The organism is Corynebacterium mustelae (genome assembly GCF_001020985.1).
GTDB classification, from domain to species: domain Bacteria; phylum Actinomycetota; class Actinomycetes; order Mycobacteriales; family Mycobacteriaceae; genus Corynebacterium; species Corynebacterium mustelae.
Window position 1 is genome coordinate 2478888 of record NZ_CP011542.1, and the last position, 115343, is coordinate 2594230.

Annotated in this window: 105 protein-coding genes, 3 tRNA genes and 1 other RNA gene (2 of these 109 cut by a window edge); 42 read left to right on the forward strand and 67 right to left on the reverse strand. The window is 53.7% G+C overall.

Going from position 1 to position 115343, the window contains the following annotated elements; genetic code table 11:
* Positions 1–1144 carry the 5' portion of a threonine synthase gene (thrC, locus tag CMUST_RS11010; protein WP_047263583.1) on the reverse strand. 284 nt of this gene lie to the left of the window's left edge, so only the first 1144 of its 1428 coding nucleotides appear in the window; it begins with the start codon at positions 1142–1144; the stop codon falls past the left edge of the window.
* Between the two features lie 184 nt (positions 1145–1328).
* On the opposite strand from thrC, the gene CMUST_RS11015 reads away from it, so the two are divergent.
* The gene (locus CMUST_RS11015; RefSeq protein ID WP_144414199.1) at positions 1329–2525 is read left to right on the forward strand and encodes an MFS transporter; all 1197 of its coding nucleotides are present in this window, start codon (positions 1329–1331) and stop codon (positions 2523–2525) included.
* On the opposite strand, the gene CMUST_RS11020 is transcribed toward CMUST_RS11015, so the two are convergent.
* The 5 genes from CMUST_RS11020 to CMUST_RS11040 all read right to left on the reverse strand — a co-directional run bounded on the left by CMUST_RS11020 (position 2522) and on the right by CMUST_RS11040 (position 9531).
* A complete protein-coding gene (locus CMUST_RS11020) occupies positions 2522–3223 on the reverse strand; it encodes an AAA family ATPase (RefSeq protein WP_047262565.1) in 702 nt (233 codons plus the stop codon). The genes CMUST_RS11015 and CMUST_RS11020 overlap by 4 nt on opposite strands.
* 13 nt (positions 3224–3236) lie before the next feature.
* Entirely contained in the window at positions 3237–3497 is a 261-nt protein-coding gene (locus tag CMUST_RS11025; RefSeq protein WP_047262566.1) for a hypothetical protein, read from the reverse strand.
* A 771-nt stretch (positions 3498–4268) separates the two neighbouring features.
* Positions 4269–4913, reverse strand: coding sequence for a biliverdin-producing heme oxygenase (locus tag CMUST_RS11030; protein WP_047262567.1), 645 nt, complete (start codon positions 4911–4913; stop codon positions 4269–4271).
* Positions 4914–5053: 140 nt separating this feature from the next.
* On the reverse strand, positions 5054–8161 hold the full coding sequence (locus CMUST_RS11035; RefSeq protein WP_047262568.1) for a bifunctional [glutamine synthetase] adenylyltransferase/[glutamine synthetase]-adenylyl-L-tyrosine phosphorylase: 3108 nt from the start codon (positions 8159–8161) through the stop codon (positions 5054–5056).
* Between the two features lie 29 nt (positions 8162–8190).
* The gene (locus CMUST_RS11040) at positions 8191–9531 is read right to left on the reverse strand and encodes a glutamine synthetase family protein (RefSeq protein ID WP_047262569.1); all 1341 of its coding nucleotides are present in this window, start codon (positions 9529–9531) and stop codon (positions 8191–8193) included.
* A 358-nt stretch (positions 9532–9889) separates the two neighbouring features.
* Here CMUST_RS11040 and CMUST_RS11045 point away from each other — a divergent pair, with 358 nt between their 5' ends.
* Positions 9890–11602 carry a CYTH and CHAD domain-containing protein gene (locus tag CMUST_RS11045; RefSeq protein WP_330218047.1) on the forward strand — a complete coding sequence of 571 codons (1713 nt, stop codon included), beginning with the start codon at positions 9890–9892 and terminating at the stop codon, positions 11600–11602.
* Between the two features lie 27 nt (positions 11603–11629).
* Here CMUST_RS11045 and CMUST_RS11050 read toward each other — a convergent pair whose 3' ends face one another.
* The gene (locus CMUST_RS11050; protein WP_047262570.1) at positions 11630–11821 is read right to left on the reverse strand and encodes a hypothetical protein; all 192 of its coding nucleotides are present in this window, start codon (positions 11819–11821) and stop codon (positions 11630–11632) included.
* Positions 11822–12000: 179 nt separating this feature from the next.
* On the opposite strand from CMUST_RS11050, the gene CMUST_RS11055 reads away from it, so the two are divergent.
* The gene (locus tag CMUST_RS11055) at positions 12001–13254 is read left to right on the forward strand and encodes a galactokinase family protein (RefSeq protein ID WP_047262571.1); all 1254 of its coding nucleotides are present in this window, start codon (positions 12001–12003) and stop codon (positions 13252–13254) included.
* 52 nt (positions 13255–13306) lie between these two features.
* Here the strand turns inward: CMUST_RS11055 and CMUST_RS11060 are convergent, their stop codons facing one another.
* Positions 13307–14377 carry an alpha/beta hydrolase family protein gene (locus CMUST_RS11060; RefSeq protein ID WP_158408231.1) on the reverse strand — a complete coding sequence of 357 codons (1071 nt, stop codon included), beginning with the start codon at positions 14375–14377 and terminating at the stop codon, positions 13307–13309.
* Between the two features lie 433 nt (positions 14378–14810).
* Between CMUST_RS11060 and CMUST_RS11065 the strand changes: the two genes are divergently transcribed.
* Entirely contained in the window at positions 14811–15113 is a 303-nt protein-coding gene (locus tag CMUST_RS11065) for a hypothetical protein (RefSeq protein ID WP_047262573.1), read from the forward strand.
* Positions 15114–15569: 456 nt separating this feature from the next.
* On the opposite strand, the gene CMUST_RS11075 is transcribed toward CMUST_RS11065, so the two are convergent.
* The 6 genes from CMUST_RS11075 to cobC form a co-directional block, all read right to left on the reverse strand.
* Positions 15570–16976, reverse strand: a complete 1407-nt coding sequence (locus tag CMUST_RS11075; protein ID WP_047262575.1) for an RNB domain-containing ribonuclease — start codon at positions 16974–16976, stop codon at positions 15570–15572.
* A 30-nt stretch (positions 16977–17006) separates the two neighbouring features.
* An RNA gene (rnpB, locus tag CMUST_RS16180) (RNase P RNA component class A) lies at positions 17007–17434 on the reverse strand.
* 95 nt (positions 17435–17529) lie between these two features.
* Entirely contained in the window at positions 17530–18675 is a 1146-nt protein-coding gene (locus CMUST_RS11080; RefSeq protein WP_047262576.1) for a bifunctional RNase H/acid phosphatase, read from the reverse strand.
* Positions 18676–18689: 14 nt separating this feature from the next.
* Positions 18690–19397: a zinc ribbon domain-containing protein gene (locus CMUST_RS11085; RefSeq protein ID WP_047262577.1), complete on the reverse strand. Its 708-nt coding sequence runs from the start codon at positions 19395–19397 to the stop codon at positions 18690–18692.
* A 101-nt stretch (positions 19398–19498) separates the two neighbouring features.
* Positions 19499–20638, reverse strand: a complete 1140-nt coding sequence (locus tag CMUST_RS11090; RefSeq protein WP_047262578.1) for a Nif3-like dinuclear metal center hexameric protein — start codon at positions 20636–20638, stop codon at positions 19499–19501.
* Positions 20639–20658: 20 nt separating this feature from the next.
* Positions 20659–21759, reverse strand: a complete 1101-nt coding sequence (cobC, locus tag CMUST_RS11095) for an Rv2231c family pyridoxal phosphate-dependent protein CobC (protein ID WP_330218032.1) — start codon at positions 21757–21759, stop codon at positions 20659–20661.
* Here cobC and CMUST_RS11100 point away from each other — a divergent pair.
* From CMUST_RS11100 to CMUST_RS11125, 5 genes are all read left to right on the forward strand, one after another.
* Positions 21673–22293 (forward strand): HAD hydrolase-like protein, encoded by a 621-nt coding sequence (locus tag CMUST_RS11100; RefSeq protein ID WP_047262580.1) that lies wholly within the window; start codon positions 21673–21675, stop codon positions 22291–22293. The genes cobC and CMUST_RS11100 overlap by 87 nt on opposite strands.
* The gene (locus tag CMUST_RS11105; RefSeq protein WP_083987544.1) at positions 22277–22765 is read left to right on the forward strand and encodes a low molecular weight protein-tyrosine-phosphatase; all 489 of its coding nucleotides are present in this window, start codon (positions 22277–22279) and stop codon (positions 22763–22765) included. The genes CMUST_RS11100 and CMUST_RS11105 overlap by 17 nt, the downstream gene beginning before the upstream one ends.
* 4 nt (positions 22766–22769) lie before the next feature.
* On the forward strand, positions 22770–23699 hold the full coding sequence (locus tag CMUST_RS11110; RefSeq protein WP_047262581.1) for an SURF1 family cytochrome oxidase biogenesis protein: 930 nt from the start codon (positions 22770–22772) through the stop codon (positions 23697–23699).
* Between the two features lie 263 nt (positions 23700–23962).
* Positions 23963–26203 carry a hypothetical protein gene (locus CMUST_RS16055; RefSeq protein ID WP_052844694.1) on the forward strand — a complete coding sequence of 747 codons (2241 nt, stop codon included), beginning with the start codon at positions 23963–23965 and terminating at the stop codon, positions 26201–26203.
* A gap of 654 nt (positions 26204–26857) precedes the next feature.
* Entirely contained in the window at positions 26858–27352 is a 495-nt protein-coding gene (locus tag CMUST_RS11125; RefSeq protein ID WP_047262583.1) for a hypothetical protein, read from the forward strand.
* Between the two features lie 28 nt (positions 27353–27380).
* Here CMUST_RS11125 and cbiB read toward each other — a convergent pair whose 3' ends face one another.
* The 3 genes from cbiB to CMUST_RS11140 all read right to left on the reverse strand — a co-directional run bounded on the left by cbiB (position 27381) and on the right by CMUST_RS11140 (position 28903).
* A complete protein-coding gene (gene cbiB / locus CMUST_RS11130; RefSeq protein ID WP_047263588.1) occupies positions 27381–28289 on the reverse strand; it encodes an adenosylcobinamide-phosphate synthase CbiB in 909 nt (302 codons plus the stop codon).
* Between the two features lie 17 nt (positions 28290–28306).
* Positions 28307–28379 (reverse strand) — tRNA-Val (locus tag CMUST_RS11135).
* A 98-nt stretch (positions 28380–28477) separates the two neighbouring features.
* Entirely contained in the window at positions 28478–28903 is a 426-nt protein-coding gene (locus CMUST_RS11140) for a DUF3052 domain-containing protein (RefSeq protein ID WP_047262584.1), read from the reverse strand.
* A gap of 253 nt (positions 28904–29156) precedes the next feature.
* Here CMUST_RS11140 and aceE point away from each other — a divergent pair, with 253 nt between their 5' ends.
* Complete coding sequence (aceE, locus tag CMUST_RS11145) at positions 29157–31892, forward strand: pyruvate dehydrogenase (acetyl-transferring), homodimeric type (protein WP_047262585.1); 2736 nt, start codon at positions 29157–29159, stop codon at positions 31890–31892.
* A gap of 204 nt (positions 31893–32096) precedes the next feature.
* Complete coding sequence (locus CMUST_RS11150) at positions 32097–32543, forward strand: hypothetical protein (protein WP_047262586.1); 447 nt, start codon at positions 32097–32099, stop codon at positions 32541–32543.
* Between the two features lie 3 nt (positions 32544–32546).
* On the opposite strand, the gene CMUST_RS11155 is transcribed toward CMUST_RS11150, so the two are convergent.
* From CMUST_RS11155 to CMUST_RS11165, 3 genes are all read right to left on the reverse strand, one after another.
* The gene (locus tag CMUST_RS11155; protein WP_047262587.1) at positions 32547–32819 is read right to left on the reverse strand and encodes a hypothetical protein; all 273 of its coding nucleotides are present in this window, start codon (positions 32817–32819) and stop codon (positions 32547–32549) included.
* 5 nt (positions 32820–32824) lie between these two features.
* Entirely contained in the window at positions 32825–33037 is a 213-nt protein-coding gene (locus CMUST_RS11160; protein ID WP_047262588.1) for a hypothetical protein, read from the reverse strand.
* A 313-nt stretch (positions 33038–33350) separates the two neighbouring features.
* Complete coding sequence (locus CMUST_RS11165) at positions 33351–34298, reverse strand: alpha/beta fold hydrolase (protein WP_047262589.1); 948 nt, start codon at positions 34296–34298, stop codon at positions 33351–33353.
* A gap of 84 nt (positions 34299–34382) precedes the next feature.
* Between CMUST_RS11165 and CMUST_RS11170 the strand changes: the two genes are divergently transcribed.
* On the forward strand, positions 34383–34682 hold the full coding sequence (locus CMUST_RS11170; RefSeq protein WP_052844696.1) for an acyl carrier protein: 300 nt from the start codon (positions 34383–34385) through the stop codon (positions 34680–34682).
* On the opposite strand, the gene CMUST_RS11175 is transcribed toward CMUST_RS11170, so the two are convergent.
* The 4 genes from CMUST_RS11175 to CMUST_RS11190 all read right to left on the reverse strand — a co-directional run bounded on the left by CMUST_RS11175 (position 34671) and on the right by CMUST_RS11190 (position 37261).
* The gene (locus CMUST_RS11175; protein WP_052844699.1) at positions 34671–34976 is read right to left on the reverse strand and encodes a hypothetical protein; all 306 of its coding nucleotides are present in this window, start codon (positions 34974–34976) and stop codon (positions 34671–34673) included. The genes CMUST_RS11170 and CMUST_RS11175 overlap by 12 nt on opposite strands.
* A 197-nt stretch (positions 34977–35173) precedes the next feature.
* Entirely contained in the window at positions 35174–35992 is an 819-nt protein-coding gene (locus CMUST_RS11180; protein WP_047262590.1) for a serine hydrolase domain-containing protein, read from the reverse strand.
* Position 35993: 1 nt separating this feature from the next.
* The gene (locus tag CMUST_RS11185) at positions 35994–36743 is read right to left on the reverse strand and encodes a trimeric intracellular cation channel family protein (RefSeq protein ID WP_047262591.1); all 750 of its coding nucleotides are present in this window, start codon (positions 36741–36743) and stop codon (positions 35994–35996) included.
* Between the two features lie 107 nt (positions 36744–36850).
* Positions 36851–37261 carry a VOC family protein gene (locus CMUST_RS11190; protein WP_047262592.1) on the reverse strand — a complete coding sequence of 137 codons (411 nt, stop codon included), beginning with the start codon at positions 37259–37261 and terminating at the stop codon, positions 36851–36853.
* A gap of 194 nt (positions 37262–37455) precedes the next feature.
* Here CMUST_RS11190 and CMUST_RS11195 point away from each other — a divergent pair, with 194 nt between their 5' ends.
* Entirely contained in the window at positions 37456–37734 is a 279-nt protein-coding gene (locus CMUST_RS11195; protein ID WP_144414200.1) for a hypothetical protein, read from the forward strand.
* On the opposite strand, the gene CMUST_RS11200 is transcribed toward CMUST_RS11195, so the two are convergent.
* The 5 genes from CMUST_RS11200 to CMUST_RS11220 form a co-directional block, all read right to left on the reverse strand.
* Entirely contained in the window at positions 37731–39359 is a 1629-nt protein-coding gene (locus CMUST_RS11200; protein WP_236690107.1) for an ABC transporter ATP-binding protein, read from the reverse strand. The two genes, CMUST_RS11195 and CMUST_RS11200, sit on opposite strands and share 4 nt — an antisense overlap.
* Before the next feature lie 111 nt (positions 39360–39470).
* Entirely contained in the window at positions 39471–39743 is a 273-nt protein-coding gene (locus tag CMUST_RS11205) for a hypothetical protein (RefSeq protein WP_144414201.1), read from the reverse strand.
* Between the two features lie 140 nt (positions 39744–39883).
* Positions 39884–40438, reverse strand: coding sequence for a hypothetical protein (locus tag CMUST_RS11210; protein ID WP_047262595.1), 555 nt, complete (start codon positions 40436–40438; stop codon positions 39884–39886).
* 5 nt (positions 40439–40443) lie between these two features.
* Positions 40444–40980 carry an ImmA/IrrE family metallo-endopeptidase gene (locus tag CMUST_RS16060; protein ID WP_052844701.1) on the reverse strand — a complete coding sequence of 179 codons (537 nt, stop codon included), beginning with the start codon at positions 40978–40980 and terminating at the stop codon, positions 40444–40446.
* Between the two features lie 135 nt (positions 40981–41115).
* A tRNA-Ile gene (locus CMUST_RS11220) sits at positions 41116–41189 on the reverse strand.
* A gap of 204 nt (positions 41190–41393) precedes the next feature.
* Here CMUST_RS11220 and CMUST_RS11225 point away from each other — a divergent pair.
* The 4 genes from CMUST_RS11225 to CMUST_RS11240 all read left to right on the forward strand — a co-directional run bounded on the left by CMUST_RS11225 (position 41394) and on the right by CMUST_RS11240 (position 43074).
* Positions 41394–41466: transfer RNA gene (locus tag CMUST_RS11225), tRNA-Asn, on the forward strand.
* A 120-nt stretch (positions 41467–41586) separates the two neighbouring features.
* The gene (locus tag CMUST_RS11230) at positions 41587–41835 is read left to right on the forward strand and encodes a hypothetical protein (RefSeq protein ID WP_047263593.1); all 249 of its coding nucleotides are present in this window, start codon (positions 41587–41589) and stop codon (positions 41833–41835) included.
* Between the two features lie 100 nt (positions 41836–41935).
* Entirely contained in the window at positions 41936–42496 is a 561-nt protein-coding gene (locus tag CMUST_RS11235) for a hypothetical protein (protein ID WP_047262596.1), read from the forward strand.
* 398 nt (positions 42497–42894) lie between these two features.
* On the forward strand, positions 42895–43074 hold the full coding sequence (locus CMUST_RS11240) for a hypothetical protein (protein WP_047262597.1): 180 nt from the start codon (positions 42895–42897) through the stop codon (positions 43072–43074).
* A 16-nt stretch (positions 43075–43090) separates the two neighbouring features.
* Here CMUST_RS11240 and dnaG read toward each other — a convergent pair whose 3' ends face one another.
* Positions 43091–44989, reverse strand: a complete 1899-nt coding sequence (dnaG, locus tag CMUST_RS11245; RefSeq protein WP_047262598.1) for a DNA primase — start codon at positions 44987–44989, stop codon at positions 43091–43093.
* 188 nt (positions 44990–45177) lie between these two features.
* On the opposite strand from dnaG, the gene CMUST_RS11250 reads away from it, so the two are divergent.
* Complete coding sequence (locus CMUST_RS11250) at positions 45178–46215, forward strand: chymotrypsin family serine protease (protein ID WP_052844703.1); 1038 nt, start codon at positions 45178–45180, stop codon at positions 46213–46215.
* Between the two features lie 184 nt (positions 46216–46399).
* Here CMUST_RS11250 and glmS read toward each other — a convergent pair whose 3' ends face one another.
* Positions 46400–48268, reverse strand: coding sequence for a glutamine--fructose-6-phosphate transaminase (isomerizing) (gene glmS / locus CMUST_RS11255; RefSeq protein WP_047262599.1), 1869 nt, complete (start codon positions 48266–48268; stop codon positions 46400–46402).
* Positions 48269–48703: 435 nt separating this feature from the next.
* Here glmS and CMUST_RS16065 point away from each other — a divergent pair, with 435 nt between their 5' ends.
* On the forward strand, positions 48704–49318 hold the full coding sequence (locus tag CMUST_RS16065) for a ribonuclease domain-containing protein (protein ID WP_407921992.1): 615 nt from the start codon (positions 48704–48706) through the stop codon (positions 49316–49318).
* Positions 49319–49344: 26 nt separating this feature from the next.
* On the opposite strand, the gene CMUST_RS11265 is transcribed toward CMUST_RS16065, so the two are convergent.
* Positions 49345–50625, reverse strand: a complete 1281-nt coding sequence (locus CMUST_RS11265) for a deoxyguanosinetriphosphate triphosphohydrolase (RefSeq protein WP_047262600.1) — start codon at positions 50623–50625, stop codon at positions 49345–49347.
* 20 nt (positions 50626–50645) lie between these two features.
* Complete coding sequence (locus CMUST_RS11270) at positions 50646–51323, reverse strand: YdcF family protein (RefSeq protein WP_144414202.1); 678 nt, start codon at positions 51321–51323, stop codon at positions 50646–50648.
* Positions 51324–51402: 79 nt separating this feature from the next.
* On the opposite strand from CMUST_RS11270, the gene CMUST_RS11275 reads away from it, so the two are divergent.
* A complete protein-coding gene (locus tag CMUST_RS11275; RefSeq protein ID WP_047263597.1) occupies positions 51403–53490 on the forward strand; it encodes a TPM domain-containing protein in 2088 nt (695 codons plus the stop codon).
* Here the strand turns inward: CMUST_RS11275 and CMUST_RS11280 are convergent.
* Genes CMUST_RS11280 through CMUST_RS11290 form a run of 3 tightly spaced genes read right to left on the reverse strand, consistent with a single transcriptional unit; the run spans position 53487 to position 55907 of the window.
* A complete protein-coding gene (locus tag CMUST_RS11280) occupies positions 53487–53954 on the reverse strand; it encodes a hypothetical protein (RefSeq protein ID WP_047262601.1) in 468 nt (155 codons plus the stop codon). The two genes, CMUST_RS11275 and CMUST_RS11280, sit on opposite strands and share 4 nt — an antisense overlap.
* A 6-nt stretch (positions 53955–53960) precedes the next feature.
* The gene (locus CMUST_RS11285) at positions 53961–54509 is read right to left on the reverse strand and encodes a hypothetical protein (protein ID WP_236690109.1); all 549 of its coding nucleotides are present in this window, start codon (positions 54507–54509) and stop codon (positions 53961–53963) included.
* Positions 54510–54521: 12 nt separating this feature from the next.
* Entirely contained in the window at positions 54522–55907 is a 1386-nt protein-coding gene (locus CMUST_RS11290) for a glycine--tRNA ligase (protein WP_047262603.1), read from the reverse strand.
* Positions 55908–56605: 698 nt separating this feature from the next.
* On the opposite strand from CMUST_RS11290, the gene CMUST_RS11295 reads away from it, so the two are divergent.
* Together CMUST_RS11295 and CMUST_RS11300 are read left to right on the forward strand one after the other, a co-directional pair.
* On the forward strand, positions 56606–56971 hold the full coding sequence (locus CMUST_RS11295) for an ArsR/SmtB family transcription factor (protein WP_083987548.1): 366 nt from the start codon (positions 56606–56608) through the stop codon (positions 56969–56971).
* Between the two features lie 526 nt (positions 56972–57497).
* A complete protein-coding gene (locus tag CMUST_RS11300; RefSeq protein ID WP_407922010.1) occupies positions 57498–57911 on the forward strand; it encodes a Fur family transcriptional regulator in 414 nt (137 codons plus the stop codon).
* 70 nt (positions 57912–57981) lie between these two features.
* On the opposite strand, the gene CMUST_RS11305 is transcribed toward CMUST_RS11300, so the two are convergent.
* The 5 genes from CMUST_RS11305 to pdxY all read right to left on the reverse strand — a co-directional run bounded on the left by CMUST_RS11305 (position 57982) and on the right by pdxY (position 62827).
* Positions 57982–59091, reverse strand: a complete 1110-nt coding sequence (locus CMUST_RS11305) for a VIT1/CCC1 transporter family protein (protein ID WP_047262605.1) — start codon at positions 59089–59091, stop codon at positions 57982–57984.
* A 1-nt stretch (position 59092) separates the two neighbouring features.
* Positions 59093–59830, reverse strand: coding sequence for an isoprenyl transferase (locus CMUST_RS11310; RefSeq protein WP_047263599.1), 738 nt, complete (start codon positions 59828–59830; stop codon positions 59093–59095).
* A gap of 74 nt (positions 59831–59904) precedes the next feature.
* Entirely contained in the window at positions 59905–60672 is a 768-nt protein-coding gene (gene recO, locus CMUST_RS11315; RefSeq protein WP_047262606.1) for a DNA repair protein RecO, read from the reverse strand.
* 103 nt (positions 60673–60775) lie between these two features.
* Complete coding sequence (gene era / locus CMUST_RS11320) at positions 60776–61705, reverse strand: GTPase Era (protein WP_047262607.1); 930 nt, start codon at positions 61703–61705, stop codon at positions 60776–60778.
* A 270-nt stretch (positions 61706–61975) separates the two neighbouring features.
* Positions 61976–62827: a pyridoxal kinase PdxY gene (gene pdxY, locus CMUST_RS11325; protein ID WP_047263600.1), complete on the reverse strand. Its 852-nt coding sequence runs from the start codon at positions 62825–62827 to the stop codon at positions 61976–61978.
* Between the two features lie 193 nt (positions 62828–63020).
* On the opposite strand from pdxY, the gene CMUST_RS11330 reads away from it, so the two are divergent.
* From CMUST_RS11330 to bluB, 4 genes are all read left to right on the forward strand, one after another.
* Positions 63021–64217, forward strand: coding sequence for an ABC transporter substrate-binding protein (locus tag CMUST_RS11330; protein WP_047262608.1), 1197 nt, complete (start codon positions 63021–63023; stop codon positions 64215–64217).
* Between the two features lie 155 nt (positions 64218–64372).
* Positions 64373–65401, forward strand: coding sequence for a FecCD family ABC transporter permease (locus CMUST_RS11335; protein ID WP_047263601.1), 1029 nt, complete (start codon positions 64373–64375; stop codon positions 65399–65401).
* Positions 65395–66150 (forward strand): ABC transporter ATP-binding protein, encoded by a 756-nt coding sequence (locus CMUST_RS11340; RefSeq protein ID WP_047262609.1) that lies wholly within the window; start codon positions 65395–65397, stop codon positions 66148–66150. The genes CMUST_RS11335 and CMUST_RS11340 overlap by 7 nt, the downstream gene beginning before the upstream one ends.
* 21 nt (positions 66151–66171) lie before the next feature.
* Positions 66172–66807 carry a 5,6-dimethylbenzimidazole synthase gene (bluB, locus tag CMUST_RS11345; RefSeq protein WP_047262610.1) on the forward strand — a complete coding sequence of 212 codons (636 nt, stop codon included), beginning with the start codon at positions 66172–66174 and terminating at the stop codon, positions 66805–66807.
* Between the two features lie 202 nt (positions 66808–67009).
* On the opposite strand, the gene CMUST_RS11350 is transcribed toward bluB, so the two are convergent.
* Positions 67010–67663 (reverse strand): YceI family protein, encoded by a 654-nt coding sequence (locus tag CMUST_RS11350; RefSeq protein WP_047262611.1) that lies wholly within the window; start codon positions 67661–67663, stop codon positions 67010–67012.
* A 177-nt stretch (positions 67664–67840) separates the two neighbouring features.
* Here CMUST_RS11350 and CMUST_RS11355 point away from each other — a divergent pair, with 177 nt between their 5' ends.
* Positions 67841–68509: a suppressor of fused domain protein gene (locus tag CMUST_RS11355; RefSeq protein ID WP_047262612.1), complete on the forward strand. Its 669-nt coding sequence runs from the start codon at positions 67841–67843 to the stop codon at positions 68507–68509.
* Between the two features lie 15 nt (positions 68510–68524).
* Here CMUST_RS11355 and CMUST_RS11360 read toward each other — a convergent pair whose 3' ends face one another.
* The 3 genes from CMUST_RS11360 to CMUST_RS11370 are packed head-to-tail and all read right to left on the reverse strand — an operon-like array spanning position 68525 to position 70919.
* Entirely contained in the window at positions 68525–69271 is a 747-nt protein-coding gene (locus CMUST_RS11360) for an ABC transporter permease (RefSeq protein WP_047262613.1), read from the reverse strand.
* A gap of 14 nt (positions 69272–69285) precedes the next feature.
* Positions 69286–70008 (reverse strand): ABC transporter permease, encoded by a 723-nt coding sequence (locus tag CMUST_RS11365; protein ID WP_047262614.1) that lies wholly within the window; start codon positions 70006–70008, stop codon positions 69286–69288.
* On the reverse strand, positions 70005–70919 hold the full coding sequence (locus tag CMUST_RS11370; protein ID WP_047262615.1) for an ABC transporter ATP-binding protein: 915 nt from the start codon (positions 70917–70919) through the stop codon (positions 70005–70007). Before CMUST_RS11370 ends, CMUST_RS11365 begins: the two co-directional genes overlap by 4 nt.
* Positions 70920–71179: 260 nt before the next feature.
* Here CMUST_RS11370 and CMUST_RS11375 point away from each other — a divergent pair, with 260 nt between their 5' ends.
* Complete coding sequence (locus CMUST_RS11375) at positions 71180–71368, forward strand: hypothetical protein (RefSeq protein ID WP_047262616.1); 189 nt, start codon at positions 71180–71182, stop codon at positions 71366–71368.
* Entirely contained in the window at positions 71355–72137 is a 783-nt protein-coding gene (locus tag CMUST_RS16070) for a hypothetical protein (protein WP_052844705.1), read from the forward strand. Before CMUST_RS11375 ends, CMUST_RS16070 begins: the two co-directional genes overlap by 14 nt.
* Positions 72138–72201: 64 nt before the next feature.
* Here CMUST_RS16070 and CMUST_RS11385 read toward each other — a convergent pair whose 3' ends face one another.
* Together CMUST_RS11385 and CMUST_RS11390 are read right to left on the reverse strand one after the other, a co-directional pair.
* On the reverse strand, positions 72202–73581 hold the full coding sequence (locus CMUST_RS11385) for a hypothetical protein (protein ID WP_047262617.1): 1380 nt from the start codon (positions 73579–73581) through the stop codon (positions 72202–72204).
* Between the two features lie 152 nt (positions 73582–73733).
* Positions 73734–73946 carry a DUF2283 domain-containing protein gene (locus tag CMUST_RS11390; protein WP_047262618.1) on the reverse strand — a complete coding sequence of 71 codons (213 nt, stop codon included), beginning with the start codon at positions 73944–73946 and terminating at the stop codon, positions 73734–73736.
* 152 nt (positions 73947–74098) lie between these two features.
* Here CMUST_RS11390 and CMUST_RS11395 point away from each other — a divergent pair, with 152 nt between their 5' ends.
* Together CMUST_RS11395 and CMUST_RS16075 are read left to right on the forward strand one after the other, a co-directional pair.
* A complete protein-coding gene (locus tag CMUST_RS11395) occupies positions 74099–74455 on the forward strand; it encodes a VOC family protein (protein WP_047263603.1) in 357 nt (118 codons plus the stop codon).
* Between the two features lie 5 nt (positions 74456–74460).
* Entirely contained in the window at positions 74461–74871 is a 411-nt protein-coding gene (locus CMUST_RS16075; RefSeq protein ID WP_052844707.1) for an SMI1/KNR4 family protein, read from the forward strand.
* On the opposite strand, the gene CMUST_RS11405 is transcribed toward CMUST_RS16075, so the two are convergent.
* From CMUST_RS11405 to CMUST_RS11450, 10 genes are all read right to left on the reverse strand, one after another.
* A complete protein-coding gene (locus CMUST_RS11405; RefSeq protein WP_047262619.1) occupies positions 74868–76208 on the reverse strand; it encodes a hemolysin family protein in 1341 nt (446 codons plus the stop codon). The genes CMUST_RS16075 and CMUST_RS11405 overlap by 4 nt on opposite strands.
* Positions 76209–76817: an rRNA maturation RNase YbeY gene (ybeY, locus tag CMUST_RS11410; RefSeq protein ID WP_047262620.1), complete on the reverse strand. Its 609-nt coding sequence runs from the start codon at positions 76815–76817 to the stop codon at positions 76209–76211.
* Complete coding sequence (locus CMUST_RS11415; RefSeq protein WP_047262621.1) at positions 76814–77836, reverse strand: PhoH family protein; 1023 nt, start codon at positions 77834–77836, stop codon at positions 76814–76816. The genes ybeY and CMUST_RS11415 overlap by 4 nt, the downstream gene beginning before the upstream one ends.
* Positions 77837–77891: 55 nt before the next feature.
* On the reverse strand, positions 77892–78671 hold the full coding sequence (locus CMUST_RS11420) for a 16S rRNA (uracil(1498)-N(3))-methyltransferase (RefSeq protein WP_047262622.1): 780 nt from the start codon (positions 78669–78671) through the stop codon (positions 77892–77894).
* A 6-nt stretch (positions 78672–78677) separates the two neighbouring features.
* On the reverse strand, positions 78678–79802 hold the full coding sequence (dnaJ, locus tag CMUST_RS11425) for a molecular chaperone DnaJ (protein ID WP_047262623.1): 1125 nt from the start codon (positions 79800–79802) through the stop codon (positions 78678–78680).
* 208 nt (positions 79803–80010) lie between these two features.
* On the reverse strand, positions 80011–81066 hold the full coding sequence (gene hrcA, locus CMUST_RS11430; RefSeq protein WP_047262624.1) for a heat-inducible transcriptional repressor HrcA: 1056 nt from the start codon (positions 81064–81066) through the stop codon (positions 80011–80013).
* Between the two features lie 49 nt (positions 81067–81115).
* Positions 81116–82321 carry a radical SAM family heme chaperone HemW gene (gene hemW, locus CMUST_RS11435; protein ID WP_047262625.1) on the reverse strand — a complete coding sequence of 402 codons (1206 nt, stop codon included), beginning with the start codon at positions 82319–82321 and terminating at the stop codon, positions 81116–81118.
* A 59-nt stretch (positions 82322–82380) separates the two neighbouring features.
* Positions 82381–82803: an NUDIX domain-containing protein gene (locus CMUST_RS11440; protein WP_047262626.1), complete on the reverse strand. Its 423-nt coding sequence runs from the start codon at positions 82801–82803 to the stop codon at positions 82381–82383.
* 99 nt (positions 82804–82902) lie between these two features.
* Positions 82903–83595, reverse strand: a complete 693-nt coding sequence (locus CMUST_RS11445) for a hypothetical protein (protein WP_047263605.1) — start codon at positions 83593–83595, stop codon at positions 82903–82905.
* A 296-nt stretch (positions 83596–83891) separates the two neighbouring features.
* Positions 83892–85724 (reverse strand): AMP-dependent synthetase/ligase, encoded by a 1833-nt coding sequence (locus CMUST_RS11450; protein ID WP_047262627.1) that lies wholly within the window; start codon positions 85722–85724, stop codon positions 83892–83894.
* A gap of 336 nt (positions 85725–86060) precedes the next feature.
* On the opposite strand from CMUST_RS11450, the gene malQ reads away from it, so the two are divergent.
* On the forward strand, positions 86061–88208 hold the full coding sequence (gene malQ, locus CMUST_RS11455) for a 4-alpha-glucanotransferase (RefSeq protein WP_047262628.1): 2148 nt from the start codon (positions 86061–86063) through the stop codon (positions 88206–88208).
* A gap of 178 nt (positions 88209–88386) precedes the next feature.
* Positions 88387–89271: a putative PEP-binding protein gene (locus CMUST_RS11460; RefSeq protein ID WP_047262629.1), complete on the forward strand. Its 885-nt coding sequence runs from the start codon at positions 88387–88389 to the stop codon at positions 89269–89271.
* A gap of 423 nt (positions 89272–89694) precedes the next feature.
* Here the strand turns inward: CMUST_RS11460 and CMUST_RS16900 are convergent, their stop codons facing one another.
* From CMUST_RS16900 to CMUST_RS11475, 3 genes are read right to left on the reverse strand one after another with little or no spacing between them, the layout of a single operon-like run.
* Positions 89695–89835 (reverse strand): hypothetical protein, encoded by a 141-nt coding sequence (locus CMUST_RS16900; protein ID WP_047262630.1) that lies wholly within the window; start codon positions 89833–89835, stop codon positions 89695–89697.
* Positions 89836–89854: 19 nt separating this feature from the next.
* Positions 89855–90082: a hypothetical protein gene (locus CMUST_RS11470; RefSeq protein ID WP_236690110.1), complete on the reverse strand. Its 228-nt coding sequence runs from the start codon at positions 90080–90082 to the stop codon at positions 89855–89857.
* A 10-nt stretch (positions 90083–90092) separates the two neighbouring features.
* Positions 90093–92135 (reverse strand): M3 family metallopeptidase, encoded by a 2043-nt coding sequence (locus CMUST_RS11475; protein ID WP_047262632.1) that lies wholly within the window; start codon positions 92133–92135, stop codon positions 90093–90095.
* Between the two features lie 32 nt (positions 92136–92167).
* On the opposite strand from CMUST_RS11475, the gene CMUST_RS11480 reads away from it, so the two are divergent.
* Positions 92168–93445, forward strand: coding sequence for an alpha/beta fold hydrolase (locus CMUST_RS11480; RefSeq protein WP_047262633.1), 1278 nt, complete (start codon positions 92168–92170; stop codon positions 93443–93445).
* 32 nt (positions 93446–93477) lie between these two features.
* Here CMUST_RS11480 and CMUST_RS11485 read toward each other — a convergent pair whose 3' ends face one another.
* The gene (locus tag CMUST_RS11485) at positions 93478–94371 is read right to left on the reverse strand and encodes a LysR family transcriptional regulator (protein WP_052844709.1); all 894 of its coding nucleotides are present in this window, start codon (positions 94369–94371) and stop codon (positions 93478–93480) included.
* Between the two features lie 72 nt (positions 94372–94443).
* Here CMUST_RS11485 and CMUST_RS11490 point away from each other — a divergent pair, with 72 nt between their 5' ends.
* Positions 94444–95421: a threonine ammonia-lyase gene (locus CMUST_RS11490; RefSeq protein WP_047262634.1), complete on the forward strand. Its 978-nt coding sequence runs from the start codon at positions 94444–94446 to the stop codon at positions 95419–95421.
* A gap of 138 nt (positions 95422–95559) precedes the next feature.
* Here the strand turns inward: CMUST_RS11490 and idi are convergent, their stop codons facing one another.
* Positions 95560–96096 (reverse strand): isopentenyl-diphosphate Delta-isomerase, encoded by a 537-nt coding sequence (gene idi / locus CMUST_RS11495; protein WP_047262635.1) that lies wholly within the window; start codon positions 96094–96096, stop codon positions 95560–95562.
* Between the two features lie 14 nt (positions 96097–96110).
* Positions 96111–96602 carry a hypothetical protein gene (locus tag CMUST_RS11500; protein ID WP_047263607.1) on the reverse strand — a complete coding sequence of 164 codons (492 nt, stop codon included), beginning with the start codon at positions 96600–96602 and terminating at the stop codon, positions 96111–96113.
* A gap of 215 nt (positions 96603–96817) precedes the next feature.
* Between CMUST_RS11500 and CMUST_RS11505 the strand changes: the two genes are divergently transcribed.
* From CMUST_RS11505 to CMUST_RS11525, 5 genes are all read left to right on the forward strand, one after another.
* Complete coding sequence (locus tag CMUST_RS11505; RefSeq protein WP_047263608.1) at positions 96818–97957, forward strand: MalY/PatB family protein; 1140 nt, start codon at positions 96818–96820, stop codon at positions 97955–97957.
* Positions 97958–98064: 107 nt separating this feature from the next.
* Complete coding sequence (gene brnQ / locus CMUST_RS11510) at positions 98065–99474, forward strand: branched-chain amino acid transport system II carrier protein (RefSeq protein WP_047262636.1); 1410 nt, start codon at positions 98065–98067, stop codon at positions 99472–99474.
* 112 nt (positions 99475–99586) lie between these two features.
* Positions 99587–100561: an LLM class flavin-dependent oxidoreductase gene (locus CMUST_RS11515; RefSeq protein WP_047262637.1), complete on the forward strand. Its 975-nt coding sequence runs from the start codon at positions 99587–99589 to the stop codon at positions 100559–100561.
* A 57-nt stretch (positions 100562–100618) separates the two neighbouring features.
* Entirely contained in the window at positions 100619–100969 is a 351-nt protein-coding gene (locus tag CMUST_RS11520; protein WP_047262638.1) for an SdpI family protein, read from the forward strand.
* Positions 100970–101177: 208 nt separating this feature from the next.
* Positions 101178–105647 (forward strand): NACHT domain-containing protein, encoded by a 4470-nt coding sequence (locus tag CMUST_RS11525; RefSeq protein WP_047262639.1) that lies wholly within the window; start codon positions 101178–101180, stop codon positions 105645–105647.
* A gap of 69 nt (positions 105648–105716) precedes the next feature.
* Here CMUST_RS11525 and CMUST_RS11530 read toward each other — a convergent pair whose 3' ends face one another.
* The 4 genes from CMUST_RS11530 to CMUST_RS11545 form a co-directional block, all read right to left on the reverse strand.
* A complete protein-coding gene (locus tag CMUST_RS11530; RefSeq protein ID WP_047262640.1) occupies positions 105717–108749 on the reverse strand; it encodes a P-loop NTPase family protein in 3033 nt (1010 codons plus the stop codon).
* Between the two features lie 551 nt (positions 108750–109300).
* Positions 109301–109798 carry a hypothetical protein gene (locus tag CMUST_RS11535; RefSeq protein ID WP_047262641.1) on the reverse strand — a complete coding sequence of 166 codons (498 nt, stop codon included), beginning with the start codon at positions 109796–109798 and terminating at the stop codon, positions 109301–109303.
* A 205-nt stretch (positions 109799–110003) separates the two neighbouring features.
* A complete protein-coding gene (locus CMUST_RS11540) occupies positions 110004–112136 on the reverse strand; it encodes a hypothetical protein (protein WP_047262642.1) in 2133 nt (710 codons plus the stop codon).
* 263 nt (positions 112137–112399) lie between these two features.
* Entirely contained in the window at positions 112400–112897 is a 498-nt protein-coding gene (locus CMUST_RS11545; RefSeq protein WP_047262643.1) for a hypothetical protein, read from the reverse strand.
* 198 nt (positions 112898–113095) lie between these two features.
* Between CMUST_RS11545 and CMUST_RS11550 the strand changes: the two genes are divergently transcribed.
* Both CMUST_RS11550 and CMUST_RS11555 read left to right on the forward strand, forming a co-directional pair.
* Positions 113096–114691: an ABC transporter substrate-binding protein gene (locus tag CMUST_RS11550; protein ID WP_047262644.1), complete on the forward strand. Its 1596-nt coding sequence runs from the start codon at positions 113096–113098 to the stop codon at positions 114689–114691.
* Positions 114688–115343, forward strand: the 5' portion of a protein-coding gene (locus tag CMUST_RS11555) for an ABC transporter permease (RefSeq protein ID WP_047262645.1). The gene runs 304 nt beyond the window's last position; the window shows 656 of its 960 coding nt (coding positions 1–656); the start codon lies at positions 114688–114690; its stop codon lies off the right edge, out of view. The genes CMUST_RS11550 and CMUST_RS11555 overlap by 4 nt, the downstream gene beginning before the upstream one ends.

Consider the following 115343-nt stretch of genomic DNA (forward strand, 5'->3'; position numbering starts at 1 on the left):
CCCGATCAGCATGGGTTGAACGGCCGGATAGGAAACCGTAGCGAGTCGGAATAATTCCAAACGCCGGGTCGCCAACCAGGGAGAACCCACCAGTTGGTACTTGGGAACCAAATAGATCTGAGATTCGCTCGGCATCACGACCCAGTAGATCAAAAATGAACCGTTCAAAATTGGAAGCGCGGGAAATATCCATCGACGGCGATGAGGTTTCAAGGGTATCGGCAGCGGAACGAACCCGATATTCACCGGTGCGGAAAAACTCGTCAAGCACATCGTTTTCGTTTGTTGCTACGATGAGTCGATCGATCGGCAGGCCCATTTGCTTTGCAATATGGCCTGCACAAATATCGCCGAAGTTTCCGGTTGGCACGCAGAATGACACTTTTTGGTCGTCCGCATCGGTGACCTTCAACCAGGAAGAAATGTAATAGACTACCTGTGCCATAAGCCGTGCCCAGTTGATGGAATTAACCGCACCGATCCGGTTGTTAACTTTAAACACAGTGTCAGCGGACACAGCTTTAACCACATCTTGGCAATCGTCAAATACTCCGTCAAGCGCAATGTTAAAAATATTCTCGTCGGCCAAACCAAACATCTGCGCTTGCTGGAACGCAGTCATGCGCCCTTTGGGGGTGAGCATGAAAACCTTAATTCCGGTTCGACCCCGCATCGCGTATTCGGCGGCCGAGCCTGTGTCGCCGGAGGTGGCTCCTAGAATATTGAGGGTTTCACCCCGCCTGTTGAGTTCGTATTCAAATAGCTCGCCTAATAGCTGCATAGCCATGTCTTTAAAGGCAGCGGTTGGGCCTTCGGATAGATGCCCAATGTAAATGCCGTCCTGGAGTTTTGTTACTGGCACGATCTCCTCAGTCGAAAATGTTGGGGTGCGGTAGGCACGGGCACAAATGGCTTCGATGTCCGCCTCGGGGATATCGTCGATAAACAACTTGAGCACTTCCGCTGCAAGTGCGTGATAGCCCTGCGTTTTAAGCAATTCCCGCCAGTTGCTCAGAACTTCTAGTGTCAACTGCGGGTATTCCTCTGGCAGATAAAGGCCTCCGTCGGGGGCGAGTCCGCCAAGTAGAATGTCACTGAACGTTGCTGGGGTCTTATTTTTATCGCGAGTTGAAATATAGTGCACGGATACTAGATTAGCGTGCTCTGGCTCAAACCACGGTTTTACCGGGGGCAAATAATTCACCAGCTTTTAACTCATTGAGTATGTTTTTCTTGTGAGCACTTCAAAACAAACCACACCCACCGCTCCAACAACCGTCTCTGGTCGGGCATTGGCGGTATGACTGTGTGGGTGCGCGGTGTATGTGATGGCGGTGGCTGGACGCACGTCATTCGGTGTGGCTGGTGTCGCAGCGATTGACCGCTTCGGTTTGGCAGCTAGCCAACTGGCCTTGTTCATCACGGTTCAGGTTGGTGTCTACGCGTTAGCGCAGGTTCCGGCAGGTATTGTCATTGACCGATTCGGCCCTCGAAAGTTACTGTTCTCCGGTGCGATTTTGATGGCATGCGGTCAGGTCATCATGGCGTTGACTACAAGTTTCCACGTAGCGGTTGCCGCGCGGGTTTTAATCGGTTTAGGTGATGCCACCGCATTTTTATCTGTGATGCGACTGCTACCGCAGTGGTTTCCGTTGCGCAAAGCTCCTATTTTCGCGCAGGTTACCGGCACTATGGGACAGCTGGGGCAGGTAATATCGGCGGTACCATTTTTAGCTGCGTTAGGCGCTGTTGGTTGGACCGCTGCGTTTCTTGGTCTCGGTGCCTGCGGTGTGATCGTGGCGGTGGCCGCTGTTGCGGTTGTGCGTGATAGGCCCCAGCCTGCACCAGAAATAAGCCAAGCTTCCCGAGTTCCGCTACGTCGCGCTTTAGCTGTCGTGGTTCATGATCCAGTGGTGTGGCAAGGGCTGTTTACCCACTGGACTAATATGGTGCTGCTCACGGTGTTTTCACTGCTGTGGGGGACACCGTTAATGCAGCTGGGCATGGGGTTAAGCGTGGCAACGATCGGGACGTTACTCAGCGTTATCGCTGTAACTTCGGTGTGCTCAGGCCCCATCCATGGCCTAATTTCCGCACGTTTGGGTAGCCGTCGGGAATCGTTCTCGTTTGCTGTCGCAGGGCTCAATGGCGCGATTGTCCTCGCGTTTTTCCTCCCGACTTCCCCACCACCTGTTGGTTGGCTTTTTATCTGGGTTATAGTTTTGGCACTTTTGATTCCAGCGTCGGGTTTTGGCTTCGACTCGATCCGTGAATCTGTGGACAACAAGGTTGTCGCCACCGCCACCGGTTTTGCCAACATGGGTGGGTTTATCTCCACCATGATCGCTGGGCAATTGGTCGGAATTGTATTGGATCAATTTCCGTTGCCGCACGGCTGGACAGAATTCCGTATTGCCTGGGGCGCGGTTATCGGCGTGTGGGCAATCGGCATGGTGGGTTTTATCTACTCGCGGTGGCGGGTACGCCGACGTGGCACCCGGCTTCGCACCGCCGCTGAGGGTTAATCCGGAAAGCAGATAAATTTCGCAGTTTCGTGCGGGTTATTGAGAAACTCCTTAGTTGCTGCCACTGACTCGCATTCTTCATACGTGACGTTATCGATGCCGTTTTCGGAGATACACACAATATCAGCCCCAGGAATCGCAGGTAGGATCGCCGAATGGGTGGCGATAATGAACTGTGAACCAGCTTCAGCGGCGTGATAAATCTTCCCCAGCAACGCCATTTGGGCGATGGCGGACAGGCCCGCCTCGGGCTCGTCGAAAAGCATGAAGTGCGGCTTTTTCCACAACGAATCCAGGAACTTTAATACCCCTTCGCCGTGGGAACGTTCGTGCAGCATTGGGTCCACCGCAGCGTTACGACGAAACTCGGTGGCGAAATTAAAAAACGTCTCCGCCCGCAAAAACGCCGACCTGGGCGGATTCTTCGCCCGTGAAATGGTCAGCGCCTTGCCCAATTGCGATTCGGTTTCCGCGTAATTGAAATTCATCAGCGCTTTTGTACCACCCTCGGGGTTGATGTTCATCGCAACCGCGATCGCTTCTAGCAGCGTGGATTTACCCGCCCCGTTATCCCCCACGATCACGGTGACCGGCGCCCGCAGCTGCAACCCACCCATGTGTTTTAAATGCTGCGTCACCGGAAGCTGTGCGGCGTATCCGGTGACTTCAGCATCGACCCGTATCTGAGTAACAAACATTATTCAGGGAAAACTACAGGTTATTGCGCTTAGATTTCAAGACATCGATCAATGAGCTCAGCGCCGCGTCGCCTAATTGCAACGGGTCTAACGTTGTGCTTTTCGACGCCTCCGGCACCCGCTGACCAGGGTTATCGACAACAGCCACAAGTGATGAACCCTCCAGTTTCAATACCCCGTGTGGTTTAATGCCGGCTGCCTCCAACGACCGAACAAAGGCACTTAGTTCCGCAAAAGTGCAGTTTGTTACGTCAAGTGAAAGTGTCAAAGCCATTTGTGTCACATCCTTAAAACCTAGAAATCAGCACTACCGTGCCCTTGGCCCAAGCTTAAGGCACATACCCGACACGAAGCATCAGGGTTTTCCCCGAAGTTTCCCTGATTTATGTCACTGTAGGAAATACAGTGTGACATTAGCGTGCTGGCCTCCAGTTTTGACGATTCGAGAGTAATTTTTGCACCCATTTTTCCTCAAACGAGGTCTCATAGAACCCACCGCACAAGGGCGGTGAGTGTGCTGATCTCACTCCAACTCGACTTTTCCGTCCCCTAGTCCGCAGAATCACCTACTGCCCCACGAAAAAGTCGAGTTGTGCTCAAATCCGGAACGGGTTACCCGTTTGGCTGGAGAGTTTTCTGTGCTTGATCCGCTAGTTTTCGCACGCAAAGTAACAGAAAACACACCACCATAGAATCCCAGCCCGTGCCCAGGGCGGGGTAAATGATTACTGGCCTTATGTCCAGAACTATCCGGAGGTTTAAACCCTAAGCCCCAGTCAAAGACGTGGCGAGAGCCCCAACTCGACCTTTTCGTTGTACTCGCTATGAAACCAACCGCCACACCAGGAAAAGGTCGAGTTTCACCCAGGGATCCACACCAATTGTCTTCCTAGCTGCAGATTCTCCATGCCCACCTCCGCAGCAATTTCAGCGTTAGCGTTTCGACGGCCAGGTGTTTCCACGACAAAATCCCCACCGGCGTGGACCCGATTTCCGTTCGGATTCCACGCTGGTGGGGATTGTTGCGCCGTGACGCACTATGGGATTAGTTATCTGTGCCTAGGGCGGCGAACAAGTTGTGGTTGAAGATGAAGGCATCGGATGCTTCGTTAACCAAGCGGGTGTGCTCTTCGTCGGTTAGCTCCAGCGCATCGAGCTTTGCCCGGTACTCATCCTTGTATGGCTTGAGCTTTTCGATCTCCGGGAAGTCGTAAAAGCTCAACGCATCGGCATCAACATCGTAGTGGCGCTGCATCATGCGGCCAATGACCTGACCACCGGAAAGGTCGCCGAGGTAGCGAACGTAGTGGTGGGCAACCAAACGTGGACCATCAACCGTATCGCGAATGTCGTTGAGCCGGTCGATATAAGCCCGGGTAGCAGGAAGGGTAATAATGCCGGATTCCCAATCGGCGCCGCAAAGCTTTTCAAGGTCGCGGGCTAGGGTTTCCTTACGGTTAAGTACTGGGTCGAGCAGGTCAACAGCGAAACCAGACTCACGTACCGCGTCGGTAGCTTCTTCCAATGCGGTGTAGAACAACCAAGACTGCTGCTGTAGCGCGATGAATGCGTTGACGTCCAGCCGCCCCTCCAGCAAATCCGACATGAAAGTCGAGTGCTCGGCGCGTTCGTGAGCGTCGGCAGTTGAGGTTTTTAGTTCAACTGAAAGGGGCGAAGTGGCAATAGTCATAATTCTCCTTGGGTTTTTGCTCGGCAATTTCTTACACTGTTGTTAATACTGCCACATATATTATTTTAGGCAAGGGTGACCTAACATCAACCGATCGGTTGATTTAGTAATTAACCCTTTGTCAGTGAACACTCCAGTCATCAATATTCACCGTGTTCGGGAACCACTTCACCCCAAAAGACTTCGTCAACAACATTCCGCGCCCGGCGCGTGAGCCGCAGGTATTCTTCCAAGAAGTCTTGGGATTCCTCCGGGTCCCATCCGGCCGCGCCCGCTACTTGCGCCAGTTGTGGTCCAGGGTGTGGTAATTGGTCTTTGCGTTTGCCGCGTACCAACACGATGGCGTTTCGGGCATTGGTTGCCAATAGCCAGGCGTCGATAAGTGTTTGTATTTTGTCAGGTTCCACAAGGTTTTTCGCGGCAACTACATCAAGAACCGCCAGTGTGGAGGGGTTGCGCAGTTCGGGGATTTCATGTGCGTGCATGAGGGTGAGTAACTGGGCTGTCCATTCAATGTCGGTGAGTGCGCCGCGCCCTAGTTTGGTGTGGGTATTGCGGTCGGCACCGCGTGGGAGTCGTTCGTTGTCCACGCGGGCTTTCATGCGGCGTACGTCGCGGATGGTTTTTTCGTCCACGCCGTTGGGTGGGTAGCGGAATTCATCGATCATTTCGAGGAATCGGTGCCCAAGCTCCGGGTTTCCGGCGATCCAGTCGGCACGCAAAAGCGCCTGGATCTCCCACACTTCGCCCCAGCGTTCGTAGTAACTGCGGTAGGACTCTAGGGTTCGCACGACTGCGCCGGATCGGCCTTCGGGGCGAAGGCCGAGGTCGACTTCTAATGGTGGGTCACCGGATGGTTTGCTTAATCGTTTGCGCATCCGGTCGCAAATGCCGATGGCCCATTTCACGGCGTCGGACTCGTCGACCCCTAGGGCTGGTTCGCAGACGAACATCACATCGGCATCCGATCCGTAGCCAAGTTCCGCCCCGCCGAGTCGTCCCATGCCGATGACGGCTATTTCGCAAGGCGCAGGTCTGCCGGATTCGGCGCAAGCCGTTGCTATTTCTGCTTGCAGGGCGGCTTCGAGTACTGCGTCCCAAACGAGTGAGAGGCTCCGGCAGACGTCTTTGACATCCATGAGATTGAGCACGTCGGCTGCGGCGATGCGGGCCAGTTCGGCGCGTCGCAGGGAGCGCGCCACTTGGATTGCCCGATCGGGATTGTCATGGCGCGAGGCGGCGCGGACGAGCGAGGTGGATACGGTGTCGGGTTTGGTTTCTAGTAGTTTTGGCCCGCTCGCCCCGTCGCCGAATTGTTTGATAATATCGGGGGTGGAAATGATGAGGTCGGCAGTGTAGGGGGAATTGCCGAGTATTGTCATCAGGCGTTTTCCGATGATCCCCTCGTCACGCAGCAGCCGCAAAAACCAGGTGCGGTCAAAAGCCGCTTCGGAGAGTTTTCGGTAGTTAAGGAGTCCGGCGTCTGGGTCGGCGGTGGGCGCGAGCCATTCCATGAGGGTGGGCAGGAGCATCGCTTGGATTTTTGCCTTGCGATTCGCGCCTGCGGCCAGGGCGGTGAGGTGTTCGAATGCCCGGTCGGGGTGTTTATAACCCAAGGCGCGCAGCTGTTCTTTAGCGGCATCGGGACTAAGTTTGATTGTATCGACGCTAAAGTTGACGACGGAGTCAAGTAGTGGCCGGTAGAACAATTGGCGGTGCAGGGTGGAAATAATAAGCCGCACCTTACGTAGGTTTTCTTCTAAAATGTCGACGCTGGAGCGGTTTTTCTCTCCGCGGAATCCTGCGGCGTGCGCCAACCACCGCCAGGCGGCGGTGTTGTCGCGTTCGGGTAGCGTGTGGGTGCGTTTAACCTTTTGTAGCTGTAATCGGTGCTCTAATAGCCGGAGAAATTCGTATGCTTCGATGAGGCTAGCGCCTGCTTCGCGTCCGATGTAGCCTGCGTCGATAAGCGCGGCTAATGCGTCGACTGTCGCTAGGGTCCGCAGCGTTTCGTCGGAGCGGCCATGCACGAGTTGCAGCAATTGTACGGCGAACTCGACATCGCGTAGCCCGCCGTGCCCGAGTTTGAGTTCCCGGTATTGCAGATGTTCCGGGACGTTGGCTACTACTTTTCGACGCATGGCTTGCACGTCAGCAACGAATGAGTCTCTCCTGCTGGCCTGCCAGACTTTGGGTGAAAGAGCATCGGAATATTCCTGCCCTAGGTGCATGCAACCGGTCATGGGGCGGTGTTTTAAAAGCGCCTGAAATTCCCATGTGTGAGCCCACCTGTCGTAGTAGGTGATGTGGGATTCGAGTGTGCGAACCAGCGCCCCGTGTTTACCTTCGGGGCGCAGCGCGGCATCGACTTGGAAAAAGCACCGGCCGCCTATTTTTATTACTTCGCTGGCCTGCCGGGTTGCTTTTGGCCCGGCTGGTTCCGCCACGAAGATGACATCAACATCGGAAATGTAATTGAGTTCTTTTGCACCACATTTGCCCATAGCGATGATCGACAGACGGCTATCGACCGGATTATCGCCGTACACCTGGCGGGTAGCAACCGCTAGGGCTGCGGTGAGTGCCGCATCCGCCAGGTCGGCTAATTGCTCGGTTACCTGCCGAAACGGCACTTCGGGTTGCCCTACTCGACGGGAGTTTTCTGGGTAGGTGCCAGCCACATCAATTGCGGCTATTCGCATGAGTAGGGTGCGGTAGTCGCGTCGTAAAGCCGCTTCGGCTTCCGGGCCGTTGATACCAGCAACATAGGTGCCGACCGTGGTGCGGTCGGGGCGGGCGGTATCACACACCCCGGTGTAGCCGATATCCTCGGAAAAATATGCTGGAATTGCTTCAACGCTGGCCAGTAAGGTTTCGAGCATTTCTTCGCGTGTGGGGGCGTCGACAAGCAATAACCGCCACAATTTTGGCTGCGCAACTAAATGATCCCCCAGCACACTCGATGCCCCCAGCAAGGCAAATAACCGCACCCGCAGGCACGGATTCGTGCGAATCTCCGCATCCAATTCCGTGAATGCCCCAGCATCGTCGGTAAGCGCCTGTCTGAGGCGGATCAATTGGTTCAGCGCCAGGTCCGGGTCGGCGGCACCGCTGAGTGCCCACAAAATCTCAACGCTCTCATCATTCCACCAGCCAAGCTGCTCCAAATCAGCAATGGCTTGCGGGCTACTTAAGCTTAACGCTCCCGTGGTAGGTAGGGTCTTACGAGTGGTGCGCGGCGATGTCATGGGCTTTATAATCCTTGGAAACTTTTGCGTTAGAAGCTTAAATTATTGAGCAATTCCCACGAAGTAATTTGCTGCTGGTAATCATGCCACTCGCGCCACTTATTGCGCAGGAAAAACTCAAATACGTGCTCACCTAAAATGTCCGCAACAAATTCGGATTTCTCCATCTCCCGCAACGCCTGATCCAGACTGCCAGGCAAATCAACATAACCTAGGGCAAGACGTTCCCGGCGCGACAACGAAGCAATATCATCCTCAGCAGGTTCGGGAATATCGTAACCTTCGCGGATGCCTTTAAGGCCAGCTCCCAACAGCACTGCCAATGCTAGGTAAGGATTACAGGCGGAATCCGGGGAACGCACTTCCACGCGGCGGGATTGTTCCTTGGCTAGCCGGTAGGTAGGCACCCGCACCAACGCGGAACGGTTGGAAACACCCCAGGTAGCGGCGGTTGGTGCTTCATTGCCGAAGAGGATGCGTTTATAGGAATTAGTCCACTGATTGGTGATGGCGGAGATTTCATTGGCATGGGTGAGAATGCCCGCCACGAATTGCTTCGCGGTGCGCGACAGGCTGAATTCGTCATCCGGGTCGTGGAATGCATTGATGTCGCCTTCAAACAGGGACATGTGGGTGTGCATGGCAGAGCCAGCATATTGTTGGAATGGCTTGGGCATGAACGTTGCCCCTACCCCATTGCGTTGGGCGATGAGTTTCATCAGGTAGCGAAACGTCATGATGGAATCGGCCATCGTGAGGGCATCCGCATGCCGCAAATCGATTTCTTGCTGACCTGGTGAGGTTTCGTGATGGGAGAATTCCACCGGTATCCCCATGTCCTCAAGCGCGAACATGGCGTCTCGCCTAAAGTGCGGCGCGATGTTGTAGCTGGCTTGGTCGAAATAGCCGCCGTTGTCTGTGGGTTTCGGCGCCTGCCCTGCGGTTTGGAGGTTTTCTACCAGGTAGAACTCGATTTCGGGGCTGACCATGCAGCTGAACCCTTCATCGGCGGCGATCTGTACTTGCCTGCGCAGCACCTGCCGGGGGTCGGAATAGGAGGCGTGCCCGTCGGGATTCATGATGTCGCAGAACATGCGGGCCGATTGAATCGGGTGGTCGTCGCCGTCGACCGGCAAGAGTTGGAAGGTGGAGGGGTCGGGCATGGCGATGGTGTCGGATTCAGAAATACGGGAAAACCCCTCAATGGCGGAACCGTCGAAACCAATTCCTTCTGCAAAGGCGCTTTCTAGCTCGGCGGGTGCTACCGCCACCGATTTTAAAGAACCTAAGATGTCGGTGAACCATAGCCGCACTAGGCGAATGTCGCGTTCTTCAATGGTGCGCAGCACGTATTCCTGTTGTGAATCCATATGTCCACGATAGCGCCTTGTTATCCAATTGGGTACGCGCCGCCAGGGTGTAGTTTTCAAAGGCGTTTCCAGCTTCGCTATCAGGAAAATCTGCCCGCCAGCGCGGGCATGTAGCACCTATTGCTTTTCGACGATCCACCGCCTGACACCGGGGTTCCTTATGGGAACTCGACTTTTCCAGACGCAGACCCCAGGTTCACCCTCGCGGTGGCGGATTGGTCGAGTACGTCAGGTTTCACCAAGAATTCTGACCCATAGCAAACCCTTTTTGTTCGTGCTCCAAGCGGGCAACTCGACTTATTCGCAACGCGCATGAGGTTTTCTGCTCCAAGGGGATGAAAAGGTCGAGTTGCCGATAGTGGTAGCTACCGGCTATGGCAGCGGTTTTCGTTTGGCGGGTCACACCCAAGGCAGCGATGATGAGAATCCAGGTAGCATCCAGGTTATGGGACTACATGAGCAACTTGAGGTAGAAGCGAAATTTGCGGTGGATAACGACACTGCGGTACCTGACCTCAGCGACATCGCTGGGGTGGCCCGGGTAGCCAACACTAGGATTCACCGGCTAACCGCAACGTATTTCGACACCGCAGACGTGCGATTAAGCCGGGCGAAGATTACCTTGCGACGCCGCACCGGCGGCACCGACGATGGGTGGCATATTAAACTCCCGGCGGCCAATGGGCGGCGGGAAATCCACCATCCACTTACTACTGACGCGGAACAACCACCCGATGTCATTCTCGCGGCGGTGCGTGCCATTATCCGAAATGAGGAATTGATCCCCATCGCGCAGGTGGATAATGAACGGCACGAATCTTTGCTTGCAGACGACACCGGGGCTATCATCGCCGAATTTTGCGACGACCATGTATCCGCGCAATCCTTCCTGCCGCAGGGTGAGAAAACGCAATGGCGGGAATGGGAAATAGAGCTAACCGATGCCTGCGATGAACCGGACGCGCTGCTGAAAGCATCCGCCGAGGCCCTGCGGTCGGCGGGCGCGGTGGCGTCGAAAAGCCCGTCGAAGCTGGCGATGGCTATAGGCGACAGCATCGATTACGCCCCCACCCCGCCGCAGCTGGCGGAAGTCGCCGAAGACTCCCCCGCCTATGCGGTGCTGCACGCGCTGAAACGCAACCGCGACAAACTGGTTGACTTTGATCCCAGAGTGCGCCGCGACGAATGGGATTCGGTGCACCAGATGCGGGTAGCCACCCGGGAGCTGCGCAGCCACCTGCAAACATTTGAGGGAATACTGGTTGGTGACACCCATTTGGTGCTGGCGGAAAAGCTGAAACAACTCGCCGGGATTTTAGGCCAAGCCCGCGACGCCGAGGTGATCGCTGAGCGGTTCCGCCTGCTGTGCGAACTGGAGGAAACCGGCGCGATCGACGACGCCACCGCTACTTACCTGCATGACGTGATGCGACGGGAATACGAACACGCCCATCAACGCATCGAGAAAGTGCTTGACGACGCACGCTACCTCACCATGTTGGATTTATTGGACGAATTTCTCGCCCGCCCGGAACTAGCCGCCAGTGCAATCGGAACCGGCGCTGACCGGGCCGCATCGGGGAAAATCCTCATCCAGCACGTGAAAGATAATTTTCGTAAACTCCGGAACCGGCACGAAAAGGCAGTATTTGCCTGGGAAGATTCCACAATCCCGCTGCGTGATCGGGAAACATACTTCCACGATCTACGTAAAGCCGCGAAGAAACTACGCTACGCGGCGGAAGCGATCGGCGATGCCACATCCATTGACACTCTTGACCTGTATAAAGCCTGCAAAGACATGCAGGCCGTCCTAGGCGATTTCCAAGACAGCGTCACCGCCCGCGACAAATTACTCAAACTCGCTGGCAATGCACATCGCCACGGGATCAATACCTTCGGGTTTGGGGTGCTTTACCGGCTTGAACACGAATTAAGCCAACACGTTTTGGCTGACTACGAACAAACGTACGCGGCGGTGGCCGCTGCCTTTAAGCAGCTCATCCACCGCACCAACAAACACACCAACGTGAAGAAAAACCGGGGTGCAAAAAAGCGCAAAAAGCGCTAACCAACCACAGGAGTCAGCTTGTAGCAGTTAGTCTTCGTCGTTGTATTTCTCGTCGTACGCATCCGCCGCACGGGTGCGTTCGGCGGCAATTTCAATCGCATGTTCTGCCTCTTCGCGGGTATCGTACGGGCCCATGCGGCTTTCAAAACTAGAAACCTTGCCTTGTTCAACTTGGCCGGTTTCTTGATTATAGAACCATTTGAGATCTTCATTTTGCATGATTATCCATCCTTCATTTCTATTCGGGCTCGGTTGACACCGCACCTATGCTGTCTTCCACGCTACCTATTTTTAAGTTTCTTGGTCAGGTTATCGTCAAGCCCACCCCACATCTGCCCATTCGATTGCTACATTAGTGTGGAATATTGCCAACCCCGCCCTAAGGAAGTTTCCGCATCATGCCAATCTGGTCCAATACCCACAGCAGTGACACCCCCATCGCACAGCGGGTACAAGCCTGGCACTTCGCTAGCTACAGTGTTCCAGCAGAGGCAGTAGCAACCGCGCCAGCAACCTGGTCGCTCATTGGGGAACACACCGACCACGCTGGGGGCATTGTGCTGATGAGCATCGCGGATCTTCATGCAGCCGTATCCATCAGCCCCCGCCGTGACAATGCGGTCAACATTCACGAATACCAACTCACAGCATCAGGCGACTGGGCGGAAACCACCAGTTCCGCGCCGCTGCCACAAAACCAGGATGCCAACGCGACCAATACCTCTACCCGGGCGACTCAACTCGCTGGCCTTGCCACCACCATGATCCAGCGGCAAATGCTCAGCCGAGATGCCAAAGGTTTCGACATAACCATTGGCACCGAAATCCCACCGCTAAGTGGATTGGGCGAAATCGAAGCTATTGAAGTAGCAACCGCACTGGCACTGGCACACGCCATCGACGATATTGACACCCCGCCCGCCAAAACCAAACTCGCCGACATTTGCTACCAGGCCGCCCAGCTCTATCGCACAGAACCAGCCCTCCGGGCACGCTACACAGTGGCACTACGCGGAAAAGATGGAATGATCAACGTCGTTGACTATGCAGATTTCTCCATCACCCAAGCAAGCCACATAGTCGGCAATCTTAATAAAACCGCAGCTATTGCCGTAATCCCCCCGGTTTCTGACTTTGAACCTGCATCGGAGGAGCTTAAGCGTCGACAAGCATTCGTCGACGAAGCAACTCGCGCATTCGGCGCCGAGTCCATCCGATTGCTCCCGGAGGCAAATATCCGCGTCATCGACTGGCTTCGGGCCTGCCACGAGGTCCACGGCACCGACAATCTCCCCACTATTTCGGAAGCCAATCAGTGGATGGATTACCACTGCGACGAACTACACACCGTGCAAACCGTCACCCAAGCAATCCGCTCCCGCCGCATCGCCGACGTGTACCCGGCGTTAGCCCAATCCCAACACAACATGGCCGGACTCTATGGTGTGACCAGCATCGACGATAAAATTGCCCAACTATGCATCACCCGGGGTGCCGACAGCGCCCGCAGTGCGCACAGCGGGCTTAGCCCCGCGGTAATCGCCCTGGTTAAGAGCACCCGCGCCGGTAATTTCATCGCCGACCTTAGCGACGACGGCTTCACCATCGTCGAATTAACCAACGGCACCCCCGCCACACTCTTACAAGTGTAAAAAAGTGAAAACCCTGCGGCTGGTGTTCACACGACACATAACCGGGTGAGTATCAGCCGTTATACGTGGCTAAAAAGTCAACGACATAACCGTTGAGCTCCACCAACGTCTCTGGTGGGCGGCGCGTATCCAGACCGGAATCCAGCCAATTCGTCATCATCGGTGAAACCAACGCCAAATCTGTCAACCCAAGGTGCCCCACCCCGGCTATGTGTTTGTTTAAAAAACGCGGATCGTCGGCCTTAATGAGGCGGTAGTTTTGCTTATACAACGTGTCAGCCGCAATATGTGGATACACCGCGTCGGAATAGATATGCGCAACCGGAATTGGGTACTCATCATCACTAAAAACATATGACTCCCCCGCAACGCTCTCGATATCGTGGATAAACGGTGACTCCAAAGCGACTACCGCCCGCACCTGCTCATGCCGGTTATCGCCCACCGCCAAGGCGGCCGACCCGCCCAAAGAATGACCCGATAACACAATGCGGGTGGGGTCTATGTATTTTTCAAAATCATTGTCAACCTGCCGATCCAGGATTGTGTCCAACACAAAATTCATGTCTTCAACCCGGATTTCCAACCAACCACGCAGTGCCGCTAGATTGGCCTGAATATCCGTTGATTTTTGCAGACTCATCACGTCTTTTAGGAATCCACCATCAACCCGGACGGCCTGCCCACCGGAAAGCGTGGTGCTAAACGAATGATGCGGGTGGTCGAGACTCACCACGACATAACCACGGGAAGCAAGCTCGCGGAACAGCGTTTCATTCGATCGGGAAACGCCAAAAGACCCGTGTGAAAACACCAGTAACGGCTGGCTCTTTTCTTTCGCTCCACGCGGATACCACACCCGCACCGGGATTTCGCGTTCGCCCTCTGTAGTCTGCATCTTCGGAAACGCTGTTTCATGACGATAAAACGCATCCACCGTCAGAACCTCCTTATCCCCCTTTGGTTCCGGCGTCGGATTAAACGGGAACAGATATCCAAAACCGGTGAGCACAATCAAACAAAAAGAAAGAACTAACAGCGCAAATTTCCGCCATCGCTTGCCGAACTTTTTAAACACACTAAAAATAAATAAAACCAGCGACAAAACCAGAGCAATAAGCATGTAATTCATATCTTGCAATTCCGTTCCTAAAATGCAGAATTAATGGCTTTAACTGCAAGTTGTACAACCATCTATCACGCATAGCGACTACACACTTCTATTTGCAGAATAAACCACCCACCGGCACGACTACCACAAATGTTAACGCACCAACGCATTAGCGCGACCGGAAAATAGATGTTTCACGAAACCGTAAATGGCAACAAAGGAACATGATATCCCCTATCAGAGGGCAAAAGCACGTCTGATTTCTTCATGGCTTACGCTTATGCCATGCTCCGCCAAGGAAGGCTTATAGATATAAAGTATCCAATAGCGGATCACTGATCGGAATGCAGATCTCCCATAGTATCAATAGGACTAATCTCCCGAGAATTCTAGATTAGGACCAGCGTTCATTGCCGCGGCACTGGCAGTCTCGCTCCCAATATTTATGACACCAACCCTGGCCGCGCGGGCTTCTTTCGCTTCCGCGACTTTCTTACCGCAAGGAACGACCGATGCGGATACTTCTCACACCTGTAAAGAAACCCACAACGATGAGCCTGTTGCCATGCCGTACACCGCAGCCACTGCCACAGAAGAGCCCATCGTCAATGGATCATTGATGCTTACGTTGTCGCCGCACACACCGAAACCGAAACAAACGTTTCAATCGCCGGACCTCAGTTTCAAGAACTTCGACCGTAGCGACACTCGCTGGTGCTGGTTGCCCGGGGCTTGGCGCGCCCACTAATCAAGCGGTGCGACTAAAATTTGCGGCTGTAGTCCTTGCCACCGTCATGAAGTTGAGGAATTTTGGATAGTCTCTGGTACCCAGTTTTCATCATGGCGTGCGCGGCTATCCTATCCGCCACTGCTATTTCTGCGGCTGTAAAAACCAAAACGAGCCACCCGCTAGTCAGACGCAGATCTGTATCTGCCGCGTGGTGGTTCGTTGTCGCAACCATCGCTTACGTAGCTGCATGCATGCTGTTATTCACAACGCTGCCGCTAGGAGTGCCCATTGGCTGCAGTTTGCTCGGTCTCATCGCTTGTGCAGCGGGGTACATTGCTGCAGGCGGGGGCAGCAGGTGATGTGTGTCAGGTTCTAGGCCCAGACCAAAGCAACCACCGGAACATTCGCTGTAAGGCGTTTTTCCTCGCAAGGCCTTGCGCATCATCTCAGTCGCAGACTTTCAAGGTTCCCCACTCACACCGCGCTAAACCGCACTTCCCGGGTAGCGGGATCGGCTGTGGTGAGCGTGACGGGGCGGCGGATTCCTTCCTCGTCGGTGGTGTTGTCGCAGTCGGCGAAGACTGGTGGTTCTTCGATGAAGATGCGGGCAGCGTCGTTTTTGGGATCAGCCTGAATGATGATGGCGTCGAATTGCTCCCCGATCCACGGTTGCAGCACGTGGGCTTCGCAGTAATCGAGGCAGGCACGGTCAACGGCGGCGGCTAGCCGGGAGCTTTCAGTCATGGTTTCCAGAACCTGCGCAAGGTCCGTTGTTACCCATTCCGGGACGTTGGAACCGGCGGTGATAGCTAGGCAGATTTCGGTGGCGAAGCGGTCAGCTAACCGACGCAGTGGTGCGGTGACGTGGCTGTATACCCCGGTTGCGGTGCCGGTGACACCAGCATGTGGCAAGGGATCACTGTTGCTGAGGTTAAGATAATCCGCACCGCGTAGCAGTTTTTGTGCTTCCCGCATCACGGCCATCCCCCGAGGGGTGCTGCCATCCAGGGTGCGCAGGAATGTCCCTAGTTGCTGCTCATGCGTCGAAAAGCCAAGGCTGCGTACTTCTTTCCAGAATTCGGTTACTGCGGAATTTTCCGGCAACGCTAAGCTTCGCAGCACCCCGATCCCGGCATCGGCCATGATCTGCCCGGCGCACATGCCAGCTAAAAGTGATATTTCGGAGTTGTAATCCATCATTGGCACCCGGGGTTCAATGCGCAGTTCAGCAAGCCCATCGGGGCGGCGGTGTACCCGTTGACTGGGCATATTCAGTGTCACGGCGTCGGCGCGGAGGTTGCTTTCGGCCCGCAACTGTCCGACTTGTGGCAAGAGTTGGATCGCGGGGTGAATCGTCCCTGCTTCGTATTCTTGCTGGGCTTCCTCGTAGTCATAGCGTTTAACGGAGCGGATCATCGCGCGGTCGACGCGGCTGGTTTCGACTTCCCCCGCAGCGTCTAGTTCGATGTGCCACAGCGCGGCTGGCCGGGTTTGCCCAGGCAGCAGGCTAGCTTTGTCTTCGGATAATTCCGGCGGGTGCAGCCGGATAGGTGCATCCGGGAGGTAGAGGGTCTGGCCGCGTCGTAAAGATTCGGCATAGACGGCGCTCCCGGGTCGCACGAACGCAGCGACGTCGGCGATGGCGTATGAAACGATGAATCCGCCAGTCGGGCGGGCAGCGATATGGACCGCTTGGTCCAAATCCATCGAGCCTGCTGGGTCGATGGTGACGAAGGGGATGTCCGTGGCGTCAATTCGATCGTCGGGGAAATGATCGACGGCGGCGGCTGCCTCCGCACGTTGTTCATCGGTGAAGTCCCCATTGAGACTAAATTCCTCGACAATGGGACGAAAATCGACGTCTGCTGCGTATAGCTTCATGATTTCTTTGGATTCGGTTGGGAGGATGGGCGAATGAGCCAACCTGTAAGCCGGATTCTGTACCGGGTTTCCCGGTGGCGATCATCCATCTGGACGGGTTATTGCTAACCCGCCTCAAGCAGCTACCCACAAACTTCAGACGAGCCGCCCTCAAACGTTTGCGCAGCCACACCAGCACGAGTACCAGTGCAGCCTTCTTGCCTTGCTCCAGGTGGGGTTTACCCAGCCACGTTAGTCGCCTAACGTGCTGGTGCGCTCTTACCGCACCGTTTCACCCTTACCTAGTTTCCTAGGCGGTTTGCTTTCTGTTGCACGTGCCCGCGGGTTGCCCCGGGTTGCCGTTAGCAACCACCCTGCTCTGTGGAGTCCGGACTTTCCTCGACCTGACGCTTGCCGTTAACACCCGAAGGGGTGAAAAGGCAGTTCGCACAGCAGGCCGCGATCGCCCAGTCGGCTCATTCGCTTAAGCCACTGTACACCACAATGCTGCCACCTGATCTCCGCCCACACCATTGCCTGTTAATATGTGCGTCAACCAGCTTTATTGTGGTTGTCACTTCGGCTGCGCCAGGTGGGCGGTGTCGTTGAGTAACCGCACGCAGGTCGGCCCGTCGGAATAGAACTCGGCGATCGATATGGATCCCAGATCAAGGTGCATCCGATTCGCCATATCGGCAGCCCCGCCTAAGGCGATGCTGACGATCGCTTTGATGGGGCTGACATGGCTGACCACCAAGACAGTTTTCCCGGCATAGGTTTCCCGCAGCTGATTTAATGTCTGGGCGACCCGTTGATGCGCCTGGGCGAGGGATTCACCACCAGGTGGGGCAACCTGCGGGTCGCTCAGCCAGCTGGCGTGGTGCTTCGGGTTGGTCTCGTATGCCTGGTTGAACGTCAGTCCGTCCCACTCGCCGAAGTCGACTTCGATCAGCCCGGCGTCACAAGTCACCGGAAGGCCCAATGCATCAGCTGTCGCTTGGGCGGTTTCGGTGCATCGTTGCAGCGGCGACGAAACGATCGCCGCGATTCCGCCTCGGGCGGCGAGCCGCTGTGCTGCACGTGCTGCTTGCCACTGGCCAACCTTGGTGAGCTTTGGATCGGAATGTCCTGAGTATTGTCGATTGGCTGACATTTGGGTTTGGCCGTGGCGTAGCAGGATAAGCCGGGTCGCGGTTGTGGTGGCGCCGTTCCAGCAGGTGGGAGTAATCTCAGCACGCTTAGCTTCAGTTGTAGGCGAATCGGTACCCGAAGCGGCACAGGTGGCCTCGTCAAGCGGAATTTCCCCCGGTTTCGCCCCTGCTTCTACTGCATCCATGGCGATATTCGCCAGCGCGTCCGCCCGGGAGTTTTCGTTGCGCGGTATCCAGGTGAACGTCGAGTCGTCGAATTTCCGCAGCAACGCTTGGCACTGTAGCGCGAGTTCTTTCATGTCTGGATGTTTGATTTTCCAGCGCCCGGACATTTGTTCCACCACGAGTTTGGAGTCCATGCGGACATCAACCGCTGTGGCACCAAGTTCGCTGGCTGCCTTAAGTCCGTTGAGCAACCCGTGGTATTCAGCGACGTTATTGGTAGCGGTGCCCACCGCGTAGGAGATTTTTCGCAGTACCCCACCGGTTTCGTCCAGAATAAGGGTGCCGGAGCCAGCGACCCCAGGATTGCCCCGCGAACCGCCGTCGGCTTCAATGATTACTTTCATGCCGGTCTCCGCTTTTAGCTTCGCACTAGGTAGCTGCCGCAATCGGGGCACTGCGGCAGTTCGTCGGCTGGGGTGGCGCGAATCGCGGAAATCTCTCCTGGTGGTAAGACTATAAAGCACCCACCGCAGCTGCGTCCGTTGAATGCGGCGACCCCGACGGTGTTTTCGAGCCGCTGGGCGTCGTATTCCGCAATAACATCGGCGGGGATTATCTCGCGCAGTTCGGCGATTCGGGTCAGCGGGTCGGCGACGTTATCCTGCGGTAACGCCTCAATGGCGCGGCGTGCGGTCTCGACTTTTTCCTGTGCTTCTTTCACCCGCTGGCTACACAGGTCGCGGTTATTGCGCAGCGCATGGATTTCGTTGTGCGCTTCGGCGAGTTCGCTCATCAAGGTGGCGATCCGGGATTTAGCGGAATACAGGTCTTTTTCTAGGTCTTTGCGTAGCTCCGGGTCGGTGGCGGCACCAAGTTGTTGTTTATCGTCGGCTGCGCGGCGCCGCAGTTTGCGTTCGTCTTCCTGGATACGCAGGATTTCCAACTCCATGTCGTCGACAGCCATCTGCGCCGCCCCTGCGGCTTTGCGCTGGCGGTCGAGTTCTTTCTGGGCGGTTTCTAGTTCTTGTTCCTCGGAGCTTGGTTTCCGGGTTACGCCGGTGGCGGCAACTCGTTGCATGGTTGCTAGTTCTAGTAGCTGTTGCTGTAGGTCCGGTTCGAGTTTCATTTTCTACAATGCTTTCCTTGGTTAACGTGATGGATGTGGGGTTGTGTTAAGGCTGGCTTCTTGCACCAGTCGACTAAGCTGCGCAAACGGTTAACGCAGTTTTAGTCTGATTCTTTGTTGGGGTGGGCGGATAGGGTCCACGGGTCGGTGCGAATGGGAAGAATATCAACTTCAAGCTCCGGCAGCGCGTGGTTGAGGATTTCTTTCGCTTGGCTGGTCCACGGGTATTCGCTCGCCCAATGGGCGGTGTCGATGATAAACGGCCCGCCTGCCCGCAGATGTTCGTCGACGGGGTGATGCCGAAGATCCGAGGTGACATAAACATCGACGCCGAGTGCTGCAACGTCACTAAGGAAGCTGTCACCTGAGCCGGAGCTGACGGCGATTTTCTTAACCAGTTTTTCCGGGTCACCGGCGGCGCGTATCCCCCACTCGGTTTCCGGCAGTGCATTTGCGACTTGTTGTACGAAGTCTTTAAACCGCATAGGTTCGGGAAGTTCGCCGATGCGTCCAAGCCCGTAGGCGGTATTGATGTCGGCGGTGGGTTCTAAGCTGGTGATATCGAATGCGGGTTCTTCATAAGGGTGGCTGTGGCGCAGGGCGTCAATGATGGCGGAACGGCGGTTTCGTCCGGCCACAAATTCGATGCGGAGTTCGGTGATCGTGGTGAGTTCACCGATGTTTCCTACCGCCGGGTTTGCGCTTGTCGACGCCTTAAATTGCCCGGTTCCGGGGAAGCTGAACGCGCACTGACTGTACTCACCTATCTCGCCAGCGCCTGCGGCAAAGATGGCGTCTTTGACCGCCTCTGCGTCAGCTTCTGGAACCTGCACCCCCCATTTATCCAGACCAAAGAGTTTGGGTTTGATCGGTCGGGTCGCAGTAATGCCAACTAATTCCGCTAGTTTGTCGTTTACGCCGGGGCGTGCCGAGTCGGCGTTGGTGTGGGCGGAAAATAATGCCACACCGCCAGTGATGAGGGTGTGAATAACCTTGCCTTTAGGGGTGTTCGCTGCAACCGATGTGACCCCGCGCATCAAAAGCGGGTGGTGCACGATAAGCATCTGCGCCCCAGCATCAACTGCCGCTTCGGCGACTTCCTGGGTGCAGTCAAGTGCTAGTGCTACCCTGTCCACTTCTGCTTCCGGGTCGCCGCACACCAGCCCCACGGCGTCCCAACTTTCAGCTAGGTGGGGTGGGTAGGCGGCATCTAGTACCGCCATAATGTCGGATACACGCATGTTCTTTTTGTCCCTATCAGTCACGTTAAAGCGGCGATGAGCTTGTCGACGGTTTGTCGATCTCGTACCGCAAGTCGCCAGTAGTCTAATCCTAGTCCAGGAAAAGTATCGCACCGCCGGATGGCTATTTTCTGGGCTAATAATTGCTGACGTCTCTTTTCATTCCCACCAGTCACCAAGATGAACGGGGCTTGTGAAGGCGAAGCAATCGAGTACCCACTCTCGGTGAGTCTGTCAATCATTTCTTCCCGCTGTTGTGCCACTTGTAACCGCAGCCTCGGCAATTCCTGATCTTGATGGTTAAAAATCGCCCGGACAGCCGCTAACTGCAAAGTTCCAATCGGCCAGTGTGCCCTACCTGCGGTAAGGGTGCGCAATAATTTCGGTGCAGCAACCATATATCCGATGCGCAGTCCCGCCAGTCCCCACGTTTTGGTGAGGCTGCGCAGCACGATGATGTCGCCCAATGCGGTGTCCGCCGCCAGGGAGTTTTCTTCGCTGGCAAGGTCGATAAACGCTTCGTCCACCACCAGAATCCGACCAGGACGTCGCAGCGCCAAAAGGTCAGCTTTATCCCATAACACCCCGGTGGGGTTGGTGGGGTTTCCAATTATGACCAGATCCGCCGCCTCACTAATGCCCTGCAATTGGGTAAACGGCGGCGGCAAAACGACCCGGTCAACGGTGCAACCAGCGTCCGTTAGAACAATATCTGGTTCAGAGAAACCCGGATGTACCACCGCCGGGTGGGCTGGTGCCAGTTTCGGGAGCATGGCAAAACCTTCACTTGCACCTGCCAACAACACGACATGATCATTCGGTACGCCGTGGTAGGTGGCGATCATGCCGGTGACCTCACGGACTTCCGCATCGCTGGGATAACTGGCGAGCCGATGAAGTGCGTCACTTAAGGCGTCGAAAAGCCACGTCGGCATGCCGGGCTGGACGTTGACCGCGAAATCCCACTCGGCACCTGCGGCGTCGATGTCACCGTGTATCCGTGAAAGCATGGCCCATACTTTACAGTGAGTGGTATGCCCCTTTTGCTTCTCGACGTCGACGGCACCCTCATCGACTCCGCACCTGGCATTCACCAATGCCTGCGACGCACCCTCGACCACTTTGCTGTTCCCCAGCCCAACGACGATTGGTTCCGCGCCGCGCTCGGCCCCGGAATCGATAAAACCCTAGCCTCCGTCGGTTTGGGTGCTGATGCGGTGGAATACTACCGGGAACAATACCGCGCGGGCGGCATGGCGCAATCGACGGTCTTCCCCGGCATCCGGGAATTACTGGATCACTGGCGTGCGGCCGACTACACATTGTGCACCGCAACCAATAAGGCACGCGCGGCGGCGGAAGGAATTTTGGAATTACACCAACTCAACCAGCATTTCACCATCATCGGTGCCGCCGATGGGAACCGAACGACCAAGGATGCCATCATCGGAAATGTCCTGGAACAGATCGGCGACGTCGACGATATTGTGCTTGTTGGCGATCGAAGCCACGATACGATCGGGGCAAAAGCACACGGTATTGATACAGTTTTAGTCAGTTGGGGCTACGGCAACCCGACTGAATGGGCTGATGCGACACACGTGGCGCACAGCGTAGAAGAACTGAAAGGAATCATCCGTGACCGCTGGGCATAAACTCCACATCACTGTTGTGTGCACCGGAAATATCTGCCGCTCCCCCATGGGCGATGTTATCTTAAGCCATGCCATCCGCAACGCCGGGCTTAACGACGACGTCAAGGTCGATTCCTGCGGCACCGGCGGCTGGCATGTTGGGGAGAAAGCCGACCGCCGCGCAATCACCGAATTGCGCAAAGCCGGATACAACGGCGACGAACACCGCGCCGCACAATTCGATGACTCCCACGCCAACGCGGACCTCATCATCGCGATGGATTCCAGCCACGTTCAATCCCTGCTGCGGTTAGGAATCCCCGAAACCAAGATTCGACTATGGCGCAGTTTCGACCCGGAAGCGGGTGCCGACGTCGATGTTGAGGACCCCTACTACGGCTACGCTTCCGATTTTGAACTGGTACGGTTACAGGTCGAGGCAGGAATTCCGGGCATAATCGACTGGATTAGAACCGAATTGGAGGAAAGCTAAACCCATGGCTGGCCCACAATCCGGGTGGAAAGTGTTTCTCAACCCCGGCTGGATCATCACCATTATCCTGGTGATCGCCTTCTCCTACTCTGCCTTCACCATTTTGTCCCCCTGGCAACTAAACAAAGACGCCCAAATCGTCGACCGCAACGAACACATTGAACAAGCCTTCAAAGTCGACCCGCAACCCTATTCAGCGGTATTCGATGCCCAGGGGAAAATCACGGACAACCAAGAATGGATGCGCGTTAACCTCAGCGGTCGTTACCTGCCTGAAAAGGAAGTAATCCTGAGGCTTCGGCCAGTCGAATCCACCCCGGCGGTGCACGCACTGACCCCGTTCCAACTCGACTCCGGGGAAACGATACTGATAAACCGTGGTTTCGAACCAGTCACCGCCGGGGTGGAGCCAACCATTCCACCTGCACCAAACGGTGTGGTCACGATCATCGCCCATGCGCGGGTATCGGAACCAACCCCGCAGAACCCACCGACCACCGCCGACCCCATCCAGGTTTATGGCATCAACACTCAACAAATAGGTGAGCTGACCGGGCTGAAACTCGCGCAAGATTACGCCCAGCTTTCCGACGACCAACCAGGGCTGCTTAATTACATCCCCATCCCGAAACTCGACCGAGGCAATCACCTCTCCTATGGGTTCCAGTGGATAGCGTTTGGAATTATGGCACCGCTGGGGTTGGGGTATTTCATTTGGTCAGAGGCGAAGGAACGCCGCCGCGCCAAGCGGGAAGAAGCCGAGATGGCCGCAACCACCAGTACATCCGGCGCAGGCCCCGATCCCAACACCCCGGAACCCGAACTACCCGATTCCCCCGCCACACCAGCCAAAGAAACGGAACCGCAGCCAACTACCCGCTCCAGATCCCGCTACGGCAACCAGCACCCGAATCATTACCGCAGACGCCCATAAACACCGATCAGCCGCACCGACTTCACACACCGAATCGGTGCGGTTTTACACTTCACGCCCGCCGATGAGGTCTTCGGCTCACCTCCTTGAACTTGTATGAGCTGCATAAGTTTTTGTTTTTCGATGTCTCACGGTCAGCGGTTGTATTCATTGGTCGGGTTAGTTTCCCCTTATGTGGGGGTAGGGGTTGTTGTGCACGGTGTGGTGGTTCTTATAGCTTGGTTGCTATTGATCGTTGTTTATGTGACATGAGGGAGTTGGGTGTGCCTGCTGTTTTGTTGCCGGATTTTAGTGTGTTTGATCGTCCTCGGTTTTATATCGGTGGTGATGAGCAGGCGGTGATCTCCTGTGCGCAGCAGTGGCTGGATTTTGCTGATGACTGTTCCCGGGGCGCTGGATTGTTGGTGGGGGCGCAACCATATGGGTTTGTCGGTAGCGAAGGTGAGGCGTTTAACCAACATGTTGGCGAAGCGGTGCCGTCGCAGTTACAGGTTGCCTCCAGCGTAGGTGAGCAGGTGTATGCCGGGATTCGTACCTATGCGGCTGGTTTGGGGGATGCTAAAACGAAGATGGATGCGCAGCGGTTTACCGGCATGGGGTGCCATACGGCGGTGAATACGGCAGCTGAGGCGGTCAATGCTGCTGAAGCACACCTTGCGCTTGCGATATCAACAGGTAATGCTGCAGCTATTAGTGTGGCGCAGGCGAATCTTAAGATGTGCGAAGTAGCCTACACCCAAGCGGTAGCCGAGTGGGAAGCATGCCTTACAGGTGCCGATACCATCAAAGCAGAGTTACTGGAAGTAACCACCCGGGCTGCTGGGCAGGTGACCAGTGTGGTCAAAGCTAGCACCGAGGGGGCGGTGGCGTGTGTGGATCCTTCTGGGCTGTCGCCGTATTTCCAGGTGGTTGTGTGGGAATTAGAGGCACTGGCCGACACAGCAGATCAGGTAGCAGAGCTGGTGGCATCGGGGATGAATCAGATTACCCCGCTGGTGGGTGCGGATGAGATTTCCGGCGATGTTATCACCCAAGCGGTGGACGATACCCGGTCAACGTGGAAGTACGCGGCAGCGAAACTGATGGAAGATATCGAACGTATCGGCCGGCAGGCGGTGATGTTTGCGAGGTTGTATGCCGAGCATGACCAGTATGCAACATCACTGTTTGATCCGATCACAACCATGATGCGGGGAATGTTTCGCAGTATCCTTGACCACCCGGCTGATAAGGTGCAACCGGAGTACTTTGACCCGGATAGGTTATCTGCTGGTTCTGATTCTTATGTGGATGCCGGCAACCGGAGTATTTTCGATCCAACCCTCGGCAGGGTGGTGCCTATGGCTCAGGTGATAACGGATATGCGGATGCTGCGCCCGGGGGTTCAAGGGCCGGTTGATCCGAAAACCCTTCGGCGGAACACAACCAGGAAAACCAACACCGAGGCATACCTCATGGCTAACGGGCAACTACCGTTACCAGACGGGGTGACATCCACGTTGATCCGCCCACCGGCTACTGGTTCTGGTGGGGTTGATGCTGTGGTGCGGCAATCGCATGCCAGCCCATTAGGAAACCCGTACGGGTTTGATAATAACGGTATGCCGTATACTCCTGGGCGTGCATTTGGTACCTATGACCCATCGCACCGGACTGGTGATGGCACACTCATTTTCGATACCCCTGATGGTGGGCATGAAAAGATCTTTCCCCGTCCGCCGCATGGGTCAACCCTGCAGCCGTATCAAAGTTATCAGCGGTGGGATCCGGTAACGAATACCACCACGCAGCAGATTACATATTCTAACGGGATGGTGGTGGAAAATACCTACACTGGTAGACAAGCATCGTTTACCACACCACATGCCCCATACCGGGTAACGAATATGCTCCAACCACAAACCCCACTGGCATCCACCTGGCAAGACGTGTCAAGCGGTAGTCTTAATGTGCAAGAAACACCCCTGAGCCCAGTGATGTCCTATCATCTATCAGAGCCAACTATCACCAAAGAACCCCTTCTTATTCCTCGCGATATAGAAACAGCATGGAACCAAGGAGTCAACCCAGCAGCAACAGCAGCAGGCGGCGCATCAGGAGGCCTAGACGCTATCCAAAAAATCGACAACCTCTACGCCCCTGAACCTTCCGGTATTGCAGCAGCACAACACATCGACGAAGTAGCACACTTCATCAAACCACTCGGGATGGTAGGCCATGTTGGAAACGCAGTCAGTTTTTATAATAGCTACGAGGATGCCAAAGCTACAGATCAACTTACCCCACTGATAGAAGCAGGCGGATCAATAGCAGGAGGTAGCTTGGGCGGAATGGCTGGCGGCGCCTTAGCAGGATCAGTCGTAGCAGGTCCTATCGGTGCGATAGTTGGTGGCGCAGTCGGCGGCATTGCAGGCTCAGAGCTAGGCAAAAAACTCGGACACGAAATCGGCGAAGCAATTGAGGATACTGCTGTTGGAGAATTTGCAACTGAACATCTACTTTAAAAGTCAATGAAAGATAAAGCCGGGGTTTAATTCAATATTGCCCACTTTGATGGAGGGAAATAGAAACGATAGATGGGCGCTTTCAACTATACTGCCTTAGTTTTTTTTCTGGGTTTTTTGCCTGCACTTTTTTATATTTTTACATTTTCCGATCAAAAAAAGCTGCAATTAAAATCCAACCATTTTGGAGGATGGTATTTCCTCTTTGAATTTTCTTTGTACTTTATTTCTGGCCTTTTCCCAGCTTTGTTGATCGATGCGTTTTTCTTCTCCACCTCCATGTCTCCGATACGGAGACTCACGTTTTCCCTATCCGCATTTATTATAATTTACCTGTCTTTTACCTTATCTACATGGATTCGATTATCCGGATTTCATTACAAAACCCGTTTGCGCGATTTTCGGCCTTTTATGCGTGAAATTATGGGTAAAAACCCTTACCCAGATTCTGCTGTAGCTTCGGAAGTAGCGGAAACAAATTCCACGTGGCTATTTAAGGGCTGCGCGACATTGTTCTTTGCAATACCGGTCACGATAGTCGTGTTAATCCTCGTGCTGAGACACCTTTAGACTGAGGTTTTCTCACCGAATAATTGTTTAGTTATTTAGCCAACCGAAGTTAAAACTAATTTCAACGCTTTTAATCAAAAATATATGAGTATCCTTTCCCCAGAAGTGATTTTTATTTTCCTTGGTTTCGTTCCATCATTCATATACATCATTCGCCATGTCCACCATAGGGAACATGAATTAAAAAGAAATCCTTTTGGCGGTTGGTATTTCATTTTTGAACTGATGTTATCTTTTATGGTGGGATTAATTCCCGCATCGTTATTGAGTTTAATTTTCTACTACGAGTATTGGATCCACAAGGGTGATATACCTTTTTTGATAAAGCTAGTTGTCTTTGTGACCCTAATGCTTTTCCTAGGGGATTGGTTCAGATTCAGTGGATATACGCTCCCATTTGGAAAAGGATCGTTCGTGCCTTTTATTCGGGAAAATTTAGGTAAAAAACCGTATCCGGAAACTGATGAAGATGGAACCGAAAAAGTGCGGTTAAGTCCGCTTTTTATGGGGTGCGGAATCTCGTTTATTAGTGCGTTGTCCATAATAATTTTCCTGTTATTAGTATGGGCACATTCGTGAGGATTAACCAGCAAGATGGCCCAGCGTCTTAACGCAAGCGCCGACGTACAAAACCAGCGCCTATCACCCCGGCGGCAACGATAAGCTGCGTGGTGCGCGATAGCCGGACGGCGTCGTGGATCGTCGAAAAGCTAGGGCGCGGGCCTTGCCCTAATACCGGGCGCTGTTCTATTCCGTGCGCGTAAACCGTAGGCCCGCCTAATTGCACCCCAAGGGCTGCGGCGGCGGTCGCTTCCACCGGGCCGGCATTCGGACTTGGATGGTGCGGCGCATCTTCAACCCATGCGCGAATGGCCGCGCGGAACCGGCCTTTCGTTGCAGCGATCGCTACGTGAGTGACAGCGGTTATCCGGGCGGGCACAAACGCCAACACGTCATCGAGTGTGGCCGCAGCCCAGCCGAACTGGGCGTATGTGTCATTGCGGTAGCCAACCATCGCATCCAGTGTGTTTACCGCCCGGTGAAGGACTACTCCCGGCGCACCGAGGCTTGCCCACACCAGCGGTGCAATCGCCGCATCGGAGGTGTTCTCCGCCAGGGATTCCACTGCCGCCCGGGCCATCCCGGTGTCGTCTAATAGCTGGGGGTCACGCGAGCATAGCCACGGCACTAGCGCCCGCGCAGCTTCTTTGTCGCCGCGTTCCAAGGCTAACGCCATTGTGTTGCCGATTCGTTCCAGTGTCGTTCCGCCCAACGCCCAATACAGCGCCACTGCAGTCGATGCTTGCGGCCACCGCCGGTGCGCAACGATCGACGCAGCTACAGGTGGTATGACGCAGCCTGCAACGTAGATAATCCCGGCGCGCCGGTTTGGTTGGTACAAATGAGTTTCCAGCCAGCTGGCGTATCTGCCAAACAGTGCGACTGGGTGCCATTTCCCCCCAGGGTCCCCCAAAACCCTATCGGCGGCTATGCCTAGGAAAATTCCTAACGACATAGCCGCCAACCTTTCTGTGCGCCCTGACGGGCTCGAACCGCCGACCTGCTGGGTGTAAACCAGCTGCTCTCCCAGCTGAGCTAAAGGCGCATGTGATGCTTAACTGCATCGCTGGTAGATAGTAACAGCAAAATCAAGCAACACACAAAACGTATGGTCAAGGCGATTTTTGCCGCCTTTCAGTCGCGTTACTTGTTTCCGCGTGGAACCAGGCAGCTGCCTTGCCAATCGCCTAAGCGTTCTGCCTTGGTTTGCACCATTCCGGCCAGTTGAGCGGATTCGGCAATCTCACCTGGTGCTAGGGCATTGGGTTTTCCGGCGCCTGGGGTGAGTAACCAAACCACGCCGTTGTCAGCAAGTGGGCGAACGGCGTCTACGAGGCCGTCTACGAGGTCCCCATCGTCAGCCCGCCACCAGAGCAGGACTACGTCGCAAATCTCGTCGGTGTCTTCGTCGAGAAGTTCCGACCCGATGATGTCTTCGATTGCTTCGCTTAACGACGAATCGCAGTCATCATCCCAACCAACTTCTTGAACCGAAATTCCGTCCTTGATGCCTAACCTAGCGGCGAGGGCGGACACGGTGTTCTTCTCCTTAGAATCTTGAACGTTCATCAACGGCTAAGAATACAGGCAATTGGGAAGTTTCTCTCGTATAACACTAAAGATTCTTCTCACATTTTCCCCTATTTTCCCAGTTAACACCTCAAACCTCGGTATTAGGAACCTGGCATTTATATGCGTAAAGAGCGAAAAAGGACCGGCACAACGTAGAGTAGAGGGGTATTGCCACATGAATAGCGCCACAAATGTGTATCACGTGGTTTTTCACCTAATAAAAATCAACTTACCCCTTTGGAGGTGTGGAATGGCAGACCCGAACTTCGGGAAGCCCATCGAGGACACGAACTTTGCGCTCATCCGCGATGGAGTCGCGTCCTATCTCAACGACGCTGATCCGGAAGAAACCCGCGAGTGGATGGATTCCCTTGATGGGTTATTGGAGCAGTCCAGCCCAGATCGCGCCCGTTACCTCATGCTCCGCTTGCTGGAGCGCGCATCGGCGAAGCGGGTTCCGCTGCCGCCTATGACGTCCACCGATTACGTCAACACTATCCCCACCACAATGGAGCCGGAATTTCCTGGTGACGAGGAAATTGAGAAGCGTTACCGCCGGTGGATTCGGTGGAATGCCGCTATCATGGTGCACCGTGCTCAGCGGCCTGGCATTGGTGTTGGTGGACACATCTCCACCTACGCTGGTGCTGCGCCATTATATGAAGTTGGTTTCAACCACTTCTTCCGGGGCAAGAATCATCCTGGCGGCGGCGACCATATTTTCTTCCAAGGCCATGCCTCACCTGGCGTGTACGCGCGGGCGTTCATGGAAGGTCGGCTAACTGAGGACGATCTTGATGGTTTCCGTCAGGAAGTCTCCCGCCCACAAGGTGGTTTGCCTTCTTATCCTCACCCGCACGGACAGCCAGATTTTTGGGAGTTCCCAACCGTGTCCATGGGTCTGGGCCCAATGGATGCTATCTACCAGGCACGGTTTAACCGCTACCTACACAACCGTGGTATCAAAGACACCTCCGATCAGCATGTGTGGGCGTTCTTAGGTGACGGCGAGATGGATGAGCCAGAATCGCGAGGCTTGATCCAGATGGCTGCGTTGAACAACCTGGATAACCTCACCTTCGTTATCAACTGTAACTTGCAGCGCCTCGATGGCCCGGTTCGCGGTAACACTAAGATTATTCAAGAATTGGAGTCCTTCTTCCGAGGTGCAGGCTGGTCTGTAATCAAGGTTGTTTGGGGCCGTGAATGGGATCAGTTATTTGAAGCCGATAAGGACGGCGCACTGGTTCACCTTATGAATACCACCCCTGATGGTGATTTCCAGACTTTCAAGGCCAACGACGGTGCATACGTTCGCGAACACTTCTTCAACCGCGATCCACGCACTGCAAAGCTTGTCGAAGATTGGACCGATGAGGAGATCTGGAAGCTGCCACGTGGTGGTCACGACTATCGCAAGATTTACGCTGCCTACAAGCGTGCGCTGGAGATCAAGGATCGTCCGACCGTCATCCTTGCCCACACCATTAAGGGCTACGGTCTCGGCCATAACTTCGAGGGTCGCAACGCAACCCACCAGATGAAGAAGCTCACTCTGGAAGATTTGAAGAAGTTCCGTGATAAGCAGGGCATTCCGATTTCCGATGAAGAATTGGAGAAGGATCCATACCTGCCGCCCTACTACCACCCAGGTGAGGACTCCCCCGAGATCAAGTATCTCCAGGAGCGTCGACGTGAACTCGGTGGCTATGTTCCTGAGCGTCGGGAAAGCTACACCCCCATTGAGGTTCCTGGTATCGACAAGCTACGGAGCCTGCGCAAGGGTTCCGGCAAGCAGGAAGTCGCTACCACCATGGCTGTGGTGCGTGGTTTCAAGGAACTCATGCGCGACAAGGAGCTGGGCAAGCGGTTCGTACCGATCATCCCCGACGAAGCCCGTACCTTCGGTATGGACTCGTGGTTCCCAACCATGGGTATTTACAACCCGCACGGCCAGAACTACGTGCCGGTGGACCACGACTTGATGCTGTCCTACAAGGAGGCTGTCGACGGCCAGATCATGCACGAAGGTATCAACGAGGCGGGTTCCACCGCAGCGTTCATCGCCGCAGGTACGTCGTATGCCACCCACGGCGAGCCGATGATTCCGCTCTACATCTTCTATTCAATGTTCGGTTTCCAACGCACCGGGGATTCCTTCTGGGCTGCCGCCGATCAGATGGCACGTGGTTTCATTCTGGGTGCCACCGCTGGCCGCACCACCTTGACCGGTGAAGGCCTCCAGCACATGGACGGCCATTCGCAAATCTTGGCGTCGACCAACCCTGCGGTTGTGTCCTACGATCCAGCATTCGCATACGAGATTGCGCACTTATTGCATGAAGGCATCGACCGGATGTATGGTCCAGGCCGTGGCGAGAACGTCATGTACTACCTGACCATTTACAACGAGCCGATCTCGCAGCCAGCGGAGCCAGAAGACCTCGATGTTGCGGGTCTGCACAAGGGTATTTACCTCTATGAGAAGGCTGAAGGTGGCACGCACGAAGTTTCGTTGCTGGCATCCGGTATCGGAATGCAGCAGGCACTGCGCGCCAAGCAGATGCTTGCCGACGAGTACAACGTCGCCGCAAACATCTTCTCCGTCACATCGTGGGTTGAGCTGGCTCGGGAGGGCCAAGCCAAAGCGAAGGAACAACTGCGCCATCCGGAGCGTGACGTTGAGGAAGCATTCGCCACCACCCAGCTGAAGAAGGCATCCGGCCCATACATCGCGGTTTCTGACTTTGCTACCGATTTGCAGGAGCAAATCCGGGCTTTCGTTCCTGGCGATTACACTACTTTGGGTGCAGATGGGTTCGGTTTCTCCGACACCCGGCCAGCCGCCCGCCGTTTCTTCAACATCGATGCGGAATCCGTCGTTGTCGCCGCACTTAGCGCTCTTGCACGGGAAGGTAAGATCGATCGTTCCGTCGCAGCCGAAGCTGCACAGAAATACAATCTGACCGATCCAACCAAGGCCTAACGCTTAGCGCCATACAAGGTGGGATAATCAGGAAACTGGTTGTCCCACCTTTTTGCTTGTCGACGCCACACCGTCACCGCGAAAAACCGCTATCATTAAGGTTGTAATGCCGCCCGTTACGACGGGATAGGAAGACCACTTTGGAACCCCAGCCGGACGACTGGACCCAAGGTGGTCGCTTTAATTGTCGTTCTAGGAGAAGCCATGGATCATCCGCACTCCCCCGATACGATTGTCGCGGAAGAATACGATTTCAACCGACTCATCAGTCGCCACTGTGCGAATAACGGTTCGGAACGTAATTTTTTGGTGTCGTTTTGGCAGCAGCGGGTTGATCCAACAGACGAATTCGATGAACTTTATTGGCATGAAACCGGCTATATCTTGCGCGGCGTAACAGATGCCCTTACGGCTATCGCCTGGGAAAAAGAACACGCCGCCGGACGGCATTCAGCCACTTTCGCACTTATACCGGCAGATCCTTATCCGCTAATCGATGACGAAACGTTAGAAGCGTCGACAAGCGACACCCCGCCACAACGTGACCAGGCGATCCACATACACGGCACAATTCCCGACGGGCGAATCCTCAACGATTCTAATTTCTTCGAATTTTGTATGTATGCAGATCCGAAAGTCTTGGAGCAGTAAAAGCTAACGGTCTTCTAACCGGCACTCCCCCGCAACAAGCATATGCTTGTGAACTGGGCAGAAACACGACTCATACCAGCCGTAGTGCGGATCATTGTCGACCGTAAACTTAAGGCTTCCGGCCACTCGTTTTCCGGCCGAAAAATCTTTCTCCAAAGACCCGAAAACGGAACCGTGGGCAGGCCAATCCGCTTGGTAAGGCCCGTCTGAAAAGCTGTTTCCTGCTTGCAATTCTGCGTTAAGCACCCGCTGTAGTTCCGGGCAAAACTGAGCCATGGTGGCTAGTCCTTGTCTTGTTCGTCCCCATACAAACGCTGTACCGCGTTTGTGAGTTTGTCGATGTCGTTTCTCATCTCAGCAAAGAGTTCTTCATCATCGTCCCACGCTTCCACGAAGGACCTGTGGTATTCGTGGTTCGGGTCGATAGTGTCTTCCAAAATCTCGATGATGCGCCGCGATAGCCGCTCGTGCTCATCTGCTAACGGATCGGGCATGATGTAGAAATTGTCGAAGAAACTTAACAGGTGGGCGACTGCGCGAATGATTACGATATCTTCTTCGTTATCGCTGTTAAATTCGTCGACAAGCGTGATTATTCCATCAAAATCTGGGTTCTCCTAGAACCCCGCAAACCAGTCCGCAGCAGAGTCATTCTCGTAGTATTTATAGCCCCATGCGCCCATTGTTTCCCTTAGCACTATGGAAATATTCAAACATATGTCTTAATTGTAGTACTGAGTGTGATTGCAAGGTGCTAGTTTGAAAGAAAATAGTCCACACCCGTATGCTGGACTGAATATCGGCAGCTTAACCGAAGAATTCCGGGTCAAGCATGAGTCGATTGATTGCAGTAGTGACCACCTTGTGGCTTTCCAGTGGCAGCATGTGCCCCGCGCCGGGAACTATTGTTAATTTCGCATTAGGCCAGTTGGAGCTAATAAATTCTGCTTGTTCGACCGGCGTAAAGAGGTCTTTGTCACCGACGATGATTTCACCGTTGATCCCGCGAAGGAATTCCAAGGCTTCAGTTTCGTCGTGAACCTCTAGATCATCGAGGAAACCAATGATCGACGTCAGTGGCGTATTATTGATCAGCTTCATGTGCAGATCCATCATTGCCCGATCGGCCTTGTCGGAGAAGGCGGAAGCCTTAACCACTGGAGCCACTATGTCCATCAGTTTGGCGCGGAAGTCTTCACTTTCTTCTGGGGCTGCTTCGGCGGCGTCCCGGATGGAATCAACAAGCGGTAGTTTTAATAACTGGGCCATGCCGTCAGTGGCAAATGGCTGGGCGGAAGTGGCGACCAGCACCACCCCTTTGCAGCTCACGCGAACCTGCGGGTAACGGCGCAGTAGGTTAAGAACAACCATTCCACCGAGAGAATGCCCGACAAGAATAACCGGACCGGTGATATTAGCGTCGTCAAGCACCGCCATTACATCGTCGGCGGCACCGTCGATCGTGCAGTCCTCAACGGGGCATGTGTAGCTTTTCCCATGACCGCGTAAGTCCATGGCGATGCAGCGCGCTTGCTCCGCGACCGTTGCGATTTGCAAGTGCCATGAGGAGGCCGCGAGCGTGTAACCATGAACGAAAACCACGGTTGCTAGCGCATCATCTTCGCCTTCCGTGTAGTAACGCAAGCCCCCGACGCGGCTACCTTGGCTAAATTGGGCGGGTTTGAATTCTTGATCGCGGGTATTTCGCGCAATCCGCCATGCCCGATACTTTTTGGCTACTTGACGCAACACCATGTAACACAGCGTACCCCTCCCGGTGGGTGCTGTGAAAAATCGGCTGGCTGTGCCGTAAAGTGACACTGAGGAAAGGAATAACCAGTGCCATCACTTCAAGAGCAACTCGCCGCGTTGCAATCCCAGCCTGAAAACGCGCAGGAGGATAGGTCCCTTGCTACGCAACTTCGCGGGTTAGTAGCCAAAGTCACTGGTGGTGACGCCGAAAGCATCACCACCGAGTCGTCGCTTGTCGACGACCTCCACGTCTCCTCCCTAGACTTCATTGAAATTGCGGTTCGATGTGAACAGCAATTCGGAGCAAAAGCCGAGGAGGAAGCCTATCGCAACATGCGCACCTTTGGCGACCTGCTGAATTATTGCACGCCGGAATTAACCAACTAATTCCAACCGAGCTTCGAAACCGTGCTCACCGGCCATCATGCCGAGCACGTCTTCAAAAGCGTTGAGCTCCCGACCGGTGCCGCTGAGCACCTGCCGACAATCCACCGCCCCCACCTTGGCACCAGAGCGTTGCCATTTGGTGTACCAGCTGGCTTCAAGAACATCCACTCCAGGTGTCGTGCACATGGGTTCGGATGTAAGGACATCGACCATAGCCTGTTCCACACGTGCTCGGCATACCCGCGGCATACCTTGGACGTGCATGACGGCAATGCGTTGCACTTCTTTTTCCACTGTAATTACCGTTTTCTTCGCTTAGACGAGACGGAAAATAATCCGCCAAGACGAGGTTCGTCTTCCCCAACGGCCTTGTCTGAAAATGGTGCTATCCGAAGAATGTAGAATGTCACAGTTTTATAAACGCGATTCAACAGCACCATTAACAGACCATCAACTCTCAACTAGTACTTTAACCCCCATTCCTTCAAGTTTTAGTTGAGAGTTTCCCCAGCCCACACAGCGTCGTTAAGCTCCTGCCACAGTGGCTTCGCCCAGTCGCCAAATGCCCGGTCAGTGAGCACAACCATGCCGCGTCGCGAAGCTCGATGCAACCATAAAAACGTGCCCGACTGCCCGAAATGCCCCACCACATCTTCCGGCATCGTTACCCCCGTCCAGTGCGGCGATTTCGTTCCACGAAGTTCGAAACCTAAACCCCACGGGCACGGCTTTTGCATGCCATACCCCGGAACGATACCCGCAAGACCTGAGAAATGGTCACGACACGCCAACGCCACGGTTTCGGGGGAAAGCAACGTCGGCTCCACTACCTCATCCGCAAACGCAACGAGATCCGCAACAGTCGAACGCGCCTCATGCCCAGGCGATCCCCACAATGTCGTAGCTGTCATTCCCAGCGGCTGAAAAACCGCCTCCGCAAGATACTCGCTAAAAGGCATCTGCGCCTCATCTGCCACTTTCTCCGCCAAAATCTCGAAACCATAGGACGAGTACACCCGACGCGTTGCCAGTTCCCGAATCGGATCTCCCTTTTTAAAGCCAACTCCGCCCGCATGTGCCAAAAGGTGGGCGACGGTGGCGCCATTGTCCGCCACCGGTTGGTCAAGCTCGAAAACACCCTCCTCAACGGCGATGAGGAAACCGTAAGCCGCTAGAAGTTTCGTCACAGACGCCAGCTCATATACTCGGTGAATGTCTCCGAAAGTTTCCCCTGCCTGCGGCCCACCAATGACCGCTGCGGAAACATTATCAACTGGCCAAGATTCCAAACCCGCACTCATGGTCTTCATGCTACGGGTTTTCACATTCACCTTCGAGCGGCGCGGCCGATTTTCGCCCCAACTTCCACCCCTTTGTCTCGGAACGACCAATCAATTCCCGCACCTGGTGAGCGGTCATATTCACCGGCGCCCACTCCCCACTGCGAAAAAGCACCCAGCCTTTCCAATAGGACAGGATGGCTAGGCCTGCCCCCAGGATCGGCGCAACCATCATGCCCGCCGCATCCAGCTCCCACCAGTGAAACAACACCATCGTTACTGCGCTCACCGTGGCAGGAACCGCATACAGGGTGCCGCCACCGAAAATGCTAGGAATCTGTCCTGTGACAACATCGCGGATCATGCCGCCCCCGACAGCCGTTAAGACTCCCATGAATACGGCTGAGATCACCGGCATGTCGAAGGTTAGTGCCTTCACACAACCGGTTACCGCCCATACCCCCAATATGATCGCGTCGCCGTGCACTTTAAACAGCTCCCAGGCGCGACCTTTTAAATGGGTAATCAACGCGATGAACGCGCCGAAACACGCCAAAAGTAGATATGTTGGGTCGGCGATGGCGGCCGCTGTGCCTTTTTGCATCAACACGTCCCGCAGCATGCCTCCGCCGAGCGCGGAGAATAACGCCAGGAACACGAAGCCAACGAAATCAAAGTTGCGTTGGCGGGCGATCGTGCCACCGATGATGCCGTTAAGCACCACCCCGATCAGGTCGAAGGTTTGGTACAAGTTCCAAATCAAAGGATCAACATCAGCCACGAAAGGCCATACTAGAGCGAAACCCTAAACAACTCTAAAACCCCACCAACAATGCACTACCCGAACTGTTGGGTTTTTGAATCTACTTTTCGACGCCCTTCTTAGGGTCAAATCGTTATTTCAATCAGAATATCCTCAATTACACGCACACTACTTTCGTAATAACCGTCCCCGGTTGTACGTGGCCCGCTCAACACTTCATAGCCATCGGTGTGTAGCCGCTGAGTCAATTTATCCACGGCTTCTTTGCTGCCGACGCTGATTGCCATGTGATGATACCCCAGGCGATCGCCACCGTTAGTGGTTTCTGTAACGTCCGGCCGCTGCATCAACTCAAGTCGGGCATTACTAGGGGTGCTGTTTTCTCCCTGCGCATCATCGAAGCTAAGGAAATAGGAACGAAAATTGGTCACAGGGTTGTGGTACATGTCGTTTGTCCTAGCCCCGAAGTACGTGACGAAGAACTCACGCACCGCTTCTAGATCAGAAACATACACTGCTAGATGTTCGATTTTCATGGTTTCTCCTTGTTCATCGTTATGCCCGGTATATTCCTCGCGGGCTTGCGGTCGCCTCATTCTATTCTTGCGAAATAACGCCGCGGGGTCGGTGACGGTGGTAGGAATAAGTCCGCGTCACTACCCTGGGTGTTAACCTCCCATTTACGCCAGCGGCTTGACGAATGGCCGTGAGAATATTAGTCGAGGTCGCCATGACTACTAACAGGATTCTGTTCTACTTAGGGATTATTGCCACGGTGTTTGCGGCGGTGATTGCCTACGTGGCCGATAATTACGTGGCCGCGACGGCAATTTTGTTCGGCTTATTGTGTTTCCTCATCTCTGAGGTAACCGCAAAAACCCCGCATGTGGACTTCGGCGGCGAAACCATCAATGTGGCCGAGGTTAAACGGTATCGGCGCGCACACCCCAACGCTTCGCTTTTCGACGCCATCCAGGCCGTCGCCGACCAAAAGCAGCAACAGGACTAACTGTCATCGGGTGTTGGTACGATGCGCCCGTCGGCGATGGACAGGCTGCGATCAGCGAGCCGGGCAACCTGTCGATCGTGGGTGGAATAAACTACGGTGGCAGGTATATCCATTAGCAATGACATCACCGTGATTGCGGTATTGGTATCCAACGCTGAGGTTGGCTCATCAACCACAATGATGGGTGCTTTTTGAATAATCGCCCGGATTATAGCGATCCGCTGGCGCTCCCCACCGGATACCCCGCTATTGGCGGCCCCGACCTCCCGCCGCAATCCGGACTGACTCGCAAAATCGAATAAGCCACACTGCCGCAGCAACTCAATTAGTTCAGAATCGGTTGGTGGCTCCGCAACTCCAAGTAAGAGGTTTTCTTTTAGGGTTCCGGGCAAAAGATTCGGTTCTTGTTCCACGTAGGCCACGGTGCCGCGCAAGTCAAACAGTGACTGGTCTGCGATGGTGGCGCCGTCGACAAGTATGGTGCCGGAGGTAGGTTGATAGAACCTAAGCGGCAAGGACAACATCGTGCTTTTGCCGGACCCGGATGGCCCCATTAATGCGACTTTCTCCCCGGCACGCACATCAAGGTTTGTGTCGCTCAGCACCTGCGCATCGCGGAAACCGTAGCTAACGCTGCGAAATTCAAACGGAAACGCCGCAGCTATCGGCGCTTTGTGCTTGTCGACGCTTCCGCGCGTCGGCTCGATATCCTCAATGGGCAAGGTGAAAAGCTCTTTAATCCGCACCATCGCCCCTTTCGCCTCAAAGAACGACGAAAACGCGACTGACACCTGCCCGATCGGAGCCATGACGACAAATAGCGCGGTGGCGAACACCACCAATTGTTCCGTGGAAATCGCCCCACGTGATACCCGTATTGCGTCCACCACAAGCACCACGATTAGGGCAACATACCCGGTCAGAGTACTCAACGGCATGAGTATCGCCTCAACGACATTCATCTTCTTGCGCGCCTGGTAGCAACTGGTGATTTCCTGGTCGAGCAACCCCACGACGGTGCGTTCCGCCCGCAGCGATTTAATAGTGCGAATCACGCTCAACGAGTTTTGAAAGATCTCGCCTAACCGGGACAGATGGTCTTGGACGGTTTGGGATAAGCTACCGATCCGGCTTGACGCCGCGGCGATAATCCCGATTGATAGCCCCACGACGACAACTACCACGAGCAACAGCACCATATCGACAACAGCGCCGATCACTATCGTTATGCCACCGATTGTGTCAACCAATGCGGAGGAAAACGCGGTGCTCACGATGGTCGTGTCACTTGTAATCCGGGTAACGAAACCACCAGCGCCGCGTTTTTCGTATTCAGCGACGGTCAGCGCCATCAAGTGACGACTGAGCTTCCGGCGCAATTCTCGCACAGCTTTATCCGCCGCCAACGACGAAACAAACATTGTGAGCCCGCTGAGTATTGCGCCCCCGACCAGCACACCGAGCAGCGTTATCAGCGGTGCTGTGATCTCACCGCTACCAGCGGCGGTCAGAAGCATCCCGACATAAGCAGGTTGCAAAAGCGTGACAGCTGTCGTCAACAGCGAAAATACAACCGCAAGTGCAATGAGCTTGCGGTTGGTTTTAATAAGAAATGCGAAATTCAAACGTTCCTCCCATCGGAGTTAGAGTGAATGAGGCACTGGCACCCGGTTGGCGTTTTGGTTAGTCGTGCGCGGCAAGAATCGGCTGCACCCGAAACCCTCCGTGGAATCGCGTTAGCGTGGTTTCTTCGGGATTGCCAAGCCGACGGCCATTCCGATGCTTAATCCGATTGACATGGACATTAGGCTCCACATGGACGCACCGGGGTTCCCGCCAGGTAACACGAACACCATCACAGCAGTACCAATGAGCATGCCGAGTAACATTCCTTCGCCCATGTAGGTACCGTTCGATTCTTTCTCCCCCGCACCAGTAGCTTCGGACAGAGAAGCATCGGTTTGCGCAGTTACATCACGAACATCACGGTTGTCAGCTTCGTTATTCATTTCGCTTTCCGTTTCACCTCGAATCACAGGTCGTGGCTGCCAGGCTACCAAAGCCTTACTGATCTGTCTGAAGCAGCACTGTTACTGAATCGAAGAAAAATTAGTTAGGATACCCGTGGCTGCACCAAAAGCCCCTAGTCTCAAACGATTTCGGAATTATCTCCGCCCTCTTTAGCTAGGTGATCAGAATGTTTCAGTTCCCTCAACGAACCACCATCTGGGAATAAATACCGTGCGACGATAGCAGCCAACCCCACGATCTGGACTACTACCGCAGTAAAATACGCCACAACCATAGGTGATTCAGCTGTGCCTTTGCAAACCAACGCAATCATCGTTCCATTTGCAACCACAAGCGAAAAAGCACAGCTGAAGATAATTGCCCAGAAAAATACCCAACGTTGCTCATTATCAGCTTTTTTACGGTTTAATTCTTCTTGTGCTTGCGCCTCAATATATCGACGTGTTTTAGACGCCTCTTCAGAAATGCTAACGTCTTCCGTTGCGATTTCTTCAAAAACTCTATTCTCCGCAGTTGTCCCGTTACGCCCAGCGTCACGGACAGATTCGTTGAGGCGCCGTTTCAGTTCTTTAACCGAATCAACGTCGGAAACCTTTATTTGTAGCTCTGCGTCCTCAGCAATTCCATGCGCAACGGGGTTTTCTTCGCAATAACGCTCGCTAGGAGTGTTCAATTAAGCTACACACCCGCCAGTTCTTCCGGCTCGTGAACTTGTAGTCGACGAAATCTCTTTTCCACCGCAGATAATGAAACACCGAATTTATTCGCAACCGCGTATTTGCCATCTTCAAAGTACGCCGTCAAAAATGGAAGCGCTGGCATCAGGAGCTCACATGCAAACTCATCAGCGAAAAACTCGTGAAGACCGTCTCGTTCTTGGCGATCCGAACGTTGATCCCGGTAATCCATAAAAGAATACTCTGGATCGTCATCATAGACGACGCGCCGGTCAACAAGGTGCCCGATTTCATGCGCCAATGTAAACCGCTGCCGAGTCAAGGTGTCATTGGAGTTGATGAATATATTGGCAAATGCATCGCTAGGCTCGCGAATGATAAATCCAGCGAGATTCTTCTCAAGATTTGCAAAATAGACTTCCGCGCCAAGCTCAAGAGCTATCTTTTCCAAATCTGCTGTTCCACTCCGACCCACCTCGAAGCCACGCCGAATTTCCTTTGCTTCCCGACGGGCTCGTTGATAAATCATTTCCGCCATTTGATACACCTCCTTGCTGATGCCCCTGAGTGTACCGAGCACACCTGACATAAATCCATGTTTAGGTAAGGAGACTTGGCATTTTGACGTAAAAACCTCAACTCGCCCAAGTTGGCAGGTTGAGGTTTTTGTAAGTGGGGCCACCGGGGCTCGAACCCGGGACCAACGGATTATGAGTCCGTAGCTCTAACCGACTGAGCTATAGCCCCACGCGCTTCTAGCGCACGCTTAGGAAGTATAGCCATGTCGGTGCAGAAAAAACCAGCCGAGGGCCCACCCCATTCCCCCGCGATGGAAAATTCGTTAAAGAAAATGCTCCCTGCCTGCTAATTTGCTTAGTTTCTTAGGGTGGATGTATAGTTTTCAACGTTGCCAGGAAGCAAAGCACGTTAAGGCTTCATGGTGATGGTTATTCCCCCATAGCTCAATTGGCAGAGCATTCGACTGTTAATCGAAGGGTTACTGGTTCGAGTCCAGTTGGGGGAGCTTTTCATTTTAGGCCACCATAATCGGTGGTCTTTTTCGTTGTTTGCGGTGGTTTTTGTGGGTAAGGTTGGAATCCTCACCCTAAAAGTTATTTTTAAAGAAAGTGTGTCAACTTTTATTATGATTCAGTTCGTTATTGGTGCCGCCGCAGGATATGTTTTTGGAACCAAAGCTGGGCGCAAACGGTACGAACAAATAAAAAAGGGGTATCAAGCCGCCGTGCAGTCCCCTGTAACGAAGCAGGTTCTCACCACTACCCGCCGGGTCATTGCCAACAAAATTGACCCACAGCCCCGAATGAAGGAAGTAAAAAACGTAAAGAAGTCTCGTTCTGAAGACATCACAATTTTCGAACCCGATTCAGATTAAAACCGGCTTTAGGCGGTTTTGTACCGCAATTATATTGATTCTTCCCATATAATCGCTGGGACTAGGTTCTCCCCTTCCACTTGAAAGGTTGCTGGAATACATGATTCGCAACTTCCACCGTTCCATTCTCTCTGCCGCAAGCATCGCGGTTGTCGGTATTGGGTTAGCTGCTTGTTCACCACCAAATGAAGTCGATTCTGACGTTAAGGTAGATACTGCTTCTTCGGTAGCCGCACCTGTATCTTCTGCCGCCAGCAGCTCCGCAGCACCGTCGAGCGTCGCAAAGCCTGCGGCAGCACCAGTGGAGGTAAAGGTTTCTAAAACTGAAAATGTTATGGAAGGCGAAGCGCTGACCATTAACATTGCAGGTTTGAATACAGCTAGCGGTTACTACGCTGCCATTTGTGCAGCCGAGAACCCGGCTGGCCCACCTGCCTGCACCGGCACTCTAACCGACCCCAGTACCGCAGCATGGATTAACAACAAGGGCACTGGCACAGTCGCGCTTAACGACGACGGCACCGCAGTCGTTGAGCTTACCGCAACTGCCATAGGTGATGGTCTAGATTGCTCCACCGATAAGTGCGTTGTCAAGGTCTTTGGCGATCACTCCGAAGGTTTCCGCGATGTTGCAGCTGTTCCGGTAACCTTTGCTTCCTAAATCCGACATATTACAAAGCCGGTAGGTGAGTATTAGCTCCCCTGCTGGCTCTTTTCTTTGCCCTCATCGCCGCAGTTTGCTGCGCGGCATGCAGGTCTCGAATAGGAATACCTGGCAGATACGCATTTTCTGGACAATCAACTGCCTATTGGTGCTGAAATTATAGGAACGGGGCATCATTAAATCTCCCACAATGCGGGTCGCTCGTGCAGTTTTACGGCCAACTCGACCTTTCCATGGTTCGACGGGCAGTTTCGTGGCTTGGGCTTAAGAAAAGTCGAGTTGGTCTTGCCACACAAGCTGACTGCTATTTATCACGCCTCGTCATGTGTTTTCTTAGGTATGCTTGGGGTAGCTAGCACAGCTTGAGGTAATGATCAGATACTGAGGAGGCAACAATGAAGGATCATAAAGGCAACAGCACTGTTGTGACGTGGATTCTAGTTGCGCTTCTAGCTGCGATCTTCATCGGCAACGTGCTGATCAATGATGCTCATCAATCAACTTTTATTAGCTGCTCAATGATTGCCGCTCTCGCCGCGTTGGCATTTGTAGGCTTTCGGCAACACGGAAGTTAAATTAATGCCCGCGAGGTCACTTAAACGCCCGCTCTAAAAGTTCCCGGCGCGCTTGTTCCAAGGCAATGAGGTCTGTGAACATGGCGTTGTACGCCTGTTCGTCTTCGCTTGGGCGCATGCGTTGCAGTTTGCTTTTCAGCAAGGCGATTTGATTACCCACTCGTTGTTCATGTAGCCGAGACAGGGTGCGGTCGGTGTGCTGCATGAGGTTATCGGAGTCAGATTGGATGGGTTCGACGATCAATTCCGAGACAAGGGAACGGCCAATAATGTCGTCGATTTCCGAGGCAACGTGTGCCACCCACTCCTGTTGATTATCAGCTGCGGCGCAACCGCCAGCTTTGGCGATGGCTTGGCGGACCACACGATAGGTCTCGAAGCTGAATGCATCGTCAGGGAGCCCGTCGAAATACGCACCAGCAGCGTGAGGGAATTGCAGGGCAAGTTTGAGGCTTTCACGTTCCGGCCACAGTCGAGGGTCGCGGCGGTTGGGCTGCGGCAGCATTGCTTGGGTGGGGGCTTGATTATTCACAGTGGCGGTATCGAAACGTTTGGCGCGGCGTGGTTCTTGGTTGCGTTTGGGTTTGCGCGCCTCTTCCCGCACTCGTTGTAAAACATCAGCTTCGTTGTGCCATCCGACCCAGCCGCAGAGCTGCCGTGCATATTCGGTTTGTAGTGCTTTGTCATGAATGTCCGCGACAATAGGGATTGTGCGGCGCAGGGCTTGAAGGCGGCCTTCAACGGAGTCGAGTGGGTAGTCCGCGATGATAGTGCGGATGATGAATTCAAACATGGGTACCCGGGTTGCCACGAGGTCGCGCACCGCGGTGTCGCCTTTTTTCAGGCGGAGGTCGCAGGGGTCCATGCCTTGTGGGGCGACCGCGACGAAGGACTGGCCGGTGAATTTTTGGTCTCCTTCGAATGCCCGCATGGCGGCTTTCTGTCCGGCTTCGTCGCCGTCAAAGGTGTAGATGAGTTCACCTCTAAAGTAATTGTCGTCAAGCATGAGGCGCCGGATCATTTGGAGGTGCTCGTCACCAAAGGCGGTGCCGCAGGATGCAACGGCAGTGGTGATTCCGGCAGCATGCATGGCCATGACATCGGTATAGCCTTCCACCACTACACATTGGTGGCGGGTGGCAATGTCTTTTTTCGCCATGTCTAATCCAAAAAGAACTTTGGATTTTTTATATAGCAATGTTTCTGGGGTATTCATGTATTTGCCCAGGTTGTCGTCGTCGAAAAGCTTGCGGGCACCGAACCCGATAACGTCGCCGGAGGTGTTTTTAATCGGCCATAACAATCGGCGATGGAATCGATCAATCGGACCGCGTTTTCCCATGGTGGAAAGCCCAGCCGCTTCTAGTTCCTTGAAGCTAAAGCGTTTAAGCAAGTGTTTGGTCAGAGTATCCCAGCCTTCTGGTGCGTATCCGCATTCGAATGCGTATATGTGTTCTTTGGAAAAACCACGATCAAGTAGAAATTGCCGGGCTACTGCGGCCCGCGGGGTTTCTAATTGCTCCCGGTAGAACTGGTGGGCTGCCCGATTTGCCTCGATGAGACGTTTACGGGTGCCTGGTTCGACGGCTGGGGCACCGGTACTGCCGCCTTGGTAGTTAATCCGGTAGTGAATGCGCTCAGCAACCGCCTCGACTGCTTCGGGAAAGCTTAGATGTTCTACCTCCATGAGGAAGGTAAAAACATCCCCGCCTTTGCCTGTGGAAAAGCAGTGGAAGTAGCCGTGGTTGGGTCGGACGTGAAACGACGGGGTTTTTTCGTCCTTGAAGGGGCTCAATCCTTTGAGGGAGTCCGCGCCAGCGGGTTTCAGCTGGACATATTCCGACACGATGTCTTCGATCGCCACTTGTTCACGAATCGCTTGGATATCAGAATCGGGAATGCGTCCTTTTGCCATGCTGTATAGATTACCCGCTGTGTCTAACTGAACGATTTTTTAAAATGCTTTTCGACGCCCCACCGACGCCATTTCCGCAGGCAAAAGCCCTGTTTTCAGTAGATATACAGCTGTAGCGCACGAACACCACAAGGATTTTTTACTCGGATGTAACCTCGTGTTAACCCCGCCGGGCCACAGTGGTAGGCATGCGTTTAAAAAACAGTGATACTCGACCCATTGGCCAGTTCAATGCCAATGAAGCAGAAAAAATCCGACAGTATATCCGAAAGGAAGGGGCGAAATTCCTCCAGGATCCTAATGTCACCTCCGTCGGAATCGGTTTTAAAACCACCGATGGGAAACCCACCGGAGAAGTGGCGATTCAATTCACCGTTGCAAAGAAGCTCAGTCCCCAAGATCTGGAAAAATCGGCATCTACGTTGTTGCCGGAGTCCATCGAGTTCGATCAACTTGTCGTGCCAACCGATGTGGTGGAAGCAGATTTCGCACCCAGTGTTGGCACCTCCACCACAAAAACGCTAGCGCCGCAACAAGTAAGCGACCCGGAACGAACGAAACGCCGGGATCCGGTTGTGCCCGGAATAAGCATTGGTAATCTCAACACTTCGGCAGGTACGCTCGGCGCCATCGTCTACGACAACACGACGAAAGCTGCTGTGGGGCTCAGCAATTGGCATGTACTACATGGCCCGGATTCTGAGGTAGGTATTACCACCGTGCAGCCAGGTGCGCATGACGATCCGAATACATCAAAGAACACGTTGGGGAAATTGCTACGGTCACATTTAAGCGAAGCAGGTGACTGCGCAATCACTTCCATCGAACAACGCGCATTTGACCCCACTGTGCTGCAATTAGGGGTTATTCCTGACTCGATCGGTGATCCGGAATTAGGGGATAAAATCATCAAATCAGGTCGCACAACTGGGGTAACCGAGGGTGTGGTGCAACGCGTTGACGTACTCACCCGAATCGACTTCGGCGGAAACGTTGGAGAGAAAAACGTGCTTGGTTTCGAAATTGCGCCTGCCGCAGCTGGCGGCACCGTCAGCGAGGGCGGCGATTCCGGCTCCGTGTGGCTATATCAAAACCCCGACGGATCCACATCCACCACCCTGGTCGGCCTGCACTTCGCTGGCAGTATCGCAGGCCCCTCGGTGGGAATTGCGTGTTTGCCAGAATCGGTTTTCGCCAAGCTGAATGTCAGCATTAAACCCACATAGCCGACTTAGGCGCTAGGGGCAGGCCGCTTATTACTTAGCGGAAAATGAGTTGAACGACCACTTCAATCCCCTGCCCCACCGTTTCTCGCCAAAGGCGACGCCAGCCACGCCGAATCGCGCTGATTCTCCGTGGGGGCTCAGCATTATGATGTTGCTTTGCGACGCGGCGGCGCTTCGATTTCACTTATTCAACGGTGACGGATTTAGCCAAGTTGCGCGGCTGATCTACGTTATATCCCTTGGCTTCTGCGACGGTAGCTGCAAAGATTTGAAGCGGAACTGTGGCTAAAAGTGGCTGCATTAGCGTTGGGGCTTGAGGAATCCGAATCACATGATTGGCGTATTGCTCAACCGCATCGTCGCCTTCCTCCGCAATAACAATGGTGATAGCGCCCCGGGCACGTACCTCTTGTATGTTGGACACAACTTTGCCATGCAGCGAATCCCTCCCACGGGGAGACGGAACAATGATAAACACCGGCTGGCCTTCGTCGATAAGCGCGATCGGGCCATGTTTTAATTCACCCGCCGCGAATCCCTCGGCATGGATATAGGCTAGCTCTTTGAGTTTCAAAGCACCTTCCAACGCCACTGGGAAACCAACGTGGCGGCCCAAAAACAGCACCGATTCCACGTCTTTCATACTGCGACCTAGTTCCTTGATCTGGTCCTCGGTGTCGATAACTGATTGAATCTTATCCGGAATAGCACGTAGCTCATCAAGGACTTTCAGCACTTCATCGGCAAACATATTCCCGCGTAACTGCGCAAGATACAGCCCCAATACATACGATGCAGTAATCTGCGCCAAAAACGCCTTAGTGGAGGCCACTGCAATTTCCGGCCCAGCATGGGTGTAAATATTCGCATCCGCCATTCGCGGGATCGACGAACCATGCGTGTTGCAGATCGCGATAACCTTGGCCCCTTGCTCCTTGGCATGACGTACTGCCATGAGCGTATCCATGGTTTCACCAGACTGGGAAACCGCGACCACCAGGGTCTTTTCGTTCACGATAGGATCGCGATAGCGGAATTCATGGGCCAATTCCACCTCGGTGGGAATCCGGCACCAGTGCTCAATGGCGTAACGGGCAACCTGGCCGGAATACGCGGCGGTGCCGCAAGCGATGACGATAATTTTGTCGATGGATCGCAAAATAGTTTCATCGATTCGCAATTCGTCCAAAGTCAACCGACCTTTTTCATCGAGTCGGCCGATCAGCGTGTCACGAACCGCAGCGGGCTGATCGTGAATTTCCTTTTCCATGAAGGAATTAAAACCACCCTTTTCCGCAGCTGCCACGTCCCACTCCACCGTAAACGGCGTACCTTCAGCACTATTGCCTGCGAAATCAATGATGTGGTAAGAATCGGCGGAAATCGTAACAATTTGGTCGTTATCCATCTCCACAGCAGACTTTGTGAAGTCAATGAAACCCGAAACATCGGAGCCTAAGAAATTCTCCCCCTCACCAAGTCCGATCACCAGCGGCGAATTCCTGCGGGCAGCAACAATGCGATCCGGGAAGTCCGCATGAACCGCCAATAAGGTGAACGCACCTTCCAGCCTGTTGCAGGTACGACGCATGGCCTCGGTGAGATCGCCAGCCTCAGCAAACTCGGCCGCCAAAACGGTCGCAGCAACTTCCGTGTCCGTTTCAGAGACGAATTCATAACCTGCCACACTAAGCTCAGACTTTAACTCAGCGTAATTTTCGATGATTCCATTGTGAACCACCGCGAGTTTCCCACCAGCAACCACATGCGGGTGCGCATTACTGTCGGTGGGTCCACCATGAGTAGCCCAACGGGTATGCCCAATCCCTAGCAGCGCATCCGGCAGCGGTTGACGAGAAATTTCTTCCTCTAAGGCCGCAACCTTTCCAGCTTTCTTTCGGTGCTCCACGGCTTGGTCATGCACCACGGCAATACCAGCGGAGTCATAGCCCCGGTATTCCAACCGACGCAGCCCCTCCAGTACCACATCTTCTGCATCATGGCCACGACCAGCGATTTCAGGGTTTCCTACATATCCGACAATTCCACACATGCGGCAATCATAGCGTATTTCCAACTCATCGCTTTTATCGAAAACCCGAGAACACAAAAGGTCAGACGTTTTTATGAAAGCATTCTCATATAGACACCCCTCATTGTTCGTGTTTCGCGACTTTTGATAGAAGATCACCCATGGTTTCTACCGCGTCACTACCGACACTCACTGTAAGCCACGCGGTGAACACGTTAGCCGAAACCTTAACTCGACCTATTCGTCTACCAAGCCCCGAAACCAACCACCACACCACGAAAAAGTCGAGTTGCCCCTAGAACCCCAACACAAATTACCCATCTAGCTGGAGATTCCCCGCGCTTATCCCCGACTGCAGCACGGAAATGGAGCAAGTCGGGTAAAAAATCACCTTTGCTTACCATGGCGCCATCAGGTGCTCACTCAGTCCCCTGTTTTCGTGCCACAATGTTGTCTATGTCCGTTCCATGGAAAAAGATCATTCCAGCAGTCATAATCGCTGTCGTTGTTTTTATCGTCGTCATTGCGATTGCCAACTTCGCTACCACCAATCCCTCACAGCAACAGGCTGCTTCGTTCATGAGCACCCAGGAAAGAACGCAGCCGGCGTCGAAAAGCACACAACCACGCGCCGACGCAACCAACCCCAACGCGAAACAACCCAAGGCACAACCAACTGGTTCGGCAAATACCGAACCGCAGCCTGGTAATTCCGCCAAACCATATCCGTCGGAGAAAAACAGCGCACCGAAAAAGGGCTTTGAAGACTTCCCCACCTGCGAAGTGCTGGAATTACCGGTCGAGGCGGAGGACACCATTGACGATATTTTGGCAGGCGGACCGTATCTCTATCCTCAAAATGACAACCGCCGATTCGGAAACTACGAGCAGATCCTGCCGAAGAATAACAAAAACTACTACCGGGAATATACGGTGGAAACCCCAGGACTTCGGCATCGCGGCGAGCGCCGCATCGTCACCGGTGGCGGAACCGAAACTGATCCCGAGGTGTGGCTATATACCGATGACCACTACGAAAGTTTTTGTCTGATACCTGATGCCGAATATTAAACAATCCGCCAGCGTTATTGCCCAGATTAACCCCAGAAGCTGGTTAATTCTGCCGACTGTTTAGCTAGTCTCTCCAACCGCGATTCGGTCATCGACGCGATCTGGTCAACGATTACCCGCTGCCGGGCAGCAGGGGTTTCGGCCTCAAGCCACCAGTGCCGAAACATCGGGTCCAAAGCGCCGGGGGCGCCTGCGGTGAGATAATCCGCCACCCGGTAAATCCGGTCCCGCTGGAAACTCTGACGCTCCATGTGGGTTTTCGTGTCCATGACGTAGAGCACCGCGATGGTTTTCAGCAGGGTCACTTCAGCCATCACCTGGTCAGGAATGACCAACCGACCGTGGGCGCGGCCAATCGCGCCGATGCGGACATTATCCGGATCGGCTTTGGTCGCTTCGATCACCGCGCCGACATATCTGCCCACGAGTTCGGAGGTCATGGCCTTAAGCCCGATATGCCCTCGCAGGCTACCGTCGAATTCCGCTGCGCCGCGTACCACCGCCAGTTCGCGTAGGTGATCGGCCGCGTCCACCATGGCTTCCGGGGTGCCGCCGAAGGCACGGGCACCTTTGTCGGCGAGGTTGGCTAATTCCACGAAATCCCACAACACTTTCAAATCGATGCGTCCCGAGATGATCCCGTCCTCCACATCGTGTACGGAGTAGGCGATGTCGTCGGAAAAGTCCATCGTTTGGGCTTCCATTGCTGGGCTTGTATCGCCATGTCCGTCGCGCACCCAGGTGAGAATATGGCGGTCTTCATCGTAGCAGCCGTATTTCCGGTTGATACTTCCGTCCGGGTTGGTCTTGGTTACTGGGTATTTACAGGCCGCATCAAGCGCAGCACGGGTGAGGTTTAGCCCTACGGAAGTGTGGTTTGGGCTAAGTACCTTTGGTTCTAACCGGGTGAGTATGCGCAGTGTCTGGGCATTTCCTTCAAACCCACCACAGCTATCGGCAACGTCGTTCAAGGCGCGTTCACCGTTGTGTCCGTAGGGTGGGTGGCCGATGTCGTGTGTAAGTCCCGCCATTTCACACAGGTCCGCATCTAGCCCCAAACCGGTACCGATGCCACGTGCGATTTGTGCGACTTCAAGGGAATGGGTGAGTCGGGTTCGGGGGGTATCGCCATCGCGGGGACCAACCACCTGGGTTTTATCGGCTAGTCGGCGCAGCGCGGCTGAATGCAGCACCCGCGCCCGGTCGCGGGCGAAAGGGCCGCGCCCATCGGTGTGGTTAATTAAGGAGCTGCCTTTTGATGGTTCGTCGTAGATGCGAGCAACGTCGTGCGCTAAATAGTGGTACATGCTTTAAAGTGAAGCTTTCGTTATTGTGCGCGGAGTTTTTCGTGGCGGGCTACCCGGGATGGCCGTAAAAGTCCCTGAGCGTAACGAAGCCAATCTTCGATAACGGCTGCTATGCGGCGGCCAAAAACGGCGTGGCTTGCGACAACAAGCAATCCGCCTAATTCGTGACTGAGGCTTAAAAACCACGATTTTGTGGGAAAGGTGGTGGGACAGTACGGGGTCGGTGAGGATATTGCGTTAATTCCCACCAGCCGGGCAAGCACTTCAGCGCGCAGAGCGTGATGCGGATCAGTAACGATCAGTGCCCTGCCAACCACGTGAGGCTTCAGCGCCAGATAGGAACCCAACGTGTCGTTTCCTTCTGGGACTGCAATCATGCAATCGGGATCGACTTTGGCTTTAAGCAGTGTGGTACGACCAACTTCCGCCTCGGTGAATGTATCACCGGGAAGGTTTCCGCCGACGGTGATGATGGTTTGGGTTTGATGTTGGTGCCATAATTCGGCGGCCCAGCGGAGTCGAGCGGCGAATTGCCTGCCTGGGATTCCGTTGTATTGTGCTGTCCCCAAAACGATAATAGTGCCGTATGCAGTGCGAGTTTTATTGGTAGGTCGGAAATGTCCACGGCTAATGATGCCGACCAGTGCGGTACCGATTACGGCTAGTGTGGTGTTAGAAATCACCCGGAGCGCCTTCATAGTTGTAAATCGTAGTGGTTTTTGCCTGTTGCTGGCACTTATGGCTGCCGTGTCGGCCGGTGCGACTATCCTGTATGACATGAATCCTTTTGCTTTAGCTTTTCGACGCCTCACCGTCCGCCGCCTCGGCACGGTAGTGGCCATCGCCGCCGCACCAGTTGTGGTTAGTGGGCTAGGAAATCCGCTTGCTGCGGCGGACACAATTACGGTTATTGCCCAGAGTTCGTCGGTCTCAGTGACAGACGATTCAGGCCGGTTGTCAGAATCCGACATCAGCACCATAGAAGACGCCGCCAGAGAGTATTCCCGCCAAACTGGGGGCGCAGTGTCAATCGCGTTTGTTACTGATGCTTCTGGCACCGATCCGGTTTATTACGCGGAGCAACAACGCGACAGCATGGGTTCGGGACGATACGACATTGCCCTAGCAGTCGCCGACAGCACATATGGGGTGGCTTTTTCCAACCCATTTACAAATTCGGAAACTGTGCAGATTGAGAACGCCACTCAAGGAAAATTAGCGGACGGAGACTTCCCAGGGGCAGCTTTGACCTTTATCTCCACTGCTTCCGAGATTGCTAGCGGAAGGGCACCTGGTGGCGTCGGCGGCTCCGGTACCACCGGCAGTGGTGCGTCGGGAAGCGACGGAGCGGGTGCTGGCGCGGTTATTGGCGGAGTTGGCGCGCTCGCTCTCGCCGGTGGCGGCATTGCCTACGCGGCTAAACGACGCCGGAAGCAGGAACAATCCTATACCGAGGCGACTATCCAGCAGCTTGATGCAACGGACTCCACTTCGGTGGCGCAGCTGGATATTCGATCTTTGGAAAAACTCGCTGAGGAAGAACTGGTCAGCACTGATGAGTCCATTCGCGCGGCTCGGGCGGAGTTAGATCTTGCCGTGGCGGAATTTGGGGCGGAGCGCACCCGCAATTTCACCCGCGCTATGAACCATTCCACCACAACTTTGCAGAAGGCCTTCGCGCTCAAGCAGCGAGTTGATAGCCGCCAGTATGCCAACGAGATCGAAAAACGAGCTTTATTGGCCGAGATCGTATCCAGTTGCGCCCAAGCCGATGATGCCCTTGATAAAGAAGCAGAATCTTTTGCGCAGATGCGGGACTTACTTGTCAATGCACCAGCAGCACTTGACCGGCTCACCCAAACCACCATTGACCTACGCACCCGTTTACCTAAAGCTACTGAGCAGTTAGCAGAACTGAACCGCACCTATCCGGCTGAAACATTGACATCAATTGCAGGCAACGTTGATATTGCCACCGCAGCGATAGACGAGGTGGAAGCAAATGTGACTAGGGGGCGTGAATTAGCTGCGCTTCCGGCTGGCGAGCAAGGCGGATTGGTCGATGTTATTCGCTACGCCGAAACAGCTGCTGATACTGCAAACCGGATGCTAGCTGCGGTGGAAAACGCCCAATCCGATATTGCTGCAGCCAAGGTCGGATTGCCTGCGATTATCAAGGAAGTACGTGACGAGATCGCTGAAGCGAAGTCCATCAAGGCTCAAGGCACCGGGCAGGGCACTGAGCTTAATTGGGAGGCAGTAGATGGCACGGTCGCCCGGGCCGAAACCGCGCTGGAGCAGGCCATGAGTATTCAAAGCTCCGATCCGCTTTCGGCATGGACCCAATTAACTGACATTGACTCCCAATTGGACGAGATGCTCGATCAGATCCGCGCCGGTACCACAGACCATGCCCGCTTACTTCAGGTCTATGACCAACAGTTTGCCGCCGCAACATCAGCAGTGCGGGCTGCCCAAGATTTCATTTCCACCCGCGGCAAATACGTCCAAGCTGGAGCGCGAACCAAACTTGCCGAGGCAGAACGACTCTATGCCCAAGCCCAGCAACTACGAACCAGTCAAACCCGTACCGCTATCAATCATGCGCGTTCTGCCACCTCAACCGCCCAGCAGGCGCTGCGGGACGCACAGCGCGACGTCAATTCCCACAACCGATACAGCAGCGGCGGCGGATCCAATACTGCAGGTTTCATCGCTGGTGTTGTGCTAAGCGAGCTCCTTGATAGCCGAGGCCGCAGCGGCTTCGGTGGTGGATTCGGCGGCGGCGGTTTTGGCGGCGGCGGCATTTCCCGCGGCGGTGGTTTCGGTGGTGGTGGCGGTATCTCGCGTGGCGGTAGCTTCTAGTACCGGAGGTTTTTCACGGCTGCGTCGATGAGAACGCAGCCGTAGCTGAAAAATGCTAGGTCAGCCACGGGCACTGAGACGGCGTCGAAAAGCGAAACCTCCACCACACCGGAAATTTTCGTTCTAATTTTCCCCAACGCCTCTCCAGTTTCCGAACGTATCGTCCGGGTTGTTCGCCACAGCGAATCGCGCTCTAGAGTATATTTCCGATCACCGCAGGTAACTTGCAGTAACCGCACGGTCATGGACGCCTTGCGCAGGGTGAATACCTTTCCGCCGTCACTGGTGGCACGCAACCGCGCAACCCCCATACCAGTACCCACTGCGGATTCAAGTAATAATTGGTTGCCGTTAACTACCAATAAATCCGCATTAACGTGGGCGATTACCTGACCATTGTGGGCTCGCAGCTCGTTATCGACCCACGAAAGCGGCGAAAGTGAAGAATTCGTTGCAGTTTCCATCACTTTCTAAAGTAGAGCAAAAACCACAATCGGGATGATGAGCAGCAAACTCACCGTTAAAATCAATGTACTAGAGCCGAGCTTGGCTTCAAGTGCGGTTCGGGTTACCCACGATAAAAACACCCGCTCAGAGTGGTTTAATCCAGCTTCTGGCTCAAATTCCGTGATGGAACGGCGCACCCCGTTGTTGCCGCCGGAGAATTGCCCAAGTTTGACATCGGCGGAATCAACATACACCCAATCGGCGCCGCCTTCGTTTACAGCAGTAACGGTTTTGCCACCCAAGTCAACATTGATTCGTTTTGCCCGGCTAAAGGTTTTCCCAGTCGCCACAGCCTGGTAAGCCGTTCCATCCGGCAGCGCTGCCGTGATCGTGTTGCCATCATGTGTGAGCCGCCAGGTATCCGAGCCCACCGTAGCCACATTGGCTTCGGCAGCTTCGGCGGAGATCACCTGTGGAAACGTTGCGATTTCCGCATCGGCGTCGTCATGTAAATGCACGACGGCTTCGCCTTTTACTTTTCGACGATCACACCACGCCGTGTAATTCATCATGATCCTTTTCTTCTAGCAGCCAATCAGGCGGGCAGCAAGATAGGCTTCAAGATCGGCAATCTTCACCCGCTCCTGTTGCATCGTATCGCGCTCACGCACCGTAACAGCTTGATCTTCCAAAGTGTCAAAATCGACTGTGACACAGAATGGCGTACCAATTTCATCCTGACGGCGATACCTGCGACCAATCGCACCAGAGGTGTCATAGTCGATACTCCACAACTTACGCAGCTCAGAAGCAATCTTTTCTGCAGTTGGGGTTAAGGTATCTTTCTTAGACAGTGGCAACACCGCAACCTTGATTGGCGCCAACCTGCGATCCAGGCGCAATACCACGCGCTTGTCTACGCCACCCTTAGCGTTAGGAGCTTCGTCCTCATGGTAGGCATCACACAGAAATGCCATCATCGCACGAGTCAAACCGAAAGATGGCTCGATAACATGCGGGACGTAGCGGGTATCAGTATTCGGATCGAAATAAGTGAGGTCTTCGCCTGAGTGTTCAATGTGGCACCCTAAATCGTAATCGGTGCGGTTAGCAACACCCATAAGTTCGCCCCATTCGGAGCCCTGGAACCCGAAGCGGTACTCGAAGTCGATGGTGCCTGCGGAATAGTGCGCCCGCTCCTCTTCCGGAACATCGAACTGGCGGATATTGTCTGGGTTGATACCAAGATCAATAAACCAATCCCAACACGCCTGCACCCATTCATCGAACTTCTCTTGTGCCTGCTCAGGGGGAACGAAGTATTCGATCTCCATCTGTTCAAATTCGCGGGTGCGGAAAATGAAATTACCTGGTGTAATTTCATTTCGGAACGCTTTACCCACCTGTCCGATACCAAATGGTGGCTTCATACGAGCCGTCGTCATGACGTTTTTGAAGTTAATGAAAATCCCCTGGGCGGTTTCCGGGCGCATGTAATGCAAACCCTGCTCATTATCCACTGGCCCCAAGAATGTCTTCATCAAACCGGAGAACATTTGCGGCTCGGTCCATTTTCCTGGCTGGCCAGTTTCCGGGTCCGGCACATCTGCCAACCCATTTGCAGGTGGATGTCCGTGCTTCGCCTCATAGGCCTCCAACAAGTGATCGGCCCGATACCGCTTATGGGTATGCAGCGATTCCACCAGCGGGTCAGTAAATGTAGCAACGTGGCCAGAGGCTTCCCACACTTGGCGCGGCAAAATAATTGAAGAATCTAAACCAACCATGTCAGCCCGACCCTGGACAAAGGTACGCCACCAGTGCTTTTTGATATTTTCCTTCAATTCCACACCAAGCGGACCGTAGTCCCATGCAGATCGGGTTCCGCCGTAGATTTCACCACAGGGATAGACCAATCCGCGACGCTTGCACAGATTGACGACGGTATCAATGACACTGTTTTCTGCCATGTGTGAAATCTCCTTGAATTATTCTTCTGGCCACCTTGAGCCAGGTAACTTGATTACCTTCTTACATAGAAGGCGACCACCGGCGGTCATCGCCTGACATGAGCTTTGCCGCGACAAGCTTTTTAGCAAGGCACAACAGCTATGAATAAGCAACGGTACTTACTGTACTATTTTTGCCTAGGTTTTTCGCTTTCGCTTAGTGCTACTACATCACAGCACACATTCCAGGAGCCACCATGCCTTCAGAGAAGCCGGATCAGCCGTCAAGGCGTGCCCTACACAAAGATTCCCCTCAATCCACTAGCAAGAAATTTGCTACTAATAGATCATTCAAATAATCCCCCAATGGAATATATGTGACAAAATCCATGTATTAACAAAACGGAATCACCCACACTTTGGGGTGATTCCTGCAATGATTCGCATACTTTTTGCAAAAGCTATGGCCTAGGACTTTTCAGTATAACCCCGCCAAGCTGGGAAGTTACAAATAGATAACAAGATACAACTTTTGCATACTCATTTTATTAATAAAAGGGATATATTATTGGCTGCAAGAATGCTAAGCTGACTTTAATCGCCAAAGGCACCCCCACCCCCTCTTGGCAGGAACTTCTTCGGCACCACCTGTAGCCTTCCCTCCCGCCAATCGCCTTGAACCCCGATGACCACACAGACAACTAGGCAGGACGACGATCATGCGAAACGGTGACCAGCAGACTACGACCCGCACTACGCCAACCAAACGCCCCAGTAAACCCGCTCTTCTTTCCGATCCGCAGAAACTCATCGAAACCGCTAACCTTTTCAAGGCCCTGGATTCTTCTATTCGGCTACACATCATTGAGCTTCTGGCGCAACGTGACCACTTCGTCTACGAGCTGGTTGAAACTTTAGGCAGCAGCCAACCGCTCATCAGCCAACATCTACGGGTACTACGCAAGGCCAGCATCGTGGATTGCCAGCGTAACGGGCGACTCATAACATATAGCCTCTGCTGTCGCGACATTCTCAAAGTGATTAATCTGGCCGCTGTAACCTGCAAGAAAGCAAAGCCCAATTAGGTCCGCTTCATAGCTACAGCCCATAACGGCAGCAACCGGAACGCTGCGCACTCACGATTGCAACCCTCATGGTGAATTTTCACCATCGTTATTTTTCAATAAAGCCCCAGCTGAGCACGAAGATGGAAATATTATTTCGTTCAGCTGGACAAATACCCTTTGCTTAATTTTCAATACGCGCCTAGTCTTGGAGTAAGGCGTGCAAAAAATGCACAAGTCCATCGGTTAGTGCCGTCGCTTGTCACCTGTATCAGTAATCCCCTCACCCGGTTTACTTACCTCAAGCACCAACGGCATTAACGCTTGACGACGTACTTTCTTGTCTAGCGTTCGCATCGGGAAACCTCACACACTTCCCAGGAAAACTAGCACTGGAGGTTCATCTCAAGCCACCGCTTCTGGCAGTTTTGTATGGTCGCCATTTTTGTAGTGATACATAATGTCAACCGAAAATACATCCCAGAAACTTTAGTTAGTGCTACTCATACAAGGGTTACCTTGTGAAAGGGACACCGTGAAAAAAGCCATGGAACATACCGTGCCGAAATTAGGTGTGCGCAGTACTCGCCAGCGCACCGCAGTGGTGAATGTATTACGAGAATTAGAAAACTTCGCTTCCGCAAAAACCATCCACCAAGAACTTACAAACCGAGACCTTAAGGTCGGATTAACCACTGTTTACCGCACGTTGCAATCGCTATCGGAAGTTGATGCGGTAGACGTACTACACATGGCTAATGGCGAAACATTATATCGTCATTGCCTCAATGGGGATCACCACCATCACCTGGTATGTACCCAGTGCGGGCGCACCGTCGAAATCGACGGTGGCCCAGTCGAGGAATGGGCAAGCGAAATCGCAACCAAATTCGGTTTCCAGCTTACCGGTCATGACGCAGAAATTTACGGTCTGTGTCAGGCCTGCCTCGAAGCGAAATAACCCAAACCAAAACTAAAGTCGTGGTGGCTTTGTCCACCACGACTTCTTGTGCTTAGTTAACACCTACACGCTAAGTAATCGTCGCCCCAAATAAGCTACCTAAGCCATAGGTAATCCCAGCCGCTGCCATACCGATGAGCAATTGCCGAACTGCGCGCTTGAGGGGGCGCTTACCGGATAAGATGCCAGTGATTGCCCCGGTAAACATCAGTGCGATCCCCACCAACACGATCGCCAACGCACTTGCCCACGCTGACGGAAAATCGAAAATATAAGGTATCACTGGTATCAATGCACCGGTGCCAAACGACATAAAGCTAGAGCAAGCCGCAGACCACGCGCCATTTGATGTGGCGGTTTCTGAGTGGGTTCCTTCCCAAATATCTTGCTCGCCTGGTTGCTTGGTGTGAATATGGGCGAAAACTCGGGCGGCTTTCTCATCCGCCTCGGTGGCGCTCATCCCCCGGGCACGGTAAACCAACGCTAATTCATTCGCGTCGACATCAAGCAGCGTCACTGCCTTCCCTGCCTCCGGATGCGGGTGCGACGCCTCTAACAGCTCGTTTTGCGATTTGACGGAGATATACTCCCCGGCCGCCATGGACAAAGCGCCGGAAAGCAACCCAGAGATACCAGTCAGCAAAATGATATTGGTGTCCACCCCAGAGGCCATCACTCCCAGAACCAGCGCCAGATTAGACACTAAACCGTCATTGGCTCCGAATACGGCGGCACGAAAATTTCCGCTCATCTGCTCCCGACCCCGGGCAGCCAATCCCCGCACAATTTCGGCGTGAATTGCTTCATCGGCTTTCATCTGCTCGGTCGCATCTGCATCGTCGAAATATGGGCTACGTGATTCCGCGGTCTGCATCATCGCCAACGCAAAGACGGTACCAAACCGCCGCGCTAGAAAAGCCATAAATCGAGTAGAAAAGTCGGGGGTACGCGGCATACCTACTTCGTCGCCAAGTAAGGTGCGCCAATGCTGCTCATGCCTAGCTTCTGCCTCGGCCACAGCAAGGAGGATATCGCGTTCTTCCCCGTCTCGTTTACGGGCTAGTTCTCGGTACACGGCAGCTTCGGCGCGCTCGTTGGCAAGATACTGTTGCCACCTGCGGATTTGTTTCTGGGTGGGATTGGAGGCTTTTTCCCCCGCGTTGAGCGGTTGGTGTGGCATGTTATTTAGTCCCCCCAAACCGTCGGTCGCGTTTGGCATATTCGATTACGGCATCAAATAAATCCTGCGGAGTGTAATCCGGAAACAGCTTGTTCTGGTACACCATCTCTGCATACGCCGATTGCCACATAAGAAAGTTTGAGGTGCGTTTCTCTCCGGATGGCCGGAGGAATAAATCCACGTCGGGCATTGTCGGTTCGTCTAGGAATGATTGAAAATTCTTTTCCGTAATATCCTCGGGCCGCAATGTGCCTTCTTGCACCTGTTGAGCAATAGCCCGGACGCCGTCGATAATCTCTGCGCGGCCACCGTAATTCACGCACATGAACAGCGTCATGCTGGTGTTGTTTTTGGTTAATTCTTCGGCGGCTTCAAGTTCTTTGATCACACTGCGCCACAAACGGGGTCTACGACCCACCCACCGCACGCGGACGTTACGCTCATGCAACCATTCCCGTTGCCGAGCCAAAACGTCACGATTGAATCCCATGAGGAACCGTACTTCTTCCGCGGAGCGTCGCCAGTTTTCGGTGGAAAAAGCGTAAGCCGAGAGGTTTTTTACCCCAAGTGCTTGGCACGCCGCGACCATATCAAGCAGCACCGCTTCACCCCGCCGATGCCCTTCTGTACGCTTAAGTCCCCGTTGCTCGGCCCACCGGCCATTTCCATCCATCACCAGTGCGATGTGTTGTGGAATAAACTCCGCCGGAATGTGTGGCGGCACTAGTTGTTCAGTCACGCCTAACATTGTGCCATCTGTCCCCGATTTTTCAATGCCAGATGAATAATTTTTTCGCACAAATTTTCTTAATATTACGCCTGATCTAGCACGTTGAGGCTATGGAGTTTGCGCTCAACATGCCATTGCAAGTGAGTGCGGGTCAAAGTGTGTATGTTATCAACAAACAATTGGCCTTTTCCGCGCTCAAATTGCTCTCCTATTATTTCCCAGGCACGCGTCCACTGGCGAGCGATAAGCAACCACATCACGTGCAAAACCTCTGGATCGACATCAATGGCGCCGGGTAGGCGACATGTAGCACACAACGCCCCACCCGGGGCCGGGTGAAATGCCCCATGTGGGCCAGGCGCGCCACAGTTACCGCACTGGAATAGACTTGGCGCCCACCCGGCAAGCTCCATCGCTTGCAATAAGAACGCGTCGAGCCTAAGCGTTGGCGTGCTGCTAGCTTGGAGGTCTGCCAGAGCATCGATCACTAAATCGTATAGCGAGTCGCCGTCACCGCCGACGTGGGCTAACGCGAGACGTTCGGTGGCTTCAAGTACCGCACCTGCGGCGGAGTAGCGACCTAGGTCTTCGATGATGCCAGTTGCAAAAAATTGCACCGTATCCGCGCCTGTGATGGACTCCAGGCTGCGGCCAGCGTAGAACTGTACATCTAGTTCAATAAATGGTTGCAGCCGGGAACCGAAGCGGCTTTTCGAGCGGCGCACTCCTTTTGCCACTCCTCGAACCAGCCCGCGTCCTTTTGTCAAGAACACGATGATTCGGTCCGCTTCGCCGAGATCATAGGTCCGGATCACCAATGCCCGTTCCCGATATGACTGACTGCGTGCCATTTCGTATCAATGCCTTCGGTTAGCCGGCTAATCGCGTCCGCATCTATATCTCGCGGCGGACCTTGTCGGCTTGTTCTTTAAGGAGGTTACTTTACTTCCTGCCCTAGAAGCCTAGTCGGCCCAGCTGTTTGGGGTCGGATTGCCAGTTTTTCAATACTTTGATCCGCAGATCAAGATACACGTTCGTTCCTAATAATTCGCAGATTTGCGGCCGAGCGTTGTGAATGATCCGCCCGATTCTACGTCCACCTTTGCCGATGAGGATTTCTTTCTGGCCAGGACGTTCGACGTAGATAACCACATGAACATCCATGACACCAGGCCGATCTTCGTTCGGAATGATCTCATCAACTTCCACTGCCACGGAGTGTGGAAGTTCGTCTTTAAGTCCAGAAAGGGCAGCTTCGCGTACTAGTTCGGCGATTCGGGTTTCGGTATCGTCGTCGGTTATGTGATCGTCTGGGTAGAATTTCGGCCCTTCGGGCAAAAGCGACGTGATGACCTCGATGAGCACGTCGCGCTGCTCGCCGGTGACAGCCGAAACGGGGACAATCTCGCTGCTTTCACCCAGCAGATCGTGGACTGCCATGAGCTGTGCTGCGACTTGATCGCGGCTAACTTTGTCCACCTTGGTCACGATCCCCAAGATGGGAGTTGTGGGCGCTACCTTGCGAACGTTTTCTAGAATCCATCTGTCGCCGGGACCGATCTTTTCGTCGGCTGGAATAGTTAAGCCGATCAAGTCCATGTCGGCATAGGTGTCTTTGACCACCTCGTTGAGACGTTCCCCCAATAGGGTGCGGGGCCGGTGCAAACCGGGAGTGTCAACCACGATGATTTGCGCATTATCGCGGTGGATAATGCCGCGAATAGGATGCCGGGTGGTTTCCGGCTGGTTGGCGGTAATCGCGATCTTTTGTCCCACCAGCGCGTTTGTTAGCGTTGATTTTCCAGTGTTCGGTCGGCCAACAAAGCTAACGAAACCGGACCGAAATCCCTCGGGGGTTGAACTAAACGAATCGGTGGCAGTCACCTGGCTCCTTATATTTTTTGGTTTATTGTTTTATCGCGGCTCCAACCGCACGAGTCATCAGATTGGTTTTTTAAGCACCAGTAACGAAAACTGATACCTAAAAACCAACACTAGTCACCGACACCGGTGGACCAAGCATGAACTATTTGCGGCATCTAACCGACGAAACGGCGGTGCTGGTGTCGTATCGGTTCTATTCTAGGACACCCGCCCCCATCTGACCCAGCAGCACCGCCGCCGCACGATATGGCGCTGCCTGACAAGCCGTACTTAGGCGATCTTTTCCACCTTAAATTGCAACTGCGGTTCGGCGAAGCGATCCTGAGCGTCAATGAGCAATAATTCACGGGAATCGCGGGCGTGAGTTAGTTCGATGAGGTCATAAACGGCGGAGGCGGTGCGCGCTAAGGCGTCTGCTGCGTCGTTACTGCGGATGTAGTGACCAGTAAACAATGCGGCGGTGACATCGCCGGAGCCGTTGCGTTTAGTGTTGATAAACGGAGTTTGAACTTTCCACGCACCATTGTCATTAACCGCGATCATTTCGATAGTGTTTTCATCGCGGTCGGGGCGTAACACGGAGGTCACCAAAACGGTGTGTGGCCCCATCGCACGGGCTGCTTCCACCGCGGCGAGGGTGCTATCAATAGTGGATGCTTCCACTCCGGTGAGGTATGAGAGTTCGAATTGGTTTGGGGTGATGATGTCTGCAACCGGCACGACCTTATCGCGCAGCAATGGTGGGATGAGGTCGGAGACAAAACACCCTGACTTCGCATTCCCCATCACCGGATCGCAGGCGTAAACAGCATGGGGGTTTTCGGCTTTGACCTGTGCAACGGTGTCGATGATGACATCCGCAATATCACTTCCACCCTGGTAACCAGACACAATCGCCTCGATGTTGGCGAAGGCGCCACGTGCTTTGATTCCATCAATGACGTTTTTAACCTGAGTTGCTGGTATGAGTTCGCCTCCCCATTCGCCGTAGCCGGTGTGATTTGAGAAATTGACGGTATGAACAGGCCACACTTCGTGTCCGATGCGTTGTAATGGGAATACGGCGGCGGAGTTTCCTACGTGCCCATAGGAAACGTGGGATTGGATGGAAAGAATAGTCATGGTTCTAATCATGACGGTTTTGGCTATAAATAACAAAGCTTTACTCGCGCTTTTCGACGCCTCCCAGGCGCCAAACCACAGGCAACCATAAAAAAATAAGGTAATACTATCTTTAATTAGCATTCGCTTGCTATAATGTGTCTCGGCTTAAAGTTTTACAACTTTAGTTTGATGAATATATAAAGGAGAATCAATGCGAAAGCTTCGACTGCTGGGTGCGGGAGCGCTAATCGCGCTGACCGTAACCGCCTGCACCAATGGCACCGATACTGGATCAACCACGGCGGAGACGTCGAAAAGCACCGATACTGCGATCACCGTCACCGATGTCAAAGGTCGCACCGTCACCTTCGACGCCCCACCAGAACGCATCATCTTAGGCGAAGGCCGTGGCTTATTCGCCACATCAATCCTGAATAAAAACAATCCGATCGACAAAGTCGTTGCCTTAGGTTCCGACCTGACCACCGCCGCCCCATCGTTTAAAGAAAAACTGGTGGAGAAACTTCCCGCCGTTGCTGAACTACCCGAAATCGGCGGCATTGCCAAGGGCGATGTCACCGTGGAGAACCTCATCGCCCATAACCCTGACGCCCTGGTCATGACCGCCGATCATTACGACGCGGCCGAAACCACTGGCATGTTGGAAAAAATCGACGCGGCTGGAATCAAATACATCGTGACCGACTTCCGGCAGCACCCCATGACCAACACCACCACCTCCATCACGGCACTAGGTGAGCTTTTCGGCAAAACCGAGGAAGCAAAGAAATTCAACGCCGACTGGCAAGAAACGGTTGATCGGATCACCGAGCGCACCTCAAAACTCAGCGATGAGGAACGACCCAAGACTCTACTGTGGCGGGCCGCTGGGCTCAAAGATTGCTGTGCGACGGTCAATAAATCGAATTTAGGCGAATTTGTCAACGCAGCTGGCGGCGACAATCTGGGAGACCATATTCTTGACACCGAATCCGGTGATATCACCGCCGAGAAGGTCATCGCGGAAAATCCAGACGTCATTATCGCCACCGGCGGTTCCTGGGATCCAGAAAAAGCCGGTTCGAAAGACGAAGAAAAGAAGCAGGCCATCCCGCACGTGGAATTGGGCTACTCCGGCACCAAAGAACGCGCCGCCGAAACACTGCGCGGACTGCTGCAAACCAATGGCTTCGACCAGCTTGATGCCCCGAAGCAGGAAAAGCTGTATGCAGTTTGGCACCAGTTCTACGATTCCCCGATGAATTACCTGGCGCTGGAGCAATTCGCAGTATGGCTGCACCCAGATCTGTTCTCCGATATTGATGTCAATGCCCACTGGGAGAAAGCCCACGACGAATTCCAGGCGTTCCCCGCCAGCGGCATCTTCTTCACTGGCATGAACCCGTAGCAACTACCACAAGGCGCTAGCCTTCCCGCAACCGACCACCCACACTGCTAAGGACAACAGTGAGTACTTCCCCACACTCGGTCATCGACGTGGATTCAACCCCACCTGCATCGAATCCACCCACATCCGCCGATTCGACGCAATCGGCAAGCCAATTGGTTTCCACCCATCGGCGCACTACCCGTCGACGGTGGGCGATCATTGTCGCGCTCACAGCCATTGCGTTAGTGGCGTTCGTTGTGGCCACGGTGGTTGGCCCCACCCAATTGGGATTCGCCGGTGTTGTACGGGGGCTTATCCAACCAGATTCACTCAGCCAACAAGAACACACCGTGCTCTACACACTGCGGCTGCCCATGTCAGTGATGGCACTTTTGGTCGGTATTACTCTTTCGCTGGCGGGTGCCCAGATGCAAACCATCTTGTCCAATCCGCTGGCGGAACCCTACACCCTAGGCATCTCCGCCGCTGCTGCCTTCGGCGGCGCCGCAACCATCGTTTTAGGCTGGACGGCGATCAACCAACCGCAATTCAACCTAGCGGTTATTGCCTGGCTCTCGTCCATGATCGCCACCGCCGTCATTGTTGGCGCGTCGATCTGGCGCGGTGCCAGTGCGGAAACGATGATCTTGTTGGGAATCGGTTTGGTCTTTCTGTTCCAGGCGCTGCTCGCCTTGATCCAATACCGCGCTTCCACCGAAGCCCTCCAGCAAATTGTCTTCTGGTCGATGGGGTCCATGACGCGGGCGACCTGGGCCGGAAACCTTGTGTTGGCGCTGGTCTTAGTCGTCATCATCCCGATTTTCGGCATCCTCTCTTGGCGGCTGACTGCCTTGAAGCTGGGCGACGCCCGCGCCCAGGCCATGGGGGTCAACGTCGCCCGGCTCCGGGTTATCGTGTTGATTCTCTGTTCGCTTCTGGCCGCGACGGCAGTGGCATTCTCCGGGATCATCGGCTTTGTCGGCCTGGTCGGCCCGCATATCGCCCGAATGCTGGTTGGCGAAGACCAGCGCTATTTCATACCGGCGGCGGCCGCTGCCGGTGCGGTGATGCTCAGCGCCTCCCACGCCTTGAGCCTAATTATCATCCCCGGTGTCGCCGTTCCTATTGGAATTATCACCGCACTCGTCGGCGTGCCGTTCTTTATCGGTCTCATCATCACCAGGAAGCGCAACCTATGGTAAACGAACTGACCATCAGTAACGTCTCGGTCGGCTATGGCAAGAACTCGGTCGTTTCCGACTTCACCGCCACCCCGCTTTCCGGCGGGACGATAACCGCATTACTCGGTCCCAATGCGGCTGGCAAATCTACCCTCATCAAAGCTATTTCCGGAATCCTACGGCACACCGGTGAAGTCGAGTTCCGCCGGGATTTAGAAACCTTCTCCGGCAATAGTTTGCGACGCCATATCGGCTACGTCCCGCAGGACCTCCCCAGTTCAGCGGCACTTCACGCCTTCGAAACCGTGCTGATCGCTGCCCGGCGCGCCACAACAGACCCGGAGTGGAGTGCCGCGAAAACCATGACCTCGTTAGGGATCGCCGATCTTGGGCATAGGTATCTTGGTGAATTATCCGGTGGGCAGCGGCAATTGGTGGGTGTGGCCCAGGCGTTGGTTACGTCGCCTTCCATCGTCGTACTTGATGAGCCCACCAGTGCGTTGGATCTCAGGCGGCAGCTTTTCCTCTTGGATTATGTGCGTCAGTGGGTGGCGGAGACTAATGCGATTGGGCTTATCGCCATCCATGACATCAATCTGGCCGCCCGGTTTGCTGATTCGATTCTCGTGATGAAATCCGGGCACCCCGTCGCCCAAGGCTGCCCCACCGAGGTGTTGAACCCGGAGGTTATCAAGGATGTCTATGGGGTTCACGTGGATGTTTTCTCCCACAACGACATGCACATGGTCGCCCCGATTTCGGTTGCCTGATAGTGGCATAAAGTTAAAGGAATGACAGAAGAAACCGAAGCTGTTTACCGCACCATTTTCGCCCGGCGCGACGTTCGCGCCGAGTACACCGGTGAGGTCATTTGCGCCGATACCTTAAATCGCATTCTTTCCGCAGGCCACGCCGCCCCGTCGGTGGGAAATTCCCAGCCGTGGGATTTTGTGATTATCCAGGATAGGAACCGGTTGGCTGAGTTTGCCGCCCACGTAGCTGAGCGCCGAAAAGCATTTGCGGACGAGTTAGCGGACGACCGCAAGGAAGTATTCAACCCGATCAAGATTGAGGGGATTAGGGAGTCTGGCACCGGTATCGTGGTCACTTTCGATCCACGCCGGGGCGGGCCGAACATCCTCGGCCGACATACTATTGACGACACCGGGGTTTTTAGCGCTGTTTTAGCTATCCAAAACATGTGGCTTGCAGCTACCGCCGAGAACATTGGTATGGGATGGGTGAGCTTCTACGAGGAGGAGTTTCTGCGCAGCTTCATCGGCTGCCCAGATCCAATCCGCCCTATCGCCTGGTTGTGTATCGGTCCAGTCACTCATTTTGAATCGGTTCCGGACTTACAACGTTTCGGATGGCGGGATGCAAAGCCGCTGAGCGAGGTTATTCACCGTGAGGTGTATCGCGGTTAAGGGTTTTGCTTGTCGACGCCCGCCTGTGCCCCGTAGCCTGACCACAATGCTGATCTTTTTTAATTACTGAAACTAAAAGGTCTTCAGGCGAATTCGATGGTTACCGCTGGTGCCTCTGCCGATTTTGAGCATACAAACGGGGATTCACCCCTTCCAAATCTAGGCATTTTGATGGAAGGAATGAATCCCCGTTTTTCTCTTATTACTGAGTGAGGTTGAGCTGGAATTCCAGGTCGCCGGTCTTGTCAACAACGGCGAAACCTAGGTCTGGTGCTACGATGCCGAAGTCACTCCAGGTCATTGGAACGGTTCCAGCTACTTCAAGCACGGAATCGTTCTTTGCAATTTCGAGGGTTGCGGTAACTGGCTTGGTCTGGCCGTTCAGGGTCAGATCGCCGGTCACTTCTACTGGGCCTGAACCGGAGCTAACCTTTACAGGCTCGGTAACGACGAAGGTAGCGGTTGGGTTGTCGTTAACTTTGAGGATCTCATCGCGGAATGCCTTGTCGCGGGCATCTTCACCGGAAGTAACGCTAGCCAAATCCACCTCAATGGAGGCTGCCAAAAGGGTGCCGTCGTTAAGGGATGCATCGCCGGTAACATTCTCGGTGCGACCAACTACCACGAGGTTTTCGCCGTTAAGAACCTTGCCTACGCGGTAACCTGCGAAGGAGCCGTCACCAACGGTCCAGGTTCCGGTCAGATCAGCGGAATCCGCTGGCTTGGCCTCAGTGGTCACGCTAGGTGCTGCGACGTTACTGTTGTCGTATTTGGATGCGTAGTATTTGGTACCGAAAATAACGCCTGCGATAGCGACCGCCGCTAGAACGGCTGCTGCAATAAGTCCTTTTTTCATGAATCTTTCCTTGAGATAGATAGTGTTTACATTAATATGTGAACTGTCCTTGGGACACAACAAAACCCAACCAGCAAATCTACAGCATGATTGCGTGATGGGCGAATGTTAGCCACAAAATAGTGACATGTACACAATGTTGCCAAATTTCTCCCGAAAAAGCAATAGGACCACTCGATGAATACCGAAGAATTCCGTAACCGCGCCGCAGCCGACCCCACCTGGCATCCCGGATTCGACACCATCACAGCAGAATTCCAACGGCTCTACCCCGGTCAAGAACCCGAGTGGTATCACCATGCGATACCACCATCACTGGGTGGTGATGGCTACATTGAGGAATTCGCAAAATTCCAGTCACCAGCCGGTTACCAGCACATCGTCACATTCGGCATGACGGAACTGGGAATCGAAGAAGAAGCACTCGGCGGCGAATACAGCGGTTGGGGCTACGAAATGACGCTTAAACTTCCCGATACCTCCGCCGACTGGTGGTGGACTATCAACCTGTTGGAGTTTTTCGCCCGTTACACCTACGAATCCGGAAACTGGTTCAAGCCCTACGCCACCATCAGGCTCAACGGCAGCCCGATCATCGAAGACGAAGGGTGCACCATCACCGCATTCGTCACAGCGCCCGATACCGAGGCCCGCACACAGCAAGGCATTTACGGCAAAACCTCATTCGTCCAGCTTGTCGGGGTCACCGAAACCGAAATACAGCACCTCGACGGGCTACCCGAAGAAGAAGTCAAGGCATTCATCGCAACAATGCAGGCCGATAACCCACATTTGGTTACCGACCTATTTCGGACAAAAGAATATCTAGAATACCGTGTGGTCTAAAACCTCACGCCCACACTAGCTTTCGTACATCCGAATCACCTTCGGGGCGAGCAGAATCAAACCCGCCCCCACGGCAAGAGCTGCCGCGACAATCGGAAGCGCACCCGAAAAAGTAAAAGCATCCGAATCCCCCACCGCAGACGAACCGAGGTTCAGCATCCGGGTAACCAATGCCTGCGGAATGACATGCTTGCCATACACCAGGGGCGGCGCGCTCGCCAGGACTCCAAAACCAGCAACACAACCAGCGAAACACACCGCCACCGGCGCGGCAAAGGATTTCAAACGAGCTGAGAGCAACAGCTGCAGCACCACCAGCGGGAACGACGCAACCACCGCAAGCAGCCCAATAACCAGGTAATACAACGGTGGCATGGAGACGTCGTCAAGCACAATCAACCCGGAAATAAACGTGCCACACACCAACACAAGCTGCATAACCGCCAACGGAATCGCAATGACAGCAGTCTTGGCTAGAAGCAACGACACCGCACTGGTGGAATTAGCACGCAACAAATTCCAGTTTGTACCTTGGTGCTCCATACGCCACGCCGCAGCACACATTAGCGCCACAGCCATCGAGAAATAAAACAACGAATAGAACAGGAACACCTGGCTAAAAAGCGACACCCAACCGCTATTGAGCATCTGCTTGTTCGACCAGTAGTTAATGCTGCCCGTAATAATTGCCAGCAGCGGTAAAATCACGACCACCACCCACAATTGCGAACGTTTCAACTTCAATAGTTCCGCACGAAACATGGCATTCACCCTTCCTATCGTTCCAACCGATCAAACCAGCGCACTGCTACTACACCACCAACCAGCATCACGGCGACCAATCCGATAATCGACGCATAGGGCGGCTGAATATAGACAACTTTCTCTAATCCCCCGAATCCCACCGGCGAAATAAGCGCATAGCATCCCCACGGAATAAACCGCGTAATCGTATCCGGCAGAAGCAACGAAAACACCGAAATGAAAGCACCTAAAACACCGATCCCGATATTGACCAATTGATTATCAACCGTGGCAGCAATCACGACATGGAACACCACAAACACAATATTGATCAACGCCAGCCAGCTAAAATACCCCCACCATGCTGAATTATTGACCGTCTCCGGGATCGCATCGCCAATGGCAACAGCGTATAACACGCTGGCTTCCACAATCACCGCGACCGTAATAATCGCACTAACCAGCAGGATTTTCAGCGCACACAATCGACTGCGGCTAACGCCCGCCGCCGCCATCAAATGCCAGCCATTACCTTCATGTTCGACTTCCACCAACCGGGAAGCAATAATACTGACAAACACCGGCGACAACAGGGCCTGCGCCATCGTGACAGCGAGCAACAACCCCGCCATATCCACGCCGTCCGTGTCTCTAAACAGCGTCGTTGAACTCAAGGCAACCACCGCAACAACCAAGACCGCAACCAACCACGGTATTTTCAACCGACGTAACTTTCGTAATTCCACCGCAATCATCGCAACTGTCCTGTCGCCGTGAGATCCATAAAAATTTCCTCCAACGATTGCTGCGCCCGCTTCGCCTCATACACAGGGACAGATTGTGCTGCCTCGGCAATCAACTGCGCGGCTTGCGGCTGCGTGAGCCCTGGTACCGCAACGCTTGACGACGAATACCGGCGCGCGCCGGGAATACGCAGCAGATTGGCCACATATTGTTCGTCAGTGGTGACGATCAAATCTGGCACGCTGTGACCGTATAGTTCTTCCCTACTGCCCTGGAAAATCAAGGAGCCGCGATCGATAATTCCCATCATCGTTGCGGTCTTATCCACCTCATCTAGCAGGTGGCTCGACACCATGATGGTAATCCCACGCGCCGCTAGGTCGATTATCAGCTCACGAATCTCCTCGATACCGGCCGGATCCAGCCCATTAACCGGCTCATCCAAGATGAGTAGCTCCGGGTTACGAGCAAGCGCCATCGCGATCCCCAACCGCTGCTTCATGCCGAGGGAGTAGTTCTTCACAAGCTTCTTGCGGTGCCCGCTTAGCCGAACCGTGTCCAAGGCTTCTTCAATCTGCCGAGTTTCCAAACCCAACATGGCCTGCACGATCTGCATGTTCTCCCAACCGGTGAGGTGACCATAACCGGGAGGGGCTTCAATCATCGACCCCACGGTGCGCAGCAGTGCCGCCCGACTGGCCGTTTCCAGTCGCTGCCCAAACAAGTGAATCTCTCCCACTGTTGGACGCATGAGACCAAGCAGCATTTTCATTGTGGTGGATTTGCCGGATCCATTCGGCCCCAGGAAGCCGTATATAGCACCAGCTGGTACACGAAGATCCAACGCATTAACCACGACCTCCGAACCAAACTGTTTGGTGAGCCCACTAGTGTGGATCACATAATCAAGATGTTGCTTCATACTTTCCATCATGGCCAATTGACGAATGAAAATCGTCAACCCACAGGCAGAAATTGCAGCTCATACCAGGGGTTGAAGCTTTAGTGGCACGTCTCATACCTACGAATGGGTATGTCAGCCAACGGCTTGGTCAACAACGTGAGGCAAACGATTCACCAAAGATCATCATCAAATTGATGGGTACACCTACTAGGTCGCTAGCCCTAGGCAATCGGTAACGTCTAAGGCATAATCGATAGTGATCAGAAAAGGAGGTAACCATGACCGCTCCAATGTTGAACCCCATGAGTAAAAAGGAAGCTGAAGACAAGCTCCATGAATTAGAAACGACGATTCAAGGCGGGATTGAAGAGTTCGAAGAACGAGCACGTTTCTTTGATCTTTCTCCATTGGAGCAGGGAGTATGGGAACGAATCTCCGAATTGCGGTGGCTTCTTGGACGCTCCTGATTCAAGTGACGAGCGCTTCAAGGAAAATGTAAAAGCGTTCGATGATGAAATAACGACGTCGTTAAAAACATTCGCAGGGGAATGCGTGCCGTTTGAGTACACATATCTTGACAACGACAAAGCAATCACAGTATCTATCCGTCTTGAGCAAAAAGATAATAAGCCCGGCATCGTTCCCCTCAAATCTCAAGGCAGAGCCGTAATCGGCATCAAACCCGAATACAAGTGCACTTGGGACACAACTAACAATTTTCTTGCTGTCGAAAACTCTACCTTCGCGGTATACCCCTTGAGCAAACCAGGTAGAGATCCGCTTTTTCGTGTGGAATACGTGCGGAATCAAAAATCTTATCTACCAAGTTCGCATTTCCATGTTCATGCTCACCGTGACGAATTTACTCATCTCCTAGGATTTGCAGCAAAACTCAACCCCGAAAACAACTATCAGGTAAAAAAGTATCTTAATACTCCGTCGGTACTTTCAGCTTTTCATTTCCCTACAGGTGGGCATCGGTTCCGCCCATGTTTAGAAGATATCCTCGAAGTACTACGGGTGGAATTTAACCTAGATGTCGATAACAACAAGTGGAAACCACGCCTTGAAGAAGCACGGTTGAAATGGCGCAAGATACAAACGGCCGCTGTCGTTCGCGATTTCCCTGAAGAAGCGCTGCGCGTTTTGGTAGAAGAATTAGGCATGCCAATCCCACAAGATTGGGAATGCCCTGAACTCGATAAGCAAAAACTAGAAAGACTAATTAGGAGTTAGAAGACCTAGCCAATGTAACGCCTCGGCGGCCTCCCGGAAAATTCTGGAGGCTAATTCAAAATTGCTAGTGCCCAATTCCAAAAATAGTCCGAAAACGTGAAGTTAAACTACGATTCGTTCTTTGCCTGGCGTGCTTATTTATTTCCTTATTTATTTCATCGAAATTGCTTTCTATAATTCGGGTAATCTCACCAAGACCTGGCGTGCGTCGATGGAGTTTACGAATTACACCTATTTCTTCCTTACCGAATGGCATCGTCATGATCGTTCCTTCGTAATTTTCCGTTAAAGCATCGATAACGCAATCCGTATCATTCCTTTTCATCCAGTCCTTCACAGACTCGTCACGTTCGTCAATTACCGTTAATGAAAGCACCATTAAATACCCTTGTACAGGGTAGAATCCGATTCCCAAAAAATAAACATTGTCTTCACCGATGAGTCCTCTTAACCGCTCATCTACAATCTTTCGCTGCGGGGATTCGCCCGTTTCATCCACATTGAGTAGCTCTTCGGCAAATTCGCGTTTTACAGTATCTAGAAAAAAGACTTCTCGATCGGAAGTATCATTTATCGGATTGTCAAGGAAAGATGAGAGAGACCCTGAGGGAATTTCTGCGATCATTTCTTGGTTGTCTGCAACATTTATCCCCCGCCGATGTAACAACATAGCTGGGCCGTTATCATTGATTACAACGGTCAGGCATCCAACTGCAACGAGTGCAAAATGGTTTTTTACAGTAATATCTGAACAACCTTTTTCTTGCACCCACATTCGTTTTCGTAAATTCCGCAAAGATCGGGAATTCGGATTGTGTGCTGCCAGGATCCCCATTCCGATGCAGGAGTTATAGTAATCCTCGTATTCGCCTTCATATAACGTGAGTGTCACACCATTTTTATAGTTGCCAGAAATTTTACTAACCGCGTACACCTTTGAGGACCATTTCGGCCCTTCATTTAGAAATACCCTCACATTGGAAACTAAGTCCCATTTTTTGTTCGGAAGAAGTGCGCTTCGTTTAAGCAAGTTTGGAAACAACAACTTATCCCTCGTTTTCCGGACAACTTTGCAAACCCCTCTACTTTGATGACCAGCTGGTTCCACAAGGGCTTGTACGACATCCAGATTTTTTAACTCCCCTCCAGAAAAACACCATCTTTCAAAACCAAGAAGTCCACCAGAATCCTCATTATCACTGGGGAGAGGCGGCAAACCACCTCTTTGATTGCCAGCCGTTCCACCCTTAAGGCCTTTAGCAAACATTCTGTCAAGAGTGGGTGAATCCTTCTGAAACGCCAAATAGGCAGCTCGTAACTTATTTCTGCGGACTTCTCGCCGATCCGACATGAACGTCAAACCTGCTAATGTCGTTACAACCACCGTCAGAAACAGGGTGGAAACTGCAACTATTTCGTTAGAAATATTACATAACGTATCCATGCCACCACACTGTAAATTGGTACAGATTTTTCTTAGTTTTATCCTAATTTATGAATTTCAGTTTTCTTAAATTCATAACGGCCAGACTATTTGCGAGTGTCTGCTACGAAGGATTTTTGAGTAGCTTGACAGGCGTACGGGAAACCCATCCACTATTCAGAATGCACTGTTTCCGAAATTTCGTTCAGCACATCAAGAATTTCAATGCCTACCAATTTTCCTTCTTTGGAATAATCACGGGCTCCGGCCAGATCGCCGTTGTTCCAATGGAGTGTTATTGATCCTTCGACTGCAGTCCCGGCTCCAGAATCCACATATACGTGCCCATCGATAAAAGTAGCTATAACAGGAATTTTCTGTTTCATATTTCTTCTTTCACAACAGTTTCGATTAACGTCGTTACTTGTTCATTGTCCCCAATAACTGTGACTACGGGAACAAGGTGTAACGTGCTCTTCCCACGCTCAAATCACACTTTTCCCAACAACGCCGGAAGTTTTTCGCTATAATGTTCGATATGAGCACAATAGTCACCCCAGGAATGATCACTGTTGATTGCCGTGATCCTCGCTCGTTGGCGCAGTTTTGGTCACAGGCTACTGGTGCGCCAATCCTTGCGGATTATGACGGCTTCTTTGTCATGGTTGATGGCAACCCTAAGTTGGGTTTCCAATTGGTTTCTGAACCGACACCGGGTAAAAACCGGGTTCACGTGGATTTCCACACTGACAATCGGGTAGAAACCATAAAGTGGCTGCAAACACTAGGCGCCACTGTGGAGTCGGAGCAAACGCTTCCGGACGGCAGCTTTTCGTGGACGGTGCTCCACGATCCCGAAGGAAATGTGTTTTGCGTAAGTGACCAGGAGCATTAACCACAATGGATGTACTTGATTCCTTTGAAGCACAAACCGGTGCCACGTTCCCGGCTGATTACCGCCGTCTTCTTTCCGAATTTGAGCAATTCATGACGTGGTTCCATGACGGAAAAGAAGTCGACCTGATCGCACGGGCACGGCTTCCGGAAAAATCCTCTAGGTTGCTGGATTTTGTCAGAATACCGGTACGTCGGCACGATGCTGATGGCGAAATCCCCGTTGAGCGGTTGGAAAACTGCTTTATTTTCGGAAGCTACAGCGACGGGGTGTATCTCTACTTCGACCCAGAAGATGACATGTCGGTATGGAAGGTATGGATCGACGAGGGCACCGTGGGGAAGCTCTGCGATGATTTCGCGGAATTGGTTCCTGCCCCAGATGAGATTGACACTGAAAAGACCCTTCTGGCTTAGCTTGTAGTCGCCTCGTCAATGTCGGTTTCCGCTGCGGCAAGCACGGTCACGATGACCGACCGCACCCGCATCCTGCCGCGTCGATCCCGCCCACCTTCGGCGACAAGCCGTAACCCGCAGGTTTCCACGGTGGTGCCGGGTAAGGGCACGCGGCCTTTTTCAAAGGCAATAAGGCCAGCAACGGTGTCCACCTGGTCGGTGATCTCATCGGAAAAATCGATGGTGACGTCATGGTCTTCGTTGATTTTCTCCGCTAGTTCTTCCAAAAGTAGGCGGCTGACCACCCGGTAGCTGCGGGGATCGTCCTCGAATTGTTCGATGGGCGCGATTTCTCGTTCATCGTATTCGTCCGCAATTTCGCCGACGATTTCTTCCAAAATATCTTCGATGGAAATCAGCCCGGCAATCCCGCCGAATTCATCAACCAGCATGGCGATATGGAAGCGGTTGGTTTGCATTTCGTGGAGCAGCGCGTCGAGGTTTTTAGAGTCCGGAATGAAAGTGGCTGGCCGCATGACGTCGTCGACAAGCACGCTGTGCCCACCATCGGCGTCGTGGTAGGTGCGTTGCACCAGGTCTTTCAGATACACCACGCCCACAATGTCGTCAACGCTTTCGCCGATGACCGGGATGCGGGAATGCCCGGAGCGGACACACAACGTGGTTGCTTGTCCTGCGGTTTTTCCGGATTCGATCCACACCATTTCCGGCCGGGGCACCATGACTTCCCGGGCGATTCCGCTGGCGAGATCGAAAACGTTTTGGATCATGCGGCGTTCTTCGACTTCCACCACGCCGTGCTCTTGGGCAATGTCCACCATTTCGCGTAATTCAACTTCGGTGGAATATGGCCCATCGCTGAACCCAGCACCGGGGGCGATGATATTGCCGATCTTGATTAGCAATTTCGGTATCGGCCCCAAAATAGTGGCCACCGCATTGAGGATAAACGCTGAACCAAGCGATACAGAATAGGGGTTTTTGCGGCCCACAGTGCGGGAAAACACCCCGATGATGGTAAACGACACGAGGGTAACACCAATGATTGCTGCTAGTAACGCCCAGCTTTCGTGTTCCATCACTTCCAGTGCCAGCATTGCTGCAAACACGGCGGCGGTGGTGTCAAGAAGATACCTGCCCAGCACAAGGAGGTTGATGTGTTCCGCGCGGCGGTCTAGCACTTTCAACAGCGACCTGGCGGTGGCAGTTTCGTTTTCTTTAACAATGTTTTCCACCCGCGCGCGGGAGATGGAGCTTACGGCCGCCTCGACGGTGCCTACTAGTCCGGAGAAAAGCAAGGCCACCAACGTGACGACCCCAAGTAACAGCGGGCTCACTTAGCTACCACCATGAGTGGTTGTCGGCTCTCCGATTGCGGGAATGCCGCCACCAGGAACCAGTTTATCCAGTTCCGCGCGGTCAGCCGCCGATGGGAATGCCCCAGGCCCGGTGGGTTTTGGTTGGTAGCTAACGCCACGTTTTTCGCAGTCGCTGTACCAATCAGCCAGCAGCTCGTTTTGCAATGCGAACATTTTTTGTTCTTCGGCAGGCACCACGTGGTCGTAACCTAACAGGTGCAGGCAACCATGTGTGGTGAGCAAACACAACTCGTGGCCTAAATCGTGGCCTGCTTTTTCGGCCTGTTTCTCTGCAAATTCGGGGCATAAAATGATGTCGCCAAGCATTGCGGGCCCGCTATCGGGGGCGTCGGGGCGCCCCATGCCGGGGGTTAATTCGTCCATAGGAAAGCTCATCACGTCAGTGGGCCCTTCTAAGTCCATCCACCGAACGTGAAGATCACTCATGGTGGGAATATCGACGATCGAGATCGTAACTTCCGCTTGGGGGTGGACATCCATTTCACCCAGTACGAAGGTGGTGACGTCGATTAGCGACTCCTCGTTGACGCCGGGGTAGCCGGATTCGTTGATAACTTCGATCGTCATTCAGCGGACTCCTTTGCTTGTCGACGCTCGGCTTGCTGTCGTTCCAGTTGCTCTTCATAATCGTCGTAAGCGGCTACTATCCAACCAACAAGTTTGTGGCGCACGACGTCTTCTGCAGTTAGCTCACAAAAAGCAACCCCTCTGACATCACGTAGGATATGGCGCACTAGCCGCAGCCCCGATTTCTGGCCGCCGGGCAAATCAACCTGGGTGATATCCCCGGTAACAACCATCTTTGAGCCAAAGCCCAATCGGGTAAGAAACATTTTCATCTGGGCTGGGGTGGTGTTTTGGGCTTCGTCAAGAATGACGAAGGCGTCGTTAAGCGTGCGGCCTCGCATATATGCCAAAGGTGCAACCTCGACGATCCCGGCTTCCATGAGTTTCGGAATAACCTCAGGCTCCACCATATCCCGCAGCGCATCATGCAACGGCCTAAGGTAAGGGTCGATTTTATCGTTAAGAGTACCTGGCAAAAACCCCAGTTTCTCTCCTGCTTCGACCGCCGGACGGGTGAGGATGATCCGGGATACCTGTTTGGTTTGCAGCGCCTGTACGGCTTTCGCCATCGCGAGATAAGTCTTGCCGGAACCGGCGGGACCTAACCCAAAGACAATGGTGTTGTCATCGATGGCGTCGACGTATTCTTTCTGCCCGTAGGTTTTCGGCCCGATTGCCTTGCCCCGCCTGACAATAATATCGCTGGCAAGCACTTTCGCCACTGATTGTGGCGGGTTCACCGTGACGATGGAAATGGCGTTCTTCACGGAATCAGGGCTGATAACATGCCCGCGTCGTGCCAAAGATTGAAGTTCCTTTAGTACATTGACTGCCCGAGCTACCTCGTGGTCGAGCCCGGTGAGGGTGACGTTGGTTCCCCGCACATGAATCTGGCAGTCCAATTGGTCCTCAAGCACCTTGAGGTTTTCGTCATTGATCCCAAGAATCGTGTGAAGATGGGCGTCGTCAAGCGACACGACGCGCGAAATCTGCTGCGCTGTTTGCACCTGGGTTGCCACTATGGTTGATCGACCTGCCTTGAAGTTTGAAAAATTTTCTACTCGGGAATTAAGACTAGCAGGGTTCAGCTGCCCACCGGTTAGTGGTAGCACCAATTGCAGCAAGCGCTACCATTCCCGCCGTCGCGGTTCGCAGCACCTCCGGCCCCAGCTTGACTAGATTTGCGCCAGCCTGGCGGAAGTTCTCGGTCTCAGCCTCAGTGATGCCGCCTTCAGGGCCAATGATAATGACGACGCTGGTGGCTAAGGAAAGATCAATGCTAGTAAGTGCCGAAGTAGCGGTTTCGTGAAGCACAATCGCGTGATCGTACTCGCCCAACCGGGCAGCTATCTGCGCGGTATCATGCAGCTGGTCGATGGTTGGCAGCCACGCCCGCCGCGATTGCTTCGTCGCCGATGCCGCCATAGCCTGCCATTTTGCAATCCCCTTGTCGCGTTTAGCACCAGTCCATTTCGCCACGCATCTGTCGGCCTGCCACGGAATAACGTGATCCACTCCGGCTTGAGTAAGCAGATCGATTGCTAATTCAGACCGGTCTGATTTCGGCAACGCTTGCACCACCGTGACCTTAAGCTGGGGTCGGGGTTCGTGGCGTACTGCAACGATATGACCATGTAGGGTGTCTTTGCCGTTAAGTGCCACAACTTCAAGTTCGGCGCGGGTGCCGTGGCCGTCGACAAGCTCAATATGTTCCCCGACGGCAATCCGTTTGACGGAAACTGCATGCCGTCCTTCCGCACCGTTTAAGCTTATCGACGCCCCCACCTGGGCAATGTCTAGGCTGGGGGTGTCAAATGCGGTATCGAGGTTATAGATAAAAACCGGCAGAGACATCAAAACCTACTTGCGGAACCGATTTCGGAACCGGCTAAATAGCCCGGAGTCGGCGTCCTCCTGGTTTAAAACCCCCGCCTCATCATTTCGATAATCACGGTAGGAAGTAAGCAGCTCACGCGCCTTATCGTCCAAGGTCTTTGGAATAACCACGTTGACGTGGGCAATCATGTCGCCAAACCCTTCACTGCGCACATGAGGCATGCCTTTGCCCTCTACGATTAACCGTTCGCCTGGCTGAGTACCCGAGGGAATAGTGAAAGTAATCATGTCACCGTCAAGGCCTTTGACGTCAACCACAGAACCCAGCGCAGCGTCAGCCATTGGAACATTAACTGTTAGGTGCAAATTGTCACCATCGCGGCTAAACACTGGGTGCCTGCGTACCGCAATTTCGACGTAGAGATCACCTGCCGGGCCGCCGCCGTGACCGACTTCGCCTTGACCAGCCATGCGCACCCGCATGCCCTCGTCAATACCTGCTGGAATCCGCACTACCTTATCGCGGCGGGCTTTCATACGACCCTGGCCATCGCATTTATCGCATGGATCAGGGATCACTTCGCCGAAACCATCGCAGACCGGACATGGCGCAGAAGTCATCACATTACCAAGGAAAGAGCGCTGTACTTGCTGGATTTCGCCAGCTCCTCCGCAGTGGCTACAGGTGACGGGACGTTGTTTCGTCGCAGAACCAGATCCCTCACAGCGATCACAGATCACCGCAGTGTCAATGGTTATCTCATGGTCCACACCGCTGAAAGCTTCTTCCAACGTAATCGAGGTTCGAAGTAGCGCATCATGACCTGGCTGTACCCGACTGCGTGGGCCGCGACGACCACCGCCACCGCCGAAGAATGCCTCGAAGATGTCTCCGAAACCACCAAAGCCCCCCGGCGCGCCGCCAGCGCCATTTTCCATCGGGTCGCCACCCATATCGACGATTCGGCGTTTCTCGGGGTCAAGCAATACCTCCTGTGCGATGGAAATCTCGCTAAACCGCTCCGCCGCTTCCGCAGTGTCATTGACATCTGGGTGGTATTGGCGGGCCAGTTTGCGGTACGCCTTTTTGATGTCGTTTTCGCTTGCGTTCTTGTCGAGGCCAAGAATGCCGTAATAATCACGTGCCACGGTGGTGGACAACTTCCTTTGCTCTGGTTAAATACTTGTACTTCTAAGCACCTCCGGCCTGCGTGTTATTTATGTGGCTAACCGAAGGTGCGCTGATTAAAAACTGCCAGTTATTCTAGGCGTAACCGGGGAAAATTTACGCATCGAGTGACCATATGTTCGCTACCGGCTTACGTGTTAGCTGGTTAACACCTAAACAACACCAGCTTTAGGAGCGACCCAACACCTGGCTGACATAATGGGCAACGGCATGCACTTTGGACATCGCCTGGGAATAATCCATGTGTGTAGGCCCCACTACCCCTAATCCACCTAAAGTCGCACCATCCAAGCCATATCCCATGGCGACGACCGAGGCGCCACGTAACCCGTCATCTTGCGTTTCATCCCCAATGACGACGCTGACATGCCCTAAATCCTGGACGTTGGCCAGAAGTTTCAAAATGACAACCTGTTCTTCCAACGCTTCTAGTAGGGTATGCAAGCCGGTGGGAAAATCCCGTGCGATTCGACTGAGATTTGAAGCACCGCTTAAAATCAGCCGATCCGTTGGTTGTTCTACCAGTGTTTCTTTTAGTACCGTCACACACCGTGAGGTATGGGAATGATAGACCGCCTCATCAAAATCCGCCGGTTGTGCGTTATCGGCTTTAGTAAGGATCTGTGTTAACGCCGCGGAGGCTTCGGTAAGTGTCTTTCCGCCTAGCAATTGATTGAGCAATTCCCGCAACCGTGCCACGTGCCCGGCGGTGCATTCATGCTCTAATTCGACGTTGCGTTGCTCCACCCGGCCTGCATCGGTAATGAGCACCAAAAGCACTCTCACCGGGGATAATAGCACCACCTCGCAGTGTTTCACTCGGGAGGCATTCAGGGTTGGCATTTGCACGACGGCGGCCTGTCGGGTTAATTGCGATAGCAACTGCACCGAGCGACGCAGAACGTCTTCAACATCGACGCCGCCTTCAAGAAAGCTCACGATGGCGCTGCGCTCTGCTGACGATAGTGGTTTTAGCTCATGTATGGAATCGACAAAAGCCCGATAGGCCTTTTCGGTGGGGATTCGGCCGGAGCTTGCGTGTTGTTGCACGATTAGCCCGGCGGCTTCCAATGCCGCCATGTCGTTGCGGATGGTTGCGGGTGATACGTTGAACCGATGCCGTTCTACCAACGCTTTCGATCCGACTGGTTCGTGGGAGGCGATATAGTCGGCGACGATTGCACGCAGCACGTGCTGTCGACGTTCCTGCGCAGCACCAGCCATGTCCCTGCCTTTCGGTTACATCTGTTTTTAGGTCGTGAGATCGCACTAATTAGTCTAATGTCTCTCCCGCGACCAGAATGTCAGCAACCATGCCGTCGGCAAGCAGTCGTCCGGCATCAGTCACTGCGATTTTATCGCCGGATACCACAAGTAGCCCCTGCTTAACGAAGTCCGTGGCGCGCCGCAATTCAGTCGGCGTCAGTTCGGCCACATCAAGGCCTTCTTTCAAACGCAACCCTAACATGAGCCGTTCCTCATGCCGGGCATAAACGTCTAATTCTTCCACTTCCGCCAACGGTAATTCGCCTTCAGCTAATCGACGCTGATAGGTGGCCGGGTGCTTAACATTGAAAAACCGGCGGTCGCCCATGTGAGAATGTGCACCAGGACCCGCACCCCACCAATCGGCGTCGCGCCAATATCCGAGATTATGGCGGCACTCACCGCCAGGTTTGGCCCAGTTCGATACCTCGTACCAGGAGAACCCGGCGTCGATAAGCGCGGTGTCTACCATGTGGAACCGATCAGCATAGACGTCTTCGTCCGGTGGTGGTAACACCCCGGTACGTACATTGCGGGCCATTCGGGTGCCGTCTTCGACGATCAACGAATAGGCGCTCACGTGGTCCACCCCGGTTTCTAGCACTCGTGCCAGGGTGTCGCGGACGTCTGTATCGGTTTCGGTGGGCGTCCCATAGATCATATCAAGGTTAACGTGGGAAAACCCCGCCGCGATCGCTTCTTTCGCTGCGGCGAACGGGCGACCAGGGGTGTGCACCCGCTCCAGGATTTTCAGCACCGCCGGACTTGCCGATTGCATCCCTAGCGAAATTCGGGTGAACCCGGCAGCCTTGAGACCATCGAAAAACTCCGGGCTCGTCGATTCCGGATTACATTCCGTAGTGATCTCAGCGTCATGCTCAATACCCGTGGTATTTTTAATCGCTTCTACAATCCGCTTGAGCCCATCCGCCCCCAATAGGGAGGGGGTACCACCACCGATAAAAATGGTTTCCGCCTGCCGGGTGTCGCCGACAGACGCCCTAAGCGCGGCGGCTTTTTCCAGTTCTTTTTCCAATGCCACCAGATACGATTCCGGTGAGGCGGCTGTCCCTAACTCCCCCGGCGTGTAGGTGTTGAAATCGCAATAGCCACACCGCGATTGGCAAAACGGCACGTGAATATACACACCAAACGGAACGTATCCGGGGTATGACAGTGTGAGATCAATGGATTCTAAGGATGAGTGAGCCATAGGCATTAAAGCCTACCCAAGGCCAAAGCGGGAAATGAAACTTAGAGCCGTGTTTTCCGTTATGAATCCAGCTGAAGATAGTCAGCGATGAGCTGCTTATATGCGGGCAGGAGGTTATCAAATCCCAGCGCTTCTTCGGGTCTGATCAACGCCAACCGGGAGTGCTCAGAGCTTGCTGCGATTTCCGGCTCGGCGCTATCGATAGTGGCACCATAGGCAACGATAGCAACTGGATTCTCCACTTTCGGGTCCCTAAGAATGAACGCATTAATCAGCCGTTGCGGAGTGATGGTTATAGCGGCTTCTTCGCGGACTTCCCGGATCGCCGTTTCTTCAAGCGAAGCATCTTCCTTATTCGGCCAGCCGCCTAGCAATTCCCAATCTCCGCGAGGATTGCGTCCCAGTAATACCTTCTCGCCAATAACCACGACGACTTTCACACTGAGGTGCATGAAGTACCAGCCGGTTACTGCATCAATCATGGCAACCTTATCCCCTCACAGCTCCGGTTAGATGGGTTGACAAAATCGCAATCTGTTAAGCCGTCGAAAAGCTCTCAGACTGCGGATTCATCGATTACCTCAGGAGACGTTAGCCCCGGCGGACTTACCGCCGCCCAGTTTCTCTTTCACCCGGGCAACCACCGCGTCCACCCGGGCGCGTTCGTTCAAAAACGCCGGTGGATTGGAACCACGCATGGTGCGGGTGTATGCCGGGTGATCGCCTGCGACCGCGACCAGCCACGCATCGGTTGCTGCGTAAACAGCCTCGGCGGTGCGCGCATAGAGCAGCGGAAGCGACAACGCATCCGGGTCGCGGGCGGCGCGCTCCGTCTCGGCGAGTTCCCACTCCACGATATGGGCCAAGTATTCGCCGATGAGATCGGTGCGCGCACCCAAGGCTTGGGTTAATTCCCGCACGATAACGGCTGGCGAATCCTGGATTGGGAACCGCTGCCGCAACGACTGAGCGTTCACCAGCACGGGGCGATCCACTTGTTTAACTTCCGGGCTTGTCATTGATACAGTTCCCGATGCCAAACCGGAAATCAGGGCTTGCCGCAGCCCGAACAGCTCCGCAACAACGGAGCGGGAATCGCGGCGGGCTTCCTCAATGATTTCTTCGAATTCGGCGAGACAATCTTCAACCAGTTCAGCGTCCCAATCGGCCACTGCCTCAGCAATGTTCTCGATGTAGGTTGCTACCTCATCGCCGATATTGAACACCTCTTGGGTCAACTCACGATGACGCTTGGTGGCATCAAAAACCTGCATCGGTGTGGTCACCCCTTACATCCTTTTATCACAGCCAGTGACGGTGGCTTAAAAATCACAAACAATAACCGCAACTGTTGAGATGCACCTTAGAAATCACTGTTGGCAGACAAATGATTCTAAGCTTTTGCATAAACAGTTGTGCTTACGTCGAATGACTCTAAAGCACCTTCGGCGTAAATGGGGCATGGCTCGCCGGAGTTTTTAGATTCATCCCCCTTTTGGCAAGAAAATGCGCCAAACCGCTGGCGCAAGGCGCGACACAAAAGGGGGTAATAGGGCGCGTCGTGTCGCAATTACCGCTTGTAAAGCTGGTCGATAGCGTCCGCGTAGCGACGCGCAACCACGTTTCGCTTCACCTTCATCGTGGGTGTCAATTCATCCGCTTCCTCAGTCAAATCCCGATCAAGAATCTGGAACTTCTTTATAGCTTCGGCATGCGAAACGGTGGAATTAGCCGAGTTAATAGCATCCTGAATTTCCGCACGAAGAACTGGGTCGGTAGCTAATTCCGCAATGGTGCGCGATTCCGGGATATTCCGATTAAGTTTCCACCGTTTGATCGCCTCCTCATCCAAGGTAACCAGCAAACCAATAAACGGTTTACCGTCGCCAACAACCATCGCTTGACTAATGAGTGGATGGGAGCGAAGTGAATCTTCCAATGGTCCGGGCGAGACATTCTTACCGCCAGCTGTAACAATCAGGTCTTTCTTGCGACCTGTGATAACAAGGTGCCCAGATTCCAAAAGTTCACCTAGGTCACCGGTGTTAAACCAGCCTTCGCCATCGAAGGATTCGTTGGTGGCCTCGTCATTATTCCAATAACCGTCGAAAACTGTATTTCCTTTGATAAGAATTTCCGAATCCTCGTTAATCCGCACCGACGTGCCACCAATCGGCGGGCCAACCGTGCCGATCTTTTGGTCAGCGAAGTCCACCGTTGCCGCAGCTGAGGTTTCGGTTAAACCATAGCCTTCATAAACGGGTGTGCCGATGCCCCGGAAGAAATGCATAATGTCCGGGCTCATTGCCGAACCACCGGAGATGGCGTATTTGACCGAATTACCCATAGCTGCACGGATTTTGGAGTAGACCAACTTATCAAACGTGGTGTGCTTGAGTTTCAGCGCTCGGGACGGCCCCTCAGCCGTATCTAAAGCGCGCGAATAGTCGATAGCGGTTTTCTCGGCAGCAGCAAACAGTGTGGCTTTAACCGCACCCGCCTCGGCAGCATTTGCGGCAGCAGAATTGCGCACTTTTTCAAAGACCCTGGGCACCCCCAAAATAAGGTTGGGTCGGGCGCGCTGAAATTCCACACCCAAGGTGGAAAAATCCGACCAGTGGGACTGGGTTGCCCCACCGATGGCGACCGCAAGTGAAACCGCACGAGAGAGTACATGGGCAAGCGGCAGGAAGGTCAGTACGCGCGAACCGGGAACGGCGATGCCGCCGATTGGGTTGGTAAGCAGGCCATAGACCTCAGAAAGCCAGTTTGCGTGGGTAAGGCGGCAGCCCTTCGGCCGCCCGGTGGTACCAGAGGTGTACACCAGCGAGGCCAGATCCGCCGAGCGGGTTGCTGCGATTCGAGCATCAACCTCCTCATCCGAGATCGGGCGGCCTTCAAATTTGAGAGTGTTAATCGCCGAGGAGTTGATTTCGAGCACCCGCCGCAATTGCGAAGTGGACGTGCTAAGAAGCGGCTTTCCGTCGTCGCCAAGCACCAAGTTTTTCATCAGTTCGGTGTGATCACGGGTTTCAGTGACCGCAAATACTGCACCAGAATCTTCGATAATCCACTCGACTTGGCTTAACGACGATGACCCATAGATCGGAACACTCACAGCACCGGCAGCCCAGATTGCGTAATCCAACAGCGACCACTCGTAACGGGTTTCGCTAAGTAACGCGATGCGATCACCTTGCTGCACGCCGTTAGCAATGAAGCCCTTGGCTACCTCATACACTTCGGCGATAAATTCTGCGGAGGTGACATTAACCCACTCGAAGTTTTTAGGGCGTGTGAACATCACGCCATATGGGCGAGCCTTGGCACCTGCTAGTAGTGCGGTCAAGCATGTGTCTGACTCACCGATGGTGTAATCGGCCGGGGTGCTCACTTCCTGCATCTGATCTTTTCCGTTTCTCTATGTCGGTTACATTGGCGCAGCATCCGCAGCGAACTGCCAGTTTGTGCAATCGCTGCATCATGATGATGGAATCATGATATGCCCATCCAACGAATCTACAGCTTTTTAGAACAAAGAGTGAGTTTTATCTCTATCTAACAGGGGCTTCTCCTTGCATCTTCATTCGATGACGACGGCTATTTGGTTAGCCACTTCACAAAAATACCAAAAAATAAGAAAAATGTGAGAATTTTTAGACATATTTTAAAGAAAAATTTTAGTTATGGTGACAACTAATTGCACAGATGGGGCAAGTCAATGGCAGAATAGATCACTGTGGGTTATCAAGAGACATTACGAGAATTAGCAGGCGCACACGCCATTTCAACTAGCTATACGGGTTTCGGTGGCAACACCATCGATGTGTCCGACGACACGCTCATAAAAACCCTGCGAGCTCTTGGTGTGGACTTAGGAACCGAGGAGTTCCCCAGTGAAGAAACGCTGAATGAAGCTCTTAACATTCGTCACGATTCAGAATTCCGCCGCCCGCTACCTAGGTGTATAGTCACCACCGATGCCACCACGCACGCATTCAACGTACACGTCCACGACGGTGCCCCCGCCGAACTGACCATCACCTTCGAAGACGGCAACGTCACCGAAGTGACCAACCAGCTAGAAAATTGGACCCCGGCGCGCACCATTGACGACATAACATGGGGCGAAGCCACTTTTGAGCTTCCCGCCGGATTGCCACAAGGTTGGCACACCATCACACTGGTCTCCGACGGCGTGACTGACAGCTGCACTCTCATAGTCACCCCAGCGCGGCTATCCACCACGGACACCTATATCAATTCCCCAGTTGCAGGTGTCATGGCGCAAATGTATTCGGTACGTTCGGAAAAATCTTGGGGCATCGGCGATTTCAACGACCTTGGTTTCCTCGGCGAAACCATCGCTAAAGAAGGTGCTGGGGATTTCCTCCTTATCAACCCCATGCACGCTGCTGAGCCCTTCCCTCCCATTGAGGATTCCCCGTACCTGCCCACCACCCGCAGGTTCACCAACCCGATTTACATTCGGGTTGAGGATATCCCCGAGATGGAATTGCTTGACGAGAACACCCGCTCCGACATCGACGACATCGCCGCCGAATTCGCTGCCAACAATCGGGACAGCGAGAACATTGAGCGCAATCCCATTTACGAAGCCAAGCTGCAGGTGCTGCGTGAAATTTTCCTCGCTGGCCGAGATGAAACCCGAGAACAGCAATTCCGCGACTTCATTCACCAAGAAGGTGATGGCCTAGCCGAATTTGCCAGCTGGTGCGCCCAACGCGACTTGAATGAGCAAACAGGACACGGCAACCACGCCGCTGTGCCAGAGGTAGAAGAGCTGACCGAGTTCTACATGTGGTTGCAGTGGATTTGCGATTCCCAACTCGCCGCTGCACAAGCCCGCTGCATTGAGGCTGGCATGAAGATTGGCATTATGGCGGACCTCGCGGTTGGGGTGCACCCAGGTGGTGCCGATGCAGAGAACTTAGCCGCAGTACTTGCCCCCGACGCTTCAGTTGGTGCACCACCGGATAGCTATAACCAGCACGGCCAGGACTGGTCCCAGCCACCGTGGCACCCAGAGAAGCTCGCTGAGGTTGGCTATAAGCCGTGGCGGGACATGCTGCGGACCGTTTTGCGGCACTCCGGTGGCATCCGGGTCGACCACGTTTTGGGGTTGTTCCGGCTGTTTTGGATTCCGCGTATGCAGCACCCATCGACCGGCACTTACGTCAACTACGATTTCCACGCCCTTGTTGGCATTCTCGCCCTTGAGGCGGAGCGCGCTGGCGCGGTTGTCATTGGTGAGGACCTTGGCACCTTTGAGCCGTGGGTGCAGGATGTTCTTGCTGGCTACGGCATCATGGGCACGAATATTTTGTGGTTTGAATCCTCACCACACCACGGCGGTGCCCGCCGGAAAGAGGAATACCGTACCGCCGCCCTGGCTTCGGTCACAACCCACGACCTCCCACCAACCGCTGGTTATCTGGAGGGTGAGCATATCGCGCTGCGGGAACGGCTGGGCCTGTTGATTACCGACGCGGAACAGGACATCGCTGAGGATTTGGCGTGGCAAGCCCAGGTTCTCAACCGGGTTCTGGAACAGGGCGGCTTTGACGGTGAGGATTTTGAAATGGATACCTTCGAAGGCCGCGCCCGCAACGAACGGGGCGACACCGATGTTCTGGTTGCTGCTACACACCGGTTCATTGCCCACACCCCAGCTGCTTTGTCGTGTACCGCTTTGGTTGACATGGTCGGTGATCGCAAGGTACAAAACCAGCCCGGCACCACCAAGGATCTGTATCCAAACTGGTGTGTTCCGCTTAGCGACGCCGAAGGCAACGTCGTCTTAATCGAGGACCTCGCTTCCAACCCACTGTTTAAGAAGATCGCCGCCGCCGGTAAGCGCCCATAACGCAGATAAAACCAACATACGCCGCCGCACCACCTTCAACGTGCAGGCGGCGTTTTCCTACCGATAAAGCACAATACTCGCAACCCCACTACAGGCAGAACTAGTTTGATGTGAGTTGATGTGGGCTTTAGTATGTGGGGACTGTTACCGGACTGGTAGTTTAAGGTGGTGCACAACTGTGACTGTGTCTTTTGCGATTTCACTTAGCGGTGAATCATTCCCATCGTCGATTGCCTCGCAGATAACCGAAGTATCTCTTATTCGCTCCGAATATCTGTTTCGTGCCAAGGGGTACTATCCAACTGCGGACAGTGCACAACAAGTGATTTCCCCTTATTTAGCTGCCGTGACCGAATCCTTTCTGGGCCCCGTATGGTACCGCACTCTTGATGTCGATACTGCTGAAGCCAATGTACTTTCCGGTTGTGAGGAAATAATCATCGAATCTGATCGGCTGCGCGGCTTACGCGGAATCCGACGGTCAATGAGATTTCCAGACGCATTTGATGCGGAATTACGCGCACTCGCCCAATTCGAACACGAGAATCTTGGGGTTATCGTTCCATTCCTTTCGACGATTGCGGAGGCTGCCTGGGCGATCAAACGTATACGCCGATTCCTTCCGAGCGTGCCGGTGGCATGCATGGTGGAGATTCCATCGCTGATTTGGCACATTGACGCATTGGCAGAACTTGGATATTCCCGCATAGTTGTTGGATTGAATGATCTAGGGTCGTTGTGTTTTGGCACTATTCGAAAGGTTCAGACTCCTTCGGGACTTCCCGAAGAATTCATGACGATATTGCGCGACATTGTCCAACGGTGCCGTAACGCACAAGTGGAATGTGTTGCGGCTGGTTACATGAATAATCAGATTGTTGACGTATGTAATGCTATCGGTTTCGATTCGATCGCAATTCATTACAGTGACTTGACATCGCTTTTTGGTATTCCGCACGAGGACCTCCCTGATTGTCACCTTCTTTCTCAGATTAAGGCCAAAACGAGGCGAGCGATTAGGGAGTTCAATGTAGCTAATGGCACGAATCAAGTGCTTTTCTAGCCGCCTCGTTTTCTCAACCACGTTTGTCTATCTGTTCAATCCTCTATGAGGCAGTTACAAGTCGGATTTTCGTTAACACACCCTGCCTAATCTCTTCCATCTATCCCGGGTGTACCGCAATCCCCGACTTCATACACTGCTGCCCCAAAAGCGTGAGGATCAGAAAATGCTATTGTGTTAGGTTTTCCGATAACCCGTGACTATGGACGACATGTAGCAAGTATCAAACGTGACCACATTGGGTTATTTCTATTCATTTTCCCTAGATGTCGTCATGCAAATTTTCTTATATATTCGGCGGTTCCGTTTAAAGAGGCGACGCACCGAAATGCGCTGACATGTCCAGCGCCCAAAACACCAACAACCGCAGCCCGTGTCACGATGCGACTTAGGCTGCGGTTGTGTGTGGTTAGCACGGTGTGTTTAAAACAGGGAGATCAACCACGCAATGATTACCAGCGCCAAAAGCAGGTATAGGGACTGGGTAACCCGTGACTGTGGGTAGGTGCGTTTTGGCTTCGGCAACTGCTTGTCTTGTTTCCGCAGTTCTTCTGGGTTAGCCATGATGTATCCTGCAAGCTTTCTACTTGTGGTCGCGGGTTGGGGATTTAGCTTTAAGGTTTTTCAGCTTAGCGTGTCCTGTGTCTATCAGCCGTAAATAGGCGGCACCGCAGACGTCGACAAGCCGTAACCACACCATAGCCAATAACGCGCATATAGGCACAACCACCAAAAACATGATGGCAAATTGCAGGGCAAATGGAATGGTGGTGAGAAACTGGCTGATGCTGTCACCCATCTGCGTCACCATACTCATCAGGTTACACCGCGCCCGCTAGGCCCCGGCGACGCAGCAGCGGCGAGACGTCCTTGGCCCGCCCGCGCAGCGCAGTAAACGCTTCCGTAAAGTCATCCGCCCCACCCCGAGAAAGCACAAGGTCCCGGAATTTCTGCCCCGCCGCCCGGGCGGCTGATTCATCAGCGCTTACACCGGCGGCGTTTTCTTCCACGAACCACTCGAAACCATCGGCGTCGAGCGCTTCAGCCCACAGGTAGGAATAATAACCTGCGGAATAGCCGCCACCGAAGATATGGCTGAAGTAGGTGCTGCGGTACCTAGGTGCCAGGTTCTCAACAACAAGGCCCGCTTTTTCCAGGGCGCGTTCTTCGAAGGAATCAATGTCAGCGGTGGTAAGTGCCGCCGCTTCTTCTTCCGATAGCGAATGCCACGCTAAGTCGATGATCGCCGCAGCAAGATACTCGGAGGTGGCGAAACCTTGGCCGAATTGGCGGGCAGCGGTGATGGCGTCGACAAGCTCGTCAGGGATAATCTCACCGGTATCCACATGGCGGGCGTAGTTCTTTAAAATCGTCGGATCAAACGCCCAGTTCTCATTGATCTGGGAAGGGAATTCCACGTAGTCACGCGGCACATTCGTCCCGGCGAAGCTGGGGTACTTCACCTTGGATAGCAATCCGTGCAGGCCGTGGCCGAACTCGTGGAAAACGGTACGCAGGCTATCAAGCGACAGCAAGGCATCGGAGCCGTCGGCGGGTTTGGTGATCCCCATGACGTTAACGATCACTGGTTTCGTGCCCAGCAGTTCCGACTGGTCGACGAAGCTGGACATCCACGCCCCGCCGCGTTTCGACGGCCGACCGTAGTAGTCGGTGATAAATAACCCGATGCCGGTGCCGTCGGCATCTTTGACCTCCCACACATCGACACCGTCGGCGTACCCGTACAAATCTTCACGCGGCTCAACGGTGATGCCGTATAGCCGGTTGGCGGCGAAGAACACGCCGTCGCGCAGCACCTGGCCGAGCGGGAAGTACTTCGACAGCGCGTCCTCATCAACGTTGTAATCGCGGTTTCGTACCTTCGCTTCCCAATACGGCCAATCAGCGCCCGTCACCGCTACGTCGTCTGCGGCTTCGACCAAGAGTTTGTGTTCATTGATGGCATTAGCTGCGGCGGCCGGGGCAAGGTCGAACAGCATTTGCTCCACCGCCTGCGGCGTCTTGGCGGTTTCCTCCTCAATGACGTACTCCGCGTGGTTGGCATAGCCAAGTAGCTGTGCTTTTTTGGCACGCAATTGCACCATCTCGATCAACACCTCGGAGTTTTCCTCCTTGCCGCGCAGTTGGGAAGCCTCATACAACGCGGCGCGGGAGGTAGCCTCCTCCAAGTTCGCCTGCTCAGACTGCACGCTTGGCAGTTCCAGCGGTAGCACAAACCCTTCCCTGCCCAGCGCTTCAGCATCGCTGCGTGCCGAAGCAATCCGGCCTGCGTTCAAGCCGGCGAGTTCTTCTTCCGACTCGAAGCCCACCGCCAACTTCTTCGTGGAGGCTAGTAAATTTCGATTGAATTTATCCGCCAGCACCGACAGCCGCTCATTGATCTCCTGCAAGCTGCGCTTACCGGCCTCGTCCAAGTTCGCTCCCCGGCGCTTGAACTGGCGCACAAGATGCTCATGCAGCCGCTTGGATTCCGCATCGTCTGGAACCACAACAGCCTGAATGCGCGCGAACAACACATCGTTTAGGTAGATGGAATCGTTGTGTGCCGATAGCTTCGGGACGATCTCCGAGGCGATTTCCTCCATCTCGTCGGTGGTGTCGGTATTGAGCAAGTTGAAAAACACATTAGACACCCGGGACAATTCCTGCCCGCTCTTCTCCAACGCCTCAACGGTGTTCTCCCACGTTGCCGACGCATCGTTGCTAGCAATAGCGTCGATTTCGGCCGCGTGGTTGGCGATAGCCTGGGAAAACGCGGGCCGGTAGTCACTGGTCGTTATTTCACGAAACGGTGGGAGTAAGTACGGCAAGGACGATGGTTGCGCAAATGGGTTAGCAGTCATGAAAAGACATGGTAGTTGCTAGACTCGCTTTCATGGAAGACAGCGCCACCAACAAGCTTGTAACCACCTGCCCTAGAGGAATCTGCCATGGTGTATCCAGTGCTGGGGTGGCTGTCTACCCCCGCGTCGTCTATGCGGCCGCACCCCGATTCGCCGCGTCCGGTTTGGTGGAAACAACAGCCGAGCCAGAACACCCATTGGTGCTGTCCATCACCACCCCTGCGCACGCGACACCACTGTCGGATTACCCCGTCTTGGTTTTTATCCACGGTGGCGCCTACGAAGGCGGCGACTATCAAGAGCCATGGCTTAATGCCACCACGCTTTCGAAAGCCGGAATTATCACCGTGAGCGTGGAATACCGTACCGGGATCGACGGCTTCGTCCCCTTCCACGACGACACCCCGCACCACTACCGCGGCATTGATGATTGTGCGCTCGCCCTGGATTGGGTGCAAGAAAACATCGAAAGTTTCGGCGGCGATCCCACTAACGTCACCCTCATGGGGCATTCCGCCGGTGCCGGGATCGCGCTGTGGCTGGGGCGAAAAGACCACTACAAGGGAACTTTTCGACGCATCTGGGCACTGTCCCCGGCGTTTCCGCACACCTCGGCCAAGCGTCGTAAAGCAGCTTTGCGACGCGCCCTGACCGCGCCGATCACCCGCACCGGCCTGTTGAAGAAAACCGACGAACAGCTACAACGCGGCTACCGCCGCTACCAACGCTTCGTCTTCTTCGATCTACCACTCGGCCCCACCCCTTTCCAACCTCACGAGCTAGTCGACATACCAATAATCATTAGCTGCACCCGCGAGGAAATGCTCAGCCACAACACAGCACGCCGCTTAGATACCAGCTGGTGGCGCGGAATAGCCCGGCCGATCTTTCGCAACGGATTTGGCCTGTCTGGTAGCTGGCAGCCGCCGCGGCTAAGCAATTACCTCGGTTACCTCATCGGCGACGCCATGATCCGCCGCCCCGTCGTCCACGCACTAGAACACGCGCCGGGGCAGTGTTGGGCGATCGAATACCGAGGCACCCCCACCCAACCGGTGGTGCACTGCGCGGATATTCCGTGGGTTTTCAACAACACCGAACTGCTACCACCGGGCATTCCGGAAATCAACTACACCCCGGCCGAGCGATTAGTCGACACGGTGCATCAATACGCAATCACCTTCATTCGCGGCACCCTGCCCGATTGGCCCACCTACAGACCTAAGCGCAGCGTTCTGGGCATCGATATAACCGGCGAGGAAACGATACTGACCGACCCGTTCGGCTATATCCGGGACAGCAGCACCTAGTTTTAGGAAAACCCGTGTTTGTTAACGTCCTGTTAGCTTTCATGTGCACCGCTTGGCAGACAATTGCGAACAATGTCGTTATGGCATAACTCTTCCCACACCCGGTTCACCGGCGCGGACGCCAGGTGTTCCGGCAGCGTTTCCACGCAAATATCCCGGACCATGCCGGGCAGTTTCTTCGTGGTCACCGACGCGTGGGTAAACGCTTCAAGCGCAAGCGCCGGAAGCAACGACACCCCCAGACCAGCGGCGATCAACGACTGCACCGCCACATAATCGTCACTTCCGTAGCCGGTTGCTGGGTGCAACCCCACCCGGTGCAAGACCGCGTGCATGTGTGCGCTGCATTGCGGGCAGCCCAGCAACCACGTGTCATCGGCATAGGCATGAAGATCAATGCCCCGGTAGTTTTCCTGCGCCACCACCAGATACAACGGATCCTGGAACAGCACCTGGTGCGTCGTGGGAAAATCCCCGTTCAGCTCCGGGTACCGAAACGTCAACGCAATATCTGCTTCATTGCGCTCAAGCAATTGCCGGGCCACCAAAGGTTCCGCATCAATAATGTCGAAATGAAACGTCGGCATGGCCCGCATGAGTAGTGGAACCACCTGGGAAATCGCCGACGGAAAGGCCGCTATCCGAATCGTCCCGTGTTCGGCGCGCGTCACCGCCGCTATGTCTCGTTCCAGACGGGCAAGCTCCTGCACAATCACAGTTCCTCGGCTAACTAACAGCTGGCCTTCCTGGGTCAGCTGCAAGTTGCGCCCCTTTTTCACCACCAGAGTGGCCTGCGTTTCCTCCGCCAGCTTGGCCAGGTGGTGGGACACGGTGGGCTGGGAAATATCCAATTCGTCCGCCGTGGCCTGCACCGATCCTAATTGCGCGAAAGTTACCAGGACGTTGAGCCGGTCTACATTAATCACATAGACCAAATTAATCTAAAACATCATCTACATCCATTAGACCTAAGTGTTTTTCTGCTTCACACTTAAATCATGACTAACGCAACCCCCACAACAACCACCATCACCTTCGACATGATCCGCCGCGCCCACGACGACTACTGCGCACACCTTAACCCCACCGCCAGTTATTCCTACCCGCTGCTTAACCACCACTTCGACCGTGAGATAATACTCAAACACGAAAACACCCAGCCCACCGGCGCCTTTAAAGTCCGTGGCGGATTAGCACTCTTCGCCCTACGCGGCACGGCCGCATTAGAACCAGGCATCATCAGCGCCAGCACCGGCAATCACGCCCAATCAATGGCCTATGCCGCCACCCAGCACAACACCCGCTGCACCATAGTCATGCCGCAGGACACCCCCGCCGAACGCGCCGAAGCGGTGGAATTATTAGGCGCCACCGTCGAACTAGTCGGTATGGACATGTCCCAATCGCTGGCGCACGCCCGTGCGGTCGCCGCCGCAACCAGCCAAGTATTCATCGCCCCTACGGAATATGAGATCATCGCCGGTCACGCCGGGGTGTATGTGGAATTATTCACCGACCACGCCGACCTTGATGCGGTTTTCGTCCCCATCGGCTCCGGTTCCGGCGCCGCCGGTGCCTGCCTGGTACGCAACGAACTAAGCCCCACCACCAAAATCATCGGCGTGCAATCAGCCCAAGCGCCCGCCGCCCACCGCGCGTGGAAAGACAACGACTTTTCCGGTGCCCCCGCCACCACCTTCGCCCTTGGCCTTGCCACCACTTCGGCGTGTACCCGCACCCAGGAAATCCTCCGCTCCCACCTCGACGACTTCCTGCTTGTCGACGACCCCGCCATCGAAAAAGCACAACGCCTCCTCGCCACCACCGCCCACACCCTCGCCGAGGGCGCTGGCGCCGTCGCACTCGCCGGGCTCGCAGCCTACTCCCCCATGCGCAAAACCGCCGCCATCATCAGCGGCGGCAATGCGACAGCGGCAGAAATCGTGGGGCTTGCTTCTGCGACTACGACGTTTTAGCAGACGAAAAACATAGCAAAACCAGCAGTAATTCCACTTTTCGGGGCTAGCCAGGTCTTCGTCAATTACTTCTCCCGCAAGGGGTGTGATCAGAGAAAATGACTCACCATCAGCTGTTTCGACACCGATGTGCGCGGTTTAAGAAACCAACGCGTCCCGCAGTTTCTGGTGCCCTAGTTGCTCCACCATCCACGGGCTAAAGGCAAATGGGGTGGCATCAATTGCGGCGAATAGGTCGCCTGGTTCGACCCAGTGATAGGAGTCGACTTCGTCCGGGGTGGGGTTGATGGTGGCGGTTGGAATCTGGGCGCGGAATACTGGGCAGATTTCCCACTCCACAATGCCGCTGGAATCGACTGCGCGGTACCGGAAATCCGGCAGGATACATTCCGGCGCATCGATCGCGGGAATGCCGAGCTCGTGCGGCACCCACCGGATCACCGCTTCGGCGGCGGTTTCACCGGGGGCTAGGTGCCCGCAGGCGGAATTGGTCCACACGCCGGGCCAGGTGCGTTTGGAAAGGGCGCGGCGGGTGATAAGAAGCTGCCCGTCGGGGTTTTGCACGTAGCAGGAAAACGCCAGGTGCAGTGGGGTGTTAGCGGTGTGGACGGTGGCCTTTTCGGCGGTGCCGATGGGGTTGCCGTGATCGTCGGATAAGACTACAACGTCGGTCATGGTATCGAATCGGCTTACACGCCGGCGAGGTTGCCCTGGAAGATGAGGTTGCCGATGGTGAATTTTGCGTCGTAAAGCTCACCGTAGCTGGCATCGAATGCGAACTGTAGGTTCGTGGTGGCGCCAGCGCCCAGCGGCAGGTCAAGCCCGACCGTACCGGCAGTGACGGGGCTTGCGCCTTTGAGCGAGACGGTGAGCACGTCAGGCGGCAGTGGAACGTCGTTGAGGTTTTTCACCAGGAGGTAGATAACAGAGCCAGCGCCCTCAGTGTTGGCACCGGTGGCCTGAAGCGTGACTTCGATGTTGAGGCCGGGGTCGGTTTGCGGTTCTTTGAGATTGGTTACCGTGACCGGGCTTGCTTCTTTGGGTTCAAAGGTTTTGGTTTCTGTAGCTTTCGTGGCGGCACCGATGGGAGTGTTGGGGTCTAGTGCTGGGTCGTCCGAACAGGCGACGAGCCCAGCAGCCATGCCAATACATGCGATCATGGTTGCTACGTTTCGTTTCATTTCTACCCTTTCGGCCAACGCCACGAATAGTGTAACCGGCGACGATTGTGGGAATTTCTTGGTATTTCTCCGATAACCGTCGACGTTAAAGTCTAACTTGTAGTTAATATACGTGAAATAAAATCCGAATCCCACTTAGGAACCCAAACCTAGCCCGGTAAAAAATGTGAATATAACCTTCAAGTCATGGTTTCGCACGGGTTAGCATGGTGGGCATGCTTTTCCCTGATTATGACGAACTTGTCGCCCGCCACACGATGAAATGGACCAGGTATCCAAAAGACGTTATTCCGTTGTGGGTGGCGGAGAGTGATTTTCGCACCTGCCCGGCGGTGCTTGAGGCGATTACGGATGCGGTAACGCGGGAATCGTTCGGCTACCCGCCGGATAATCCGGGAGTGTTAGCAGCTACGGCGGAATTTTACCAGGATGTGTATGGTTTCCCGGCGCGCCCGGAGTGGGTGGTGGCGGTGCCGGATGTGGTGCGGGGGTTGACCATCGCGGTTGATCATTTCACTGCCCCGGGTTCGCCGGTTATTATTCCGATCCCGGCGTATCCCCCGTTTTTCCAATTGCTTCAGGCCACGGGCCGAGAGGGGATTTTCGTTGATTTCACTAACAGGTTAGATATTGCCGCGATTGAAGCTGCTTTTGCCGCCGGTGCGGGTTGCTTGGTGCTGTGTAATCCGTTTAATCCGCTGGGCTTTGTTTTTAGCGAGGCTGAGCTTAAGGCGGTGTGTCAGGCTGCGGCGAAGCATTCCGCCCGGGTGCTTGTCGACGAAATTCACGCCCCGTTAGTTTATGACGGCACCCATGTGGTTGCCGCCGGGATTGATGAAACTGCGGCCAAGGTGTGCATCACGGTGACCGCCACCTCAAAGGCGTGGAATACCGCAGGATTAAAGTGCGCGCAGATTATTTTCAGCAATGAGTCCGACGTGCGCCGCTGGGACGGGATTGATGGGGTGACCAAGGAAGGCGTATCCACTATTGGGTTGGTGGCTGCCGAAGCCGCGTATCGTCATGGTCGGGACTTTTTGGCCGACGAAGTTGCCTATCTTAAAGCCAATCGGGACTATCTGATCGAGGTACTACCGGAGGCAATTCCCGGCGTGAAGATTATCAAGCCTGCGGCGACGTATTTGATGTGGTTGGATTTGTCGGATACGAATATCCCAGGCAATAAAGCAGAGTTTTTGCTCACACATGCCAAGGTGGCGGTCAACGATGGTAATTGGTTCGGCGAGATCGGCGATGGCTGCGTTCGGGTGAATTTCGCCACGTCACGTGAGATTTTGGAACAGGCGGTTGGCCGCATCGCGAAGGCAGTAGCAGGGCTTGCTGCTGCTGGTTAACACCAGTGGCCGGTTTTCGTGTTTGATGGGCGCCCAGTTAAAGTACCAAATATTATTTGCCATGCTGCATACTGTGCCCACCTGATCGAAATTTATTGGAGAGCCACATGAGTACTGCCGATAACCCGCACCCGAATACCACCGTGGGGGCGTCGAAAAGCACGACCGGGGGCATTCGGATCGTGACATTGGTGCCCATCGCATTGATGTTGTTTTCTATGTTTTTCGGCGCGGGCAACTTGATTTTCCCACCGCAGCTCGGGGCGCAATCGGGTGAGAATTTCTTGCCCGCAATGATCGGTTTCCTCATCGGTGGGGTTGCGCTTCCGGTCATTACGATCATCGCTATCGCGTTGTCGGGTCAAAGTGTGCGTTCATTGGCTGCACGTGGCGGCGCGATTTTCAACGTCGCATTCTCTGTTGCTGTGTATCTGTCCATTGGCGCGTTTTTTGGTATCCCCCGCACCGGTGCGGTTAGTTTCTCCACCGCGATCGCGCCGGTCACCGGGGTCGATTCGACCGCTGCATCGGCAGTTTTTAACTTGTTTTTCTTCGGCGTCTCGTATTGGTTAGCGCGCAACCCAACCGATTTGGTGTCCCGACTGGGTAAAATCCTGACCCCAAGCCTGCTGATCCTGCTGTGTGTTTTGGTGGTCATGTCACTGTTTAAGCTGCATGGCGCAACCCAACCACCCACAGAACAATACGTCGAAACCCCACTGGTATCTGGACTGCTAGAAGGCTATTTAACCATGGATTCCATCGCCAGCTTGGCATTTGGCATCCTGGTGATCTCCGCGATCCGGGGGCACAACCCCACGCCGGATTCCGATACTTCCCGCTTCACCGTTGTAAAAGCAACCGCCATCGCGGCACTCATCGCAGGTTTCCTGCTGGCGGTCATCTACGTCGGCTTAGGTGTCATGGGCAGCCGCATCCCGGACGGCCAATCCTTCTCGGACGGCGCGGCACTCCTGTCGGCAGCGTCGCTGTCCACCTTGGGCACCACCGGGCAGATCGTCTTCGGCGGCATCGTCTTGCTGGCGTGCCTGACCACCTCAGTCGGCTTGCTCGCCGCCACCAGCGAGTTTTTCAATTATCTGGTGCCTAAAGTCTCCTACCAAGTATGGCTGCTGATTTTCGTTTTGGTGTCGTTTGTCATCGCAAGCCTGGGCTTGGATGCGGTGTTTAGCATCGCGGTTCCGATCATCGTATTCCTTTACCCCATCGCGATTACCGTGGTCGCCGCCACGCTTATCGACGCCGCCACACGCAAGTACTCCATGTACTTCGGCTTCCGGGTGCCGGTGTGGGTTGCTGTTATCTGGTCCATGCTGACCACCGTCGCCCCGCAAACAGTCGCATGGTCACCCGGTGCCACCATCCAATTAGGCTGGGTCATTCCGGTTGCAATCGCCATGGTCATCGGCATCATCATCGACCTGATTAACCCCGCCGACGCCCGCAAGCGCAGCACGGCCGCGGCGGCACTGGTTAAAGAAGCCCCGCTTACCTAAAACACCACGGGCTACGTGTGGTTGCACAAGATATGTCCGACAGCCCGACTAGTACCTTGTGCTTGTCGACGCAGTCTGAACGAGGCATCTTACTACCAGTACACTTGAGCGCATGTCTACCCCCAGCTTGTCCCTCCTCGACCTAGTTCCCACCTATCAAACGCAACGCCCCGGTGAGAGCCTTGCAGGAAGCGTCGAACTAGCGCAACTTGCAGAACGCTTCGGGTTTAAGCGGGTCTGGTACGCCGAACACCACAACTTCCGGGCAATCGCGTCGGCCGCACCGGCTATTATCATCGCCCACGTTGCGGCACACACCAGCACCATTCGGGTCGGCTCCGGTGGGGTGATGCTCCCCAACCACGTGCCCTATATGATCGCCGAACAATTCGGCACCTTGGCTGAGCTATATCCGTCACGCATTGACCTCGGCGTGGGCCGGGCACCGGGAACCGACGGGAAAACCCTCGCCCAGGCCCTACGGCGGCCCCCTGAGGCGGCAGGGAACTTCGAATCGGACGTCACGCAATTGCGGGCGTTTCTATCCGATACCTCCCCCATCCCCGGTATCCAGGCGTTTCCCGGCGCGGGAACCAACGTGCCAATATACATTCTGGGTTCGTCGCTCTACGGCGCAGGCGTCGCCGCCCGGCTGGGCCTGCCGTTTGGCTTCGCCTCGCACTTCGCCCCGGCGGCGCTGCACCACGCGATTGCGCACTACCGAGAGCACTTTGTGCCGTCGACAAGCGCCCCTGATCCATACGTGATCGCCACCGTCAATGTCATCGCCGCGCCCGATTCGGAAACGGCACGGCATCGCCACCAGCAGGTTGTGCGCCAGTGGATACGGATTATGAACCCAGCCGCAGCACAGCTTGACGACGCCCAGATCGACGCGATCATTAGCTCCGGGATGGTGCAACCGCTAATGGACATGCTGCGCTACACAGCGGTTGGAAACCCGCAAGAAGTACGCGATTATCTGCAAAAATTCGCAGCCGACACCAGCGCCGACGAACTTATGCTGTGCCTTCGCGCCGTAAAACACCAGGATGCTAAAGAAAGCCTGATGTTGATTGGGAGCTAGCCCGCGTTCAACAGTAGTTTTCTTCTCTCACGCCTACTTCAGAAGAGGAGGGTCACCATGTTCTACCTCGTTTCAGCATCGCTAATTGCCAGCAGTATCATAATCGCGGCCCTTGGCAATGAGTCCCGCAAAGGATTAAAACGCAACTGGTGGGCCGGGTTACGCACCCCCACCACAATGGCTAGTGATGAAGCTTTTCGTGCAGCAAACCAGAAAGTGTGGAAACTCTATTTCGCTATGGCAGCGGTGCTGTTTATCGAAGGCATCGGCGTCGCGGTCTTAGAATACGCAAAAGCGAACAATGAAACCCTCGCCACCTTCGTTTTATCCAGCACTTTTATCGTGTTGCTCATCGCCCGTGCCCAATATGTGATTGGCACACGGGCTGCGAAATCGATCACTTTCTGAATACCAACTCGGACATTGGCCGTAGAAAGTGTAACCTCTGCCATATGATGGCACCGCTTAATGCTCCCAAATACCGTGGTCACACAGCTTTGGAATTCAAACCTGGTTTTAAGCCCTTCATCCCAATCAATCATTTTGTGCAAACGGGTTCAGTACCGGGAGTCAACCCCGCTTTTCCGACCCACCACATTTTATGGTTGGGGGCATAATGACTCCACGCGCAGGCGGAGAAGCTGACAAACTAGGCAATCAGTATGAGTTTTTATGGGCAGTCCGGCACGCTCTTTATTGCCTTGCTGATGACAAACGTTCTCTCACATATGAAGACCCAAACACTGATTTTGGCGAGGGGTCAGAATTCACCTACAAAACCGAATCATGCGTTGAGGTACATCAAGTCAAGCGACAAAACGGCATTCAAAGTAATTGGTCAATCAGGCGATTAATCGGTTTAGAGGTGTTCGACGCCGCGCGTCATCATGTCTCTAACGGTCGAGAATTCCATTTTGTCTCCACTGTTCCGCCTCAGGGACTTAAAGAACTTTGTCGTCGTTCACAACGAGCCAAAAATGTTAGGCAATTTACCGCAGCAGGGTTTCTATCCAAAGAATTGCAGGAGCAATTCGATATCCTCGTCGAATTAGCCTTCCAAAAAGACCAGCAACAAGCTTGGCAAACTCTCCGAGGAATGAAAATAAGAATCGAAGACGAAGATACAGTTGTTCAAACAAACGCCATTATTGCTTCGTCCTTATTAGAAGGCGCAAATGGTGAAAACATTTCATCCATAATTGGTGACATTCTGATTTCAAATCTTGGAATAGAATTGAACCACTTTGAGCTTGTGAATCAGCTACATACCAGAAAAATCTATCTGCGAGGCGCTGAATCACAACGTAGTTCTATTGAATTAATTGAGGGTCAGACAGCCAAGTGGGCCAACTCGATCAAAAGAGACATGCTTCGTCCCAGTATTAAGCGTCGCGAAGTTGCAGAAATCTTGAGGAAGTTGCAAAACCACAAAATAGTTCTCGTATCTGGTACAGCAGGTGGCGGCAAAAGCGCTGTTCTGGAACAAGTAGTTGAAGAACTACAGCGCGAAGGTAAGCAAGTACTTGCGCTACGGCTTGATCGAATTGATAATTTCGTTTCCACAATCGATTTAGGTTCTAGCCTTGGCCTTGATGCTTCGCCTGCTGTTGTTTTGTCTAGGGCGAAAGGAAAAGGTAATGGCTACCTAGTCATCGATCAGTTGGATGCCGTTAGTTTGGTGTCTGGCCGTGCACCGGAACGCTTCGATATAGTCGTTGATCTCATTGACGAAGTGCGTCGTCTTAATGAGAAGTTAGAACTTAACGAAATTAAAGTAGTTTTAGCTTGTCGCGAATTTGACATACGAAATGACCACCGGATTCAGTCGTTGGTGGATGAAAATACAAACAACGAAATCCAAGTTAATCTTTTAACTGATGAGGAGATAAATGACGCAGTATCGGCGATGGATCTCGACTCAACAAAGCTCACTCCGACTCAACGCTCGATCTTACGAACACCACTTCATCTCGTGCTTTTAAAGTCATTGGCGAATCATGGTGACCCCCTTGAATTCCATTCAAAAAACTCCCTATTTGATAAATACTGGGACCGAAAGCGAACGGCAATTAGAACAAAGGGGAGAAACATTCGCTTTGAACCAGTTTTAAATCGAGTAGCAAGCATTATGAGTGGCCGACAGATGCTGTCCATCCCTGCCGAGTTTCTTGATGAGGATGACCTCATTGACGACGCTCAGGTTCTAGTCTCTGAGCATGTATTAGCGTTAGAGGATAATAAGATTGGGTTTTTCCATGAAAACTTTTTCGACTACACCTTTGCTCGGTTATGGTTTTCAAAATCTGAATCACTTGTTGATTTTCTTCGACAAGATGAACAAGAGCTATTCCGTAGAGGACAAGTTCGCCAAATCCTCCAATATCTCTACGAACGTGATCCATATCGATTCCGACAGGAAGTTAAATCAGCATTATCCAGCGAATATGTTAGATTCCACATTAAGAAAGTCATATTGGCTGTTCTAGCAAGTCTTGAAGCCCCTAGTTGCGAAGATGCCGCCATTATTTTCGATGTATCCGAAAATAATCCAAAACTGCAGAACGAGATTTGGGCGAATATTCAAAGTACGCCTTGGTTTAAAAGGTTTCTTGAGGACGGCAAGATTTCCAAGTGGATTGATAGCGGTGATCCTGCACTCCAAGATCGAGCAATTAGCCTGATGGCGGAAGCTGTTAGAGACTTACCTGACGAAGTTGCTGGCGTTCTTTATAACTACCGTTCGATGCCGCATTACTTTACTTGGATATGTTCGGTCAGCCGTTATGCTGATTTGTCTCAGAGCCGAAACTTCTTTGATCTCGTACTCGATGCTGTTCGAAAGGGACACTTTAACAACCAAAGGCCGAATTTATGGTTTACTGCCAGTCAACTGCCCGAGCAAAAACCACTTTGGGCTCTAGAATTATTGAAAGCTCAAGTCACAGACAGTGTCGATGCTTTTAAGTTAAGTGAGGCAGGTCGAATTCAAATTCTGTGTATTCGTGATTACCACGCATCAAAATTCGTAAAAAAGCTAGCTGAAAAGATATCTTTACCTTTTGTTCAGACGTTTATCCCGTATTTGCGCGAGGTTATGGAAACTACAAAGCGCAAGCCTAACGTACTTGGTTGTATTAAAGATCCACATTTCCATTGCTATTTCGACACGCAAGGAGTTAGTAATGAAGAACTAGGGTTAACGCTATTCATGCAAACCGTTTTCGCGCTGAGATCTCTCGCTGACTCGAAACCTGATGAAATTCAACTGATTCTTGAGGAACTGGCACAGGACCCATATGAAGCTTCACAGCTTCTGCTTTATCAAGCGATGGCAGCAGGAGAACGGTCTTTTTCTAAACTGGCTGTCGAAATCCTCCTCACTGGTGGAAAGAGGCTTATTTGTGAAGATCAGGTAGTAGATCAATTAGTGAAGGCTATTTCACCTCATATATCTGAAAACGAACATAATCAGCTTGAGATCTTATTTCGTGATTTATCTGGCATTTACAAAGGTCGTAACAGTTCAGGAAAATTAGCCTATCGTTTGTTGTCTTCCTTGGAAGAAAAAAGATTAACTTCTGTAGGTATCCGTAAATTGGGGGAATACCGAAGAAAATTCGAAAAAGATCAATCTGACGAAGATTTTTTCGTGAAATCGGGAACCATAAGTTCACCTATCAGAGCCGAAAAAGCTGCTAGGATGCCCGATGATAATTGGCTCAAAGCCATGCAAAAACACAATGCTGATCGGATGACAATCCGGGAAAATCCTACGGGCGGCGCAGGCGAATTATCGGAGGTCCTTAGAGATCAAGTTGCAGCTAATCCCGAGAGATTTGCCAAACTAGCTTTACGCTTCACACCAAATTTAAATCCTAAATTTGCGATTGGTATCCTACGTGGACTATCTGACGCTACTCCAACAGATGAAACAGCGTCGTTAGTGTTTGAGGCAGTTCGACATCTTGCATCTCTCGGACATGATGACATTTACAGATTCTTAGATGATGCTCTGTCTCATTATTACGGCAATGTGCCTATTGACATTTTTGAGTTGTTATTACAACGCACTCTTGATTCATTAAAAGCTGAAAAAGATACATCTACCTCAACGGGCGTAAATGAAAACCAAACCTTTCATGAAGACATGTTCTTCTACGCCATAAATACAATTCGAGGAAGTCTCGTCTACTCCCTTGCTCGAATGTTGATGTCTGATGTAACCGGAGAGCGAACTAATCTAATTCGGCCTCATCTTGTTGAGCTGGCGGAAGACCCGGTACTTGAAATTCGGTCTATGGTCGCTGGGCTTCTTTTAACGGTTTTGAACTCGACACAAGCCGAAGTTATTTCAGCATTTGAAAAGCTTATCGATACCGACGATCGGATTTTCACCGATACCTCAGTGCAAGCACTTTTAATACGCGTTGAACAACTAAAACCTGAGACAATTACCCCGCTGATTGAACGAATGTTTATTTCAACAAACAGAGAAGCTAGAAAAGCTGGTGGCGAAATAGCAGCAGTATGTGGTTTCAGATGGGGTAGAACTGACCTTCTGGAACGAGCCCTCAATGACGATTCTGCTATTAGGGAAGGTGTCGCCGAAACATGTGTCAACTTTATTGGTGATACGTCGAAAGCTGGCAGTGTTTCCAAAACGTTAATCCGCCTCATGGAAGATGAAGAAGAAAATGTTCTTAAGGCTATTACTAAAATCGCTCCTAGCCTACGCGGTAAGCCGCTTCGTCCCCATGCCGAGCTTCTGAACAGGTTAATTGATTCACCTGCGTACCCTTATGATGTAACACAGCTTCTCTTCACCTTAGAATCTGCTCCAGACAATGTTGACGATTTCATCCTGAAAGCGTCGCAACGCTTTATATCTGAGTTTCGTTCTGAAATAACAGACCCAAGTTCACACGTCCCTTTTGATGCGCTTCATGTTGGTGAGCTTTTAATTAGAGCTTTGACACAATCGCAGAACACGGATTTTCGTGGCGAGCTACTTGATGTCCTAGATGAGATACTTGAACTCAATGTGTATGGAGTTGAAGGAGCACTTGCAGATGTAGAACGCTCGTAGTCGCATGGGAAGGCTAGGATGCAACCAGTTGTAAGAGCCTACGACATTAAGAAGGCAAGGGAAAAGTGACTAATCCAAAACCAGCTGTTCATCAATAAAATCCCGCAGGTCCTCCGACTCTTTGGCTGTATGCAGCACCACGATAACAACGGCGTTGTGCTGGTTGGCGGCTGCGTGGAGTCGCTGCATTGCTGCACGTTGCGCGTGTTGTGGCAGTTCGGAGAGGGTTTCATCGAGGACAACAACGCTGGTGGCTACTTGGGTTTCGGCATAGTCCACGAGCGCCTGTTGCCGCGCCTTACGGGTGTGGAGGTCGCCGTGAAGCCATGCGGGTGAATCTGTCGATTCATCTTTTGGCGCGAATTGCAGCACCGCCAAGTCATCGGGCACGATCACCGGTGCCGGGTCGCTGGTTGCGCCGTAGAGTACTAGGGCGGTTGACTTCCCCGCCCCGCTTCGCCCGGAGATTTCCACCACGCCGCCGGTTCCATCGTTGGTGCGTACTGTTTCTTCGATACGCTGCGCGGATTGGCGTGTGTGTTCCGTGGCGAATTGGTGGTGGGGTGGCGCAAACTCCGTTAGGTTCAACACCCGCCCCGCCGTTATCAGCGCAAGATCGAAATCCTGCAGTGCACTGATCACGGTAGGTACTTGGGTGGCAAAGCTATAGAACAAGTAGGCCACAACCGCCCCACTAATCACGTTATCCGCCGGAAAGAACACCACCGAGGCGACGCCGATGCATAAAATAGCGGCACTGAGCAGGCTTAAATCCCGCCCCCGGGCAAGCTGCGCGCCGATGGCATTTTTTGTACTGGACTGAAAAACTGCCCGCACCTGTTCAAACACTTGAATCCTGGCGTGCTGAACCAAGGTGGTGCTGGGCAATTGGCGGCTGGTAATAAGCGCGGCGCACTCGCTCAGAAACGTATCCCGACCGGTCGCTTGCACATCAGAGGCGTGGGTTAACCGCGCACTGCCACGCCGATACAACCAGCCGCCCACCACGACAATGGGAAGGATAATCACCACAAGCAGCAGGCTTTGGCCAGCCACAATGGCACACAACACCGCCACCGAGGCGACTGCGGTAATCATGCTGACCAACGCGCCTGGAATTGTCATCTGCATGGTGGAGAAATCGTCGCCGAACCGGCCCATGTATTCCCCGCGCCGGGTCGGGGTGGAATGGTTGACCGTTGCCTGTGCGGCCTTGACATGTAGACGGGAAAAGTTTGTAATCGGTAGCCGGAACTGCACCAGGCCGGTGACCACCGGGATGACCAGGCAGGCCGCGATGACCAGAACGAGTAATCCGATGCTGGTGGGTGAAACCGTGGCAGCGGCGGTTTCTAACACCAGCGGCAGCCCGACGGAAAGAAGTGCGCTAAGCGCCCCGACCAGCAGCAAGGCGGTGGTGCCGCCGCGTCCGAAGCAGGCGGCGAATACCTTCTGCGCTAAACCTAGGCTTGGCTTGGGCTTAGGGACACCCGCGCCCACCTCGTTGTTATCAGAGTTTTCCATCGGTTGTGGTGCTTCCGGGACACGTTGATGGTTGTTGGTTTCCAACACCATAGTGGAAACGCTGTCTGCCACCTGGTGTATGTCGCCTGCGTGGTACTCGAAAACCGGACAATCACCTACCGAAAGTTTCTTGGTGCCAATAAAAACGATCGGGACGGGACTGCCTAGCACCGCAGAAAGCACCCTCATGCGGGTGCGGTTATCCATCACCGCGAGGAACCCATCCGAGAAGAACACCGCCGAGGTGGTGGTGTCGTCGTTAAGCGCAACCATGAGCGCTATCCACAGTCGGGCTTTCTCCCCCAGCGACAGCGAGGCGGCGCGCCCCTGCCCGAGCTGGGTTGTGGTATCTGGTGGCAACCCAAAATCCGCGACCAGCCGACGCCAGTTATCCCGCTGCACAATACTAAAGCCACCTATGAGCTGGTTAACCAACGACTCCGGGATAACGTCGGGATTGTCGATAACAACCACATCCGCTAAGTTACGGGCGGCGTCGAGTAATTCGGGCGCTTCGGCCCCACGTATCACACAGCTGGTCTCAAGTGCTGGAAGTGGCGTCTCCGAATCGCCAGACGTTGTCTTCGCGCTTGCTTGTCGACGCTCATCCCACTCGTTTAACATCGGGACAGCCAAGCGGATCACCCGGTAATTGGCGACCACTTCCCCCATCGCCGAATACAGCAAGGTCGAGATCATCAAAAGCGACAAATAGCTATCGGAAGTTTTGCCGGTCACAAGCGCCACCAACACCGCAGTAGCCACCACCACTGGAACCGCTGACTGCAAGACCACGGCGTTAATGGTTTGCAACTTCGCGCGGTCTTTCATGATGTGTTCTTGGTGTGTCCGTTTCTGGTGCAGCCACCCAAAAACTAGGTCGGTGAGCTTAGCCATGCGCAACCGCCCGGCGTCGGTGGCTATCGCATTGATCAGCTCAACCCGCGCAGTTTCGCTGTCGATATAGCGGTGGAATACTACACCGATTTTGCGCACCATGACGAAGGAGAAATAGGTGAAAATCCCAATTCCTATGACCGCCCACAGCCCGGTGTCTTTATAGGCGATAATCGCAACAACCGCTAACCCCACCGACTGTATGATGCTTAAGACAAAATCCACCACATACGCTAGCTGGCTTATCTGATTCGGTTGTGTATTCAACCTGCCGATGGTGTTTTCGGAAGTGTTGCTGCGTAGTCCGTCGTCTAGAAAGACGCGAAACGCCAGAAACCGCACCCCTTGAACCAAGGATAATTCGGCATAAGACTTCAACCAGGAAAACCCCAGCGCGCCTATAAAGCATGCGATAAAAATCGCCGCCGTCTTGTGCGTATGAACACCCGCGGTCAGGCTGCGTTCGAACGCCTCGAAGTTAAACGGCAACACCAGATAAAACCCGGTGGAAAGCAAACCCCATAGAAAAACCGCCGCGGCTTTCGCCGGAAACGCCGCCACGAACGCAAGCCACGCCGACCACCCGGACTGGCTGGTTACCTGAGAATTGAACCTTTCATACTGTGCATAGGAGCCAAACTCGCCAAACTTTCTGTCCCAGCCGTATCCCCGTTGTGCCAAAAGGTGACCCCACTTCTGTTCGTGTTTCTTTCAGGCTACTTTGCAGGTAATTTACCATCGGATAAGCAGATGTACAGCGAAGACTAGCACGGATAGCAGCTCAAGGCACTACCGGTAACTCCCAGGGTTCTACTCACGACATCGCCACGACACAACTCCACGTCCTTGATAAGTTCCCTGAATTACCCAGTCCGCTCACAAATCTGCCCATATTAATAGCAGTCCAATTATTATGGACAACGCACTTAGAAGCGAGATTCCACACCCCATAAAAAGCGGACTCAGCCGCACTTTTTCACGTCTATCTTCGCCAGTTTCCGGATACGGTTTTTACCCAGATTCTCCCGAGAAACGGCATAAACGATCCTTTTCCAAACGGGAGGGCACAGCCACTGAATCTGAACCAGTTAAAAAACAAAAACACAGAAGAAGCGCATATCACTACCAGCATCAAAAATGGAATATCCTTTTTACTCGCCCAATTAATCATGGAAGAAAAATAGGCCCAATAATGACGCGGGAATTAACCCCACCATAAAAGATAAGGAGCTTTATTCAGCCGCCCATACACCCACGATCGCTATTACCGCGGCGGTAACGATCAGTAGCGACACGCTGCATCCGATAAATAAGCCGGTTGGTTTGACAGTCGTTTCCGAAGAGGAATTTTCAGGTTCATATTCCGGCTTCTTGCCCATGATTTCGCGAAGGAACGGGGCAAAGCTGCTGATTTTCAACGGTAAGGAAGGGCCAGTTGTACGTCCCCATTGAATTATGAAGAAAAAGACAAAAGTCACAGAAATGACCCCGATCTTATGTGGTATTTTTTCGGCCGACATCCAGGAATCCGGGTAGATGATTACAAGAGCTAGCGCTATGGGAATCAGCCCGACGCAAAAAGAAAGGAAAAATTCAAAGATGAAATACCACCCACCGAAAGGGTGAGCTTTGAGTTCTTTTTCACGTGTTTTCTCATAGTAGGAAAGGTAAACAAAAGAAGGTAAAAGCCCTAAAAGTATTAAACCTATTTCCCCAAAAGATATATTCATAATCCGTCCGATCTCGCGGCCCCGAATCCATCTCCAGATCTTCGCTAAGAATACCTTTATGGCAATTCTCGACTACTTCTAAACGGTGTATTATGGGGGTCGGCCGCTTACGCTATTCAACTGTTGCAATTTATGTTATAGCGGCGATGTAATTGTATTTTTATTTTAAAATTTTTTAATTTTACACCTCCCTCGATTTATGAGTTTATTCATCAAGATTTTTACCTAATTCATGCCCTACTTCTTTTAGCGCTTCGGAGCCTGCGAGTGCGCCTATAGCACCACCAATTGCAGTTCCAAGCGGACCCGTGGTGAAAGTGCCAGCTATGGCGCCGCCTGCCATTCCGCCTAAGAATCCTCCACCCACAGAACCCGCCGCCTCGGTAACAGGTGTGTATTGACCCGTATCCATATATCCTTTCGCCCCTTGGTAAAGGGTGATCCCATCGCCTACAATACCTAATCTTTTGAGAGGTTTAACGTAATTGGCTGCTTCATCGATGTGTTGGCCCGTGTTTATTCCTGCGGCTGCGCCGCCTGCTGCTGTTGCGGCTGGGTTAGCGTATTTCCAGGCTGTTTCCGGGGTGATTCGTGGTCGTGGTTGTGTTGGTGGTTCTGGGAGTTGGTAGGTGGTTACTGGGCTTAGTGGTGTGTCTTGCACACTCACGATGTTACCCAGCAGGTTCTGCCAGGTCGCAGCGAGCGGTATTTCTGGTTGGATAGCATTAAGCCCCCGCCCCGCCCTGATCGACTTCATGCTATCAGGGTTTTTACCCGGGTAAGTATTTTCGATCACCATACCATTTGAGTACGTAATCTGCTGCGTGGTGATATTCGTTACCGGATCCCACCGCTCATAGGTCTGATACGGCTGCAGAGTTGACCCATGCGGTGGGCGAGGAAAAACCTTTTCATACTCACCATCAGGGGTGTCAAATATTACCGCACCATCAGCCGGATACAGCCCAACACGTACCCGTGACTGTTCACCGACAGCAACAGGGATTCCATGTGGATTAAATTGGTACAGGTTTCCCAACGGGCTGGCATGGGATTGCCGTAGTCCAACGTCCATCCCGACCAAACGATCAGCAGGCAGAGCGATAATTCTTGAGCTCACCCCGTCCGGTATCGGTAGCTGCCCATTAGCCATAAGATATGCCTCGGTGTTGGTTTTCCTGATGGTGTTCCGCCGAAGAGTTCTCGGATCATCGACTATCCCTGTTCGCATCATCCGCATATCCGCTATTAATTGTCCCGCAGGTACCATCATCCCAAGGCTTGGATCATAAATATCGTGCCATAACACATCCTCATACGCATCCACACCAGGAGTAAGCGGCTGCTTCATATACTCAGCAGGCATAACATCATCTGCAGGGTGGTCAAGAATACTGCGAAACATTCCCCGCATCATGGTTGTGATCGGATCAAACAGTGATGTTGCATACTGATCATGCTCGGCATACAACCTCGCAAACATCACCGCCTGCCGGCCGATACGTTCGATATCTTCCATCAGTTTCGCTGCCGCGTACTTCCACGTTAATCGGGTATCGTCCACCGCTTGGGTGATAACATCGCCGGAAATCTCATCCGCACCCACCAGCGGGGTAATCTGATTCATCCCCGATGCCACCAGCTCTGCTACCTGATCTGCTGTTTCGGCCAGTGTCTCTAATTCCCACACAACCACCTGGAAATACGACGACAACCCCGAAGGATCCACACACGCTATCGCACCCTCGGTACTATCGGTAACCACACTGGTCACCTGCCCAGCAGCCCGGGTGGTTACTTCCAGTAACTCTGCTTTGATGGTATCGGCACCTGTAAGGCATGCTTCCCACTCGGCTACCGCTTGGGTGTAGGCTACTTCGCACATCTTAAGATTCGCCTGCGCCACACTAATAGCTGCAGCATTACCTGTTGATATCGCAAGCGCAAGGTGTGCTTCAGCAGCATTGACCGCCTCAGCTGCCGTATTCACCGCCGTATGGCACCCCATGCCAACAAACCGCTGCGCATCCATCTTCGTTTTAGCATCCCCCAAACCAGCCGCATACATACGAATCCCGGCATACACCTGCTCACCTACGCTGGAGGCAACCTGTAACTGCGACGGCACCGCCTGGCCAACGTGCTGGTTAAACGCCTCACCTTCGCTACCGACAAACCCATATGGTTGCGCCCCCACCAACGATGATGCGCCCCGGGAACAGTCATCAGCAAAATCCAGCCACTGCTGCGCACAGGAGATCACCGCCTGCTCATCACCACCGATATAAAACCGAGGACGATCAAACACACTAAAATCCGGCAACAAAACAGCAGGCACACCCAACTCCCTCATGTCACATAAACAACGATCAATAGCAACCAAGCTATAAGAACCACCACACCATGCACAACAACCCCTACCCCCACATAAGGGAAAGCTAACCCGACCAATGAATACACCTAGGGTTTCTCGTACGTTGTGGACTGAACTGCCCTTGGTTTTATTGCGGTAAAGCTCAGGACAACCAAGGTTGATGTCGTGATGATGGTAATGAGGAACAGTAGGTTACCCGATTTAGTGCCGTGAAGTATCGGCCAGGTTTAAATAGACCCTTTCCACACCACCCGCACGTCGGGCCGGGTGTCGCGGAAATGGTCGGCCAATTGGGTGGGTTTGATATTCGGCTGTGCTGGGAATGTAAAGGTGTATTCCGGATAGTGCTGGTCATGGCCCACCACATGTTGGGGAATGAGGCTGGCGAAGCTGGTACGTCCCTTGGAAAAAATTTCCACCAAGGCGAGATCGGCGGCGGGAAAATTCACGCCGGTTTCAACAATGGTGATGGTTTCCCCGATGGTGCACACCGGTGTGCGGTAGCGGCGAAACGCCCCGAATACGCTGAAAATGGTGAGCAAAATCCCCACTGCGGGTATCCCTAACGCAACGGTATAGAGGGTGTGCCACACCCCGGAGGCGTCGTAAAGCAGGATGTATGATAGCGCCGCGAGGAGTGCCATCAGCGCGATAAAAATCACGAATAAAGCCGCTGAGCGGGTGCGCAGCAGCGCGGAATACGGGGTTTGTATTTTCAGTACCATGAGTGCTTGGTAGTTTAGGTCGCGTTGGGGACCGGTTTGTCACAGACACGCCTTAACCTGACTCTTCAACCCAGATGGGGTTAAACCACGCCGCTTTTTACCCCAGGTAAACCTATGTATTCTCTAGGAAAAATAATGCGTAGCTATCACAACGTCATTGCGTAAAGCACCACCGAAACATATACCCTAGAAAGCGTCATGAGAACTTTATTTTTCCCTCTTCGGCGCACGGCCGCATATGCGCTTGTGGCACTGTGCATACCAGCGTTAAGTTCCTGTACCGCAGGCAGTACCGCAAGCAGCGGGGTCAGCGCCGATTACGCGGCGGCACCGGCGAGTGGCCGCCCGCTGAGTACCGTCACGTTGGGTACCACGGCGGCACCGGCATCGTTAGATTTCACCACCACGGCAGGTGCCGCCATTCCGCAGGCGTTAATGGGTAACGTCTATGAGGGATTAGTACACATCGACCAATCCGGCGATATTCAACCGCTACTGGCGAAAAATTGGCAGCTAAGCGACGACGGCACGGAGTACACGTTTTACCTGCGTGAGGACGTTCATTTTTCCAACGGCGAGCTTTTCGACGCCCACAGCGCCAAATTCTCCATCGACCGCGTAAAAAGCGACGCATGGAGCAATGGACTTAAAGCCCAGATGGATAAAGTAGCCGCCACCGAAGTCATTGATGATCACACCCTAAAAGTTCGGCTTCATTCTCGTTCCAATACCTGGTTGTGGTCAATGGGTACATTGGTGGGCGCGATGATGAGCCCTGCCGGAATTTCGGAATTGGCAACGAAGCCCGTCGGTACCGGCCCTTATGAAGTCTCACAATGGGCGGTGGGTACGTCACTGACGTTGAAAGCACGGGATGATTATTGGGGGCAACGGCCGAAAAACGACACGACAGTATTTCGCTATTTCGGCGACGCCATTTCGCTAACCAATGCGGTGCGGTCTGGCACCATTGACGCCGCTATCGGATTACAGTCCCCAGAATTATTAGATTCGTTGCGCGCTGACCCACGTTTGCAGGTTGAGGTAGGAACCACCAACGGCGAAGTGCTGCTGAGCATGAATAATGCTCGCGCACCGTTTAACGATGTTCGGGTTCGCCAGGCAGTGTTGTATGGGGTTGATCGACAAGCGATCATCGACACCACGTGGGAGGGGTATGGAACCGAAACTGGGGGTACTCCGGTTCCGCCTACCGACCCGTGGTACACCGGTACCAGCGCCTACACCTATGATCTGCCCAAAGCGCAGCGGTTACTCGCCGAAGCTGGTGCGGTGGGAACCCCGATTACCCTGTCGGTGCCATCGCTTCCCTATGCGCAATCTGCAGCCGAGATTCTCTACTCCCAGCTACGCGATATTGGCTTTGATGTTCGCATCGAATCAACCGAATTTCCGGCCGTCTGGTTGGCGAAAGTATTTAAAGGAAAGGATTACGATATGTCGCTGGTGGCACATATCGAACCCCGGGACATTCCGCAGCTTTTCGCCAACCCGGACTACTACCTAGGCTTTAATGACCCACAGGTTGAGGAATTGATCGCCGCCGCCGATCAGGCTGAAGATTCCGACTACGTGGACTTAATGCAGCAGGCGGTGGATCGCATCATGGCCCAAGCTGGTGCCAATACGTTGTTTAATCTGCCCATGATTATCGTCGCTGGCACCAATGTGTCGGGTATTCCTCGTAATTCTGTCTCCGATGGCTTAACCGTCGCCGGGATAACAAAGCTGCAACCAACGTCAGCTGGACAAGAAGAAGGCGGAAATCAATGACCACTACCATTCCGGTTTTTCGCGCCATCGCTCGCTACGGGTTAACGCTAGTGATAGCCAGCATCGTTATCTTTGTTGCGCTTCGCGTTATCCCCGGTAATCCTGCCGAAATTGCGCTCGGAGTAGGCGCAACGGATGAAGCGGTAGCGAAGCTTTCTACGCAGATGGGAATCGACCAACCCATCTGGCGGCAGTACATTGATTGGGTATCAGGGCTTATTCGAGGCGATTTGGGGACCTCCCTGACCTCCAATACCGACATCTCATCTATGGTTTTTGACCGGCTTCAAGTCTCCATCATTTTGGTTGGTAGTGCGATGGTTGTGGCGCTAGCGGTCGCATTGCCGGTCGGAGTGTGGGCTGCGCAACGCGCCCGCCGTTTCGACGGGGTTGTTATTTCCATCATGAGCCAGATCGGCATCGCCATCCCCAGCTTCCTCGCTGCGGTATTGCTGGTGGCGGTGTTCGCGGTGCAGCTTGGCTGGGTGCCCGCTAACGGGTGGTCGGTGCCAGCTGAGGATTTCCCTGGGTTTATATCGAGGTTAATTCTGCCTGTCATTTCACTGGGGATCGTTCAGGCGGCGATTATGACCCGCTATGTGCGTTCAGCGGTACTAGATGTGATGAACGAGGACTTCATGCGTACCGCCCG

Coding starts and splice junctions, on each gene's coding strand:
- CMUST_RS11110 (WP_047262581.1), top strand. CDS start 22,770: ATGGCTGGCCCACAATCCGGGTGGAAAGTGTTTCTCAACCCCGGCTGG.
- hrcA (WP_047262624.1), bottom strand. CDS start 81,066: ATGGCTGGTGCTGCGCAGGAACGTCGACAGCACGTGCTGCGTGCAATC.
- CMUST_RS11090 (WP_047262578.1), bottom strand. CDS start 20,638: ATGCGTGTATCCGACATTATGGCGGTACTAGATGCCGCCTACCCACCC.
- pdxY (WP_047263600.1), bottom strand. CDS start 62,827: ATGACTATTCTTTCCATCCAATCCCACGTTTCCTATGGGCACGTAGGA.
- CMUST_RS11275 (WP_047263597.1), top strand. CDS start 51,403: ATGAATCCTTTTGCTTTAGCTTTTCGACGCCTCACCGTCCGCCGCCTC.
- CMUST_RS11235 (WP_047262596.1), top strand. CDS start 41,936: ATGATTCGCAACTTCCACCGTTCCATTCTCTCTGCCGCAAGCATCGCG.
- bluB (WP_047262610.1), top strand. CDS start 66,172: ATGACAGAAGAAACCGAAGCTGTTTACCGCACCATTTTCGCCCGGCGC.
- ybeY (WP_047262620.1), bottom strand. CDS start 76,817: ATGACGATCGAAGTTATCAACGAATCCGGCTACCCCGGCGTCAACGAG.
- CMUST_RS11030 (WP_047262567.1), bottom strand. CDS start 4,913: ATGACTATTGCCACTTCGCCCCTTTCAGTTGAACTAAAAACCTCAACT.
- CMUST_RS11250 (WP_052844703.1), top strand. CDS start 45,178: ATGCGTTTAAAAAACAGTGATACTCGACCCATTGGCCAGTTCAATGCC.
- CMUST_RS11075 (WP_047262575.1), bottom strand. CDS start 16,976: ATGAAGCTATACGCAGCAGACGTCGATTTTCGTCCCATTGTCGAGGAA.
- CMUST_RS11545 (WP_047262643.1), bottom strand. CDS start 112,897: ATGGTACTGAAAATACAAACCCCGTATTCCGCGCTGCTGCGCACCCGC.
- CMUST_RS11290 (WP_047262603.1), bottom strand. CDS start 55,907: ATGGCAGAAAACAGTGTCATTGATACCGTCGTCAATCTGTGCAAGCGT.
- CMUST_RS11300 (WP_407922010.1), top strand. CDS start 57,498: ATGGAACATACCGTGCCGAAATTAGGTGTGCGCAGTACTCGCCAGCGC.
- CMUST_RS11190 (WP_047262592.1), bottom strand. CDS start 37,261: ATGAAAATCGAACATCTAGCAGTGTATGTTTCTGATCTAGAAGCGGTG.
- CMUST_RS11550 (WP_047262644.1), top strand. CDS start 113,096: ATGAGAACTTTATTTTTCCCTCTTCGGCGCACGGCCGCATATGCGCTT.
- dnaG (WP_047262598.1), bottom strand. CDS start 44,989: ATGGCAAAAGGACGCATTCCCGATTCTGATATCCAAGCGATTCGTGAA.
- CMUST_RS11515 (WP_047262637.1), top strand. CDS start 99,587: ATGTCTACCCCCAGCTTGTCCCTCCTCGACCTAGTTCCCACCTATCAA.
- CMUST_RS11330 (WP_047262608.1), top strand. CDS start 63,021: ATGCGAAAGCTTCGACTGCTGGGTGCGGGAGCGCTAATCGCGCTGACC.
- CMUST_RS11440 (WP_047262626.1), bottom strand. CDS start 82,803: ATGATTGATGCAGTAACCGGCTGGTACTTCATGCACCTCAGTGTGAAA.
- CMUST_RS11240 (WP_047262597.1), top strand. CDS start 42,895: ATGAAGGATCATAAAGGCAACAGCACTGTTGTGACGTGGATTCTAGTT.
- CMUST_RS11125 (WP_047262583.1), top strand. CDS start 26,858: ATGAGTATCCTTTCCCCAGAAGTGATTTTTATTTTCCTTGGTTTCGTT.
- CMUST_RS11385 (WP_047262617.1), bottom strand. CDS start 73,581: ATGGATACGTTATGTAATATTTCTAACGAAATAGTTGCAGTTTCCACC.
- CMUST_RS11535 (WP_047262641.1), bottom strand. CDS start 109,798: ATGAATATATCTTTTGGGGAAATAGGTTTAATACTTTTAGGGCTTTTA.
- CMUST_RS11490 (WP_047262634.1), top strand. CDS start 94,444: ATGACTAACGCAACCCCCACAACAACCACCATCACCTTCGACATGATC.
- CMUST_RS11055 (WP_047262571.1), top strand. CDS start 12,001: ATGCCAATCTGGTCCAATACCCACAGCAGTGACACCCCCATCGCACAG.
- CMUST_RS16060 (WP_052844701.1), bottom strand. CDS start 40,980: ATGGCGGAAATGATTTATCAACGAGCCCGTCGGGAAGCAAAGGAAATT.
- CMUST_RS16075 (WP_052844707.1), top strand. CDS start 74,461: ATGGATGTACTTGATTCCTTTGAAGCACAAACCGGTGCCACGTTCCCG.
- CMUST_RS11355 (WP_047262612.1), top strand. CDS start 67,841: ATGAATACCGAAGAATTCCGTAACCGCGCCGCAGCCGACCCCACCTGG.
- CMUST_RS11390 (WP_047262618.1), bottom strand. CDS start 73,946: ATGAAACAGAAAATTCCTGTTATAGCTACTTTTATCGATGGGCACGTA.
- CMUST_RS11420 (WP_047262622.1), bottom strand. CDS start 78,671: ATGTCTCTGCCGGTTTTTATCTATAACCTCGATACCGCATTTGACACC.
- CMUST_RS11060 (WP_158408231.1), bottom strand. CDS start 14,377: ATGCTTATTGCTCTGGTTTTGTCGCTGGTTTTATTTATTTTTAGTGTG.
- CMUST_RS11280 (WP_047262601.1), bottom strand. CDS start 53,954: ATGGAAACTGCAACGAATTCTTCACTTTCGCCGCTTTCGTGGGTCGAT.
- CMUST_RS11265 (WP_047262600.1), bottom strand. CDS start 50,625: ATGTACCACTATTTAGCGCACGACGTTGCTCGCATCTACGACGAACCA.
- CMUST_RS11050 (WP_047262570.1), bottom strand. CDS start 11,821: ATGCAAAATGAAGATCTCAAATGGTTCTATAATCAAGAAACCGGCCAA.
- CMUST_RS11085 (WP_047262577.1), bottom strand. CDS start 19,397: ATGAAACTCGAACCGGACCTACAGCAACAGCTACTAGAACTAGCAACC.
- CMUST_RS11375 (WP_047262616.1), top strand. CDS start 71,180: ATGACCGCTCCAATGTTGAACCCCATGAGTAAAAAGGAAGCTGAAGAC.
- CMUST_RS11450 (WP_047262627.1), bottom strand. CDS start 85,724: ATGCAGGAAGTGAGCACCCCGGCCGATTACACCATCGGTGAGTCAGAC.
- CMUST_RS11150 (WP_047262586.1), top strand. CDS start 32,097: ATGGATCATCCGCACTCCCCCGATACGATTGTCGCGGAAGAATACGAT.
- CMUST_RS11285 (WP_236690109.1), bottom strand. CDS start 54,509: ATGATGAATTACACGGCGTGGTGTGATCGTCGAAAAGTAAAAGGCGAA.
- CMUST_RS11165 (WP_047262589.1), bottom strand. CDS start 34,298: ATGGTGTTGCGTCAAGTAGCCAAAAAGTATCGGGCATGGCGGATTGCG.
- CMUST_RS11365 (WP_047262614.1), bottom strand. CDS start 70,008: ATGATTGCGGTGGAATTACGAAAGTTACGTCGGTTGAAAATACCGTGG.
- CMUST_RS11340 (WP_047262609.1), top strand. CDS start 65,395: ATGGTAAACGAACTGACCATCAGTAACGTCTCGGTCGGCTATGGCAAG.
- CMUST_RS11500 (WP_047263607.1), bottom strand. CDS start 96,602: ATGAAACGAAACGTAGCAACCATGATCGCATGTATTGGCATGGCTGCT.
- CMUST_RS11525 (WP_047262639.1), top strand. CDS start 101,178: ATGACTCCACGCGCAGGCGGAGAAGCTGACAAACTAGGCAATCAGTAT.
- recO (WP_047262606.1), bottom strand. CDS start 60,672: ATGGCACGCAGTCAGTCATATCGGGAACGGGCATTGGTGATCCGGACC.
- CMUST_RS16065 (WP_407921992.1), top strand. CDS start 48,704: ATGTCCGTTCCATGGAAAAAGATCATTCCAGCAGTCATAATCGCTGTC.
- idi (WP_047262635.1), bottom strand. CDS start 96,096: ATGACCGACGTTGTAGTCTTATCCGACGATCACGGCAACCCCATCGGC.
- brnQ (WP_047262636.1), top strand. CDS start 98,065: ATGAGTACTGCCGATAACCCGCACCCGAATACCACCGTGGGGGCGTCG.
- CMUST_RS11305 (WP_047262605.1), bottom strand. CDS start 59,091: ATGCCACACCAACCGCTCAACGCGGGGGAAAAAGCCTCCAATCCCACC.
- CMUST_RS11520 (WP_047262638.1), top strand. CDS start 100,619: ATGTTCTACCTCGTTTCAGCATCGCTAATTGCCAGCAGTATCATAATC.
- CMUST_RS11155 (WP_047262587.1), bottom strand. CDS start 32,819: ATGGCTCAGTTTTGCCCGGAACTACAGCGGGTGCTTAACGCAGAATTG.
- CMUST_RS11475 (WP_047262632.1), bottom strand. CDS start 92,135: ATGACTGCTAACCCATTTGCGCAACCATCGTCCTTGCCGTACTTACTC.
- CMUST_RS11160 (WP_047262588.1), bottom strand. CDS start 33,037: ATGCCCGATCCGTTAGCAGATGAGCACGAGCGGCTATCGCGGCGCATC.
- CMUST_RS11370 (WP_047262615.1), bottom strand. CDS start 70,919: ATGAAGCAACATCTTGATTATGTGATCCACACTAGTGGGCTCACCAAA.
- CMUST_RS11395 (WP_047263603.1), top strand. CDS start 74,099: ATGAGCACAATAGTCACCCCAGGAATGATCACTGTTGATTGCCGTGAT.
- CMUST_RS11040 (WP_047262569.1), bottom strand. CDS start 9,531: ATGGATTCACAACAGGAATACGTGCTGCGCACCATTGAAGAACGCGAC.
- CMUST_RS11470 (WP_236690110.1), bottom strand. CDS start 90,082: ATGGTGACGCAGATGGGTGACAGCATCAGCCAGTTTCTCACCACCATT.
- CMUST_RS11195 (WP_144414200.1), top strand. CDS start 37,456: ATGACTACTAACAGGATTCTGTTCTACTTAGGGATTATTGCCACGGTG.
- aceE (WP_047262585.1), top strand. CDS start 29,157: ATGGCAGACCCGAACTTCGGGAAGCCCATCGAGGACACGAACTTTGCG.
- CMUST_RS11270 (WP_144414202.1), bottom strand. CDS start 51,323: ATGAAGGCGCTCCGGGTGATTTCTAACACCACACTAGCCGTAATCGGT.
- CMUST_RS11445 (WP_047263605.1), bottom strand. CDS start 83,595: ATGCAGGTTTTTGATGCCACCAAGCGTCATCGTGAGTTGACCCAAGAG.
- CMUST_RS11015 (WP_144414199.1), top strand. CDS start 1,329: ATGGCGGTGGCTGGACGCACGTCATTCGGTGTGGCTGGTGTCGCAGCG.
- CMUST_RS11065 (WP_047262573.1), top strand. CDS start 14,811: ATGACACCAACCCTGGCCGCGCGGGCTTCTTTCGCTTCCGCGACTTTC.
- CMUST_RS11295 (WP_083987548.1), top strand. CDS start 56,606: ATGCGAAACGGTGACCAGCAGACTACGACCCGCACTACGCCAACCAAA.
- CMUST_RS11350 (WP_047262611.1), bottom strand. CDS start 67,663: ATGAAAAAAGGACTTATTGCAGCAGCCGTTCTAGCGGCGGTCGCTATC.
- CMUST_RS11140 (WP_047262584.1), bottom strand. CDS start 28,903: ATGAACGTTCAAGATTCTAAGGAGAAGAACACCGTGTCCGCCCTCGCC.
- CMUST_RS11100 (WP_047262580.1), top strand. CDS start 21,673: ATGCCCCTTTTGCTTCTCGACGTCGACGGCACCCTCATCGACTCCGCA.
- CMUST_RS11020 (WP_047262565.1), bottom strand. CDS start 3,223: ATGTTTGTTACTCAGATACGGGTCGATGCTGAAGTCACCGGATACGCC.
- CMUST_RS11025 (WP_047262566.1), bottom strand. CDS start 3,497: ATGGCTTTGACACTTTCACTTGACGTAACAAACTGCACTTTTGCGGAA.
- CMUST_RS11480 (WP_047262633.1), top strand. CDS start 92,168: ATGGAAGACAGCGCCACCAACAAGCTTGTAACCACCTGCCCTAGAGGA.
- cbiB (WP_047263588.1), bottom strand. CDS start 28,289: ATGTCGTTAGGAATTTTCCTAGGCATAGCCGCCGATAGGGTTTTGGGG.
- CMUST_RS11505 (WP_047263608.1), top strand. CDS start 96,818: ATGCTTTTCCCTGATTATGACGAACTTGTCGCCCGCCACACGATGAAA.
- CMUST_RS11080 (WP_047262576.1), bottom strand. CDS start 18,675: ATGAAAGTAATCATTGAAGCCGACGGCGGTTCGCGGGGCAATCCTGGG.
- CMUST_RS11230 (WP_047263593.1), top strand. CDS start 41,587: ATGATTCAGTTCGTTATTGGTGCCGCCGCAGGATATGTTTTTGGAACC.
- CMUST_RS11360 (WP_047262613.1), bottom strand. CDS start 69,271: ATGTTTCGTGCGGAACTATTGAAGTTGAAACGTTCGCAATTGTGGGTG.
- CMUST_RS11035 (WP_047262568.1), bottom strand. CDS start 8,161: ATGACATCGCCGCGCACCACTCGTAAGACCCTACCTACCACGGGAGCG.
- CMUST_RS11180 (WP_047262590.1), bottom strand. CDS start 35,992: ATGAAGACCATGAGTGCGGGTTTGGAATCTTGGCCAGTTGATAATGTT.
- glmS (WP_047262599.1), bottom strand. CDS start 48,268: ATGTGTGGAATTGTCGGATATGTAGGAAACCCTGAAATCGCTGGTCGT.
- CMUST_RS16900 (WP_047262630.1), bottom strand. CDS start 89,835: ATGGCTAACCCAGAAGAACTGCGGAAACAAGACAAGCAGTTGCCGAAG.
- CMUST_RS11205 (WP_144414201.1), bottom strand. CDS start 39,743: ATGAATAACGAAGCTGACAACCGTGATGTTCGTGATGTAACTGCGCAA.
- hemW (WP_047262625.1), bottom strand. CDS start 82,321: ATGGCTCACTCATCCTTAGAATCCATTGATCTCACACTGTCATACCCC.